This window comes from Sphingobacterium gobiense (assembly GCF_002980575.1).
Taxonomy (GTDB): domain Bacteria; phylum Bacteroidota; class Bacteroidia; order Sphingobacteriales; family Sphingobacteriaceae; genus Sphingobacterium; species Sphingobacterium gobiense.
In genome coordinates this window covers 1-115,343 of sequence record NZ_PVBS01000003.1, presented here as the reverse complement: position 1 = coordinate 115,343, position 115,343 = coordinate 1, and the positions used below count along the sequence as shown (strand labels likewise).

Annotated in this window: 96 protein-coding genes and 1 other RNA gene (1 of these 97 running past the window's edge); 45 read left to right on the top strand and 52 right to left on the bottom strand. The window is 41.9% G+C overall.

Annotated features, from left to right (window positions below; genetic code table 11):
- The 3 genes in view from C5749_RS15575 to C5749_RS15565 are tightly spaced (at most 10 nt apart) and all read left to right on the top strand, a layout consistent with a single transcriptional unit that may run on beyond the window.
- Positions 1-607: the 3' portion of an Nramp family divalent metal transporter gene (locus C5749_RS15575; RefSeq protein WP_105727163.1), read on the top strand. Its footprint begins 626 nt before the window's first position; 607 of the gene's 1,233 nt are visible here — the last part of the coding sequence; its start codon lies off the left edge, out of view; it ends in the stop codon at positions 605-607.
- Positions 608-617: 10 nt separating this feature from the next.
- Complete coding sequence (locus tag C5749_RS15570) at positions 618-1,640, top strand: NAD-dependent epimerase/dehydratase family protein (protein WP_105727162.1); 1,023 nt, start codon at positions 618-620, stop codon at positions 1,638-1,640.
- Positions 1,640-2,707, top strand: coding sequence for a dihydrodipicolinate synthase family protein (locus tag C5749_RS15565; protein ID WP_105727161.1), 1,068 nt, complete (start codon positions 1,640-1,642; stop codon positions 2,705-2,707). Before C5749_RS15570 ends, C5749_RS15565 begins: the two co-directional genes overlap by 1 nt.
- A 42-nt stretch (positions 2,708-2,749) precedes the next feature.
- Here the strand turns inward: C5749_RS15565 and C5749_RS15560 are convergent, their stop codons facing one another.
- Complete coding sequence (locus C5749_RS15560; RefSeq protein WP_105727160.1) at positions 2,750-4,000, bottom strand: cation:proton antiporter; 1,251 nt, start codon at positions 3,998-4,000, stop codon at positions 2,750-2,752.
- Positions 4,001-4,009: 9 nt separating this feature from the next.
- A complete protein-coding gene (locus tag C5749_RS15555; protein WP_105727159.1) occupies positions 4,010-4,492 on the bottom strand; it encodes a cation:proton antiporter regulatory subunit in 483 nt (160 codons plus the stop codon).
- Between the two features lie 205 nt (positions 4,493-4,697).
- Between C5749_RS15555 and recJ the strand changes: the two genes are divergently transcribed.
- The 4 genes from recJ to C5749_RS15535 are packed head-to-tail and all read left to right on the top strand — an operon-like array spanning position 4,698 to position 9,817.
- Positions 4,698-6,392 (top strand): single-stranded-DNA-specific exonuclease RecJ, encoded by a 1,695-nt coding sequence (gene recJ / locus C5749_RS15550; RefSeq protein ID WP_105727158.1) that lies wholly within the window; start codon positions 4,698-4,700, stop codon positions 6,390-6,392.
- Positions 6,393-6,426: 34 nt separating this feature from the next.
- Positions 6,427-7,161, top strand: coding sequence for an LPS export ABC transporter ATP-binding protein (lptB, locus tag C5749_RS15545; protein ID WP_105717006.1), 735 nt, complete (start codon positions 6,427-6,429; stop codon positions 7,159-7,161).
- A gap of 25 nt (positions 7,162-7,186) precedes the next feature.
- Positions 7,187-8,701 carry a GH3 auxin-responsive promoter family protein gene (locus C5749_RS15540; RefSeq protein ID WP_105727157.1) on the top strand — a complete coding sequence of 505 codons (1,515 nt, stop codon included), beginning with the start codon at positions 7,187-7,189 and terminating at the stop codon, positions 8,699-8,701.
- A gap of 48 nt (positions 8,702-8,749) precedes the next feature.
- On the top strand, positions 8,750-9,817 hold the full coding sequence (locus tag C5749_RS15535; protein ID WP_105727156.1) for a branched-chain amino acid aminotransferase: 1,068 nt from the start codon (positions 8,750-8,752) through the stop codon (positions 9,815-9,817).
- Between the two features lie 29 nt (positions 9,818-9,846).
- On the opposite strand, the gene miaA is transcribed toward C5749_RS15535, so the two are convergent.
- The 4 genes from miaA to pdxA all read right to left on the bottom strand — a co-directional run bounded on the left by miaA (position 9,847) and on the right by pdxA (position 14,003).
- The gene (gene miaA, locus C5749_RS15530; RefSeq protein WP_105727155.1) at positions 9,847-10,746 is read right to left on the bottom strand and encodes a tRNA (adenosine(37)-N6)-dimethylallyltransferase MiaA; all 900 of its coding nucleotides are present in this window, start codon (positions 10,744-10,746) and stop codon (positions 9,847-9,849) included.
- Positions 10,747-10,810: 64 nt separating this feature from the next.
- The gene (locus C5749_RS15525; protein ID WP_105727154.1) at positions 10,811-11,392 is read right to left on the bottom strand and encodes an IS1096 element passenger TnpR family protein; all 582 of its coding nucleotides are present in this window, start codon (positions 11,390-11,392) and stop codon (positions 10,811-10,813) included.
- A gap of 67 nt (positions 11,393-11,459) precedes the next feature.
- A complete protein-coding gene (locus C5749_RS15520; protein ID WP_105727295.1) occupies positions 11,460-12,878 on the bottom strand; it encodes a CCA tRNA nucleotidyltransferase in 1,419 nt (472 codons plus the stop codon).
- 69 nt (positions 12,879-12,947) lie between these two features.
- Positions 12,948-14,003 carry a 4-hydroxythreonine-4-phosphate dehydrogenase PdxA gene (gene pdxA, locus C5749_RS15515; RefSeq protein WP_105727153.1) on the bottom strand — a complete coding sequence of 352 codons (1,056 nt, stop codon included), beginning with the start codon at positions 14,001-14,003 and terminating at the stop codon, positions 12,948-12,950.
- Between the two features lie 128 nt (positions 14,004-14,131).
- Between pdxA and rsmA the strand changes: the two genes are divergently transcribed.
- The 3 genes from rsmA to C5749_RS15500 are packed head-to-tail and all read left to right on the top strand — an operon-like array spanning position 14,132 to position 17,005.
- Positions 14,132-14,923 (top strand): 16S rRNA (adenine(1518)-N(6)/adenine(1519)-N(6))-dimethyltransferase RsmA, encoded by a 792-nt coding sequence (gene rsmA / locus C5749_RS15510; protein ID WP_105727152.1) that lies wholly within the window; start codon positions 14,132-14,134, stop codon positions 14,921-14,923.
- Positions 14,889-16,070: an FAD-dependent monooxygenase gene (locus C5749_RS15505; protein WP_245893808.1), complete on the top strand. Its 1,182-nt coding sequence runs from the start codon at positions 14,889-14,891 to the stop codon at positions 16,068-16,070. The genes rsmA and C5749_RS15505 overlap by 35 nt, the downstream gene beginning before the upstream one ends.
- A 5-nt stretch (positions 16,071-16,075) precedes the next feature.
- The gene (locus C5749_RS15500; RefSeq protein WP_105727150.1) at positions 16,076-17,005 is read left to right on the top strand and encodes an NAD(P)-dependent oxidoreductase; all 930 of its coding nucleotides are present in this window, start codon (positions 16,076-16,078) and stop codon (positions 17,003-17,005) included.
- Here C5749_RS15500 and C5749_RS15495 read toward each other — a convergent pair.
- A complete protein-coding gene (locus tag C5749_RS15495) occupies positions 16,990-17,850 on the bottom strand; it encodes a UbiA prenyltransferase family protein (protein WP_105727149.1) in 861 nt (286 codons plus the stop codon). The two genes, C5749_RS15500 and C5749_RS15495, sit on opposite strands and share 16 nt — an antisense overlap.
- A gap of 151 nt (positions 17,851-18,001) precedes the next feature.
- Between C5749_RS15495 and acs the strand changes: the two genes are divergently transcribed.
- The 8 genes from acs (at position 18,002) to mnhG (ending at position 26,293) form a co-directional block, all read left to right on the top strand.
- Positions 18,002-19,921, top strand: a complete 1,920-nt coding sequence (gene acs, locus C5749_RS15490) for an acetate--CoA ligase (protein ID WP_105727148.1) — start codon at positions 18,002-18,004, stop codon at positions 19,919-19,921.
- A 554-nt stretch (positions 19,922-20,475) separates the two neighbouring features.
- Entirely contained in the window at positions 20,476-22,785 is a 2,310-nt protein-coding gene (locus tag C5749_RS15485) for a putative monovalent cation/H+ antiporter subunit A (RefSeq protein ID WP_105727147.1), read from the top strand.
- Positions 22,786-22,848: 63 nt separating this feature from the next.
- Positions 22,849-23,259 (top strand): Na+/H+ antiporter subunit B, encoded by a 411-nt coding sequence (locus tag C5749_RS15480; RefSeq protein ID WP_105727146.1) that lies wholly within the window; start codon positions 22,849-22,851, stop codon positions 23,257-23,259.
- A 1-nt stretch (position 23,260) separates the two neighbouring features.
- On the top strand, positions 23,261-23,617 hold the full coding sequence (locus C5749_RS15475) for a Na+/H+ antiporter subunit C (protein ID WP_105727145.1): 357 nt from the start codon (positions 23,261-23,263) through the stop codon (positions 23,615-23,617).
- Positions 23,614-25,125 (top strand): proton-conducting transporter transmembrane domain-containing protein, encoded by a 1,512-nt coding sequence (locus C5749_RS15470; protein ID WP_105727144.1) that lies wholly within the window; start codon positions 23,614-23,616, stop codon positions 25,123-25,125. The genes C5749_RS15475 and C5749_RS15470 overlap by 4 nt, the downstream gene beginning before the upstream one ends.
- Before the next feature lie 3 nt (positions 25,126-25,128).
- Positions 25,129-25,605: a Na+/H+ antiporter subunit E gene (locus C5749_RS15465; protein WP_105727143.1), complete on the top strand. Its 477-nt coding sequence runs from the start codon at positions 25,129-25,131 to the stop codon at positions 25,603-25,605.
- Positions 25,602-25,874 carry a monovalent cation/H+ antiporter complex subunit F gene (locus tag C5749_RS15460; RefSeq protein ID WP_105727142.1) on the top strand — a complete coding sequence of 91 codons (273 nt, stop codon included), beginning with the start codon at positions 25,602-25,604 and terminating at the stop codon, positions 25,872-25,874. The genes C5749_RS15465 and C5749_RS15460 overlap by 4 nt, the downstream gene beginning before the upstream one ends.
- The gene (gene mnhG / locus C5749_RS15455; RefSeq protein WP_105727141.1) at positions 25,871-26,293 is read left to right on the top strand and encodes a monovalent cation/H(+) antiporter subunit G; all 423 of its coding nucleotides are present in this window, start codon (positions 25,871-25,873) and stop codon (positions 26,291-26,293) included. Before C5749_RS15460 ends, mnhG begins: the two co-directional genes overlap by 4 nt.
- 24 nt (positions 26,294-26,317) lie before the next feature.
- Here mnhG and C5749_RS15450 read toward each other — a convergent pair whose 3' ends face one another.
- Entirely contained in the window at positions 26,318-27,406 is a 1,089-nt protein-coding gene (locus tag C5749_RS15450) for a lactonase family protein (RefSeq protein WP_105727140.1), read from the bottom strand.
- Positions 27,407-27,613: 207 nt separating this feature from the next.
- On the opposite strand from C5749_RS15450, the gene C5749_RS15445 reads away from it, so the two are divergent.
- A complete protein-coding gene (locus C5749_RS15445) occupies positions 27,614-28,996 on the top strand; it encodes a peptidylprolyl isomerase (protein WP_342748717.1) in 1,383 nt (460 codons plus the stop codon).
- Here C5749_RS15445 and C5749_RS15440 read toward each other — a convergent pair.
- The 12 genes from C5749_RS15440 to C5749_RS15385 form a co-directional block, all read right to left on the bottom strand.
- A complete protein-coding gene (locus C5749_RS15440) occupies positions 28,971-29,840 on the bottom strand; it encodes a DUF4440 domain-containing protein (RefSeq protein WP_245893806.1) in 870 nt (289 codons plus the stop codon). The two genes, C5749_RS15445 and C5749_RS15440, sit on opposite strands and share 26 nt — an antisense overlap.
- Before the next feature lie 24 nt (positions 29,841-29,864).
- Positions 29,865-31,337 (bottom strand): cysteine--tRNA ligase, encoded by a 1,473-nt coding sequence (cysS, locus tag C5749_RS15435; RefSeq protein WP_105727139.1) that lies wholly within the window; start codon positions 31,335-31,337, stop codon positions 29,865-29,867.
- A 17-nt stretch (positions 31,338-31,354) separates the two neighbouring features.
- Positions 31,355-32,659: a ribosome biogenesis GTPase Der gene (der, locus tag C5749_RS15430; RefSeq protein ID WP_105727138.1), complete on the bottom strand. Its 1,305-nt coding sequence runs from the start codon at positions 32,657-32,659 to the stop codon at positions 31,355-31,357.
- A gap of 166 nt (positions 32,660-32,825) precedes the next feature.
- Positions 32,826-33,710, bottom strand: a complete 885-nt coding sequence (gene atpG, locus C5749_RS15425; RefSeq protein ID WP_105727137.1) for an ATP synthase F1 subunit gamma — start codon at positions 33,708-33,710, stop codon at positions 32,826-32,828.
- Between the two features lie 83 nt (positions 33,711-33,793).
- Positions 33,794-35,368 carry a F0F1 ATP synthase subunit alpha gene (atpA, locus tag C5749_RS15420; protein WP_105727136.1) on the bottom strand — a complete coding sequence of 525 codons (1,575 nt, stop codon included), beginning with the start codon at positions 35,366-35,368 and terminating at the stop codon, positions 33,794-33,796.
- A gap of 50 nt (positions 35,369-35,418) precedes the next feature.
- A complete protein-coding gene (locus tag C5749_RS15415; RefSeq protein WP_105727135.1) occupies positions 35,419-35,964 on the bottom strand; it encodes a F0F1 ATP synthase subunit delta in 546 nt (181 codons plus the stop codon).
- A 27-nt stretch (positions 35,965-35,991) separates the two neighbouring features.
- A complete protein-coding gene (locus C5749_RS15410) occupies positions 35,992-36,486 on the bottom strand; it encodes a F0F1 ATP synthase subunit B (RefSeq protein WP_105727134.1) in 495 nt (164 codons plus the stop codon).
- Positions 36,487-36,665: 179 nt separating this feature from the next.
- Positions 36,666-36,869, bottom strand: coding sequence for an ATP synthase F0 subunit C (gene atpE, locus C5749_RS15405; protein ID WP_105727133.1), 204 nt, complete (start codon positions 36,867-36,869; stop codon positions 36,666-36,668).
- 47 nt (positions 36,870-36,916) lie between these two features.
- Positions 36,917-38,080, bottom strand: coding sequence for a F0F1 ATP synthase subunit A (gene atpB, locus C5749_RS15400; protein WP_105727132.1), 1,164 nt, complete (start codon positions 38,078-38,080; stop codon positions 36,917-36,919).
- Between the two features lie 17 nt (positions 38,081-38,097).
- Positions 38,098-38,496 carry a hypothetical protein gene (locus tag C5749_RS15395; RefSeq protein WP_105727131.1) on the bottom strand — a complete coding sequence of 133 codons (399 nt, stop codon included), beginning with the start codon at positions 38,494-38,496 and terminating at the stop codon, positions 38,098-38,100.
- Between the two features lie 89 nt (positions 38,497-38,585).
- A complete protein-coding gene (locus tag C5749_RS15390) occupies positions 38,586-38,798 on the bottom strand; it encodes an AtpZ/AtpI family protein (protein WP_105727130.1) in 213 nt (70 codons plus the stop codon).
- Positions 38,799-38,814: 16 nt separating this feature from the next.
- Positions 38,815-41,049 carry a helix-turn-helix domain-containing protein gene (locus tag C5749_RS15385; protein ID WP_105727292.1) on the bottom strand — a complete coding sequence of 745 codons (2,235 nt, stop codon included), beginning with the start codon at positions 41,047-41,049 and terminating at the stop codon, positions 38,815-38,817.
- A 149-nt stretch (positions 41,050-41,198) separates the two neighbouring features.
- On the opposite strand from C5749_RS15385, the gene C5749_RS15380 reads away from it, so the two are divergent.
- Positions 41,199-41,705, top strand: a complete 507-nt coding sequence (locus tag C5749_RS15380; protein ID WP_105727129.1) for a cupin domain-containing protein — start codon at positions 41,199-41,201, stop codon at positions 41,703-41,705.
- Between the two features lie 61 nt (positions 41,706-41,766).
- On the opposite strand, the gene C5749_RS15375 is transcribed toward C5749_RS15380, so the two are convergent.
- The 7 genes from C5749_RS15375 to C5749_RS15345 form a co-directional block, all read right to left on the bottom strand.
- Positions 41,767-43,785, bottom strand: a complete 2,019-nt coding sequence (locus C5749_RS15375) for a transglutaminase-like domain-containing protein (protein WP_105727128.1) — start codon at positions 43,783-43,785, stop codon at positions 41,767-41,769.
- A 94-nt stretch (positions 43,786-43,879) separates the two neighbouring features.
- Positions 43,880-45,157, bottom strand: a complete 1,278-nt coding sequence (locus tag C5749_RS15370) for a glycoside hydrolase family 88 protein (protein WP_105727127.1) — start codon at positions 45,155-45,157, stop codon at positions 43,880-43,882.
- 22 nt (positions 45,158-45,179) lie between these two features.
- Positions 45,180-47,090 (bottom strand): heparinase II/III domain-containing protein, encoded by a 1,911-nt coding sequence (locus tag C5749_RS15365; protein ID WP_219848011.1) that lies wholly within the window; start codon positions 47,088-47,090, stop codon positions 45,180-45,182.
- Positions 47,087-48,793, bottom strand: a complete 1,707-nt coding sequence (locus C5749_RS15360; protein WP_105727126.1) for a RagB/SusD family nutrient uptake outer membrane protein — start codon at positions 48,791-48,793, stop codon at positions 47,087-47,089. Before C5749_RS15360 ends, C5749_RS15365 begins: the two co-directional genes overlap by 4 nt.
- A gap of 10 nt (positions 48,794-48,803) precedes the next feature.
- Positions 48,804-52,256 carry a TonB-dependent receptor gene (locus C5749_RS15355; protein WP_105727125.1) on the bottom strand — a complete coding sequence of 1,151 codons (3,453 nt, stop codon included), beginning with the start codon at positions 52,254-52,256 and terminating at the stop codon, positions 48,804-48,806.
- Between the two features lie 129 nt (positions 52,257-52,385).
- On the bottom strand, positions 52,386-53,558 hold the full coding sequence (locus C5749_RS15350; protein WP_105727124.1) for a FecR family protein: 1,173 nt from the start codon (positions 53,556-53,558) through the stop codon (positions 52,386-52,388).
- Positions 53,559-53,635: 77 nt separating this feature from the next.
- Entirely contained in the window at positions 53,636-54,238 is a 603-nt protein-coding gene (locus tag C5749_RS15345) for an RNA polymerase sigma factor (RefSeq protein ID WP_105727123.1), read from the bottom strand.
- A gap of 526 nt (positions 54,239-54,764) precedes the next feature.
- Between C5749_RS15345 and C5749_RS15335 the strand changes: the two genes are divergently transcribed.
- From C5749_RS15335 to C5749_RS15320, 4 genes are all read left to right on the top strand, one after another.
- Complete coding sequence (locus C5749_RS15335) at positions 54,765-54,956, top strand: hypothetical protein (RefSeq protein WP_105727121.1); 192 nt, start codon at positions 54,765-54,767, stop codon at positions 54,954-54,956.
- Between the two features lie 6 nt (positions 54,957-54,962).
- On the top strand, positions 54,963-55,301 hold the full coding sequence (locus C5749_RS15330) for a hypothetical protein (protein WP_105727120.1): 339 nt from the start codon (positions 54,963-54,965) through the stop codon (positions 55,299-55,301).
- A 255-nt stretch (positions 55,302-55,556) separates the two neighbouring features.
- A complete protein-coding gene (gltB, locus tag C5749_RS15325; protein ID WP_105727119.1) occupies positions 55,557-60,071 on the top strand; it encodes a glutamate synthase large subunit in 4,515 nt (1,504 codons plus the stop codon).
- A 21-nt stretch (positions 60,072-60,092) separates the two neighbouring features.
- Positions 60,093-61,559: a glutamate synthase subunit beta gene (locus tag C5749_RS15320; RefSeq protein ID WP_105727118.1), complete on the top strand. Its 1,467-nt coding sequence runs from the start codon at positions 60,093-60,095 to the stop codon at positions 61,557-61,559.
- Positions 61,560-61,846: 287 nt separating this feature from the next.
- On the opposite strand, the gene C5749_RS15315 is transcribed toward C5749_RS15320, so the two are convergent.
- From C5749_RS15315 to tgt, 3 genes are all read right to left on the bottom strand, one after another.
- On the bottom strand, positions 61,847-62,746 hold the full coding sequence (locus C5749_RS15315) for a DMT family transporter (protein ID WP_105727117.1): 900 nt from the start codon (positions 62,744-62,746) through the stop codon (positions 61,847-61,849).
- 86 nt (positions 62,747-62,832) lie between these two features.
- Positions 62,833-63,915 (bottom strand): LptF/LptG family permease, encoded by a 1,083-nt coding sequence (locus C5749_RS15310; RefSeq protein ID WP_105727116.1) that lies wholly within the window; start codon positions 63,913-63,915, stop codon positions 62,833-62,835.
- A gap of 3 nt (positions 63,916-63,918) precedes the next feature.
- Complete coding sequence (gene tgt / locus C5749_RS15305) at positions 63,919-65,049, bottom strand: tRNA guanosine(34) transglycosylase Tgt (protein WP_105727115.1); 1,131 nt, start codon at positions 65,047-65,049, stop codon at positions 63,919-63,921.
- Between the two features lie 248 nt (positions 65,050-65,297).
- Here tgt and C5749_RS15300 point away from each other — a divergent pair, with 248 nt between their 5' ends.
- Together C5749_RS15300 and rsmG are read left to right on the top strand one after the other, a co-directional pair.
- Positions 65,298-66,440 carry a glycosyltransferase gene (locus C5749_RS15300; protein WP_105727114.1) on the top strand — a complete coding sequence of 381 codons (1,143 nt, stop codon included), beginning with the start codon at positions 65,298-65,300 and terminating at the stop codon, positions 66,438-66,440.
- Between the two features lie 8 nt (positions 66,441-66,448).
- Positions 66,449-67,084: a 16S rRNA (guanine(527)-N(7))-methyltransferase RsmG gene (gene rsmG / locus C5749_RS15295; RefSeq protein WP_105727290.1), complete on the top strand. Its 636-nt coding sequence runs from the start codon at positions 66,449-66,451 to the stop codon at positions 67,082-67,084.
- 16 nt (positions 67,085-67,100) lie between these two features.
- Here rsmG and C5749_RS15290 read toward each other — a convergent pair whose 3' ends face one another.
- Entirely contained in the window at positions 67,101-67,343 is a 243-nt protein-coding gene (locus tag C5749_RS15290; protein ID WP_105727113.1) for a hypothetical protein, read from the bottom strand.
- A 73-nt stretch (positions 67,344-67,416) separates the two neighbouring features.
- On the opposite strand from C5749_RS15290, the gene dprA reads away from it, so the two are divergent.
- The 3 genes from dprA to accD all read left to right on the top strand — a co-directional run bounded on the left by dprA (position 67,417) and on the right by accD (position 69,771).
- A complete protein-coding gene (dprA, locus tag C5749_RS15285) occupies positions 67,417-68,508 on the top strand; it encodes a DNA-processing protein DprA (protein ID WP_342748716.1) in 1,092 nt (363 codons plus the stop codon).
- A gap of 101 nt (positions 68,509-68,609) precedes the next feature.
- Positions 68,610-68,707, top strand: an RNA gene (ffs, locus tag C5749_RS15280) — signal recognition particle sRNA small type.
- A 221-nt stretch (positions 68,708-68,928) separates the two neighbouring features.
- Positions 68,929-69,771 carry an acetyl-CoA carboxylase, carboxyltransferase subunit beta gene (gene accD / locus C5749_RS15275; RefSeq protein ID WP_105727111.1) on the top strand — a complete coding sequence of 281 codons (843 nt, stop codon included), beginning with the start codon at positions 68,929-68,931 and terminating at the stop codon, positions 69,769-69,771.
- A 7-nt stretch (positions 69,772-69,778) separates the two neighbouring features.
- On the opposite strand, the gene C5749_RS15270 is transcribed toward accD, so the two are convergent.
- On the bottom strand, positions 69,779-70,123 hold the full coding sequence (locus C5749_RS15270; protein WP_219848010.1) for a hypothetical protein: 345 nt from the start codon (positions 70,121-70,123) through the stop codon (positions 69,779-69,781).
- Between the two features lie 93 nt (positions 70,124-70,216).
- Between C5749_RS15270 and C5749_RS15265 the strand changes: the two genes are divergently transcribed.
- The 4 genes from C5749_RS15265 (at position 70,217) to C5749_RS15250 (ending at position 75,704) form a co-directional block, all read left to right on the top strand.
- A complete protein-coding gene (locus C5749_RS15265) occupies positions 70,217-72,076 on the top strand; it encodes a DNA topoisomerase IV subunit B (RefSeq protein ID WP_105727110.1) in 1,860 nt (619 codons plus the stop codon).
- A 30-nt stretch (positions 72,077-72,106) separates the two neighbouring features.
- A complete protein-coding gene (gene purU, locus C5749_RS15260; protein ID WP_105727109.1) occupies positions 72,107-72,949 on the top strand; it encodes a formyltetrahydrofolate deformylase in 843 nt (280 codons plus the stop codon).
- Positions 72,950-73,008: 59 nt separating this feature from the next.
- A complete protein-coding gene (locus C5749_RS15255; protein ID WP_105727108.1) occupies positions 73,009-73,785 on the top strand; it encodes a DUF4382 domain-containing protein in 777 nt (258 codons plus the stop codon).
- Between the two features lie 149 nt (positions 73,786-73,934).
- The gene (locus C5749_RS15250; RefSeq protein WP_105727107.1) at positions 73,935-75,704 is read left to right on the top strand and encodes a hypothetical protein; all 1,770 of its coding nucleotides are present in this window, start codon (positions 73,935-73,937) and stop codon (positions 75,702-75,704) included.
- A 91-nt stretch (positions 75,705-75,795) separates the two neighbouring features.
- Here C5749_RS15250 and C5749_RS15245 read toward each other — a convergent pair whose 3' ends face one another.
- From C5749_RS15245 to C5749_RS15235, 3 genes are all read right to left on the bottom strand, one after another.
- Positions 75,796-76,695 (bottom strand): class I SAM-dependent methyltransferase, encoded by a 900-nt coding sequence (locus tag C5749_RS15245; RefSeq protein ID WP_105727106.1) that lies wholly within the window; start codon positions 76,693-76,695, stop codon positions 75,796-75,798.
- Positions 76,696-76,761: 66 nt separating this feature from the next.
- Positions 76,762-77,517, bottom strand: a complete 756-nt coding sequence (locus tag C5749_RS15240) for an ABC transporter ATP-binding protein (RefSeq protein ID WP_105727105.1) — start codon at positions 77,515-77,517, stop codon at positions 76,762-76,764.
- 39 nt (positions 77,518-77,556) lie between these two features.
- Positions 77,557-78,291 (bottom strand): MlaE family ABC transporter permease, encoded by a 735-nt coding sequence (locus C5749_RS15235; protein ID WP_105727104.1) that lies wholly within the window; start codon positions 78,289-78,291, stop codon positions 77,557-77,559.
- Between the two features lie 167 nt (positions 78,292-78,458).
- Between C5749_RS15235 and C5749_RS15230 the strand changes: the two genes are divergently transcribed.
- On the top strand, positions 78,459-79,385 hold the full coding sequence (locus C5749_RS15230) for a LiaI-LiaF-like domain-containing protein (protein ID WP_105727103.1): 927 nt from the start codon (positions 78,459-78,461) through the stop codon (positions 79,383-79,385).
- 129 nt (positions 79,386-79,514) lie between these two features.
- Entirely contained in the window at positions 79,515-81,527 is a 2,013-nt protein-coding gene (ispG, locus tag C5749_RS15225; RefSeq protein ID WP_105727102.1) for a (E)-4-hydroxy-3-methylbut-2-enyl-diphosphate synthase, read from the top strand.
- Between the two features lie 13 nt (positions 81,528-81,540).
- Here ispG and C5749_RS15220 read toward each other — a convergent pair whose 3' ends face one another.
- Positions 81,541-81,960 carry a T9SS type A sorting domain-containing protein gene (locus C5749_RS15220; protein WP_105727101.1) on the bottom strand — a complete coding sequence of 140 codons (420 nt, stop codon included), beginning with the start codon at positions 81,958-81,960 and terminating at the stop codon, positions 81,541-81,543.
- A 229-nt stretch (positions 81,961-82,189) separates the two neighbouring features.
- Between C5749_RS15220 and era the strand changes: the two genes are divergently transcribed.
- Positions 82,190-83,068: a GTPase Era gene (gene era / locus C5749_RS15215; RefSeq protein ID WP_105727100.1), complete on the top strand. Its 879-nt coding sequence runs from the start codon at positions 82,190-82,192 to the stop codon at positions 83,066-83,068.
- Between the two features lie 21 nt (positions 83,069-83,089).
- On the opposite strand, the gene uvrC is transcribed toward era, so the two are convergent.
- From uvrC to ispF, 3 genes are all read right to left on the bottom strand, one after another.
- Positions 83,090-84,886: an excinuclease ABC subunit UvrC gene (uvrC, locus tag C5749_RS15210; protein WP_105727099.1), complete on the bottom strand. Its 1,797-nt coding sequence runs from the start codon at positions 84,884-84,886 to the stop codon at positions 83,090-83,092.
- Between the two features lie 80 nt (positions 84,887-84,966).
- The gene (locus tag C5749_RS15205; RefSeq protein WP_105727098.1) at positions 84,967-87,213 is read right to left on the bottom strand and encodes a penicillin-binding protein 1A; all 2,247 of its coding nucleotides are present in this window, start codon (positions 87,211-87,213) and stop codon (positions 84,967-84,969) included.
- A 144-nt stretch (positions 87,214-87,357) separates the two neighbouring features.
- The gene (gene ispF, locus C5749_RS15200) at positions 87,358-87,837 is read right to left on the bottom strand and encodes a 2-C-methyl-D-erythritol 2,4-cyclodiphosphate synthase (protein WP_105727288.1); all 480 of its coding nucleotides are present in this window, start codon (positions 87,835-87,837) and stop codon (positions 87,358-87,360) included.
- Positions 87,838-87,989: 152 nt separating this feature from the next.
- Here ispF and C5749_RS15195 point away from each other — a divergent pair, with 152 nt between their 5' ends.
- Together C5749_RS15195 and C5749_RS15190 are read left to right on the top strand one after the other, a co-directional pair.
- Positions 87,990-88,559, top strand: coding sequence for an RNA polymerase sigma factor (locus C5749_RS15195; protein WP_245893805.1), 570 nt, complete (start codon positions 87,990-87,992; stop codon positions 88,557-88,559).
- 16 nt (positions 88,560-88,575) lie between these two features.
- Positions 88,576-89,676, top strand: a complete 1,101-nt coding sequence (locus C5749_RS15190) for a S1C family serine protease (RefSeq protein ID WP_105727097.1) — start codon at positions 88,576-88,578, stop codon at positions 89,674-89,676.
- A gap of 38 nt (positions 89,677-89,714) precedes the next feature.
- Here the strand turns inward: C5749_RS15190 and C5749_RS15185 are convergent, their stop codons facing one another.
- From C5749_RS15185 to proB, 4 genes are all read right to left on the bottom strand, one after another.
- Positions 89,715-90,350, bottom strand: coding sequence for a peroxiredoxin (locus C5749_RS15185; protein ID WP_105727096.1), 636 nt, complete (start codon positions 90,348-90,350; stop codon positions 89,715-89,717).
- A gap of 84 nt (positions 90,351-90,434) precedes the next feature.
- Positions 90,435-90,839, bottom strand: a complete 405-nt coding sequence (locus C5749_RS15180; protein ID WP_105727095.1) for a hypothetical protein — start codon at positions 90,837-90,839, stop codon at positions 90,435-90,437.
- 59 nt (positions 90,840-90,898) lie between these two features.
- Positions 90,899-92,152: a glutamate-5-semialdehyde dehydrogenase gene (locus C5749_RS15175; protein ID WP_105727094.1), complete on the bottom strand. Its 1,254-nt coding sequence runs from the start codon at positions 92,150-92,152 to the stop codon at positions 90,899-90,901.
- Positions 92,153-92,268: 116 nt separating this feature from the next.
- A complete protein-coding gene (proB, locus tag C5749_RS15170; protein ID WP_105727093.1) occupies positions 92,269-93,303 on the bottom strand; it encodes a glutamate 5-kinase in 1,035 nt (344 codons plus the stop codon).
- 174 nt (positions 93,304-93,477) lie between these two features.
- Between proB and C5749_RS15165 the strand changes: the two genes are divergently transcribed.
- Complete coding sequence (locus C5749_RS15165) at positions 93,478-93,906, top strand: hypothetical protein (protein ID WP_146113770.1); 429 nt, start codon at positions 93,478-93,480, stop codon at positions 93,904-93,906.
- Positions 93,907-93,918: 12 nt separating this feature from the next.
- Here the strand turns inward: C5749_RS15165 and uvrB are convergent, their stop codons facing one another.
- Positions 93,919-95,961, bottom strand: a complete 2,043-nt coding sequence (gene uvrB, locus C5749_RS15160) for an excinuclease ABC subunit UvrB (RefSeq protein ID WP_105727091.1) — start codon at positions 95,959-95,961, stop codon at positions 93,919-93,921.
- 81 nt (positions 95,962-96,042) lie between these two features.
- Here uvrB and upp point away from each other — a divergent pair, with 81 nt between their 5' ends.
- The 3 genes from upp (at position 96,043) to C5749_RS15145 (ending at position 98,019) form a co-directional block, all read left to right on the top strand.
- Positions 96,043-96,687, top strand: a complete 645-nt coding sequence (upp, locus tag C5749_RS15155) for a uracil phosphoribosyltransferase (RefSeq protein ID WP_105727090.1) — start codon at positions 96,043-96,045, stop codon at positions 96,685-96,687.
- A gap of 183 nt (positions 96,688-96,870) precedes the next feature.
- On the top strand, positions 96,871-97,344 hold the full coding sequence (locus C5749_RS15150) for a ribonuclease H-like YkuK family protein (RefSeq protein WP_105727089.1): 474 nt from the start codon (positions 96,871-96,873) through the stop codon (positions 97,342-97,344).
- Positions 97,345-97,497: 153 nt separating this feature from the next.
- Complete coding sequence (locus C5749_RS15145; RefSeq protein ID WP_105727088.1) at positions 97,498-98,019, top strand: AAA family ATPase; 522 nt, start codon at positions 97,498-97,500, stop codon at positions 98,017-98,019.
- Positions 98,020-98,032: 13 nt separating this feature from the next.
- Here the strand turns inward: C5749_RS15145 and C5749_RS15140 are convergent, their stop codons facing one another.
- Together C5749_RS15140 and ahcY are read right to left on the bottom strand one after the other, a co-directional pair.
- Positions 98,033-98,416 (bottom strand): hypothetical protein, encoded by a 384-nt coding sequence (locus C5749_RS15140; RefSeq protein ID WP_105727087.1) that lies wholly within the window; start codon positions 98,414-98,416, stop codon positions 98,033-98,035.
- 148 nt (positions 98,417-98,564) lie between these two features.
- Positions 98,565-99,881: an adenosylhomocysteinase gene (gene ahcY / locus C5749_RS15135; protein WP_105727086.1), complete on the bottom strand. Its 1,317-nt coding sequence runs from the start codon at positions 99,879-99,881 to the stop codon at positions 98,565-98,567.
- Between the two features lie 198 nt (positions 99,882-100,079).
- Between ahcY and C5749_RS15130 the strand changes: the two genes are divergently transcribed.
- Together C5749_RS15130 and C5749_RS15125 are read left to right on the top strand one after the other, a co-directional pair.
- Positions 100,080-100,490, top strand: a complete 411-nt coding sequence (locus C5749_RS15130; RefSeq protein ID WP_105727085.1) for a BrxA/BrxB family bacilliredoxin — start codon at positions 100,080-100,082, stop codon at positions 100,488-100,490.
- A 96-nt stretch (positions 100,491-100,586) separates the two neighbouring features.
- The gene (locus C5749_RS15125) at positions 100,587-102,233 is read left to right on the top strand and encodes an amidohydrolase (protein WP_105727084.1); all 1,647 of its coding nucleotides are present in this window, start codon (positions 100,587-100,589) and stop codon (positions 102,231-102,233) included.
- A 13-nt stretch (positions 102,234-102,246) separates the two neighbouring features.
- On the opposite strand, the gene lipA is transcribed toward C5749_RS15125, so the two are convergent.
- The 4 genes from lipA to C5749_RS15105 form a co-directional block, all read right to left on the bottom strand.
- Entirely contained in the window at positions 102,247-103,128 is an 882-nt protein-coding gene (gene lipA / locus C5749_RS15120; protein ID WP_105727083.1) for a lipoyl synthase, read from the bottom strand.
- A 168-nt stretch (positions 103,129-103,296) separates the two neighbouring features.
- Positions 103,297-105,009: a RagB/SusD family nutrient uptake outer membrane protein gene (locus C5749_RS15115; protein ID WP_105727082.1), complete on the bottom strand. Its 1,713-nt coding sequence runs from the start codon at positions 105,007-105,009 to the stop codon at positions 103,297-103,299.
- Positions 105,010-105,024: 15 nt separating this feature from the next.
- Entirely contained in the window at positions 105,025-108,111 is a 3,087-nt protein-coding gene (locus C5749_RS15110; RefSeq protein WP_219848009.1) for a SusC/RagA family TonB-linked outer membrane protein, read from the bottom strand.
- A gap of 245 nt (positions 108,112-108,356) precedes the next feature.
- On the bottom strand, positions 108,357-108,857 hold the full coding sequence (locus C5749_RS15105) for a hypothetical protein (RefSeq protein WP_105727081.1): 501 nt from the start codon (positions 108,855-108,857) through the stop codon (positions 108,357-108,359).
- A 303-nt stretch (positions 108,858-109,160) separates the two neighbouring features.
- Here C5749_RS15105 and carB point away from each other — a divergent pair, with 303 nt between their 5' ends.
- Complete coding sequence (gene carB / locus C5749_RS15100; protein ID WP_105727080.1) at positions 109,161-111,980, top strand: carbamoyl-phosphate synthase large subunit; 2,820 nt, start codon at positions 109,161-109,163, stop codon at positions 111,978-111,980.
- Between the two features lie 166 nt (positions 111,981-112,146).
- Here carB and C5749_RS15095 read toward each other — a convergent pair whose 3' ends face one another.
- Together C5749_RS15095 and C5749_RS15090 are read right to left on the bottom strand one after the other, a co-directional pair.
- Positions 112,147-113,106 carry a formylglycine-generating enzyme family protein gene (locus C5749_RS15095; RefSeq protein WP_245893803.1) on the bottom strand — a complete coding sequence of 320 codons (960 nt, stop codon included), beginning with the start codon at positions 113,104-113,106 and terminating at the stop codon, positions 112,147-112,149.
- A 215-nt stretch (positions 113,107-113,321) separates the two neighbouring features.
- Positions 113,322-114,734 carry a Gfo/Idh/MocA family protein gene (locus C5749_RS15090; protein ID WP_105727078.1) on the bottom strand — a complete coding sequence of 471 codons (1,413 nt, stop codon included), beginning with the start codon at positions 114,732-114,734 and terminating at the stop codon, positions 113,322-113,324.
- Positions 114,735-115,343: the final 609 nt, after the last annotated feature.

Genomic DNA, 115,343 nt, shown 5'->3' with positions numbered 1-115,343 from the left:
CCAAAGTTATCTTGTCCAAGCACGTCGGAAATTATCGAATAAGCCACAAGATGCGGATCGCCAGTTACTTGGCAGTCGCGTCGGTATTTTCATCTTAGGTATTATGAGCGCGGCCGTTATGATAGCTGCCGCCAATACACTCCATCCGTTAGGCATTCAATTAAATTCAGCCACGGACATGGGGAAAGCTTTGGAGCCACTGTTAGGGACGTATGCCTCACATCTATTCTTTGTCGGACTATTTGGCGGATCTTTTTCTTCTTTGATAGGAAATGCCGTATTAGGAGGTTCACTACTGGGTGATACTTTCGGCTATGGTAATAATCTCGATCACCCTATGGTGAAATTCTTCATTTCGCTTGTGATGATTTTTGGTTCTATCATCGCCTTGGTATTCGGCAATCTGCCATTGGAACTGATTGTTTTCGCACAAAGTATCACCATATTTCTCGTTCCATTTATTGGAACACTTATGTTCTTAATCGCAAATGACGAAAAAATTATGGGTATTCATCGGAATAAACCCCTTATCAAAGCATGGGCAATGCTTGGGTTACTTATGCTCATCACACTGGCCATCAGTAACGCACAAAATCTGTTAACATAAAGCGACACATATGCATTACGAAAATTTAAAACAATTTGAACAAGATCTCCTAGCACCTTCTGCAGATTTGATTGCCGACATACAGAAAATCCAGGGTGATATTATGTTTTTGGGTATCGGAGGCAAAATGGGGCCTAGTATGGCAACATTAGCGGTACGGGCGATACAGGCTGCAGGAATCCAAAAAAGAGTTATAGGTGTTTCTCGATTTTCGGATAAGAACGTAGAACAATCTTTGAATATACTGGGAATCGAAACAATTGCATGTGACCTGCTAGATCAAGGTCAGCTACAAAAACTCCCACAAGTGCCTAACATTATCTATTTAGCGGGACATAAATTTGGCACAACAGGTAATGAAAACTTTACTTGGGCCATGAACACCTTTTTACCGGGAATGGTTGCCTGCCATTTCAAAACGTCAAATATTGTTGCTTTTTCTTCGGGTAACGTATTGCCCTTTGTTCCGGTGACAGATGGCGGTGTTTCGGAAGAAATAACACCAGAACCCATTGGAGAGTATGCACAATCCTGCCTTGGTCGGGAACGTATATTCGAGTACTTCTCAAAAAAGAACGGAACGCCCACATTGATTTATCGGCTGAACTATGCCGTTGATTTTCGCTACGGTGTATTGGTGGAAATTGCAAAAGCTGTCAAAGAGCAACGTCCGATTGATTTAACTAGCCAAAATGTCAATGTGATTTGGCAAGGTGATGCCAACGAGATTGCTTTGCGTTCACTCTTACATTGTGCATCACCTGCCAAGGTATTAAATATTACCGGACCGGAAATATTATCCACACGTTGGATTGCAGAGCGTTTTGGCGAACATTTCGGCATCACACCAACTTTTGTGAATCAGGCTACGGAAACCGCGTTGCTCAATAATGCATCGGAATGCCATCGACTCTTTGGGTACCCAAAGACAACCATCCGTGAAGCTATTGACATCACAGCAAAATGGCTCCTCGAAGGCGGTGATTTATGGAATAAGGACACACATTTTCAAGAAAGGAAGGGAAAATTCTAATGAAACAATTAGCAGCAGAACTTATAAAACACTTATGGAATGGCACGGTCATTCCTGCTCACCCGTTGGCATTAAATGAAGACCGAACCATAGACGAATACCACCAACGCCTTTTAACACAATACTATATAGCCAGTGGCGCAGGTGGTATTGCCGTAGCCGTGCACTCTACGCAGTTTGAAATCCGCGATCCGGAGATAGACCTCTTCGAAACGGTTTTAAAATGGGCGAGCGAGGAGGTAGAAAAAGTTGGCTTACACCGACCATTTGTTAAGATAGCCGGCATTTGCGGCCCGACAGAACAAGCTGTTCAAGAAGCATATACAGCTATCCAATACGGCTATGATATCGGGCTATTGAGTATGGGCGGACTACAGGACTGGACAGAATCGGCTATACTGGAAAGAGTCCGGGAGGTAGCCGCCATTATTCCGGTATTTGGCTTTTACCTACAACCTTCCGTTGGCGGACGTATTTTCAGTTATACGTTCTGGAGTGAATTTGTAAAAATCGAAAATGTTGTTGCTATCAAATGCGCTTCTTTCAACCGTTACCAAACGCTCGATGTGATGCGTGCGTTAGCCAACTCCGGCCGTCACGACAAAATTGCTATGTATACAGGAAATGATGACAATATCGTTAACGATTTAATGACGACATATCGTTTTCCGGTAGGCGACGAACAGGTTTCCCTTGATTTTAAAGGAGGATTGTTAGGGCATTGGGCCGTATGGACAAACAAAGCGGTATCGTTGTTGGAAGAAATAAAGGAGCATAAAAAGAATCCTCAAAATCAAACGGCAAACTCGTTATTAAGTAAAGCTATCGTCATCACGGATAGTAATGCCGCTTTTTTCGATTCGGCACATAGTTTTCATGGCTGCATTCCAGGTATCCATGAGGTACTTCGTCGGCAAGGATTGATGAAAGGCATCTGGTGTCTTAACCCGAACGAGGCACTTTCGCCTGGACAAAAAGAAGAAATCGATCGGGTGTATAGGGATTATCCAGAATTAAATGATGACGTCTTCGTCGCAGATTTTCTGCATAAAAATCATCATTTATAAAAAAGTGACTATTGATACCTCGACATCCAAAAGTAAGTACGCCTAGGCATCTATATTCCCAGCTGATTCTTCCAATTGCTCTAACGTCTTTTTGGGCTGAATGGGAGCAATATCCTTTCCAAACAGCGCAGCCCATAATGTACGTGACTCTTTTGTCAACAAAGGCGATACGATAGATAAGATAAGGACGTAAACGACAACAAAAGATTGGAGAATCGGGAGCAAGCCTCCTGCTTTTCCAATATTTGCCATAATAATGGAAAATTCTCCCCTAGCAGAAAGCGTAAACCCAATGTCAAACGAAGCTTTGGGTTTTCTGCCTGAAAATCTGGCGGCAAAATAACCCGACGCCACGTTACCCATAACCGTGATAAACGCTGCCAAAGCAGCCCATCCTACAGCCCCCCCTAAGGTGTACATATCAATGGATAGTCCGAAACTAAAAAAGAACATCGCTCCGAAGAAATCACGATAGGGCAGCACAACTCCCTCGATTTTTTTGATATAACGAGAGTCCGCAAAGACCAATCCCGCCATCAACGCCCCGATAGCCTCCGCAACGTGTATCGTCTCTGAAAAGCCTGCTATAATAAAAAGAAGACTGAATATAATTAAAATAAAAAGCTCCGGCGATTTATCCTGCAAAAGTCGGTCTATAGCCGGGACCAGCTTCCTTCCCAATATCAAAAAGGTTAAAATGAAACCCAAGGCCAGCAGGGATGTTCCTAGGACGGACCAGAAGGAAGATCCTCCTGTCAGGATCAAACCCGATAGGAATGAGATATGCATAGCGATAAAAAGATCGTCAAACATAATCATACCCATAATAATTTCCGTTTCCGGGTTTGCCGTCCGTTTAAGATCGGTTAGTACTTTAGCAACAATTGCTGTAGATGAACTAGTCATCACACCACATAGTACCATCATTTCCTTAAAAGGAAGATCCATTAACCAACCTATCAGAATGCCCGATATAAAATTGAGAAACACATAGATTGTCCCTCCCGTAATAATTGATTTTCCCGATTGCATTAATCGCCCTACGGAAAATTCCAATCCTAAATAAAATAACAGAAAAAGTACCCCCAAACGCCCCATGAAATCTATAAAAGGTTTACTCTCCGTAAACGTAAGATCAATATACCCGAATTGAGGAGCATGTTGACCAACTATCATACCAATTATGATGAAAAATGGTATCACCGAAAACCGCAACTTGTTGGCGAGCAAGCCAACGACTGCAACAAGCAATACAGCAATACCAACTTCTAATACCAAGGTATGTGATAGCATAGCGTTAAATTAGGATGTTAAGATTTCTTTTAATAGTTTAATATTCGCTTTCTTTCCGGCAACGACTAATGTCGTTCCAGATGTTATCACATAGTCCGGACCAGGATTAATAATTGTATCCTCTTCTTTGATAGCAGCGATAATTGACGCTCCGGTACGTTGTCGAACACCTAGTTCTCCGATACTCTTATTGACGCCATCACTAGGAGCTTCCACTTTATACCATTCAATCCGTAAATCATCTAGTGCGAGTTCCATGGTTTCCAGCGCCTTGGGCTTATAAGACAATCCTCCGATAATACCCGCTACCTGTCGTGATTCCTCATCAGAAAGAGTCATAACGCAGTGCGTTTCACTGTCATCTCCCTCCGAGCGGTAAAGTTCACGTTTACCATCATCGTGGATAACAACAACCATGTTGTCGCCGGCTTCCGTCTCGATTTGGTATTTCTTACCTATTCCAATCAGGTCGCTTTCTCTAACTATTGACATAGCAAAAAAAATTAAATACAACGTTCGTATTCTTCTTAGAACACTTGTCTCAAGCAAAACTAACAAAAAAAACAAGAAGTGAGCAAGCAATAAAATTACCTTCCTAATATCCTAACGCACAACATATTCCTCTTACTCCTGTCGCACCGGTTAGGTAAACCCGTTTACAAAATGTATATTTACATGTTAATACAACGGCAACGATATGCAAAAAAGATGGGTGGTTAAGCCAAAAAACGATGTTCGAAAAACCAACAGCTTGTGTGGCGAATTGGGTATAAGCGCTGTAATAGCTGAACTACTTCTCCATCGTGGTGTCGAAACGTATCAGCAGGCCAAGCATTTTTTTCGTCCAAGCTTTGATTTATTGCATGATCCGTTTTTGATGAAAGATATGGATAAAGCTATATCCCGAATCGAAAGCGCAATCGGCAACAAAGAGAAGATACTGATATATGGAGATTATGATGTCGACGGGACGACAGCGGTCTCCGTTGTCTATAGTTTTTTTCGTGATTTCCATTCTGGTTTAGCATTTTATATTCCCGACCGATATCTAGAGGGATACGGTATTTCTTTCAAAGGAATTGACTATGCCGCAGAACACGGTTTCACACTGATTATTGCCTTGGATTGTGGTATTAAAGCCATTGAGAAAGTCAATTATGCGAAAGCTAAAGGTATTGATTTCATCATCGGGGATCATCATCTCCCCGGCGATACCATACCGGACGCGGTAGCTGTATTAGACCCCAAACGTCATGATTGTCCCTACCCTTATAAAGAACTATCAGGATGTGGCATAGGCTTTAAATTAATCCAAGCATTTGTTCAGAAAAACGATATGGACATGCAACTTGCCTATCAGTATCTTGATTTAGTAGCAGTAAGCATCGCCTCAGACATTGTACCGATTACAGGTGAAAATCGGGTGCTCACTCATTTTGGACTCAAAAAATTAAACACCAACCCAAGTTGTGGACTGCAAGCACTGATTAACCTTTCTTCCAATAAAACCGGACATTTTTCTGTAGGAGATATTGTTTTTCAGATTGGCCCCCGCATCAATGCCGCTGGACGTATTGAGCACGCCAAGGATGCGGTTAACCTATTAACTTCAAAATCATTAGCAGAAGCTAAAGATTATTCAACTACGGTTGATGATCAAAATACCGTGCGCAAGGGTTTTGATCTTAAGATAACCGAGGAAGCATTAGATATCTTGGACAAAGATGAAGTATTGAAACAACGTAAATCTACCGTGCTTTTTAAGGCAGATTGGCACAAAGGCGTAATCGGCATTGTCGCTTCGCGTTTAACGGAGAAATACTATCGTCCCACTGTTATACTAACACAAACTAATGGACATATTGCCGGTTCGGCACGGTCTGTATTGGGTTTTGATCTTTATGAGGCACTGAGTGAATGCGCCGATTTGTTAGATCAATACGGGGGACATAAATATGCTGCGGGCCTCACCATGCGTGTGGAGAATGTTCCTGCCTTCCAAGAAAAATTTGAAGCAGTAGTTCAAAACAGCATTAAACCTGAAATGCTTCAGCAGGAAGTTCTCATCGAGACAGAACTAAACCTTAAAGACATCGACAACAAATTTTGCCGTCTACTCAAACAGTTTGAGCCTTTCGGGCCACAAAATGAAGCCCCTATCCTTCTCACGCGTAAAGTACAAGGGTCGGCATATATTGTAGGCGCAAATCACATCAAAATCTCGTTAAGACAGCAAGGTTCGACATTGTTCGATTGTATAGGCTTTGGCCTAGCAGAGCACGTAAACCACATTAATGCGGGGCATGAATTTGATATTTGCTACACGATTGAAGAGAACAATTGGCGAGGTAAAAAGAATTTACAATTAAATATCAAAGCAATACGATATTAAAATATATTTGTGTACAAAACGACTAAAGTAGTAGATGATTTTAAAGGCAGAACATTTAATAAAAAAATATAAACAACGCACGGTTGTTAATGATGTGTCTTTTCATGTCGAACAAGGCGAAATTGTCGGATTGTTAGGCCCAAATGGTGCCGGAAAAACAACTTCTTTTTACATGATTGTCGGGTTGATCAAACCAAACGATGGTCATGTTTTTCTCGACGACCAGGAAATTACACAAGATGCTATGTTTCAGCGTGCGCAAAAAGGAATCGGCTATCTAGCACAAGAGGCATCAGTATTCCGAAAGCTATCCGTGGAAAACAACATTCTTGCCGTCTTAGAAATACATTATAAGAATAAAGAAGAACGTTTGGAGAAACTGGAAGAGCTATTAACAGAATTCAGTTTACATAGAGTCCGCAAGAACCGGGGAGACCTTTTATCAGGAGGAGAAAGACGTCGTACCGAGATTGCGCGGGCATTAGCGGCGAATCCACATTTTATCTTACTGGATGAACCTTTTGCCGGTGTAGATCCTATCGCGGTAGAAGAGATCCAAACGATTGTCTCCAAACTCAAACGGAAAAACATTGGCGTACTGATTACCGACCACAATGTACAAGAGACATTATCTATAACTGATAGAGCTTATTTGTTGACCGAGGGAAAAATTATGCTGACAGGAACGCCTGAAGAAATCGCGGACAATGAATTAGCTCGTAAATTTTATTTAGGGCGTCATTTTGAGTTGAGAAGGAAAAAACTATAACACTAGCATAACAGGGTCCTTAAACATGGTATTATTGAATTCTCTCTTCACATGGATTATGAAAAAGCGCATTCACCAGATTGAGCTTTTCATGAAATATCCCCATGATGTACAGGAAGAGTGGTTTCAAAGCCTGATTTCGACGGCAGAAGCTACCGAATGGGGAAAAAAACACGACTACAACAGTATTCTAACACCGGAAGAATATAAAGATCGCGTTCCTATCCAAGACTACGATGATATTAAAGGATATGTGGATCGCATGATCAAGGGAGAGCAAAATCTGGTGTGGCCTTCGGACATCAAATGGTTTGCCAAATCATCGGGTACGACGTCGGATCGGTCTAAATTCATACCCGTAAGTATGGAAGCTTTAGAAGACTGTCATTATCAGGGAGGGAAAGACATGCTCTCTATTTATTGCCACAATAAACCAGAAAACAAAGTATTTACAGGTAAATCGGTCGTTATCGGAGGTTCCTCCCAAATCAACAATTTCAGTCCGGACTCTTATTATGGTGATTTGTCTTCCATCCTTATTCGTAATCTCCCATTCTGGGCAGAATTTAAACGCACACCGAATTTGGAAGTGACCCTAAATCCAAATTTTGAAGAAAAAATTGAACAAATTGCCCAAATTACAATTAAGGAAAACGTCACCAGCCTCGCGGGCGTTCCAACTTGGAATATCGTCATGGCAAAGCGAATATTGGATATTACAGGAAAAAGCAATCTTTTGGAAGTATGGCCTAATCTAGAATTTTATGGGCATGGGGGGGTAAGCTTCAAGCCGTATCGTGATCTATTTAAACAGTTAATTCCGTCGGATAACATGTATTACCTCGAAAACTACAATGCTTCTGAGGGATATTTTGGTTTGCAGGATCAATCAGACTCCGAGGACCTCTTGCTCATGTTGGATTATGGTATTTATTATGAGTTCCTCCCGATGGAACATGCTCTTGAAGAACATCCTAAAACCCTGCGATTAGACGAAGTAGAAATTGGGAAGAACTATGCGTTAATTATATCGACGAATGCAGGTCTATGGCGTTATAAGATCGGGGATACCATCAAGTTTACCTCTTTATCACCCTACCGCTTTCAAATATCCGGACGTACAAAACACTATATCAATACTTTTGGAGAAGAACTTATTGTAGATAATGCGGAACACGCGCTGCAAATAGCTTGCCGAGCAACGGATGCTATTATCCGAGACTATACCGCGGGACCTGTTTATTTCAGAGAAGGGGAGGCCGGTGCACATGAGTGGATTATCGAATTTGAGAAACAGCCGACCGATTTTCAAAAGTTCTGCGATACATTAGATGGTACGCTACGGGAAATCAATTCCGACTACGACGCCAAGCGCTTCAACGATTTGGCATTAGCCTATCCTATTGTTCACCGTGCAGAAAAGGACAGTTTTTATAAGTGGATGAAAAGCCGTGGAAAACTTGGTGGCCAAAATAAAGTTCCTCGCCTCGCCAATGAAAGAACCTATCTGGATGCCTTATTGAAAATAATGAATACCTAATATATTCATACTTTTTTCCTAAATTGCACGCATTAAAATTTTAATGTGATGAGCGATACGAATACCTATTCCATTCGCGTAGAGCCGACAAAAGAATCAAGACTCTCGCAAGTAGATTTCAGCAATTTGAAGTTTGGTGCTATCATGTCTGACCACATGCTAGTCGCTACATACGATGACGGAGTGTGGCAAGATGTAGCTGTCGTCCCCTATGGAAACTTTACGGTCAACCCATCGATGTCGGCTTTGCATTACGGTCAAGCTATTTTTGAAGGAATTAAGGGTTATAAGTTTGCTGATGGAACAGTAAGCATATTCCGTCCGGATAAAAACTGGGAACGTTTCAACAAATCTGCAAAACGTCTCCAAATGCCCGAAGTTCCGGAAGAAATTTTTATGGACGGACTGAAAACCTTATTGGATGTAGATCGTGAATGGGTACCATCTCTTGAAGGTACCTCGCTATATATCCGCCCCTTTATGTTTGCAACGGAAGCGGCATTAGGAGTTCACCCCTCCAAATCGTACACTTTTGCCGTTATTACCTGTCCAGTGGGTGCCTATTACAGCAAACCTATTAGTTTAAAAGTAGAAACGCATTATACACGTGCAGCAGCTGGTGGTGTTGGATTTTCGAAAAATGCTGGAAATTATGCACTCTCTTTGTATCCTACCCAACTGGCAAACGACGAAGGCTATGACCAAATCATGTGGACAGATGCCAATGAGCATAAATACGTGGAGGAAGCAGGTACAGCCAATCTGATTTTCCGTATTGGTAATACGATAATTACACCACACGGTGATACGATTTTACATGGTGTTACCCGTCGTACGATTATGGAGCTTGCCGAAAAATGGGGCTACAAAGCGGAGCAGCGCAAGGTTTCCGTACAAGAATTAGTGGATGGTATCAAAGAAGGGAAAGTATCGGAGGCTTTCGCAGCCGGAACCGCCGCGACAGTTACCCATATTTCCAAAATTGGTTACGGTGGGCAAGATTACGAATTGCCACCGGTAGAAGGGCGGGAGTTTTCCAATAAAGTATTGGATTATCTAAATCAACTGCGTTACGGTAAAATTGACGATCCGTTTGGATGGAATTTTATTGTATAATTGTCTTTTTTAGCGTGGGGGCTATGCTCCTACGCTAAAAAAGATAAAATTCCTTTCCAGTCTTCCGAATCAAACCACACCGTATCTCCGTATTTTTTGAACCAGGTAATCTGTCTTTTTGCATACCGTCGGGAGTTCTGCTTAATGCGGGACACCGCTTCTTCCAATGTAATTTTTCCATCAATAAAATCAAATATTTCGGCATATCCAACAGTCAGTAAAGCTGGTTTGTTTCTATGGGGCAGCAGCGAACGGACTTCATCAACCAATCCGTTTTCTAGCATCATATCCACACGCAAATTTATACGATCGTATAGTTTTTGCCGTTCCATATTTAACCCGATAGTCACGATCTCAAACGGACGTTCCACTATTTCTCGCACACGATAGGATGAAAAGGGTTTACCTGTGGCCTCGTAAACTTCCAATGCACGAATGACGCGTTGCGGGTTTTGTATATCCGCATGGGAATAATAATCAGGGTCCACTTCTTTAAGTCTCAGCTGTAATGGCTCCAACCCCTCCCGTTCGAAAACACTGTTCAAACGCTCGCGTACAACTGTTGGGGCTTTGGGCAGATCGTCTAAACCCGCACAAACTGCACGCACAAAGAGTCCGGAACCACCTACCATTACTACAACATCATGTTTTTCAAATAAGGTATCCAATAGGGATAACGCATCTCTTTCGAAATCTCCCGCTGAATATTCTTTTTCGATCGTATGTGAATCAATAAAGTGATGTTTTACTGTTGCGAGCTCAGTTGTATCAGGCTTCGCCGTCCCGATTGACATTTCTTTATAAAACTGTCTGGAATCCGCCGAGACGACTTCCGTCTTGAAATGTTTCGCCAAAGCAATGCCCATGGCAGTTTTTCCTACCGCAGTAGGCCCAACTACTACAATTAATCTCTTTTTATTGCTTTTCATCCCATAAAAAAGAATACCCTAAGTATGCACTTAAGGTATTCCAGCTATCTAAATGTTATAAAACCTAATATCCGTCTTCGACTCCACCAGTCCCTTTTTCTTCTTCTCCGTCTTCCTCACCATCAAACAAATCAAAATCTTCATCTTCGTCCACTCCATATTCCGTTTCATCTGCCGGTAAATCCTCTTCCTCATCATCCTCGTCTTCTACTCCCGGTAGTGGGAAATTCGCAGCGGCGACTTGTTTAGGCACTGTCCCTACAGCTTTAAATACCAGTGGGTACTCCTTGCCGTCCTCCTCCTTTAAAATTTTAATAAGCTCGACATGGAAGTCATAAGGGCGGTCAAAATTATAAATATAATAAAATTTTTGGTGCGGATCATCGATAAACTTACTTAGGCGAATACCTTCCATTGCCAGCACGCCGTTACTTCGCTTCCTTTCCGTGGGTAGAAAAGCAATTTCGGTGCCTTTCTTCCATTGGTCGTTACTAACATAAAAGGAAGAAGAAACATCTGGATTGTAACCGGTGGCGTTATGGATAGCTTGATGCAATTCTAAAAATGTAGCTTTCGAAGGCATATCTATTTCTCGATATACGTCCTCATAGTCCTCAAAAGTTACCCGAAATCTGTAAATAGCCATTCTTGATCGTATCGTTTAGTTTATCGTTTTCTATACAAAGGTTAAAATTACAATAATTTTTAAAAAATTAAAGAACCGTATTCGTTTTGCTTGATAAACCCATCTGCTTGCCTTTTTTAATAATGAAAGATAATGCTTCCTCGCGGGAATTAGGAATTTCTCCTTCCAAGATAGCCTCTCTCATGGCATTTTTGATTGTACCCACAATACGTCCTGGCCCGATTCCAAAAAGTGCCATTATATCCTCTCCAGATACAGGAGGTTGCCAATTCCGAATTCTATCTCGCTCTTCTACGTCCTTTAGCTTTTGCTTTACCAGTTCAAAATTATTTCGGTATTTTTTTTTCTTAAACTCGTTCTTCGTTGTCACATCAGCATGGCACAAAAGCATCAACGCATCTATATCATCTCCTGCTTCATACAGCAGCCGACGTACTGCAGAGTCAGTCACAATATCTTGTGCCAACACAATTGGTCGTAAGTGTAGTTGCACCAGTTTTTGGACAAACTTCATTTTATCATGGAGAGGGAGTTTTAATTCCGTAAAAAGCTTCGGCACCATCCTAGCACCACGGTCTTCATGACCATGAAAGGTCCACCCTATTCTTTTATCATATCGTTTCGTCGCGGGCTTTGCTATATCATGCATAATCGCCGACCAGCGTAACCATAAATCGTCTGACATGGCTGCAACATTGTCTAGCACCTCCAATGTGTGGTAAAAGTTGTCTTTATGTCCACGTCCATCTATTATATCAACGCCATGTAGATTGTACATCGCAGGAAAAATAATCTTCAGCAACCCTGTATCGAATAGATATCGGAAACCGACAGACGGTCTAGACGCCATAACGATTTTATTGAGTTCATCTGTAATCCGTTCTTTGGAAATAATTTTAATGCGTTCCACATTTTCTGCTATAGCTTGAATCGCTTTCACATCAATCTTAAAATTAAGCTGTGTGGCAAAACGAATAGCGCGCATCATCCGCAACGGATCATCGGAAAACGTAATGTCTGGATCGAGCGGAGTTCGAATAATACGATTTTGAATATCTTCTACCCCTCCAAATGGATCTACAAGCTCGCCAAAACGGTCAGCGTTCAAACAATATGCCATAGCATTAATTGTAAAATCTCTACGGTTCTGATCATCTTCAAGCGTACCATCTTCCACAACCGGTTTTCTGGAATTGGAACGATAAGATTCTTTACGAGCCCCCACGAATTCTAAATTGATACCGTCATGCACCAACATGGCCGTTCCAAAACTCTTGTAGACAGCAACTTTAGTATGCAAAACCTCACCAAGCTTAGAAGCAAAGTCAATCCCACTTCCGATCACAACCAAATCAACATCGTTTTTAAAAGATCGTTCCATGATACAATCACGGACATATCCGCCAACTACGTAACATTCGACTTGTTCTGTATCCGCTAAATCTCTGATTATTTGAAAAATAGGATGTTGTAAATTTTCTCGCATAGCTTCTTCTCCAGGCTCAACGCCTACAGACGGCAAAAATACGGATTATTTCGTACAAACTGCCCCTTGCTAATCCCTATCTTTTGATAGGCGACGGAACGGTAGCGGATTGGCAGCGAGCTCTTCTTGCTCCCGGCGGCGTTTCACAATATGAACGGCAGAAAAAATAGCTTCTAAGAAAGATTCATGCGACGCCAAGTTTTTTCCGGCAATATCATAACCTGTTCCATGATCTGGAGATGTTCGAACGATAGGTAATCCTGCCGTGTAATTTACGCCTTTACGAGAAGCGATATGTTTAAAAGGTATCAAGCCCTGATCATGATACATGGCTAAAATACCATCAAATTTGGTATACGTATCACTTGCAAAAAAACCATCAGCAGGATAAGGTCCGAAACAGAAAATCCCTTCTTCTTTTGCTTTTTGGATAGTCGGCGTAATAATCTCTTCATCTTCCGTACCGATTAATCCATTATCTCCCGCATGGGGATTTAATCCCAATACTGCTATTTTAGGTTTCTCAATCCAAAAGTCCTTCTTAAGGCTTTCGTTCATCATACGTAGTTTCTGTAAGATCGCATTTGCTGTTATTACACCTGCAATTTCCTTGACAGGAATATGTCCAGTGACAACCCCTATACGAAGCTCATCTGCAATCATAAACATTAAGACATCCGATGCTTCTACCTTAGCTTGAAGATATTCGGTATGTCCCGGAAAATGAAAGCCATCTTGTTGTATGTTGTGTTTATTGATAGGTGCCGTGACCAAAGCGTCCAGTTTACCATTATGGAGGTCCTCTGCTGCTCTCTCCAAAGAAAGAAAAGCGTATCTCCCTCCGATTTCGTTCTGCTCGCCCAGTGTAATTTTCACATCTTCCTGCCAACAGTTAATCATGTTGGCTCGCTTAGGGTTTGCCTGATCTGGGTGATGGATTACATTGAAACTGAAATCCTGGACACCAATCGCTTTCCGATGGAATGAAGCAACTTTGGTATTCCCGTATACAACCGGTGTAAAGTAATCCAACACCCGATTATCCATCAACGATTTAATAATCACTTCTAGTCCGATGCCGTTTACATCACCTATGGTAATACCTATTTTTAGTTTTTCACTCATTGTCCGAAAGCTTTGAATCAAAATTACAAAATTCGGCGTAAATAAAAAGCTTTCTTATCGTTGTTTTGAGCCACAATGAAAATTGCATAATAATGTTTAGTTTTGCTTTCTAACATCCCAAACAACAAATGAATACCGTACGCGCAAAGAAACACTTAGGACAACACTTTCTAAACGACAAGAACGCTGCACAGAAGATTGTGGAAGCCCTCGAGCCTGCTTTGGGTTTTAAACAGGTATTGGAAGTCGGGCCCGGTATGGGCGTGTTATCCGATTTTTTACTTCAAAAAGACGATTACGAAACCTGGCTGATTGATGTAGACGATGAATCCATCACATTTCTGGCGGACAACTACCCGCAATTAGACAATAGACTTATTCACGGGGACTTTCTCACGCTAGATTTCAGTCAATATTTCGCAAATAAGCTGGCAGTTATTGGCAATTTCCCTTATAACATCTCTTCACAGATTCTATTTAAGATTTTAGAGGAGCGCGGGCGTGTGGTACAAATGGTCGGGATGTTTCAAAAAGAGGTCGCTGAACGCTGCGTGGCAAAACCAGGTAGTAAAACATACGGCATTCTCAGTGTATTCCTGCAGGCATATTATGATGTGGAATATCTCTTTACGGTAAAAGCTGGGGCGTTTAACCCACCTCCCAAAGTACTTTCTGGCGTTATTAAAATAACGAGGAACGAAAGTAATACGCTTAATTGTGACGAAAAATTATTTTGGCGCGTCGTAAAAGGTGCTTTCAACCAACGGCGTAAAACGTTACGAAACGCCTTATCTGCCGTTGTTCCAAAAGATCGGATGAGCGACAACCCATTGTATGAGCTCCGGGCGGAGCGGTTGTCAGTGGAAGATTTTGTGAGCTTAACAAATGAAATCTACCATGTCATTCACGCCAATCCCTAATAGCGAATTTGCCATTGTCGGCGGAGGAGTTGCCGGATTGGCGATGGCGATTGCCTTTCAGCAAATCGGCAAGGATTTCATGTTGTTTGAGCAAGCCGAACAATTGAAAGGAATAGGTGCTGGCTTTGGTTTGGCGGCAAATGCCATGCACGCACTGGATCTTCTCCATTTAAAAGATGAAGTAGAACAAATTGGCTATTACTTGAGAAGCTATAATATTTTGGATCAAAAAGGCCGGGTCTTGGTTTCTCCCGATACCGGTGCTATCAGCGAAAAATACAACCAACAGAACTTAGCAATCCATCGAGCTGATTTACATCTATTCTTGCTTTCTAAAATTGACAAGGCTCAGCTCCGATTAGGAAAAAAAGCAGTACGTTTGCAACAATATCCGGATAAGGTTTCCTTATTTTTTGAAGATGGAACACAGCATACGGCGAAGTTCGTAATTATTGCAGACGGTGTAAAATCTCCACTCCGACAGCAGCTCATACCTGTGTCTCAACCACGTTATTCGGGCTATACCTGTTGGCGTGCGACCATTGACAATACGGATATAAAACTGGAACGAGGAACGGAGACTTGGGGCAAATCAGGACGCTTCGGGATGACGCCGCTCAAGAATGACCGCATCTATTGGTATGCCTGTATCAATTCGACGGCGAAGAATCCCATATATAGAAACTATAGGACAGCAGATTTGTCGGCGCATTTCCAATCGTACCACGATCCAATTCCTACTATTTTAGCACATACGAAAGACACCGACCTCATTTGGAATGATATTATGGATATCAAACCACTCCAACATTTGGCCTACGACAACATTTTGCTGATCGGTGATGCCGGACATGCCACAACGCCAAATATGGGACAGGGCGCGTGTCAAGCCTTAGAAGATGTTGTCGTTTTGCTCGACGAACTCAAATCTAAAAAGGATATAAAAGACGCCTTCACCTCCTTTGAAAAAAGACGGCTAGCGCGTACAAAATATATCACCGATACATCCAAGCTGATTGGAGAAATAGCCCAATGGAACAACCAAGGCTTAATTGCCGTACGCAATACGGTGATGAGGTTCATGCCGGCCAAACTGGCTCAAAAGAACCTGGACAAATTATTATCTGTGGATTTTATGACCATTTAACAAACATGAACATTTTAATTGTAGACGACATACATCCAATATTATTAGAGAAGCTGGAGGACGCCGGAATTTCGTACGATTACCAACCTGACTTCAACAGAGCAAATGCAGAAAACATTATCCAACAATATGCGGGACTAATCATCCGTTCCAAATTTCAGGTCGACCAGTCCTTTCTTGATCTCGCTACAAACCTGCGGTTTATTGCCCGCCCCGGAGCGGGAATGGATAATATCGACGAAGACTATGCTACCTCCAAAGGCATTTGTCTCTTTTCGGCGAACGATGGAAATAAAGATGCCGTGGGCGAGCACATGATCGGCATGTTATTGAGCTTAATGAATAACCTGAACCGTGGACATCGGGAAATATGCTCCGGACAATGGAGACGGGAAGAAAATCGAGGATATGAGTTAAAAGGACGAACAGTAGCCCTTATCGGATATGGCCACAACGGGCAGGCCATGGCAAAAAGACTTTCTGGTTTCGAGGTTAACGTAATTGCCTATGACAAATACAAAACTGGCTTTACCGACACTTATGCCAAAGAAGTTTCCATGGAAGAAGTTGTTCGCCAAGCGGATGTGTTAAGTTTCCATATCCCGCTGACACGTGAAACTAGAGCTATGGTAAACGATGAATATCTTTTCCACTTCCGCAAACCCATCTTTTTTCTGATGGGCGCTCGAGGAGCGATTGCCCATATCCCCTCGGTGTTAAAATACATGGATAAGGGTAGAATTTTGGGAGCAGCATTTGATGTCTTACCTACTGAAAAATTTCCCGCGCTAAGCGAAACAGATTGGTATGCCAACCTCGCTTCAAGGGACAACGTCTTGTTAAGTCCGCATGTAGCCGGATGGACATTTGAAAGTTACTATAAGTTGTCGGATATTATCGCTGATAAAATTATAGAATTTTATAAAAGTAAATAAACAATTAAAAACTGTGCTATTAACGCAAAGTCCAACAAGAAGGCATAATGATAGCGGTTCGCATTTCGAAACACAACCTGTTTGAGGACTACTGCAATTAATAGATTCGTTACCAATATTCCGATCTGCACATTCAGTTGGATAGCCGATAACAGCACAATAAGGCTATGCGCAATTAAAAGAGTATAACACAATAGAATAGCCCTATTTGCACCGATCATATTCGGAATCGTTTTTAAATGGTAATAGGAATCTTGTTGAATATCCCTGATATCAAAAGGTAACGTGCAGATCAGCAGGAATATGAACTTAAGGACAAACAGCGTACTTAAAACATGTATATCGACTGGTATACCGTCCAAATATAGCTCCAATACCGGCAAACAGACCGAACTCAGTGTCCACACCCAGGCGATATGAAAGACTTTCAGTCCAGGCAACTGCCGCAGTCCCACCCATTTTCCTCGATAAGGTAGAATAGGAAAAGAATAGACGATACTCATCAGACCGATAAGTCCCAAGAGCAACAGGCTATACAGATGGATGTGAAATACAGCGTAAATCAATATGAATACCGCAAGACCGCTATTCAACCATAATAACCATCCGTTCCTAAATATCCAGCGTGTACGTTTATATACCGACTTCTGTGGGGTCTTGGGTTTGGACAGCAACATACTAAAATTGTACAGAAGTAACGTAGCTGCTCCTTCCACAATTATAATGGGATAATCAAATGGGGCGTTAAAGAATAAGTATGTCAATGCACATTGTGCGACTGCCGCTCCTGCAATCAACAGGTTGGTATAAATGAGAAAGTAATATACTTGCTTCAATCGCTTCATCGAAAATAAAAATAGGAATACTTACGGGTAAAAAATTGACATTGATGGCAAAAAAAACTAAATTAGTGCTTGTATATTCAATACAGACATCTTTCAATAAATAAATGTCTGTATTGGATAAAAGTTAATCATTTAAATTTTGTATTTAAACATGAACCTACAGCTTAAAAGTTTTGAGGAGTATCAGGAGGCCTATAAAAATAGTGTCGAAAACCCGGAAGCATTTTGGGGAGAAATTGCTGAAAACTTCTTTTGGAAACGAAAATGGACAAACGTATTAAACTGGAACTTTACCGAGCCCAACATCAAATGGTTCGAAGGAGGAAAGCTCAACATCACCGAAAACTGCTTAGATCGGCATATTTATAAACTAGGGGATAAACCCGCCATCATATGGGAGCCTAACGATCCGAACGAGGCACATCGTATCCTGACCTATAAACAACTTTTAGCAAAGGTCGAAACTTTCGCTAATGTACTGAAGAACAACAACGTTGTCAAGGGTGACCGCGTATGTATATACCTGCCGATGGTTCCTGAGCTAGTGATTGCCGTATTGGCCTGTGCTCGTATCGGCGCCATCCATTCTGTTGTATTTGGAGGCTTCTCAGCACGTTCTATCGCAGACCGTATTAATGATGCAGCTTGTAAATTAGTCGTAACTTCAGATGGTGGGTTCCGCGCAGGAAAAGTGTTGGAGTTAAAATCTATTGTAGACGATGCGCTTATGCAATGTGATTCTGTGGAACGAGTCATTGTGTTAACACGTACACGTACGCCGATATCCATGATAAAAGGTCGTGATGTATGGTGGGAAGACGAAATTAAAAAAGTGGAAACCCAAGGAAACCCGCCGTGTCCTGCTGAAGAGATGGATGCAGAAGATCCACTATTTGTACTCTATACATCAGGATCGACCGGCAAACCGAAGGGTGTGGTACATACCACAGGAGGATATATGGTTTATACTGGATACACCTTCTCCAACGTATTTCGATACCAACCGGACGAAGTGTATTTCTGTACAGCCGACATTGGCTGGATTACAGGACATAGTTATATCGTATACGGGCCGCTATCGCAAGGAGCAACGTCATTAATGTTCGAAGGAACACCAACCTACCCTGACGCTGGTCGTCTTTGGGACATTGTAGATAAGTATAAGGTGAACATTCTGTACACCGCTCCCACAGCGATACGTTCGCTAATGGCGTTTGGAGACGAGTACCTGGAGGGTAAAGATTTAAGCAGTATTAAAAAACTAGGATCTGTAGGAGAACCTATTAACGAAGAAGCATGGCACTGGTTCAATAAAAAAATTGGAAAAGAGAAAGCGCCGATTACCGACACTTGGTGGCAAACAGAAAATGGCGGTATCTTGATCGCTCCGATAGCAGGTATTTCACCTACCGTTCCGGGATACGCCATGCTACCACTACCCGGTGTGCAACCTTGTTTGATGGACGAAGATGGTAAAGAAATAGAAGGCAATGACGTATCCGGGAACCTCTGTATCAAGTTTCCTTGGCCAGGCATGCTTCGTACGACTTGGGGCGATCACGAGCGCTGTCGCCAGACCTATTTTTCTACGTATGAAAACAAATATTTCACGGGTGACGGTTGTTACAGAAGCCCTGAAGGGTACTATAAGATTACCGGACGTGTGGATGATGTATTAAACGTTTCTGGACATCGTATCGGCACCGCAGAAGTAGAAAATGCCATCAACATGCATGCTGACGTCGTGGAATCCGCGATTGTCGGTTATCCACATCCGGTTAAAGGGCAAGGCATTTATGCGTATGTCATCGTTGCAAATCATCATATCGATGCGGAAAGCACGCGCAAAGATATTTTACAAACTATCACACGCTTGATTGGCGCGATTGCGAAACCCGATATTATTCAGTTTGTAGCGGATTTACCGAAAACACGTTCAGGAAAAATTATGCGACGTATTTTGCGTAAAATTGCAGAAGGCGAAATCAATAATTTGGGCGACACTTCTACCCTTCAAGATCCCACAGTGGTGGAAGCGATCATCAAAGGAGCAGAAGAAATGAAGAAATAACGTAAAAGTAAATAAGCATTATTAATTAAAAAGCCTCTCGTTCTTGCGAGAGGCTTTCTTTTTTATCCTGGTAATGAATTAAAATTCAAATCCTAAGCCAACGGAAAGAACGCGGTTGTGCAGCTTTGTGTTAACACCAGATTTAACACCGTCACTCACCTATGCATGCGCACCTGCTGCCAATAAAAATGCAGCACCTAATGAAAGTAAAATTTTTTTCATAATTGTTTATTTAAATTTTAGTAGGTACTAAGCTACGATAAACACATCATATTTTCAAATAATATTCATTAATTCAAGTAAAGGTAAACAACTGATTGTCTTCGAGTTTATAGGATAAATTTTGCGTCATGAGCCTAAGAACAAACAAAGATGAAAACGTCTTTGATATTGTTTAACTATTTGAAGATAGCGTAAAAAAACGAACGGAAGAGCAATACGTCAATTCTTTTCATCTTCTACAAAAAGAACAATATTTCAAAAAAACAACCTTGCAAATTGCGGATTTTTTGTAATTTTATAACGTTCCAACATTGTTTTAAACAAAAGACTGCATGCTATTTACTGTTTTAACAGGGTTAATAACATCAAGCCTTCTCGTTCCTTTCGGCAAGCTTATTAAAACGAAATGGAGTATTGTACTCCCGTTTATACCCGTCATACTCTTCTTATTCTATTTATGGCATGTGCCTGTCATCGCAAATGGAACGAACGTTATCCAGCATCTCGCTTGGGTTCCCAGCTTAGGCGTGAACTTCGACTTCCGTTTGGATGGCTTATCATTACTTTTTGCATTATTGATTACAGGCATTGGAACGGGCATCTTCTTTTATGCCCGCAGCTATCTGAAAGGTCATATTTACTTCGATCGTTTTTTTGCCTATTTGCTCCTATTCATGAGCGCAATGCTAGGTGTTGTATTATCAGATAATATCCTGACATTATTTGTCTTCTGGGAATTGACCAGTATCAGTTCGTTTTTCCTTATTGGTTTCAATAATGATAGCAAAGCATCCCGAAGCAGTGCGTTGATGGCATTGAGTATTACCGGAATGGGCGGTTTCTTCCTGTTAGCCGGTTTGATATTAGTCGGCAACATTGCAGGAACATTCATTATCAGTGAGTTATTTGCATACCACGATCAATTGGTTAGTCATCCGCTATACCCTCTAATTGTTGGGCTCCTATGTATTGGTGCCTTTACTAAATCGGCGCAATTTCCATTTCATTTTTGGTTACCCGGTGCCATGAAAGCGCCGACGCCGGTATCCGCCTACCTCCATTCGGCAACAATGGTAAAAGCAGGAATCTACTTGTTGGCGCGTTTTACCCCGATACTTGGTGACACCGAATTATGGAAGATCACACTCATGGTTGTCGGAGGTTTTACGATGATTTTCGCTGCTGTCCATTCCCTATTCCGGACGGATCTAAAAGGAATTCTGGCTTATTCTACGGTTTCTGCTTTAGGCATCTTAACTTTTTTGCTAGGTATTGGTACAACCGACGCACTCGTTGCCGTCAGCGTCTTTATTTTAGTACATGCACTATACAAAGCTACGCTATTCATGGTGACAGGGATAATTGATCATGAAACACATACACGCGATATCACCAAACTAAAAGGGCTGCGTAAGGTGATGATGCCTGTGTTTATAGCGTCATTATTGGCAGCACTATCCAGTGCGGGAGTACCTTCCACTTTTGGCTTTATTGGGAAGGATTTGATTTATGAAGCAACGTTAAACTTTAGAGAAAGTTGGACTATCTGGTTAACTGCCCTCGCTGTTCTTACGAACATAGGATTGGTAACAGCCGGCTTCCGGGCGGGCATAAAACCCTTTTCCGGCAAATTGCCGGAAACGTTTCAGCAAGCGAGCCTACCGTACCAATCTATGTGGATTCCACCACTTATCTTGGCGGTTTTGGGTATATTGTTCGGCCTGTTTCCAGGTGTCGTCGGCGATTATTTCACCCACCAAACGGCAAACGCGATTGCTGGTGGAGAAACAGATATGCACCTCCAATTATGGCATGGATTTAATACCGTTCTCACATTAAGTGGTGCTACGCTAGCTGCAGGGGTCGCTTTGTATTTTGCCAACAACCCTACTGAAGAGAAATTACTTGCCCTCGAACGATTTAATGTCATTTCATCGCAACATCTTTTCCGTCAACTCGGAAAAGGCATACGACGAGCGTCCAGTTGGTATACGAACAAGATCCATAATGGCTACCTACGCTCCTATCACCTCAAGATAATCCTTTTTGCGGAACTTTTGCTAGGATATAAACTTTGGCTAGGCGGACCTATCCAAATTGACTATGCCAATTTAACACCCTTGTCTTGGTATGAGTTTGGTATTGCAGCCATCTTAATGGGCGCGCTGTATATTATCGTCACCACGAAATCACGGCTAACCTCCGTTGTCTCTACGAGTGTCATTGGATATTGTCTCTGTCTAATGTTTGTCTTCTACAGTGCCCCCGACCTAGGGATGACGCAGTTTACGATTGATACGTTAACGACGGTATTGTTCGTACTCGTTTTGTATAAGCTTCCTCCTTTCATCAATTTCATGAACCGAGGCGTGGTTATTCGGGACGCGATCGTAGCGTTAGGATTCGGCATCATTATTTCGATGATCGTCCTGCGGGTGCTTTACGAGCCTACCACTACCGACATCAGTGATTTTTATGGTGAGAATGCGTATATACTAGCGAAGGGTAAGAATGTCGTCAATGTGATATTAGTAGATTTTCGGGGCTTAGACACCATGTTTGAGACGGTCGTATTAGCGGTCGCGGCATTGGGGGTTTATAGTTTACTCAAGTTACGTTTAAAATCTTCGGAGAAAGAGTAGTGCGTACAAAGTAAAAAATTTTAGTGTGCACCCCGGGTGTAAAATTTATAAAATAGGAAAAAAATGAACAGTGTTATATTACAGACAGCTACGCGGTATTTACTACCCATACTATTATTGTTTTCATTTTTCTTACTACTGAGGGGGCATTATTACCCCGGAGGCGGCTTTGTGGGCGGATTAGTCGCATCCATTGCTTTTGTCCTGCACAGCTTTGCCAACGGCACAGAAAGTACCATGAAGATACTTGGATACAAACCACTTTCATTGATCCCTATCGGATTAGCAACTTTGACAGTAAGCGTAACCGTCCCGTTATTATTTGGACTTCCACCTATGACCGGACTATGGTTGGAAGAACCTATACCGGTTATCGGGATGATTGGTTCCGCACTATTTTTCGATATCGGCGTATACTTGGTCGTTATTGGCGTTGTTTTAACTATTCTGTTCACTATTGCTTTAAACAATTGATATGGAATTACTACTGGTTTTGGTATTAGGATTATTATATGCCGGGGGTATATACCTGGTTCTTCGTAGAAGTATGGTAAGGTTATTATTAGGAATCATGCTATTAAGTAACGGAACCAACGTTTTGATTTTTGTGATCGGAAATATTACGAAAGGAAGTCCTCCGGTAATCGGTAGTGCGGAAAAAGTTTTTCAGGAGATATATGCCGATCCAATTCCACAAGCGTTAATACTTACCGCCATTGTGATTAGTTTTGGTTTAACTTCTTTTGCTATTGTGCTGTTAAAGCGCGTTTACGCATTAGTAGATTCAGACGATCTGGACGATTTAAATACACCCGAAGAAGACGACATATGATAGATAACCATATTTTAGCACCCATTTTTGTTCAGCTGTTTACAGCCATCATCCAGCTTGTATGCTGGCGCAAAACGGTCACACAGCGCTATCTCAGCGTGGGAGGAAGCTTGATCGGGCTTATGGTTGCCTTTCGTCTATTTGGACGCGTGCAGGGAAGTGGCATTCTCACCATGAATGCGGCAAACTGGGATGCTCCTTTCGGGATTGTTTTTGTTGCCGACATGCTAAGCGTCACCTTGGTTCTGCTTACTTCCATCGCGTGCTTTGCGGTCTCCCTTTTTTCATCTGTTGGACTTAGCAGGCAACGAATGCTTTATGGGTATTTCCCCATTTTTCACTTTTTGATCATGGGTCTGCACGGAGCATTTCTAACAGGCGATATTTTCAACTTATACGTATTTTTTGAGGTCATTATTATATCTTCCTTTGTGCTAATGACCTTGGGAGGTAGAAAAGCGCAGTTAGAAGGCGCCGTAAAATACATGGCGATGAATATTCTGGCATCTATGTTCTTTCTAACCGGAATTGGAATGCTATATGGGATTACTGGTTCGCTCAATATGGCAGATTTGTCCATTAGAATTGAAGAAGTACAAAATAAAGCGCTGATAGGCATCACATCCTGCTTTTTCCTAATTGGTTTTGGCATTAAGTCCGCGGTATTTCCTTTGTACTATTGGCTTCCCTCTTCCTATCATACCCCTCCTTCAGCTGTTGCTGCAACCTTTGGAGGACTGTTGACAAAAGTAGGGATTTATGCTATGTTACGTGTATTTAGTCTGATCTTCGTTCCCGACGATTTCATCCGGACACTGTTAATGGTCATCGCCGTATTAACCATTTTGACCGGAGCTCTTGGCGCATTGATCAAAACGAATATACGTCGTTTCTTCTCTTATCTTATTGTCTGCCACATAGGCTTTATGATGGGCGGAATCGCTATGTTCAGCAAGGTCGCCTTGATGGGTGCAGTATTTTATCTGATACACGACATAATGGTCAAAACCAATATGTTTTTAGTAGCCGGACTTATTCGTCAGCTTGGCGGCACAATGGATATGAGCAAACTAGGCGGTTTATACCGCGACTACCCCAAAATATCCCTGCTCATCGCCATTGTCCTATTCTCTTTGGTAGGCATACCACCACTATCGGGATTTTGGCCAAAAGTATTTCTCTTTCAGGAAGCCTTCGCGCAGCATCAATATTTTTATGGTGCCGCGTTGATTATCGGAAGTTTTATAACGCTGTACGTTATAGCCAACATGTGGGTACAGGTATTTTGGAAAAATCTCCCTCCTTCAGAGGAGACGGAAAACCTGTTTGCTCCCATGCCTCCTTACAAAAAGATCTTGATGGTATTACCTATCGGACTGATGGCTCTTATCACACTTTACATAGGATTAAATGCAGAAGCTATCATAAAAACAACAGACATAATATCGACACAGTTACTAGACCCCTCGGCATATATTGAGGCTGTTTTAGGAAATAAAACGGATTAAGATATGATTAAGAATTTTTTAATGAACCTGCTGCTTGCCGGAATATGGATAGCGCTTACTGGTTCACTGTTTTACACCAATTTTTTATTTGGTTTTATGATGGGGTTCTTAATCCTCTGGATTATGAACCGCAACGAAACAGACCAGCGGTATTTTTATCGGGTCCCGAAGATTATAGGTTTTGCTTTCTATTTTCTATACGAAATTCTAAAAGCAAACGTACAAGTTGCATTTGATGTGATTACACCAAAATATTTTTTCAAGCCGGGGATTGTCAAATATCCAATGGCTGCCAAAACAGACTTTGAGATCACCCTGTTGACGACCATGATCTCCCTTACACCGGGCACGCTCATTGTGGATATCAGTGATGATAAAAAGACGATTTATATTCATGTAATGTACCTATCAGACCCAGATGCATTTGTCAGACAGACACAAACGGGTTTAGAGAGAAGACTATTAGCGATTTTAAGATGATTACACTAGAAGCCTATTTCGACTACGTTATCCTGCCGATATTATCGATTTCCGTCATGTTGGTATTTATCCGATTGTTTAAGGGTCCATCGTTAGTAGACCGTGTGATCGCACTTGACTTGGTCATCACAATCGGTATCGGGATTATCACGGTATATAGCATCCGATCTAACCAAGAGGTTTTTCTGGATGTTGCTATTATTCTTGCGCTGATTGCTTTCTTAGGCACAGTGGCTTTCGCTTACTATATAGAAAAACAAAAAAAATGATTGATATTATATTAGCCTTCTTAAGCACAGTCGGTGTCCTTTCTATTTTATTTGCAGCTATTGGAATAATGCGTATGCCGGATTTTTATTTGCGTCTGTCGGTGACAGTAAAAGCCGCTACTTTAGGCGTAGGCTTATTGCTTATCTGTGCTGCTATCATGTTCCCTGACATATCGGTGACTACCAAAGCCATTGCTATCATTTTCTTTTTAATTATCACTGGTCCTATTGGCGCGCACATGATTGGTAGGGCTGCTTATTTTTCACGTACGCCACTTTGGAAAGGCACGATCATTGATGAGCTCGCCGGCAAGTACAACGAAGAAACACACGAACTAGAAAGCGATGGAAAGGACACCAAAGGTGATGATAAAGATCAAGAACCGAACGTTGCTAAAACCGATGAAGAAACAGAATAGCCACGTGGTCATTTCGTTTCTGTATTAAAAAACGATACAAACAGGTGTTGATACTTCAATCTGTTTGCCCGTATCTTTCAGTTCTCCTGTTTCTTGACTTCGTTCAAAAATCGTAATATTATTCGTTTGCTGATTTGCGACGAGCAGAAAACGCCCGTCAGGAGAAATATTGAAGTTCCGAGGCCCCTCCCCCCCTGTAGGGTATACTCTTTTCCATTTCAGCTTACCCGATTTGTCTATTGCGAATAACGCAATGGTATTAGCATCGCCACGATTGGAAGCATAGAGAAACTTCCCATCAGCTGAACGCTTAATTTCTGCAGCGCCATTCCCGCCTTCGAAACCATCTTCATTAATAGAAACAGTATCGACTAACGTCCAGGTTCCATCAACATTTTCATAATGGACAATCTTGGCAGCCATTTCTAACAGAACATACATGTTTTGTCCTTTTTCGTCAAATACCAAATGACGCGGACCCCCTCCTGCCGGGGTTGATAGGTAGCTCTCTTCTACTAAACTATAATTATCATTTGTTTTATCTATCCGGTAAATGGTTATCTTATCCGTTCCAAGATTCTGTACATAAACGCGATGCTCATCCGGGCTAAAGAAAGCAGAGTGTACATGCGAGGCTTCCTGCCTTTCTTTATTTGGCCCGGTTCCCTCTTGTTGGATATGTTGTATCTGCTCTATACCGCCATTTTTCTCGAGTCGATATACCGACAAGGAACCTCCACCATAATTCGACACAATGGCAAGAGGGTGACGTTTACTAACGACGACGTGACACGGTGAAGCTCCTCCAGTAGGGATAGCGTCAACAAAAGATAAAGCATCTCCATCAAAGGTAAAAGACGATAGCGTGGCCGTAGTATCTCCTATCTCATTAACAGCATACAACATATCCCCATTTGCTGACCTCGCCAGAAAGGAAGGATGCTCGCTAGCCGTCGACGAGTACATCGTTGCATCTCCTGTATGCTTGTCAAACATATATAAATAGATACCTTGACTGCCTGCATGGGTGTATGTACCAATAAACATCGGAATCTCCTGTGCTATCGAACATTGGGTTAAACAACTTAACATAAATATCATTGCTGCTCTCATTATTATTGTCTTAATGAAGTAAATAACGCTAAATTAAACATTTTAGCACATGAAAGACACCTCTTTTATTTTTTAACATTTTTAACAAATTAACGAGCAAAGTTTTAGTACTTTTGGCAAGAAAGTATATCACCAAGATTAGCCGAGCGTAAAATCGATACAAACTCGCTATTTATGGTAATTTTGTACTGCAGAGAGGCAACGTTTATGATGAAGAAATATATAAGTTTACTGGGTATAGCAATCGCGACCATCATTGGTTTGCAATCGGTGTATGGTCAAGGGAGATTAGTAGACCGTGTAGTCGCTACCGTAGGTTCCAGCATTATCCTGCAATCCGATGTAGAAATGCAATATGCGCAAAACCTCGCTCAAGGAATGAAGCCGGATGACGATTTCAAATGCTATATACTCCAACAATTAGTTACACAAAAGTTGTTATCTCAACAAGCTGCGATCGACTCTATCGAAGTGTCCGAAGCAGAGGTGGACGATAACCTGAACAGACGGATGCAGATGATGGTAAGACAAGCAGGAGGAAAAGAGCGGTTGGAGGAATTTTTGAATCGGTCACTTTTGCAATATAAGGAAGAGATGCGTCCCAATATCGCCGAACAGCTTAAGGCACAAAGAATGCAACAGACCATCGTTTCTAAAATCGCCGTTACACCCGCAGAAGTAAAACAATATTTTGAAAGCTTAGACCAAGATAGTCTCCCTTATTTTAACACGGAAGTAGAGATTGGTGAGATTGTTATCAAACCGGAATTAACAAAAGAAGAAAAGGAGCAATTCAGAAATAAAGCCGAGGGGTATAGGCAACAAGTCTTAAACGGTTCGGATTTTGGAACGGTGGCACGCCTGTACTCGGAAGATGGTTCAGCTCCGTATGGTGGGGAGCTCGGTTTTGCTACGCGCGACAGCTATGTCAAAGAGTTTTCGGCAATGGCTTTCAAACTCAAAGAGGGAGAAGTTTCACCTGTCTTCGAAACACAATTTGGTTTTCATTTCTTACAGGTCTTACAGCGGCGCGGCGAGGAAGTGAATGTACGTCATGTCCTCATAAAAAAGAAACCTACATCCGCTAGCTTGCAGCGTGCCAAGGCTAAAATCGACAGCATTTATGATAAAGTAACCGATGGGAAACTAACCTTCCATTCGGCGGCAGTTCTGCATTCAGACAACAACGAAACTAAATTTTCCGGGGGGATGATTACCAATCAGGAAGACGGTTCTCCCTTAATCCAAATAGACCGACTAGATAAGGAGACATTTACCGCGATTGACCCATTGAAAGTTGGGCAATACTCCAAATCTTTCCTTTCTTCAGACCAGACAGGTGAACAAGTGTATAAATTCATCTATCTCAAATCACGCATAGCACCACATAAAGCAAATCTAGAGCAAGATTTTGCTAAGATACAGGAAGCAGCCAGTCAAGATAAAGTCAATAGAACACTTAGCGAATGGTTCGAACAACGTAAGGTGGGCACCTTTATTGACATCAAGGAAGATTTCCTTACATGTGACGAACTGAAACTTTGGTTGAATAATACAGACGACGTTATCGCTCAAACATCATTTCCATGATAACCCGCCACTGATAATCGTTTTTTAATTGCCAAACACGAATATAGTTAAATTTCGCGACTTTTTCTTTAGACCTCACGGTCGCGGTTCCAGAAGTGTAAGCATATTCTCCACTATAAGCACGGCCAACACCAGATGGATCTGTTGTGATTTCAATTCTTTTTTTCTTTAGAAAAGCAAGTACGTTTTTCTTACCCTCTATTTCCGCCGCCCACGGATAGTAATAACGTACGTCATCTGCTAGAAATTCATTGAATGCTGTTTCATTATTTGCTTTCAAAATCGTGGAGAACAATTCGTCACTTTGTGTTACTACTTCTTCTCTTTGCTGCAAACGAACCTTCGAGCGATGTTTTAGGTACCATGAGTCGTCAGGTTCGTAGTATACCAAATCCGATTTCGGCCCTTTGCCAAAATTCTCGACTTCCGCTCTTATATGTACTTTCCAGTTTCCTTTCCTATCACGACGCCACACCGTAAGATACTGTCCATATCTTTTAATTGCACCTACCTTTTGAAACTCCATCGGCCCAGACGTAATTCCCCAATCCAAACTTTTCGAAACCAACGCAAAATTTGGTTCCCAAAACATGACATCTGGAATATTCGGCCGATTATTCAAGTAATTTAATGCGTTTACCGGTGATGGAACATACAAGATAGATTCTTTGTCCACAATAGACATAAACGCTTTGTGCGGAGTCTCTCTTTTTGCCATGTTAGCCGCCGTCCGATCAGCCGTAATCAAACTTCCCACCTTATCAGGTAACTGCGCATGTGCATCAACGAATGCCATGCTGAATACTACCGTGGCTATTAATGAATAGATTTTTGTCAAGTTCATTTACACAATTTTGCCGTTTTACAATCAAATCTTATTCCAAAGCGTTCCATCTTTACTATCTTTTAGTTGAACGCCAATAGACTGGAGATCTTCACGGATACGATCTGACGTCGTAAAATCCTTACTTTTCTTTGCTTCATTTCGCAGATTGATGATAATCTGCATCAATGCTTCTGTATCGTCGGTGTCCCCTGCTAATGCTTCATTTCTCAATCCCAATATATCGACCACAAACACTTGCATAAACGATCTAAGCTCGTCCAGTGTCAATTGATCCATCGCCATCTTACCGTCGTATGCCGCATTGATAAAGCGGACGGCTTCAAACAATTCCGCGATGAGTACCGGCGTATTAAAATCGTCGTCCATAGCCTTATAGCACCGTTTCTTCAACAAGGAGAGATCGAAGGCGCCGTTATTTTTATTCGAAGGTTTTATCTTTTCTAACAATGCAATGGCATTCATTAAACGCTTATATCCCTTATCTGCGGCATCCAATGCCTCATTGGAGAAATCCAGTGTACTACGATAATGCGCCTGCATCATAAAAAACCGAACAGACATAGGTGAATATCCTCGATCTAATAGGGGGTGATTGCCCGTAAACAGCTCATGAGGCAAAAAGCCGTTTCCGGCAGATTTCGACATCCGTGCACCGTTCACCGTCAGCATATTCGTATGCATCCAATATTTTGCAGGCTGAACGTGATGGCAGGCTTCCGATTGGGCTATTTCATTGGTATGGTGTGTCGCGGCGAGATCCATTCCGCCACCGTGGATATCGAATTGGGCACCGAGATACTTACTACTCATTGCCGAGCATTCAATGTGCCAGCCCGGAAAACCTACACTCCAAGGAGCTGGCCAACGCATAATGTGTTCCGGCTTCGCTTTAATCCAAAGGGCAAAATCCAGACGCCCATGCTTTTCGTCCTGTCCCCCCAGTTCCCGTGTATTATTTAGAAGATCCTCCAGCTTTCGGTTGGTTAAAATTGTATAGTCGTGTTCTTTTACATATTTCTCTACATCGAAATACACCGTACCGTTGACCTCATAAGCATAACCATTGTCGATAATGCGTTGCACCATCTCAATTTGCTCCAGGATATGTCCAGTTGCCGTCGGCTCGATACTAGGTGGTAAGGTATTGAAAAGACGTAACACCTCATGAAAACCTAGCGTATACTTCTGTACAATTTCCATGGGCTCCAATTGTTCCAATTTTGCCTTTTTGGAAAATTTATCATCTCCTTCATCCCTGTCGCCTTCTAGATGCCCGGCATCCGTGATATTTCTTACGTATCTTACCTTATATCCTAGGTGTAACAAGTAACGAAAAATCAGGTCGAAGGATACAAATGTACGGCAATTTCCCAGATGCACATCGCTGTACACCGTTGGACCGCACACATACATGCCTACGAAAGGCGAGTTAAGGGGTTCAAATTTTTCTTTTTTTCTGGTAAGGGTATTATAAAGAACAAGATTAGGTTCCATAAAAATCTATAATCAGCTTACTTTTGTCTAAAATATATTTGAATAGGTACTCCAGTAAAATCAAAATGCTCGCGCAATTTATTCTCGATAAACCGCTTATACGGCTCTTTGATATATTGTGGTAGGTTACAGAAAAACGCGAACATCGGCGAACGTCCAGGGAGTTGCGTAATATATTTGACTTTGATATACTTTCCCTTGATAGCTGGCGGCGGATAGTTTTGGATGACTTCCAGCATAACATCATTAAGCTTAGAGGTCGGTATTTTTTTCGTTTTATTCGCATACACCTCCATGGCTTTTTCCACCACTTTAAATATACGTTGTTTTTCTGTTACGGAAGTAAAAATGATCGGAACGTCTGTGAACGGCGAAATTTTCTCGCGGATACGTGACTCAAACTCTTTGGTGGTCTTGTGATCCTTTTCAATGGTATCCCATTTGTTGACCACAATCATCACACCCTTCTTATTCTTTTCTGCCAAGTGAAAGATGTTGATATCTTGCGATTCAATTCCATCATTAGCATCCAGCATCAGAATAACGACATCCGAATCTTCCAATGCTTTGATCGTCCGCATAACCGAATAGAATTCAATATCCTCGTTCACTTTATTCTTCCGACGAAGCCCTGCCGTATCGATCAGCAAAAACTCGTTGCCAAATTGATTATAGTGAATACGGATAGAGTCTCGGGTCGTACCAGCAATATCGGTCACAATATTTCTTTCCTTACCTAATAGTGCATTCGTCAACGAAGATTTTCCTACATTCGGACGGCCCACAATGGCTAACTTGGGTAAATTGACTTCTTCTTCCTCTTTCTCTTCGGGGAAATGAGACACTACGGCATCTAGCAGCTCCCCTGTACCCGACCCCGTTATAGAAGAAATATTATAAATTTCACCCAACCCAAATGCATAAAATTCTGCTGATTCATGGGTTCTTCTGGCATGATCTACTTTATTGGCGACCACATAGACAGGCTTTGAGGTCCGACGGAGTAAATCAGCAATTTCATCGTCTAGATCCGTAATACCCGTAGTCACATCCACCATAAAAAGGATAACAGATGCTTCATCTATGGCAATATGAACCTGATTCCGAATAGCTTCTTCGAAAACATCATCTGAACCATGAACAAACCCACCCGTATCAATAACCGTAAATTTCTTTCCTATCCATTCCGCCATTTCATAGTGGCGATCACGCGTTACCCCACTAAAATCGTCAACGATTGCCTTTCTACTTTCTGTTAAACGATTAAATAATGTCGATTTCCCTACGTTCGGGCGACCAACAATTGCCACTATATTTGCCATACTATATTTTATACAAGCGGTGCTCAAGATTTATATACTCGCTCAAACACCATCACGTTTCCATCTTTTTATAAGGTCACAAAGTTACGCAAAATAGATGGTATATAAGCTAATACTAAAAAAGGGAATCCGTGAAGATTCCCTTTTCTTAACATGATACTATATCTTATCCATTTGATAAGGCCGCTGCACCAGAGACAATCTCCGTCAGCTCGGTTGTAATAGCAGCTTGCCTTGCCTGGTTGTAAGACAACTTTAACGCTTTCAGTAACTCACCTGCATTCTCAGTTGCTTTATCCATCGCTGTCATACGTGCTCCGTGTTCCGATGCATTAGAATCTAAAACCGCTTTATATAATTGCGTTTTGATAGCCTTAGGGATGAGTTCTTCAATAATTCTTTCTTTGGACGGCTCAATAATATAATCCGTTTCCGATGTTACCGCGGTTTCTGGCTTGTCTTGAGGCACTAACGGCAACAGTTGTTCGGTGGTTAGCACCTGAACAGCCGCGTTACGAAACTCGTTATACACTACTTCTACCCGATCAATGTTTCCCGCTTTGAACTCCTGCATAGCATATTCCGCCACCTGGGAGACATTCAAAAACTTAAGGTCGCTATACAATTCACTATAGTTACCGATAACATTAAAACCGCGCTTTTGAAAAAAATCGTGTCCTCGTTTACCGATGGCTATAATGCTTAGATTACCTCGGGCGTGTTGTTCAGCATATTTACCGAAAATCAGGTTATTAGCTGCTTTGATCGCGTTCGCATTAAATGCGCCTGCCAACCCTCTATTGGAAGTCAATACAATAACCAATACCTTTGTGGGTATACGATCTTGTGTATAAGGCGAATCAATCCCTTCAACAGAAGCAGAAACTTGTGCCAGAATATCCCTTAATTTGTTGGCATAAGGACGTAACTGTACGATAGCGTTTGTGGCACGCTTCAATTTCGCCGCAGCCACCATTTTCATGGCTTTGGTAATCTGTTGCGTTGATGTTACCGAACTAATCCGGCTTCTTACTTCTTTTAAATTTGCCATTCTTTTTTTAGTAGTTAGGCGTTAGAAATTAGCAGTTAGATTTCTATATAGTTCCTAACTCCTAATTCCTAGCTCCTAAGAATCTAATACTTTGACGCTAATTCCTTAGCTACTTTCTCCAAAACATCTGTCAACTCATCCGTAAATTTACCAGCTTTGAAAGCTGCTAAAACTTCTGGATGACGTTGCTCCAATTGTGTCAAGAACTCTTCTTCAAACTGACGAACTTTATCTACGGGAACAGCACGAAGCAATCCTTTTGTACCCGCATAGATAATCGCTACTTGCTTTTCCACCGAAACAGGTGAATATTGACCTTGTTTCAAGATTTCCACGTTACGGATACCTTTGTCTAATACCGCTTTAGTCGCTGCATCCAAATCGGAACCGAATTTAGCGAAAGCTTCCAATTCACGGAATTGTGCTTGATCTAGCTTCAACGTACCAGATACCTTTTTCATCGGTTTAATCTGCGCGTTACCTCCTACACGTGAAACGGAAATACCTACGTTAATCGCCGGACGGATACCTGCATTGAACAAGTTCGATTCCAAGAAAATCTGACCATCCGTAATCGAAATAACGTTTGTAGGAATATACGCCGAAACGTCACCAGCTTGTGTTTCAATAATCGGAAGTGCTGTCAATGAACCACCACCTTTTACTAAATGTTTGATAGATTCCGGTAAATCGTTCATGTTACGCGCGATATCATCTGATGCATTGATTTTCGCTGCTCTCTCCAATAAACGGGAGTGTAGATAGAATACGTCACCAGGATACGCTTCACGACCCGGTGGACGACGCAATAACAAGGATACCTCACGATACGCTACCGCTTGTTTCGACAGATCATCGTATACGATCAACGCCGGACGACCCGTGTCGCGGAAGAACTCACCAATAGCAGCGCCAGCCATTGGTGCGTAGAACTGCATCGGAGCTGGGTCTGCGGCTGATGCAGCAACAACAACCGTATATGCCATCGCTCCGTTTTCTTCCAGCACGCGTACGATGTTTGCTACCGTTGAATTTTTCTGCCCTACGGCAACATATATACAGAATACAGGCTCACCTGCATCATAAAATTCCTTTTGATTCAAGATCGTATCGATACAAACCGCTGTTTTACCTGTCTGGCGGTCACCGATAACCAACTCACGCTGACCACGGCCTACTGGAATCATCGCATCGATCGCTTTGATACCGGTTTGCAACGGCTCGGTTACAGGCTGACGGTAAATAACGCCCGGCGCTTTACGCTCAATTGGCATTTCGTACGTCTCGCCTGCTATAGGTCCTTTACCGTCAATAGGCTGACCCAAGGTATTTACAACACGGCCCAACATACCTTCACCTACTTTAATAGATGCAATCCGTTTGGTCCGTTTAGCAATATCTCCTTCTTTAATCTCATCCGAAGAGCCCAAAAGAACGACACCTACGTTGTCTTCTTCCAGGTTTAATACAATACCTTCTAATCCATTATCAAATTCAACCAACTCACCGGACTGAACTTTAGTTAAGCCGTATATACGAGCAATACCGTCACCAATGGCAAGTACGGTACCCACTTCCTCTAGTTCGGCTTCTGATTTAAAGTCCGACAATTGCTCTCTAAGAATTGCCGAAACTTCATCTGGTCTTACCTCTATCATTGTTATTATTATAAGGGTTTTTTGATTCTATTTCAATTTAATACCAAGGACTATACGCCTTGTGCTGCAAAATGCTTTTCTAATTTACCCAGCTTACCAGCAATACTTGCATCAATCTGCTTATCGCCTACACGTACCGTAAAGCCGCCGATCAACGATGGATCTACGACATTTTTAAGGATAACCGTTGCCATGGTTTCTGCCGCGATTATTTCTTGGAGCGCCGCCAGGTTTCCTTCAGAAAGAGCCGTCGCCGACGTCACGGAGGCTTTCACAATTCCTTTTTCTTCGTTATATTCACGAACAAACTCTTGCGCAATATCCAATAAGATAGCTGCACGTCCTTTGTTCACCAATAGGTAAAAGAAAGAAAGTACAGTAGAATTGATTTTCCCATCGAAAATCGCTGCCAGGATATTACGTTTCCTATCTCCTTTAATAATCGGATTTTTAAGGACAGCCAACAACTCGGAATTGGACTTCAACACCGAAATCACACCGTCCATATCCTTCTTCACGGCATCCAAATGACCTTGCTCCTCTGTTAGATCCAGCAGAGATTTAGCGTATCTTGATGCAACTGTAAAAATTGACATATTTTTAATTTAAATCTGAACAACCAGTTAGTTTAACTTCACATCTTTCAGCAAGTCACTTACAAAAGCGTCCTGTTTACCCTGATCTTCAAATTCTCTTGTTAAAACTTTACGGGCGATATCCAAAGATAAAGAAGAAACTTGATTTTTAACCTCAGCCAACGCCTTGTTTTTCTGCTCTTCGATTTCTCTCTTCGCTTGCTCCAATATCTTTTTGCCGGACGCTTGTGCTTCGTCTTTCGCCTCAGCAACGATCTTGTCTTTAAGCTCTTTCGCCTCTTTTAAGATATTATCCCGCTCAACGCGCGCTTCTTTTAATAACTGCTCATTTTCGTTGGTTAAACGAGTCATCTCTAATTTCGCTTTTTCTGCCGAATCTAGCGCATTTTGGATGTTTTCTTCTCTTTCTTTAATTGCTTTTAGCACAGGCTTCCAAGCAAATTTACCCAACAAGAATAACAGGATCAAAAAGCTAATGGTGTGCCAGAAAATCAGACCAATTTCGGGAATTAATAAATCCATATTATAATGCTATATATGACGTTTAAAGTTTCTTTTTTAACTAATGAATTTTCCTCTATGAATATCCCTTACCGGATGAAGAGAAAAGTAAACTTATGTAAGTTTGGATAAATAAAAGAACCCGAAGTGGCAACCCCAAAACAGGTTCTTTTAGTCCTTTGTGTTTCTTGAGGCAATTATTAAGCGATCAAAGAAACAACTACTGCGAATAGAGCAACCGCCTCGATAAAGGCAGCAGCGATCAACATGGCAGTTTGGATTTTTGAAGCAGCTTCAGGTTGGCGAGCGATAGATTCCATTGCAGAACCACCGATTTTACCAATTCCTAATCCAGCTCCGATAGCAGCTAAACCTGCTCCAATTGCGGCTAATGTACCAGTCATAGTTTTAATATATATATTAGTTGAAAAATTGTTCCCTTAATCTATTATTAATGTTCATGGTGTTCTTCGATAGCCATACCGATGAACAGCGCAGAAAGAATTGTAAATATAAATGCCTGTATAAAAGCGACTAACAACTCTATCAAACTGATAAAGATAGTAAATATAACCGAACCTCCAGCTACTGCACTTGCGTTAAAAATAAACGGCAAACACAATAAAGACAAGACTAGAATGTGGCCTGCAGTAATATTCGCAAACAAACGAATCATTAGCGCAAAAGGTTTTGTAAACACACCTATAATCTCGACAGGGATCATCAGTGGCTTCAACCACCAAGGTACTGGAGGATTAAAAATATGTCCCCAGTAATATTTATTCCCGTTAAATAAAATAATCAATAGCGTAATGACAGCAAGCACCATCGTCACAGCGATATTTCCTGTTACGTTGGCAGAACCAGGGAAAAATGGCACTAGTCCCAACATATTCATAAACCATATAAAAAAGAATACGGTTAATAGATAAGGCATAAAGCGCTCGTATCGATGTCCTAAGTTTGGAATAGCAATTTCATCGCGCACAAAAAGAATAATCGGTTCCATAAAAGACTGTATGCCTTTCGGTGCTTTTCCTGCATTTTTCTTATATCCTCTCGCAACCGAAAAGAACACCAGAATTAAAACAATGAATCCTAAAAAGATACTGAATACGTTTTTTGTAATGGAGAAATCTAGCGGACGCTTATTTGTTGCATGATGTTCATCATCATATACAATATAAGAACCGTGATCATTCGCTTGATCCGCCGCATAATAAATTTTACCGTGGTATTTTACGAATTGCTGTCCTTTTTTCTCCACGATTCTGGTACCATCGTCGTTCCGTGCAAATTCGCTAGAACAAAACGTTACCAAACCATTTTCTGTATATAATATAACAGGTAAGTAGATACCTACCCATTTTGATTTACCTTCCGGATCGCCGCCAAAAAAGGTAAATTCATGTGAATCACCGATGTGATGGAAAATAAAAGCTGTAATGTCAAAACCCTTCTTCTCGTGTGCATGATCATCTGCTGTTTCAGCATGCTGTTCCGAGGCAGATGTGGTGTTTAAAGAGGAGGCAAACGAAGAGAAAGAAGCTAGAAAAACGCACAAAATCATCAAAGTTCTGATTCTGGCTGAAGTTAAAAAGTGGCTTATTTCCATCTATACAATATTTTTAGCTATTTTATTTTGCGCCGCAAGTTACGTAACAAAATGATAACTTCAAAGCAGGACATTAATAAATATATACAAAAAAAATTCAGCCCTAATAACACCTTATTGTCTACTTTAAAACCATACAGAAAAACCATAAAAATACCGAGCGATACCAGCATTTTTATCATGACACCCCCAAGAATCGCATACACGCCAAGTTCCGGATTACTATGTATTCCAAGATACGATACCGCATAGGCAAATACCGTAACCAAATACAACAATATACAGAGTGGCACAAAAGTGCTATCTAAAAAACGGAGATCTAGCGATTGCTGCATGATATAAGCACCGCCAAAAACAAATACGCTTCCCAACAATAGCTTCCAGGCAAACTGCCCCGTGGCTTTTATTATTTTCAATGTGTTTCTCCTTCCGCCCTAAGAGGGACTTCTATTTTATTTACACGCTGTTTCTTTGTCCCCATTCATCACTCATAACTCATAACTTATCACTTCTTCCCCATACGTTGCACCTGCACAATAAGTTGATATAAGGAAATCAATACCGCGAACAAAGTCAGCCCTATTGTCCACCAGTTTTTTTCTACCGCATACTTTTCATCCAGCCAGCTTCCGAGCCAATAACCCGCAAAGATAGTTGCTAACATCTGGAAGGGCACACCGATCCATGTAGCCATCTTCCTGCGATTTGATTTTTCCATTTTAAACGGCCAACACTTAACTGTCTACTTTTAAATGTTCGACTTCCAGCACTTTTTGTCCCAACTTTATATCCGGATAGGAATAATCCTCTCCGAGTATCATCTTGATCTCCGAAGAGGACTTCCCTTCATTTTTACGCAATACATCCAATAGTATCTCCAGTTTTGGACCATCTATTAAATCTTCCGCTTCCACCTCATTTCCCACAAAATGGATAAGGTGACCGTATATCGTACCCACGACCATATTACGTTTCTGTGCTATATCCTCCACAGACAACCCATCCAGAAATAAATCTAAAGAAATAGTCTTGGTATCTTTTTCCACACCTTCCTCTACTGTTTCCTTGATTTCACTATCTTTTGCTTTTTCCTGTTGGCTGATCAGGTGCACCTGCTGTGAAAGATCGCCTTCATCTGTCAATATATCTGCAATCGTAAGGCAATGTGCCAACTGCTCCTTCTTACGTCTAAAATCCAATAGTATCGAGCGCAATTCCTGCACATATTTTTTGGTGCGCTTCTTAATCTGCCAGGCTTCAATATGCTCCTGCATCGTTAGCAATATCTCTTCGTCAAGTCGAGGTAAGAACCAAGCTACCGCAGCTTTTGTCCGCTCGCAGATTTTGCCATAATCAAGCGCTTCCTTATCGCGCAACATCGTATATAATAAGGTCACGAATTTATTCGCTACTTTTTCCTGTTCTTTCAGTACGGAGGAAATCTCCGTTAGATAAGCTATAGCGGCATCTTTACTGTCAATATTTCGGTTTTCCAACGATTCTTTTAGCTCATCTACACTTTCAACTAGCGTACCCCACCGAAAACTCTGCAGTACAATCTGGCCCAAATAATTACGTTGGCAAGATTCCAGTATCTTGGCCACCTCTGCATGCGCGATCATCCGTTGCATAAAGTCCACCACTTGGGCGTCTGTCCGGATGGAATGCATCGGAATTTTGGATTTTAACACCAGCCCCTCCAATCCGGTCAACCTACTCAATGCGACATATACCTGCCCCGCTGCAAACGAGGTACCGGCATCGATGACTGCCTTGTCAAAGGTAAGCCCCTGACTTTTGTGAATGGTAATTGCCCATGCTAGCCGTAACGGGAATTGGGAAAATGTTCCCATGACCTCTTCCTCTATCTTATCTTCACCTTTATTATACTTATATCGAATATTTTCCCAAGTCTCACGTCGTACCACGACGTCATCTGAACCATCGTTAAACCCCACAATCACTTGGTGACGATCTAAGTTCAGTTCCTTAACCGTTCCTATTTTTCCATTAAAAAATTTCCGATCTTCTCCGCTATCATTTTTAATGAACATCACCTGTGCACCTATTTTTAACGGGAGCATTTCATCGGCAGGAAAAGAAGCTTGCTGAAACTCATCTTTCACAACAGCCCGCACATTATGCATCGTCCCTTTCAACCGCGCCAATTCCTCCTGATTAATCGCTTCAGCTAATTTATTATGCGAAGTTAGGGTGATGTATTGTTCTCCTTCAGCCGGCGAAAAATCGGGTCGGTAGTGCTCGTTCAATCTCGCCAAATCGTCTGTTGAACATTTATTATTTCGGATATTATTTAATAAATCGATAAAATAACCATCGTTTTGCCGATATATCTTACTAAGCTCTAAAATAACGGGAGGATGTTCACGCAATACTTTGGCGTCAAAAAAGAACGGACTGCGATAATGGTCACGCAGCACCTGCCATTCGTGCTCCCGGACAACAGGTGGTAACTGGTAAAGATCTCCGATAAAAAGCATTTGTACACCACCGAACGGCCGCATATCCCGACGTACCGATTTCAAAATAACATCAATAGCATCCAACGTATCGGCACGTACCATAGAAACTTCATCGATAATCAACAGCTCAAGTTCCTGCAGAATAGCTCTCCGTTGCTTGGTGAGTTTGATGGTAGAAAACAGCCGGCTCTTATTATAGATATGGCTATCCTGTTCATTCCATTGCAAGGGATAATCTTCGATAAATGTTCCGAACGGCAACCAGAAGAGTGCATGGAGTGTGGTTCCTCCCGCATTCATTGCTGCTACTCCGGTAGGAGCTGTAACCGCCATCTTTTTATGCGAATTTTCCCGAATGTATTTTAAGAAAGTAGTTTTTCCAGTACCTGCTTTACCTGTTAGGAACAAATGCTGGTTCGTTTGATTTACAAAAGAAACAGCCTGCAAAAAGGCTTCGTTTTGCTTATCAAATTTTAATTCTTCCATCGATTTTCTTTTTAGGATTGTCAAGCATGTTACCGAGATTCAAATGTAAGAAAAGTTAAGGAGGTTAAGAACATGTATTGCGTAATTTCCAGAAAACTCATAACTTCACCAACAAAACAACAAAACATCACTTATCAGCACAAAGCGCTATGTCAGAAGAATACGTTAATAAAGGTGAATTATTTAGCCAGATAGAAGAAAAATTAAAAGAACAGGGGTTCGCGATTGACCATATTGACCAAACCCGTCCCTGGGGAGGTTTCTTTGTTATCGCCGAGGAACAGGCACAACAATTTGCAAACACCTATTTTGATGGATTAGACGTACAAAACCTCAAGATAGCAGGCAAATTAAGCCCTAAAATCCTAGTCGTCGCTCCTGAGAAGCGCTTATCTTGGCAATACCATCACCGCCGCGCTGAAATCTGGCGCGTTACACAAGGCGAAGTCGGTATCATCACCAGCGCTACAGATGAGCAGAATGAAGTTAAAAAATTAAAAGAGGGCGATGTTATCCGTCTCTCCCAAGGTGAAAGACATCGTTTAATCGGCCTGAAAACTTACGGCGTGGTAGCAGAAATTTGGCAGCACACCGATGCCAACAATCCGTCTGATGAAGGTGACATCGTACGGGTAGAGGACGACTTCGGAAGATAAGATATTATAAAAAACCGGTCCGCCTTAGAGGCGGACCGGTTTTTGGGAAATAATCGCATCACTACTTCCCGCCAAACAATGCTTTAATCGTATCAAAAAAGCCCGGTTTGGCGATTGCGACACCTAATCCAAACGCGCTTTCTTTCCCTATTGCTGCATATTTATCGCGCAGGCTCGGAATGTCTTCCACAGGCACTTCTACATTGGAAAGCGGGATATATTCAATTTTTGCCGTAGCACTATACTTGTCTACTTCTTTCTTTACGGTATATTTAAAAAACTCATAGTCTACGTCCATCTGCCGGTTCGTATAATGATCCTGCGTGTCTATCGGTTTATCGGAACGGATAGTAATTGAATATCGTTCACTATCATACGAATGCCAGAAACTGACATCTTTTAGTACGTAGTCCTTTAAATGGTTTTTCAGGACGTTACCATCATAAAATTTTAGGTATTTACGTCCATCATTCCCCAGAAAATATGGCTTATCGATCCTCGCCGTATACAGCGTTACAAAGACATTACCCACCTTATCGTCGTTCACCACAGTCAGCGACGCATCTTTAAACACCTGACGTTTATCATTTCCATTCTCACTTTCGACAAAATCCATACAACTGAAAACAAAGTTGTTTGTATTGTCTATTACGGCTTTTTTGTTAGTGGTTTTCACGTAGCGGCGCATCCCGTTTGCACGACCATAGCGGTACGTGGTTTTTATCGTAATCGTACCCACTTCATCTTTGACATCGAGCGTAATTTCATCAAAAATGGAAAAATCCGAACTTTTAAATGGTTCACGTTGTTGCAAAACACCATTTCGCTTAATTTCCATGTAATTCAGAAAGCTGATAAACGTACGATTCTCGAGCGTCCCATATTCGTCGCGATAGGTCGCATCTACAAAATAGGCTTTCTCTTTGTGACGCACTTTTACGATAACGTGGTTAAAATTAAATAACGAAGGCAAATAGTATTTCAAATAATAATCGGCATTGTAATTCACCAATGCAACGGACGAATCGACACCTAAATAATCCAGCACACATTTGAGCAGCACGGTTTTCGCTTTACAATCCCCCTGCTTAAATTCATACGTCACCCATGGATCTTGCGGCTTATGTCCGTGCATTTCCTCTTCATTGTATATATAACGAACATGGTTCTGCACGAACTCAACTGCCAACTGAATCTTTGCTTCGATATCGTCGCCAAGCGCATCCAGTTTAGCGACCAAATCGGGCGCGTACTCCGGAAGAGGTTTAGCCGTCAACGCGGCTTCGTAATACGGAACCACCAAATCCAGCAACTCTTCGTACGTATATTGTGTAGCAAAGTCAATAAAAGGAAATAGCTCCCGGTTAACGTCTACTGGGTTGAGATAATGCTCATAGCGCAGTGAAAACGTGTTTCCCGATCCTACCAACCCTTCTTCTACAGGCAATAAATCCCCCTGTTCATCACGAAAAAACTGTTTTTTATAAGCAACCGGCTTTGAACGTTTATTAATAAAGTCAAATGCATAACTTCCATACGCCCAGTATACATCCGGACTTGACCATACATACTTTGTCAACTCTTTACGCAAAAAATCCTTGTCTGTATAGGTTAGTACACGGGTATCTTCCACGAGAATAATATCGTAGAGACGTACATCTTTAATACTGATGTTTACTTTCTTGGAACTGTTGATAACACCATCCAGACTCTGCCCCTCGTTATCCAATACCTTGAATTTAGTATCGGGAAGCTTATCGATCAATACCCCATCGCGCACTATTGCAATACGATGAAAAATCATTTGCTCCGACGGATATAACACAAACTCGTTAACAGCGGCAAACTCTAGTGTACCCGGTTGTTGCACACTATAGGCCATACAGTTATATTCCGCATTTTGTGTATCATCTGTATATTGGATTTTTCGTAGAAAATAGCAATAGTCTTTACCTTCATCGTATTGCTGCTGGGAAAAGTCGCTTTCGACAATGTTGGACAACAATTCTTCTTCTGTCAATGGAGTAGCCCATGCTGCGGGCTCGCCAATCCTGTATTTTTCTTCTAATTCTTGTTCCATAAAAAGTACTGGCTTTGGCTAAACTTAGAAAAAATGTTCTACAATCGGATGCGTAAATGTAAAAAAATCACCATGAGTAATTCGTTGTTATTAATTACTCCCCATATGTTTTCAATCGGTACAGTCCTTCCAGATAGTAATAATCCGCATAAATTAACGGTACGTCGACCTCCGAATTGTGCGGCAAACTCCCGACACAATGCTGTAATAAAAACCCACCATTGGTTCCCTTCTCAGCAAAATATGCCGGTCCAGACAAGGTTGCCAACGTCTGCTTAGCAAAATCGATATAATTTTTGCCCTGCTCTCCATCGGTAAATTGTCCAAGTTCAAGAAGTGCTGAGGCGGTAATGGCTGCCGCAGAAGCGTCTCGGGGGATATAATCTAACTTCCGGGAAGAAAAGTCGACATCCGATTTATATCCACTCTGCTGGGCATTAAAATCCCAATAGGGAATTTTATCTTCCGGAAGATTTGGATGGTTGATGTAGAAATCTGCTGCGCGTTGTGCCGTCTCCAAAAAAGCCGGATTTTTTGTTTGACGGTACATCATGGTAAAGCCATAGATGGCCCATGCCTGCCCTCTCGACCATGTCGAATTATCCGCATAGCCCTGATTCGTTTGTTGATGGATCGCGTTGCCGACACTATCATAGTCCACCACGTGGTACGTGCTATAATCATCCCGAAAATGGTTTTCCATGGTCTTGGTAGCGTGGCTGACAGCCACTTCCCTATATTTAGGGTTTCCGGTAAGATCCGACACATAGCATAACATCTCCAAGTTCATCATATTATCGATAATAACCGGATATCTCCACAAAGTCTCGCCATCCCATGATGCTTTTTCATTCCATGATTTGATAAGGCCCACTTTCGGATCATAGCGTTTTAACGCTGTTTCAGAGGAGTGAATTAAAATATCCTTATACTGTTTCACTTTCTGTTCATCATCTAAAAAACGTATGGCATTGCCATACGGACAATACATCACAAAACCAATGTCATGGTGCTGATCGAGATCTTTTGCCGCTTCGAGCGCTTCCGTCCATTTGATCGCATCTGTTTTTATCTCTTCATTTTGCGTGTGTTCATAGATATACCATAATGCTCCTGGAAAGAAGCCTCCTGTCCAATCCCATTCATCTGTACCAATTATATTTCCATCTTTATCTAACGTGCGCGGAAAAGCCTGGATACGTTCCCCTGCGGCGCTAAGCATTTTATATTGTTCTTCCGCAGCAGCAAAACTTGTATCTATAAAATTCGCCTTTTTCTTTTCGTTTGGCTGACAGCCAATCAAGGATATTCCTAATCCTAAAACCAACACTAGCTGGTTTCCAACTTTATAGTTTTTCTTTATGTTGTTCATACTTTATTATGTCAATAATCCCTTATTTAATGGTAAAGGTATAGCTGCCTTTTCGCTGCGTATTTTTTGCTTTTAGATTTATCCGATATAGGTACTGACCCCACACTTTACTCAAGCGCGGATCATCTTGTTCTATAGTATCAATCGAAGCTTCGAATTCGTTGACATCAAATGTCAATGCATGCTCTCCATTTCCTAAAGATATTCTTCCGTTTGAAATAACAGGATTTTCCGCGACCATAAAATGAACCATATTTGGACTATTGGCCTGTTTTAGATTGAAATCGTCATGAATAAACAATATACCATCTTTCATTTCATAGGAGCGTACCCATCTTTTTATTTGCGCTTCGACCGGATAAGCCGTTGCAATATCCAGTTTAAAAACAAGTTTCTTTGGATCAAAGGAGACATCGCTAGATTTATAAGAAGCGCCGAAACGCTGATCGTGTCCATTAATCTGTGGAAGGTTATGATAGCCGCTCTGCATTGTCCAGATATCGTAACGTTCTTTACTGAAGGTCTTCTTAGTATACGTTCCTACACCGGCATCGATAAATAACGGCTTCCCTTCTTTATATAAAATAAAACTGCCGATATCGTTGTGATTATGGCTTTCGTTATTATACCCACCTTTCGCCGCGAAAAAGGTATTTTTATCTTTGAGGTAGAGAAACTCGGTTTCGGGATACCACTTAGAGGTATTTTGGGGAAGCTGTGCTTGCTGCTTCTGGAAGGTCGGATAACACAAAAAGTTTTCCAGTGTGCGGAAAGCATCTCTTCCTTCAATCACGTTGAAAGACGATCTTTGTTCGGTGAGGTATTTTGCGAATTGCATCATTTCCATACTGTGCACATCTTGGCCATACCGGAAAATCAACAACGGATCTCCGCCGCCTTTGGCGGAGGCATCAGCGAAGTTGACTACCCAACGATCTCCGCCAATATAGGACTGGGAAATATATTCTCCCATGTTTTTTACGATGGGATGCTCAAAGATGGAAACCTTATTATTCGTGGCATACGACAGCAACTTGAGGTAATCATAAAGTTTGCCGGCAGCATGCCCCCAATAAGAGGGACCTTCTTCGCAGGCGCCATCAGCTTTTACATAATTGATAAACTGATCCACCGATGTCATTGTCTTATAAACACCCTGTAATTTCTTACCGGTATCGCCTTCCACTAACAAAAGCGCAGTCAACACATTAAAATTACACCAAGGATTCCAGTTGTTTACGAGCTGGCCTTCGTCGATATCCAATGCCTGCCACCACATATCGTTACGGGTTAGATAAGGTTCGATGACACGTTCTTGTACATTCAGCTTAATGCGTTCACTAATAGCCGGGTTTACCTTATCGAACTCCGGTTGCAGGAAATAATATATCCACGACATCAGGGAGCCTAAATCACCTGCCATCAAATCGAACACATGCGTACCTTGCTGCGGAAGTGTACGTTTGGACGACTGAAACGCCGGTAGATGAGCTGATAGTGACCAAGTACTGATTTCGGTTACGTACCACGAACCGTTGATAATCTGATCCAGGTATCGCCCCTTACCTTCTGCCAGTTCGGCCATCACTAAACCCGTGAGTGCTTTGATATTCTCATTGAGGGGCTTTTCCATAATGACACGCGAACCAGACCGCTCATATTCCAGATAATCCGTTGCTTTTACGACTTGCCACTCGTAATCCAGATACTTGTCACCCTCTTTCAGGAGTTGCTCGTAGAACGGCGCTGTCAACTGTTTCCATCCCGTGCGGTCGCTGTAGTCCGGATAGGCAACCCAGCCGTTACCCGTTGCCAAGTATTGCTGCACGTCATCTATCGTATAGTTTTTGGTCAATAAGTCAACGTCTCTGGCCTGCGTAAAATGCAGACCAAAGATGTTAAACAATAAGATTATAATACCCTGTTTCATCATTTCCATTCGTTATTTTGTTCCAACGCCGGGTTGATTTCTATCTCCTGTCCCGGAATTGGCCATATTTTATGTCTGTCTTGATACTGTCTGGTCACTAGATTATCTCCCACAATACTTTTTTCAATGAACGCATTAGACACTTCTGCCAGTTGTTCCCAACGTTTCAGATCGAAATAGCGAAGACCTTCCCCTGCAAGTTCTACCTTACGTTCGTGGCTGATACGTTTACGCATTTGTTCTTTATCAGCAACCGCAAGATAAGGATTTCCGCTGTTTAATCCCGGCATATCCGAACGTTCCCGTACTTTATTCAGTTCAGTAATGGCCTGCGCCAGCTTATTGTCTTCATTATAGGCTTCGGCAAGCATCAGCAACACATCCGCATAGCGGATCAATGGAAAATTAATAGGTACATGCTCTCTATTGGTCAGCGCGCCATTCATATTCTCTTCAGGCACAAATTTACGCCATAAATACGTCATCCAACCTCTGTTGTTACGGATCTGCCCGAAGTTTTCGTTCGCACCGGTAGCCAGAACAAGCTGCATCTGGCGTGGCGCATTGGCATTCCATCCCAAATAAAATGAATAAGGCACAATCAGCGTCTGCATCATACGCGGGTCCCTATGCCGGTATATATCCAATAGCTTTGTCGTATCTGGGACGTGGTTGAGCTGCCCATTACTTAGCGTAGACACCATCGCTTGCTTTTTCACTTCGTTGTTTTCGTTGTAATTCGGGAAGTGATCGTTCCAGTTGAACGGAGAGCCATCTTTGTTCTCATAACTGTCTCCAAGACGGGTACTCGGCATACTGTTGTTCCAGCAGCTGCCAAATGTTGAACGTGTCCCCATATATTTGGCCATCGGCATACCGTAGTCAAAACCCGTTCCGCCCATATTCTGGATAGCAAAAATCATTTCGGGTTGATTATCCCCTTCCATCGTGAACAAGGAAGCATAATCATCCGCTAAAGAGTAGCCATAATTGTTGCTCTTGTTCTGTACAATTTCTTCAAAATCAGCGATGGCCGCACCCCAGTTCTTATTATACAGTTCCACTTTTCCACGAAGGGCGTAGGCAGCCCCTTTCGTTACCCGGCCGGTATGCGCTGCATCATAAGAAACCGGCAGATTTGTAACCGCAAATTGAAGATCATCCCGGATAAACTTCATTACATCGGCAACTGACGAGCGTGGATTCCTTAGTTCAGCATAGTCGCGGTTGATATCGACACTTTCGTTATATAACGGTAATGCCCCGTATAAATTGGTCAATTGAAAATATACTAGTGCCCGTAGGAATTTAGCCTCTCCGATGAACACCTTTTTCTTCCCTTCTTCCAATGCCCCTATTTGTTGTATCTGCGCAATAGCATGGTTACAACGCTGGATCAAATCGAACCCCGATTTCCATCGGTCCACTATTCCGCTCGAACGATCGGTAAACGTCCCTGCGATCACGTCACCAAAACCTACGGGATCATACCCCATTCCGACATCGGTGAGGTTATCATAAGCGAACTGCAGACCGAACACATTGTTTTTCTTTAGCGCATTATAGCACCCCAATACCCCGGCCAAGGCGTGTTCCTCCGTTTGCCAGAATGTGGTCGCATTGACCCTATCATAAGGGACGGTATCCAGCTTATAACAGGAGCTAAAAGCTAAACATCCTAATAATAATATCGAATATTTTTTCATCTCTAATCGTTTAAAAAGTAAGACTTAAACCAAATACCGCTTGTTTCATCGTTGGGTACTGCGTTCCACTAACTTCCGGGTCGAACCCCATGTAATTGGTGAGTGTCCAGAAGTTTTCCAGCGATCCGAAAACACGAAGGTTTTGGACAGCAAAACGCTCCGTTATGCTATTCGGCAAGGTATAGCCAAGTTGGATATTCTTTACACGCAAAAATGATTTATTCTGTAACCAGAAATCACTATTGCGGATATTCCGTGTATCGGTATAGGGCAACAAGCGCGGATACTTCGCATCGGTTTCGCCTTCTACCCATCTGCCATCGGCTATATCTTGATTAATCTGATATCCCCACCGCACGTTTGGTGTGAAGTAATTGTCAGTCCATACGACTTTATTTCCGGCGTTACCTTGCAACAACATCGAAAAGTCAAATCCTTTATAATCCAAGCCGAGATTGAAACCAAAGGTGATGCGAGGTGCAGTCCCATTGCCTACCGGCACCCGGTCGTCGTCGTTAATCACACCGTCACCATTGACATCCTTATATAACAAATCACCTTGTACAGGTCTACCATAAGCGGCAAAGGGATTCATCGGATTACCCGTATCGGGATTGATAGGTGCATTGTCTACCATCTGCTGTACCAATTGCATATCCGCTTCGGTTTGCACGATACGATCGGCCAACAGGATATACTGTGTGTTAATAGCATAGCCTTCTTGAATAAGGTTTGCGCCATTTATCGCCCTGTCCTCGCCTTTGAACTTCAAGACTTTGTTATCGATAAAGGTAAAGTTTCCGCCAATATTGTATCGGAAATCATCTTTAATTGTGCCGCGGTAGTTCAGGTTAAGTTCTACGCCGGAATTTCTGACTTTTGCAGCATTAGTACGTGGAATCGTCGCATCCCCGACCACCAATGGCGCCGGAAGATCGATCAGAATATTATTGGTCACTTTGTTAAAAACATCGATCGAACCTGTTAGGCTATAGTTGAACAAATCGAAGTCAATACCGCCATTGAGAATATAAGTACTTTCCCAGGTCAAGAGTGAATTGCTCAAACCCGTTTGAGCAAACCCGATGAAGAGTTGGTTGTTCAGCACATAGTTTGCCGCATTGTATAATGTAAGGTATTCGTAGTTATTGATTTTATCATCATATCTAAATCGTGTGTCAATCGTCCCGTTATTCCCCAATGCACCATATGACCCCCTGATCTTCAAACTAGGCATCCAGCTTACATTATAGAAGTCTTCCGAAGATATCTTCCATCCTGCCGATACCGAAGGGAATGTACCCCAGCGACTTTTGCCTGTCATAAACCGCGACGAACCGTCTGTTCTTAGATTGGCTTCCAACAGGTATTTATCATCCCATGCTAAATTTATCCGACCGAAGAACGAACGCATGGCCCAGTCTGTCAAGTTACCGGCGGCCGCGGCATCCATGGTTGCCGCATTTAATACCGAGAGGCTTGGATCGATGAGATCGAGTTTAGATGCTCTGAACCATCCGTCTTTATAGTATTCCTGGCTAGCACCGACCATCACTTCGTAACTTAAGCGGTTATCGATTGCTTTGTTTTCATAGCGCGCAATACCGTCCATGTAATACCGGTATGTTTTGACAGATTCGTTGGTAACCGAAGTACGTCCTGTTCCAGCTGAAGCCACGGTATTGGACAAAAAATTCCAACGATCATTAAACAGCGGTTGCCAGTAAACAAAATCGTCATCATAGGTATAGGTATACGATCCCTCAATCGACAATCCCTCTATGGGTTTGAGTTTTGCAAAAAAGCGAGATACCAACCTGTTTTTGTTGATGTCGCCCTTCCTACCATAAAGGCGATGCAACACGTTATTTGCCTGCGGATCGTCTTCAGGGTTATTGACCGATCCAAAACGTCCATCAGGAGCACGTAGCACCATACCGGGTGTACTTGCACCTGCGAATTCAAAAACCTGTGTAATGATATCGGTTCCCGCGTCCGTTTTTGAAACCACACCGTTCACGTTTGCGCCCAGTGTTAGCCAAGGTTTAACATCTGCTTCCAAATTGACACGTCCGCTGTGCCGTTTATAGGTTGCTTGCTCAATGATACCCGGGTTATCCAGCAGACCATACGACCCAAAGAATTTTATCTTTTCACTTCCACCACTAAACGATAGGTTATGGTTTTGGCTGAGTTTGCGTTGAAATACTTCGTCAACCCAATCTGTATTTGGATACTTTAATGGGTCTTTTCCCTCATTTGCACGCCATAAATCGATCATTTCCTGCGAAAAAATAGGATTGGCATTCGGATCACCATTTTTGTAACCTTCGTTTATCAATTCCATATAGTTCGCGTAATTGGATACGGTATTGATCGTATTGGAAGGCTGCTGCGTAGAGAAGTAGTTATTATATACCAATCGGAACTGATCGGTCTTACCACGTTTGGTCGTAATCAGGATAACACCGTTCGCTGCACGTGACCCGTAGATTGATGCAGATGCCGCGTCTTTTAATACGGATATACTTTCGACATCCTGCGGATTGATTAGGTTCATGTCGCCGACTACCCCATCAATCACCACCAATGGATTGGCGTTGTTCAGTGTTCCTTGCCCGCGCACTCTCAGCGTACCACCATCATTTCCCGGTCTGCCCGATCCTTGATTGACATACAAGCCGGGAGCTTGCCCGGCTAATCCTGCGGAAAGCGATGTAATCGGACGGCTATCGACTACTTCGGACATATTTACGGAAGCCACCGATCCGGTTAGGTTTTCTTTTCGCTGCGTACCAAAACCGACAACGACTACTTCATCGAGGTCACTCATAGAAGCTCTTAACGTCACCCGGACAACACCGCTGCTGCCTACCGTTTCCCGATGAGGTTCATATCCCATCAACGAAAAACTCAACGTAACCTGTGGTGCGGAACTCTGCAATTCGAATTCCCCCTCGCCGCCTGTGGACGTGGCATTCGTGGTACCTATCTCTGCAACGGTAACACCCGATAACGGCGACCCTTCTTCATCGATTACGGTTCCTTTAATGGTGCGCTGTACGGACTCTTCTGTCCCGCTACGACTGGTTGATTCCACCGCTCTATGCGATCTGTTTACTTTTTTATTACTGATCAGGATCGTTTTATCATCAATGGTATAGTTTAACGGTAAGTCTTTTAGCACCACATCTAGGAACTGTTTTAGCTGTGCGTTGTGCACATCAACATGTACCGGATTGATAGCTTTCAACTCATTATAGTTGTAAAGTACAACGTAGTTGGTTTTTTGTTCTATCAGTTTAAAAACTTGTTCTAACTTAATAGATTTGGATTTCAAGGAAAGCGTCTGTGAGAATGTCTCGGCATGCAATGGTAAATTGCTGATCAGGAACAACGGAAGAATCTTACAGAAAACAAGCAGATTCCGATATGCTCCATCCCTGGTTTGTTTATTCGTCATAGTATACTGAATGAGGTTTATAGTTAATAAAATAGCATTTTGTTAAATCTTTTCGGTTGCGTTTGTCTTCATTATAAAATTAAGGTGGACGCCGGGTTAGCTTTATCATTTTATTATATTTTAAGTCGTTTATTTGCTATGTTTTGTGATAATCAATTTTCGGTCAGTAGTCACTTCGCCATGGATATCGAAATTCGCTTCCAGAAACTCGAGAAAAGTCGAAAGCCGTACCCCTCTACTCATTTTACCGCCTAACAGGACGGAAGGAACTTTTTCTTCGTATACGATATCCAGCTGATACCATCGTGCAATAACACGCATACATTCTTCCACATCCATACCGTGGAAATCGAATATGCCGTCTTTCCAAGCGACAATACTGGCAGCATTGACGTCGCGTGTCGCTATTTTCTGTGCATCTTTATCCAGGATGGCTTGTTGATTGGGTTTTAATATCAACTTTTGACTATCATTGGCAACCGCTAACGATCCCCGTTGGAGCGTTGTCTTCACCATAGGTTCTTCGGTATATGCGCTGATGTTAAAAGCTGTTCCTAACACCTCTACTTGCTGCCCATTGATCTCCACGGTAAAGGGAAGATCGGGATTTTTAACCACGTCAAAATAAGCTTCTCCTTCTAAACGTAAGGCACGGTTATCTGTTCCGAATCCTGTATTATATGTCAACTCGCTTCCGGCATTCAGCCATACCTGTGAACCGTCTGCCAACATAAGTTGGTATTGTCCGCCTAGAGGGGTTTTCACCTGAACCGATTGCTGCGCACCGGTGGTTGTTAATAATTGCCCATCGCCGTAAAAAAGACTATCTGCCCCTAGTACCAGTTCCCCTTGATCAGTATCCAGTTCAAAATCTTGTCCATTTACCGTGATTGTCGCCCGGTTACCACCCGGCATAATAGTCGAAGCAATACCGCGGTCTGCTGCAGGAGATAAGTTTTCACGCCGTTGCGATAGGTAAGTGATGGTAAATACAACGGCCAACATGGCCGCTATACCAATCGCCAGGCGTATGTTGAACAGCTTTCTTTGCGGCGTCCGTGTTTGTTCAGGAATGATTTTCGATAAAATATCCTCTTGGAGGAGTTCTACACGTTCCTGTATAAAATCAAGGTTTTCCGGCGTGTGTTCTTCATCGAGTATATTACGGATTGCTATATGCAATTGCTCTTCATCCACTTCCTCGATTAAAGCAAATAGTTCTTCCAACTGTGATCGTTCCAGTTGGTCATTTATAAAAGCGCATAAAAGCGTATAGATTTTATCATTTTTGTCCAAAGCCATCAATCGTTAGGTTTATCGCTTACTTATATCCTATACGAACGACGGGACAAAACACACTATTGGGCTAGTGATTTTTTTCAGAAAGACAATATGGCGATAAAAATAAGGCTAATGAGATAATCTTCCCGGTAGTTTTTCACGATATATTCTCTGATATCTTTCATAGCAGAAACTAATTGGTTGCTGACAGTAGAGACAGAAATCCCCATCACTTCCGCCACTTCTTTATAGCTTTTATCTTCGAGCTTGCACTGAATCAAGATTTCTCTTCTTTTTGGAGGAAGGCTCTGAATAGCTTCCTGTATAATGCGTGCCTTTTCTTTGTCAAACACTTCCTCTTCGGTGTGTACATAAAAGCTGATTGAAGCTGCCCAAAGTTCTAATTGCAGTGCTTTATCACGACCGATCTTACGAAACAGATCAATCGCCATATTATCAGCCATGCGGTAGATAAACGTTTTAAAGCCCTTTTCCGGTATAATCTCTTCCCGTTTATTCCATATTTTTATGAATACATCTTGTAAAATCTCTTCAACGCTTTCGGGATTCTTGAGCAACCGCAACAAGCGTTGGTAAAGAATGGGCGCATATTTTTTATACAATTGGTTAAATGCCGCTATACTGTCTTGCTTCATTTCCTCCAAAAGTTTTGCCTCATCAAAATATACTTCTTCTTTCATCCCTTAGCGAGCCATAGTACAATATAAATAAAGAAAAGTAATTTCCGTAAAGTATAGGGAAAGCCTATCTTCCATAGCTGATTTCTGATTACGATTTACATGTGCAGAAACCGGTGCAGCTATGTTGATCGTAAAAGCTCCTATAGACAGTACGGATACTTGTTTTAGTAGATTCCTGCTGTTATTCATATCAATGGTTCGTCAAGGTTTTCACATAACGGTATGCAAATCAATATTACATAATAAAAAGCAAGGGTACAAAAAGAAGTTTTAAGCAATCGATTGCTTAAATAGTGACGATTCGTATTTCCGAACGTTATCTCATTGGGCCGTAGGGTGCGTAAGCTTTTTAAAAGCAAATTTGGTTCATTATCTTTTTTTCTATATTTGAATAACATCAAAACAAAACCATTATGACAAATTTGCTCAACAACCACAAGCTTTTCCCGAGAAAAGCAATGATCGATGTCTTCACTGATCTCTTTAAAATCTTACCCGAACTGATAGGTGAATTAACACCGGAAGGATGGGAAGAAAGTCCGTATCACGCGCTGTTCCATCTCAACGCGAGAGAACATTTCTATTTTTAGAAGCTGCGTTTAAACTCGTCGATAATGTGGAACTTACCGATATGGGCGAACGGTTCTCAATCGATATCGTCGATTTCTACACAGATGTGGACAGCCATAACGAAGACCTTAAGGAACTCCATACGTAGGTTGTTATGGAAATGCAATGGTTAAACGACTGGGCGGACTATATCTATGAAAACGAAGACTGGTTTGATGATCAGGAAGACGAAGAAGACAAACTGATACACCAAGTCTTTCGCCATTACAATACGGTTTCTATAGATATCGTCTCACTGGATCGGGATCAGCAGGATTTTTTTGAGGTTATTTCCGATATCCGTAAACTCCAACAAGCCTATTTTGATTATGGTAAGGAAGTATCTGAACAATACACCCGTATACACCACGCATCTGAAGAAGTTTACCAAAGAACCTTACGGGTGCAGGAATATGTAAATAAGCACTTCCCGTTGGATAAGAAATCGGACTAAACTCCTACATAAAAATGTAGTCAACCGCAAAAAGTCGTACATAAAGATGATTAATACCACAAAAGCTGATACACAAGCTGCCCAGATAGAGGGCGGAACCAAACCGTAGACCGAATCTAAATAACAAATACAATTTCCGCAATAAAAACATATTAAATTACAAAAACCTCAACGTCGAATCATTTTTTTTAGAGAAATTATAATAAAAAACATTTTTTATTCGTATATTAGCAACCTAATATTTTGAGGAGAGAAATGACAAACGAAAGATTACCGGAACAAGGGCTGTATAATCCTGACTTTGAACATGATGCGTGTGGTGTTGGCTTCGTTGCCCACATCAAAGGAAAAAAATCGCACCAGCAAGTAGAGGATGCGTTGACGATGTTGGAAAACATGGAACACCGGGGGGCATGTGGTTGTGACCCAGAAAGTGGAGATGGAGCAGGGGTTATGATTCAGCTGCCCCATGAATTTTTGTGGGAAGAGTGTATTAACCTCGGCATCCAATTGGAAGAGCCTGGTTATTATGGAACAGGGATGGTCTTTCTTCCGAAAGAGGAAGCATTAAACGAACTTTGCCGTAACACCATTATCGAGGCAACGGAAGCACGGGGCATGAAATTTTTAGGTTTCCGCGATGTTCCCGTGAATCGTGAAGGCATTGGGCCGACGGCATTGGGCGCAGAACCGGAGATTGTTCAGTTTTTTGTCTCCCGCCCTGACGGCGTCTCTACAACAGAAGAGTTCGAACGGAAACTTTTCGTTCTAAGACGCCTCATCATCCAAAAAATAAAAGAACATCAAGCATATCCATTACCTTTATATATCGCTTCACTGTCTTGTAAGACGATTATCTATAAAGGACAATTGACCACCTATCAAGTCGGCACGTATTTCGAAGATCTGAAAGACCCGCGTGTTGTATCGGCATTCGGATTGGTTCATTCGCGTTTTTCGACGAACACATTTCCTTCGTGGTCGTTGGCACAGCCATTCCGTAATATTGCGCACAACGGTGAAATCAATACCTTGACCGGAAACTTAAACTGGTTTTATGCGGGTGCGAGAGCACTTTCTTCTCCTTATTTTTCAGAAGAAGAGATGCAAATACTGCTTCCGGTAGTAGACCGTGGACAATCGGATTCTGCTTGTTTGGATAACGTCGTAGAATTACTTTTACATAGCGGAAGAAGTTTGCCGCATGTCATGCTGATGCTCGTACCGGAGGCTTGGGATGGCAATACCCAAATGGATCCGCTCAAGAGAGCCTTCTACGAATACCACGCGACATTGATGGAGCCATGGGATGGTCCTGCCGCACTATGTTTCACAGATGGTAATACCATTGGTGCCACATTGGACCGAAACGGTTTAAGACCACTGCGTTTTGCGGTTACATCGGACGACCGCGTAGTTGTAGCCTCCGAAGCAGGCGCACTACCCGTGCCTGAAAGCCTTATCATTAAAAAAGGCCGTCAACAGCCGGGAAAAATTTTCGTTGTGGATATGGAGAAAGGCTGCATTCGTTCCGACGAGGAAGTCAAAGGCGAACTCATCCACCAACAACCTTATGGGGAATGGCTCGATAATTACAAAATCCGGATGGACGAGCTGGAAAAACCACGCGTTACCTATACCTATCTCAAAAAAGAATCGGTATTCAAATACCAGCAAGCCTTCGGTTATTCTCGTGAAGACCTGGAAAACATCATCACGCCGATGGCGGTGACGGGTTATGAACCTATCGGTTCCATGGGAACGGATATTCCGTTGGCTATTTTATCAGACCAACCACAACACCTGTCCAGCTATTTTAAACAGTTTTTTGCACAGGTTACCAATCCGCCTATTGATCCGATCCGGGAGCGTTTGGTGATGAGCTTAGCGACATTCATCGGCAATGCCGGCAATATTTTAGTAGAAGACAAAAAATTCTGCCATAGCGTCAAATTGGAACACCCAATTTTGACCTCGAGTGAATTAGAGAAACTGCGATCGATCGATACCGGTATATTCCAAGCAAAAACGTTGCAGACATATTTCAAAGCTGATGGCAAATCAGGCTCCCTAGAAGCTGGCCTAGAAAGGTTATGCCGATACGCCGACGACGCGGTTCGTGACGGTTTTGAAGTCATCATTCTTTCCGACCGTGCGATTGACTCGCAGCATTGTGCAATTCCATCAATCTTGGCCGTATCGGCCGTACATCACCATCTTATCAAAACAGGCAACAGAGGTGCTGTAGGACTAGTGGTAGAAGCGGGCGACGTTTGGGAAGTACACCATTTTGCTTGTCTTTTAGCATTTGGAGCAACGGCCGTCAATCCTTATATGGCATTGGCCTCGATCCGTACCATGAAAGAACTGGGACAGATCGAAACCGAGTTGACTTGGGAAGAACTCCGAAAAAATTATGTAAAAGCGATTTGTGCAGGTCTATTGAAGATATTCTCGAAGATGGGTATCTCCACACTACAATCTTACCATGGTGCCCAAATATTTGAGGTCTTAGGTGTAGAAAAATCAGTAGTGGACACTTATTTCTGTGGTTCGGTTTCACGCATTGGCGGATTGACTTTGGATGATATTGCAACGGAAGCCTTATCCAAGCATTGGAGAGCTTTCGGACAAACACGTGTAGAACAGAAACTATTGCCAGAAGGTGGTATTTATCAGTGGAAGCGTCGTGGAGAACGCCATTTGTGGAATCCTGAAACGGTGCATCTCTTACAAAAGGCTTGTCGCACAGGTGACTTTGAATCTTACAAGAAGTACGCAGCTTTAATCAACAACCAAAAAGAACGGATGTATACGTTGCGTGGCTTGCTTGATTTTGCGAAACACAGAACACCGGTTCCATTGGAAGAGGTAGAACCTGCGGAGAACATTATGAAACGTTTTGCTACGGGTGCGATGTCCATGGGTTCCATTTCCACGGAAGCACATAGCACGCTTGCCATCGCCATGAACCGTATCGGCGCGAAAAGTAATACAGGCGAGGGTGGTGAGGATGCCATTCGTTTTGAGCGATTACCTAACGGAGACTCGATGCGCTCTGCCATTAAACAGGTAGCTTCTGCACGTTTTGGCGTGACATCGCATTACCTGACAGAAGCGGACGAGATTCAAATCAAGATGGCCCAAGGCGCAAAACCGGGAGAAGGTGGTCAGCTACCGGGACATAAAGTAGATGAATTCATTGCGCGCCTGCGTCACGCAACGCCAGGTGTGGGACTAATCTCTCCTCCACCGCATCACGATATTTATTCTATCGAGGATCTTGCTCAATTGATTTTCGATTTGAAAAATGCCAATCGGAACGCGAGAATCAACGTAAAACTGGTTTCCAAAGCTGGAGTAGGCACTATCGCTGCCGGGGTAGCAAAAGCACATGCTGATGTGATTCTAATCGCCGGATTCGATGGCGGCACAGGTGCTTCGCCATTAAGTTCTGTTAAACACGCCGGCTTACCTTGGGAATTGGGACTGGCCGAAGCACACCAAACGCTCGTACAGAACAAATTGCGTAGCCGAGTGGTACTACAGGCCGACGGACAGATGAAAACCGGCCGTGATATCGTCATGGCGACCTTATTGGGCGCGGAAGAGTGGGGTGTGGCTACCGCTGCATTGATCGCAGGTGGTTGTATTATGATGCGCAAATGCCATCTGAATACCTGCCCTGTCGGCGTTGCTACGCAAGACCCCGAATTGCGGAAGCTATTCTCTGGAAAACCTGAAGATATCGTTAACCTCTTCCGCTTCCTTGCAGAAGAGATACGGGAAACGATGGCACAGCTTGGTTTCCGTACCATAAACGAAATGGTAGGTCGCGCACAGTTTTTAAAGAAACGGGAAAACATAGACCACTGGAAAGCGGCAAAAATTGATTTCTCACAAATATTGCACGTTGCTCGAAACGAGCCTTCTGAAAGCTTGTATAACACGCAAGAACAAGATCATGGCATGAGTATGATTTTAGATTGGGGATTATTGAACCAAGCAAAATCTGCTATCGAGACAAAGACACCTGTATTCGGTACATTTAAGGTAAAAAATACAGACCGAACCATAGGTACATTGTTGTCAAACGAAATATCAAAAGCCCATGGTGCGGATGGTTTACCGGACAACACGATCAACTTCAAGTTTGAGGGCTCTGCCGGCCAATCGTTTGGAGCCTTTGCCGTGAAAGGGCTTTCTTTTGAATTGGAAGGTGAAGCCAATGATTACGTCGGGAAAGGACTTTCGGGAGCGCAGCTTGCTATCTACCCAACAGATGATAGCCCGTTGGTTGCACACGAAAATATTATTATTGGCAACGTCGCGCTATATGGCGCAACATCTGGCTATCTCTTTATCAATGGTATGGCAGGTGAACGTTTTGCAGTAAGAAACTCCGGAGCTACAGCGGTTGTCGAAGGTATCGGTGACCACGGTTGTGAATATATGACCGGAGGACGGGCGTTAATTCTAGGCGAAACAGGACGTAACTTCGCTGCGGGAATGAGTGGTGGTATTGCCTGGATCTACGATATAGCGGGCAACTTCCGCGATAATTGCAACCAGGAGATGGTCGATCTTGACCCGCTAGACACAGAAGATGAAAACGAGATCATCGCTTTGTTAAAGCGCCATATACACCTTACCAATAGCGAGCGGGCCAATTTCATTTTGCAAAACTGGGCAAGTGAAAAGAGCAAGTTTATCAAAGTATTTCCACGGGAATACAAAAATGTGTTACGTAAAAAATTAGTGGTAGCTTAATATAGCGGAGGAATAGTAGTCATGGGAAAACCAACAGGATTTTTAGAATTTGAAAGAGCGCTTCCACAGAAAGAATCTGTGGAGAGTAGAAAACAAAATTATCAAGAATTTGTACATAGCTACACGGATGACCAACTCAATCATCAAGCAGCACGTTGTATGGATTGTGGCATTCCTTTTTGCCATTCGGGATGTCCATTAGGAAATGTCATTCCCGAATTCAACGATGCCGTATATGATGCTCGTTGGGAGGAGGCGTATAATATACTCGTATCGACCAACAACTTTCCGGAGTTTACGGGAAGAATCTGCCCAGCACCCTGCGAAGCAGCCTGTGTGCTGGGTATTAACAAACCGCCCGTAGCAATCGAAGAGATCGAGAAGCACATTATTGAAATTGCCTTTAAGAAAAAATTCGTACAGCCGAATAAAAGTTATATCAAAACAGGTAAACGCGTAGCTGTAGTGGGTTCTGGACCTGCGGGTCTTGCCGCCGCAGCACAACTGAACAAAGCTGGGCATGACGTCGTTGTTTATGAGCGTGATGATAAAGTAGGCGGTTTGCTTCGTTACGGCATTCCTGACTTCAAACTGGATAAATCAGTGATCGACCGTCGGGTAGACGTCATGGAGCAATCTGGCGTCGTATTTAAGACAAATGCCGAAGTGGGCGTCAACGTCCCTAGCAGTGAATTACAGGATTACGATGCGATTGTATTGTCCGGAGGTTCAACTATCCCACGTAACCTACCTATCCCGGGGCGTGAGCTGAAAGGTGTTCATTATGCTATGGAGTTCTTGAAACAGCAGAACAAACGGGTGGGCAACTCCCCTATTGATGTAGAAGAAATCTTAGCGACCGATAAGAACGTATTGGTTATAGGTGGTGGTGATACGGGATCCGACTGCGTGGGAACATCCAACCGCCACGGCGCAAAAAGCGTTACGCAATTTGAATTGATGCCACAACCGCCGCAGGAGCGTACCGTTGCTATGCCTTGGCCAACTTATCCGATGTTATTGAAAACAACGACATCGCATGAGGAAGGTTGTCAGCGTTATTGGAGCGTAAGCACCAAAGCTTTTTTAGGCGATGATAAAGGTCATGTTCGCGCAGCGCTGGTTGTCGATTTGGAGTGGGAAACTGATAATTTCGGTAGACCTACCAAATTCAAAGAAGTCGAAGGATCTGAACGTGAAATCCCGTGTGAATTGGTTACGTTGGCTATGGGATTCCTTCACCCGCAACACGAAGGCTTATTGCAGCAACTTGGTGTTAAACTGGACGGGCGAGGCAACGTGGAGGCACTAGAAGGCGAATATAAAGCGTCTGCTGACAGGGTGTTTGTAGCGGGTGATATGCGTCGCGGTCAATCCCTTGTGGTCTGGGCGATTTCCGAAGGCCGTGAGTGCGCTAGAAAAGTCGATGAATTCCTGATGGGATATTCCGAATTGGAATGTAAAGATCAGACAGTTTCATACGCTTAGTTTTAACTACATAAAGAGAAAAGCCGGGCAATGCCCGGCTTTTCTCTTTATGTTACATGCAGCGTCAACGCATTTAGCATTTTCCCTGTGTGGGATGGGCTTGTGCGACAGGCCACCTGAAGGAGACAAAGAGTTTATAAACTCGTGTTTATTTGGGTGTTTATGAGCTCACTTCGTTCGGTTTTGCCTCCTTTTTGCGCTCAAAAAGGAGGGCCGTGCCCTGGCAAAGGGCAGTCGAGGTGGTGCGCCGGAAAAAGAAACATACTGCATTTGCGGCTAAATAAACATCAATGCAGCTTCCGATTAATCAACCTCTTTTCTCTGTTTTCTATTTTGACTTTCACATATGGATATAAGAATACGGCACCCAAAATAATGACCGCCCCTGTGTAAAAACCTAAACTCATGGTTTCCTGCTGGCCAAAAATAAGTATGGCCAGAACGATACCGTATATGGGTTCCATGTTGGTTGTGAGCGCAACGGTAAAAGCACTTAGTTCCTTCATTACCGCAACGCCGAGTACATAGGCTACCGCCGTACATACAACCCCCAGCAACAAAATATAGGCCCAATCAGCATCCTGCAACCACATTTTTTCATTGAAATCGCCCGTAAACAGCATGATGACGGATACCCAGAAAAAGGCGCCCAGCATTTCATAAAACGTAATCACAGTAGGACTGGTCGTCTTCACTAGCCGAGCGTTGAGAATAGAAAAAATACTGGCGCACAGCGCCGCCCCAAGCCCAAACACGATTCCCCATACATACTGAAATTCGAATTTAAAAATAAGGTAAATCCCCAATATTATAATCAGGCCTATGCCTACATCTGCTTTGGATATTTTGGTTTTGTTAATGATTGGCTCCAAAATGGAGGTGAACAGTGTCAATGACGATACGGTTACTAACGTAACGGATACCGTGGAAACCTTGATAGAATGAAAAAACAATACCCAATGTACACCGACAATCCCTCCTACCATTAAAAACCGTATCAGTTTCTCCTTGGCGACATGTATGGATTTGCGCATGAAGATAAAATAAATAAAAAGGGAAAGCGCGGCAATCAGAACCCGATACCACACTAAATGAACTGCCGATATAGACAGTAAACCTCCCAATACGCCTGTGAATCCCCAAATTAGCACGGTAAAATGCAGGATAAGGACATTTTTGTTTTTCATCTGTATATAATTTGCTTTTTGATGGTGATGAAGCTATCAGGTTTATTCATACCCCTGCGCGGTTTGAATAAATCATGATGGTGTCACTATTTAGGTGCTTTATATTTCAACCAGAGTGCCAGTGCTAAAAATAACACATTCGGAATCAGGATAGCGACTAAAGGTGGTAGCCCTCCTTTTAAAGAAAACATCGTGGAGAACTGTACTAAAACAAGAAATGTAAAGCTTAATGCTATACCAATTCCTAAACTCAAACCAATCCCGCCACGAACTTTTTTGGATGACAGTGAAACGCCCATTAGCGTTAAGATAAACGCTGAAAAAGGCCCAATATAGCGCTTATATTTCTCTAATAACAGATCGGTCATCATGCCTGTTCCACGGGTTTCTTCCTTGGCAATACGTTGGTTTAGCTCTTCGGTATCCATGGCGGTAAATACATTGTCGTAGGTTTCGAAGTCCCTGGGCAACATATCTAATGTGGTGTCACGGTCTATACCTTTCTCCATTGTTTCACGTAAGCCATCAATAGTCCGAACGGTATAGTCTTTGATTTTCCATTTTGTAGCGACCGAATCCCAAGTTATACTTTGTGCCATCAACTTCTCCGTCAGTTGGTCGCCGGAAAATTTCTCCAAAGAAAAATTATAACCAATATTTCGTTTCGTATCGAAATTATCGATGTACACGTATGTATTGGAATCGATCTGCATATGGGTAGACATGGTGGATGTGCTGATCTTATGTGGCTTTACATAAACGTTTTCAAAATTTACTTTGATTTTATTGGTATAGGGAATGATCCAGATATTCGATACAAGGGTAAATAAAAAGATAATACTCGCCGCAATCATATAAGGCCGTAAGAAGCGGTTAAAGCTCATTCCTCCACTCAAAATAGGCACAACTTCCGTTTGATCTGCCATCTTAGAGGTAAAGAAAATCACCGCGATGAAATTGATTAGCGGCGTTAACATATTCAGGAAAAAAGGGATGCTGCCCAGGGCATAGTATTCCAAGAATACCTTGGACATCGGGGCTTTATACTTAAGGAAATCATCCAGTTTCTCCGAAACATCAAAAACAACAATCACGACAATAAAAATACCGACCGTGAACACGAATGTGCTCAGGTATTTTTTAATGATATAGCGGTCAATGATGTTCATGTTTTACAACCTTTGCCCTAGAATTTTTACCATCTTTTCTTTCCATTCATAAAATGTACCCTCGATAATTTTGTCCCTAGCTTGTTTTACCAACCATAAGTAAAAATGAAGGTTATGCAACGATGCGATCTGTGCACCTAAAATCTCTTGCGATCTAATTAAATGACGAAGATAAGCTTTTGTATGTATCTGATCGACCAACAAATCGCTTTCTGCTTCAATGGGCGAAAAGTCATCTTTCCATTTTTCGTTTTTGATATTGATAATACCGTTCTGCGTGAACAGCATACCATTACGCGCGTTCCTTGTGGGCATGACGCAATCGAACATATCGATGCCTAGGGCAATATTTTCGAGAATATTAATCGGTGTACCGACTCCCATAAGGTAACGAGGTTTATCCTGTGGCAAGATGTTGGTTACAACTTCTGTCATGGCATACATCTCCTCTGCAGGTTCGCCGACCGAAAGTCCTCCAATCGCATTACCATCCCGATTGAAAGACGCTATAACCTCTGCTGATTTTTCTCGTAAATCTTTATACACCGACCCCTGAACGATAGGGAAAAGCGTCTGTTCATATCCATACAACGGTTCGGTACTGTCGAACCGATCGATACAACGTTTTAACCAGCGATGGGTCATGTCCAACGATTTCCGAGCATAACTGTATTCACAGGGATAAGGTGTACATTCATCAAAAGCCATGATGATGTCTGCTCCGATGACACGTTGCGTATCCATCACATTTTCCGGTGTAAAAAGGTGCTTCGAGCCGTCAATATGTGAACGGAAAGTAACGCCTTCTTCTCGAATCTTACGTACCTCGGTTAGTGAATATACTTGATATCCGCCTGAATCGGTCAATATAGGTCCGTCCCAATGGTTAAACTTATGCAAACCGCCTGCTTTACGCAAAACATCCAAACCAGGACGCAAATATAGATGGTACGTATTCCCTAAGATAATCTGTGCTTGGATATCCTGTACCAATTCGTGCTGGTGAACAGCTTTAACTGTTCCCGCCGTACCAACAGGCATAAAAATAGGTGTTTGAATATTTCCGTGTGCGGTCTCCAATACACCGGCACGCGCCTTAGATGCTATATCCTCTGCCTGAAGCGTAAATCTCATATAATAATATCCCTCATGCCCTTTTGAGCAAAATCAATGCAAACCTAACGAAATTCATGTTTATATGCAATATACCCATTATGCCTATAAAATGAATTTCGTTCGCTCGCCTCTGTCATCAATGTTCATTATAACAGAGGAAAAATAAAATAAAAATTGCGAGGAAACGAGTGCGTACCAAAATCTTAATAAAACTTAACTTTTTCTCCCCGTTATCTTGGCGGAACACTGTATCTTTGCTGTTTTATATGACGATATTGGAACAATTTTTATCTTATCTTCCGTATGTACCTATAGGGGTACTGGGCATTTTGCTGCTTATCCAACTCCATTATATCTATTTTGTATACGGAAAATTAGTCTTTTATTCGACAAAATCTTTTCAGAACGTTTCTTATCAACCGCCAGTAAGTGTTATTATATGTGCGCACAATGAGGAAGAAAATTTAAAATCGTTTCTTCCTCCAATATTGGAACAAGATTATCCTCTATTTGAAGTGGTGCTGGTGGATGATTGTTCGGATGACGAAACGAAATGGATACTCAAGGAATTCTCGTCCAAATATCCTGAACGATTAAAGATTGTAGAAATCAAGGAACATATCCGTCTAAAACACACAAAAAAATTCGCGCTCACCATGGGCATTAAGGCGGCGAAACATGAGCACCTTGTTTTCACGGATGCCGACTGCGAACCGGCGAGTTCTTTTTGGCTCGCAGAAATGGTCGGGGCTTTCTCATATGAAAAAGAAATTGTCTTGGGCTATTCCCCTTATTTCAAACGGAATGGGTTTTTGAATAAATTAATTCGATTTGAGACAACCCATACGGCGATGAGCTATTTGTCGTATGCGTTAAAGGGAAATGCCTATATGGGCGTAGGGCGCAACTTAGCTTATACGAAATCTCTTTTTTACAAGGGCAAGGGCTTTAATAAACACATGCACATCAAATCGGGGGATGACGATTTGTTCGTCAACCACAATGCAACGACGACGAATGTCAATATCGCTATACACGCAGATGCGCATATACTATCTGTTCCTAAAAAAACGTGGAAAAGTTATTATAAACAGAAAGCACGTCATTCTGGCGCTTCCACGCTATACAAAAGCAAGCACAAACGCATGCTCGCTACACAGTTGTTGTCGGCCGTATTGTTTTATTTGATGCTGATCATATGCTTCGTGCTATATCCTAACCTATGGTACATTCCGTTGGGTATCTATGCTGTGCGGCTGTTAAGCCAACTTGTAATTTTTAACCGTATTTATACAAAACTGATCGTTCGGGACTTGCTTATTTGGCTTCCGCTGCTTGACGTTTTGTATTATTTTTATATTTGTATTAATGGCCTGTTTAATCGCGGCAAAAAACAAACTTCATGGTGATGACTAACATGAACCCAAACGTCGATATCGTCTACAAATACTTTCCGAACTTAACGGAAAAGCAAAAACAACAATTTGCCCAACTGGCGGAGGTATATCCATTCTGGAATGACCAGATTAACGTCGTTTCCAGAAAAGACATCGATGGCCTTTATTTGCGCCATGTATTACATTCACTCGGTATCGCCAAATTCATGACGGAGTTTGCACCCGGCACACGAATACTGGATGTTGGAACAGGAGGTGGGTTTCCGGGCATACCGTTAGCCATCCTTTTTCCGGAAGTACAGTTCCACTTGGTCGATTCTATCGGAAAGAAAATTAAAGTGGTCCGTGAAGTGGCCCAGGCGCTAGGCTTAGAAAACGTAGAGGCTGACCATATCCGTGCAGAGCAATTGGATTATAAATACGATTTTGTGGTATCGCGCGCGGTAACCCGTTTAGGTGAATTTGCTTCTTGGGTTCGTAATAAATTTGAAAAGCAAGATCAAAATGGTGTTCCAAATGGAATTATATACCTCAAAGGAGGCGATCTTCGGGAGGAGATTAAAGAATCGCGACTCAAAGCGGAACTGCATCCCCTATCCTCCTACTTCAACGAAGATTTTTTTGACACAAAATACGTGGTGTATGTGCCAATGTGACGCCTATTTCGGCAAATCACTCACCACTGGTCTTCGAAATGTGCTGTCCAATAAGGTTCACTTCCTCATCCATCCCAAACATGGGCAATTCGGTTTCTGGATGTAGTTTTAACCAAGAGGTGTCGGTATCTTTTATAATCTTAACATATTCTTTTCCCTCCTTAAAAATAAGGTAAACACCCTCTTCTTCCGGAAAAACAGCATATACGATGTCGCCTATCTCTATATCAAATGGTTCTTGAGCACCTTGTAATTCCATTGTATTCTATTTTTTTAATCAAAGTTAGAACTTTTATATAAATTTTTTATCTTTAGGTCTCTGAATTATGACCATGCTCAAAAAAATAGCACTTACAAAGATTAAAGGTGTAGGCCCTAAAACGGCGCGTACTTTACTAACTTACTTTGGTTCGGTCGACAATATCTTCGACGCCAGCAAAAAGCAATTACTTTCTATTCCAGGTATTAGAAAAGCGACAGTGGAATCAATTTTCTCGAAGAACTATATGCATGATGCGGAACGAGAACTAGCTTTTGTCGAAAAGCACAATATAGAAATGCTTTGGGCTGAGGACGCAACCTATCCGCGCCGTCTGACGCAATGTGAAGATGCGCCGCTTCTAATGTATTATAAAGGAACCGTTGATTTAAACCCACGCCTATGCGTTAGTATTGTGGGCACCAGGAATGCAACAGTTTATGGAAAGCGCATTTGTGAAGAACTGGTTTCAACACTACAGGAATATGATATACAGATTGTTAGTGGCCTAGCTTACGGGATAGATGTACAAGCACATCGGTTAGCGCTCAAGCACCACATTCCCACCATCGGCGTGCTGGGGCACGGGCTTGACCGGATATATCCATCTGCCCATCGGGATGTTGCATCCCGCATGCTGGAGAATGGCGGGCTGCTTACGGAATATCCTTCCGAAACTATCCCCGACCGCAGCAACTTTCCGGCACGAAACCGCATCATCGCCGGGTTGGCTGACGTGACCATCGTTGTAGAAGCTGCAAAAAAAGGCGGGGCGCTAATTACCGCAGAAATTGCGAACAGCTATAACAGGGATGTGTGTGCTTTTCCAGGAGGTATAGACCAGGAATATTCTGCTGGCTGTAATTATTTGATTAAAACACACCGTGCGCACCTCATTCGACATGCGGATGATCTGATCTACCTCATGGGTTGGGAACGACCGAAATCTAAACAAGAAGGGATGCAACTCCCATTATTAACAACCAACCTTAGCAAAGATGAACAACGGGTATATGATTTCTTGCAAGAAAAAGAACAGGCCTCCGTTGATGAAATTGCACTTCATTTGGATTGGCCTATGAACAAATTGGCGATGATACTTTTAGAAATGGAAATGAACAGTATATTGCTCTCCCTACCGGGGAAAATTTACAGGATGCATTAAAGTGCAAGTGGCAAGCCATTATTTTTACCTGACAATCAAGCGTCTAAACAAAGTCAAATAAAAAGTTTTTCAAAGCACTATTTTTTTCCTACTTTTGTCGTAGGCAAGTCTCCTACGACCAGCTCCCTTTGACTCCCCCAGGTTGGGAACAAAGCAAGGGTATTAGGTTGAGCGGTGCGATAGGAGTAGCTTGCCTATTTTTTATTTTATAACTGGCATCACTCTCCCACTCTTTTTTAACTTATTTTTCATTCGCATAATTTGCCTGTCTATATGGGTCAATCCGCTATTGTATAGACAAGTTCGTTAAAAGCGACTTGTTTTTCAGAGCAAGGAAGTTATCAGGTTTATTCATTCTTTGTGGGGTTTGCATAAATCACGATGGTTTCGTTTCTTTGTAGTCCGAATGATCGTGAACTTATGAGTTGGTTTAAAAGAAACAAGGCAGGTATCAATACCGCAACCGAGAATAAAAAAGAAGCGCCTGACGGCATGTGGAATAAATGTCCGAACTGCAAAAAGCCGCTATTGAACAGTGAACAAATTGAAAACCAATACGTTTGTCAGTATTGTGATTATCATATCCGCATCGGTTCCGCTGCCTACTTTTCTATCCTTTTCGATGACAACAACTACACCGAGTTATTTGAAACCTTAACGTCTGGTGATCCCCTTCAATTCGCCGATACCAAACCTTATCCTGTCCGACTTGCAGACAGTCAAGCGAAAACAGGATTAAAAGATGCTATCCGCTGTGCACATGGCAAAATGGAAGGTGGGGATATCGTGATTGCTTGTATGGATTTCACCTTCATTGGGGGCTCTATGGGGTCTGTGGTCGGGGAAAAAATCGCTCGAGCTATCGATTACTGTATAACAAACAAGATTCCTTTCATGTTGATTTCGAAGTCGGGTGGGGCACGTATGATGGAAGCTGCGTTCTCCTTGATGCAAATGGCAAAGACATCAGCAAAGCTAGCGCTGTTAGCACAAGCTAAAATTCCTTATGTTTGTTTACTAACTGACCCGACAACAGGTGGTGTAACCGCTTCCTATGCCATGTTGGGAGATATCAACATTGCTGAACCGGGCGCATTAATAGGATTCGCTGGACCTCGCGTTATCAAAGAGACCATCAAGAAAGATCTGCCTAAAGGTTTTCAAACGTCTGAATTTGTTTTGGAACATGGCTTTCTAGATTTTATCGTGGATCGCCGGAACTTGAAGAACAAAGTAGCAAGCTATTTACGGCTGGTAAAATAAGAGACTGCTAAAAGTAGCTACTAAAAGCCCACAACTTTCGCTTTTTTAGATAGTGTAAGTTTCGTTCATTTCGATAGGCTTCCCGCTCAAAAGAGATATTAAGGTAAGCTTGTCGAAATTTTTTATATTGTAAAAAACGTATCAAAAATTCGATAACATACCATATGTAGAAGGGAACTACCAGCATTTCTGCGGCCTGTTTGATATGTATATTTTCGTGGTTTAATAAAAATTTATTCTTCTTATAATGTTGATCCAGCAAGAAGATGAAAGGAAAGATAACGATCGCTACTGCCTTTCTTCCCGAAAAGATATTTGTCCAAAACTTACTTACAATGACTTTTCCTTTCATAACTTTTCTATAAGGACGATTGGGCAAAGAGCTTGCCAAAATTATCTAATCTTTTTCCTATTTTTGTTAGCAAAGAAAACTTAAACAAACCGTATGACGACATATAACGAAGACAGTATACGTTCCTTAGATTGGAAAGAACACATCCGTCTGCGCCCGGGTATGTATATCGGGAAATTGGGAGATGGTTCTGCTTATGACGATGGAATCTACGTATTGTTAAAAGAGATTGTCGACAACTCTATAGATGAATTCGTGATGGGTGCCGGCAAAACGATTGACATCAACGTCCATGACAATAAAGTAGCGGTGCGCGATTACGGACGCGGCATTCCCATTGGATCCGTTGTGGATGTGGTTTCTAAAATTAATACCGGTGGTAAATACGATAGCAAAGCATTTCAAAAATCTGTAGGTTTAAATGGTGTCGGTACGAAAGCCGTCAACGCACTTTCCGACCAATTTACCGTGCAGTCGTATCGTCAAGGCGTAACTCGTATTGCACAGTTTCAACGTGGCGAATTAATGAATGACGAGCAAAAAGAAACCACACAACGTAATGGTACGGCGACAAGCTTCTATCCGGATGAAACCATTTTTCGGAATTACAAGTTCCGTATGGAATTTGTAGAAAACATGATCTGGAATTATGTATTCCTTAACTCCGGGCTGACCATCAATTTCAACGGGCAAAAGTTTGTTTCTGAAAATGGATTAAAAGACTTGCTCGAGCGCAATATTGATGCAGAATCTATGCGTTACCCGATCATCCATCTAAGAGGAGAGGATATCGAAATTGCGCTGACACACGGCCAGCAATATGGTGAAGAATATTATTCTTTTGTCAATGGACAACACACTACGCAAGGCGGCACACACCAAGCCGCATTTCGCGAAGCCGTTGTCAAAACAATCCGTGAGTTTTATAAAAAGGAATTTGATGCCGCGGACATACGTTCGTCTATTATCGCTGCAATCGCGATTAAGGTACAAGAACCGGTATTTGAATCACAAACAAAAACAAAACTCGGATCACAAAGTATCGGCCCTGAAGGCCCGACTGTACGTACTTTTATCAACGATTTCGTTAAAAAGGCGCTGGATGATTATTTGCATAAAAACTCGGCTACAGCTGATGCATTGCTTAAACGCATCTTGCAGTCCGAACGCGAGCGGAAAGATATTGCTGGCATTAAGAAGCTTGCCAATGAGCGTGCTAAGAAAGCATCTTTGCACAACCGAAAACTGCGTGACTGCAAAATCCATTTCAACGATAAAAACGAGCGCAACTTAGAAACGACACTGTTCATCACAGAGGGAGACTCAGCCAGTGGTTCTATCACCAAATCGCGTGATGTACAGACCCAAGCCGTATTCAGCTTAAAAGGCAAACCCTTAAACTCCTACGGCATGTCGAAGAAAATTGTTTACGAGAATGAAGAATTCAACTTATTGCAGCATGCGCTCAATATCGAGGACGGACTCGACGGGCTACGTTATAACAACATCGTCATTGCTACAGATGCAGACGTAGATGGTATGCACATCCGTTTGCTGTTGCTTACTTTCTTTTTACAATTTTTTCCCGATTTGGTGAAGGCCGGGCATGTATCTATTTTACAAACGCCGCTTTTCCGTGTCCGAAACAAAAAGGATACGATTTATTGTTATTCGGATGAAGAACGCCAACGTGCTATTGCCAAATTAGGAGGCAAACCGGAAATCACCCGTTTCAAAGGTCTAGGAGAAATATCTCCCTCTGAATTTGGGCTTTTCATTGGTAAAGATATGCGTTTAGATCCCGTTATTCTTTCTAAAGAGAACAAACTACCTCAATTGTTGGAGTATTATATGGGTAAGAATACGCCCGACAGACAAAAGCATATCGTCGAAAATCTACGTATTGAAATCGATTTGGAAGAAGAACTTGCTAAAGCTGCCGTTGCCTCCTAAAAGGCAACGGTATTTATTACAATATAAATAATGAACAACCAAACCTTAATTCTTATCCAGTGCCAAGATGCGGTGGGCCTGGTCGCCAATGTCGCCCATGTTATCGCTAAGCATCATTTAAATATCGTCACCATGCGGGAATTTGTGGACGAAGAAAACCGAAAATTTTTTGTCCGTGTGGTCTGTAGTGGTGTTCCAGCGACTACTCCGCTATTGCAACAGGATTTAGAAGACAATTTACCTCCTCAGGCACAGGTATCTATTAACCCTGCTCGTGAAAAAAAGCTTGTTATTTTGGTAACCAAAGAACATCATTGCCTTGCGGATATCCTCGTACGTCATTTTTTCCAAACGCTTAATGCCTCTGTTAGAGCGGTAGTTGGAAACTACGAAGTACTGAAAGCGTTTACAGAAAAGTTCGATATCCCCTATCATTTCGTCTCGCATGAAGATAAAACAAAGGAAGAATTTGAACAGGAACTAGCGGAAACCATTGCTCCGTATCAACCCGATTATATCGTGTTGGCCAAGTTTATGCGTATCCTCTCTCCTTCGTTCGTGGCGAAATTCGAAAACAAGCTCATTAATATCCATCATTCTTTCCTTCCCGCGTTCATTGGTGCAAATCCCTATCGACAAGCTTACAAACGAGGTGTAAAGATTATCGGCGCAACAGCGCATTATGTTACGAATGATTTGGATGAAGGTCCTATCATCGTGCAACGTACCAAATCTATTAACCATAGTTACGATGTTCCTAATCTGGTTACAGCAGGAAAAGAAATCGAAAAAGCGGTATTAAGTCAAGCTATCCATTTGTTAACGGAAGACCGAGTGATGTTACAAGGTAATAAGACCATTGTTTTTGAGTAGTAATTTACCATTCTGGCATTGGTTTTGCAGTTTTTATGACTTACATAACGTAATTTAGCATGAGAACAGTATTATTTACAAGTATAGCGACGTTGGCACTATTAAGCGCCTGTGAAAGTGATGACGACGGTAAAGCAGGCACAACACCCATATCCGTGAAAATAACGGATGCACCGGGACGATATGATGCGGTACTACTGAATATTGATAAGATTGAGGTATTGACTAGTAACGGGCGTACCACACTTGATGTCGATGACAACGAGCCTTTCGATATCTTGGAGTTCTCGATGGGTAAAGACACCTTGTTAGCAAATGAAACAGTAGCTTCTGGACGCCTACAAGAGGTACGATTAATACTCGACGATGAGGGGAACGAAATCATTGTAGATGGCCAACCCCACCCTTTGACAACACCGAGTGGACAATCTTCGGGCGTTAAGATCAAAGTACACGATGACTTGATTCCCAACGTAGCGTACACCCTTTTACTGGACTTTGACGTAGCTAGTTCGATTGTACAGCAAGGTAATGGTGGCTACAGTCTAAAACCGGTGATTCGTGCGATACCGGAAGCGGTTTCTGGTGTCATTCACGGCGTCGTGCTGCCTTTGGAGGCCGCCCCGAAAATTTATATCGAGATTGGAGATGAGCGTATTGGCGCCATAACGAATGCAGAGAGCAAGTTCTACTTTCCCGGTATCGAAGATGGAACGTATACGATTATTATTGAGCCTGAAAACGATGCCTATGGAAATAGAACTATTGAAGGGGTTATCGTCGAAACGGGCATTGCAAAAGATGTAGGCACGATTACACTCGATTTAGCTTCTTGATAAACTCCCGAAATAGCATTCGGGCTCTGTTCGTCGGATGGTAGCCCGGATGCCGTTGTTAAAAATGAGTCAAATCATTTTTTCCGCACACTTCCGTTACTTTATACCCGCGTGAAATTGCCGTATTTCGTATCGACATTCGATGTTATATGAAACACAATTTCCACATTCCCGTATTAGGATTAGCTTTTTCCATTGATACGCCTTTAAAAGTTGCAAAATTTGGTATCTCTTCGGTGATATCTATTGTAGACGACGAGCTTATCGAGCGTATACGCGCGTTCTATGCGCAGAAGAACCAGCTCTATTACACCCCTATAAAGAAAACGGAGGAGGATTATCGCGCAAAGCGAATTACAGCTTATCTCAATTTAGTACAACAGATCGTTGATATGCAGATTTTCCATATCAAGAACGATGAATTCTCACCACATGCTGACTTAACAAAATATTTTGAGCTTTTGCCTGATACAGATCTCCGTAAACGACGTTATAAAAAAATGTTAGAAACCGATGATCTTTGTCGAAAAGCCGCCCTGGCGGAAGAATTAAAAACCATGGTTGTTCCGGGAGAAATCGACGTCAACATTATGGCAAAGGTCGATAAGCTTAATGTTGACGCAGAAGGCAAAGTATTATACGAAAAATATTCAGATGCTTCTGCCGCACTCCGAGGTTTCGCCCAATCCGTCTTACGTTCATCCGTTGTTCTTTCGGCGGGCATGAACCCTCGTTTATACAATTACCTTACCGAATTACCCTCTTTTTTTCCAAATCGACACGGCGTATTGGAAAAGCGTATTATCCTGAAGGTTTCAGATTATCGATCGGCCTATATCCAAGCAAAATATCTGGCTAAAAAGGGGCTGTGGGTTTCTGAATTCCGTATCGAGTCGGGGTTAAATTGTGGAGGGCACGCTTTTGCAACAGACGGTTATTTATTAGGCCCTATTCTGGAAGAATTTAAACAAAAGAAAGAAGACCTTGTTCAGGAACTTTCCTGCATTTATAGAACAGCACTTCTTGAAAAGGACGTATCGAACGTACACATCCTTCCCATTAGATTCAGTGTGCAAGGGGGGATAGGAACGGCGGAAGAACAGTTATTCCTTCTCCGTTATTACGGCTTTGACAGTGTCGGTTGGGGCTCACCGTTTTTATTGGTGCCCGAAGCAACTACAGTCGATAACGGTACATTAACGAAATTGATAAAGGCGGATAAGGAAGATTTCTATTTAAGTGATTCATCCCCACTTGGTGTTCCTTTTAATAATTTTAAAGGCAGCACAGCAGAGCAAAGACGAATCGAACGTATCGCTAGGGGAGTTCCTGGAAGTCCCTGTACAAAGAAATATCTGGTGTCTAATACGGAATTTTCAGCAGAACCCATATGTACAGCTTCCCGTGTTTATCAACATGCTAAAATCAACGCGCTAAAAAACATCCAGCTTTCAGAAGCGGAATTTCAGGAACAGGTTGATAAAATTACAGCGAAAACCTGTTTGTGTGAAGGGCTTGCCGCTTCGGCCTACTTGAAATACAATTTACAGAAGCCCAAAGAGATTACGGCTGTTTCTATCTGCCCAGGTCCAAATACGGCATATTTCAAAGGACCTTACACGCTACAGGAAATGGTAGATCATATATATGGTCGTCGTCCACTGGGTTTGAAAAATAGACCTCATATGTTTCTGAACGAATTGCAGCTCTACGTAGACTATCTCAAAAACTTGGCGAAAAATGGTATTGACGACGCAAAGAAGCTGAAAGTAATTCAAAAATTTAAAAACCAACTCGTCGACGGGATTGCTTACTATCGCACGATAACCGCTGAAATGGAGAAATTTGGTTTTAAAGAAACACAAAGCTTTATATCGGCTTTGAACGGTTACGAACAGGATTTAATAATAGAGGCTTAACATAGAAGGTTCATGAGGAACTTTACAATTGCACCAAACTATTTTAACATTTAAAGTCGCATCCAGATGTTGGACATCGGCAGAAATAGCGCTATTTTATCTTCCTAAATTTCCCAAAAACGCCTAAGGGTAGTTTACACCCTGCAGTTGCTTGTAAATAAAGTTCGCCTATTTCCAGATTTTCCACTTGCGGGAACGCCGTTCTGATTAGATTCTCGACGATGACCGATGAAAATCCTAACGAGTACGTGTTTAAGATAAGAAAATGTTCCTTCGGGTCAAGAAGTTGCACCACATCACGCATCATCTCCATAATATGGTCTTCGAGTTTCCACTTTTCTCCTTTAGGACCATGCCCATAGGCCGGAGGATCCAATATAATGCCCTGGTATTTATTACCACGCTTTAATTCTCTCTTCACAAATTTAAGCGCATCCTCTACCACCCAACGGATATTATCCAATTCAGAGAGTGCTTGATTTTCATTCGCCCAAGTAACGACCTGTTTAATCGAATCAACGTGTGTTGTATCCGCCCCTGCCGCTTTTGCAATTAACGATGCTCCGCCTGTGTATGCAAATAAATTCAATACTTTCGGGTTGGGTGTCCTAAAAGACTTGACGGATTCCGATATATAATCCCAATTCACGGCTTGTTCTGGGAATATGCCGACATGTTTAAACGAAGTTAATCCCAAACGGAATTTAATGGATGCATCTTTATTTTTATAACTGATATGCCAACGGTCCTGTGTCTGGGGATTTTTCTTCAGCCAATCTCCGGAAGTTGCTGACCGGCCTTTAAATCGGATATGATGTTTCTGCGTCCATTCCGCCTCCGGTAAGGATTTAGGCCACACGGCCTGTGGTTCAGGACGAATTAAAATAACATCACCAAATCGTTCTAATTTTTCGAAATCACCACAATCGATCAGCTCGTAATCTTTCCAGTGCTGTGGTGTGAGAAGTTGTATGTTTGTTGTTGAACTCAATTTTAACTATTAGATGTCAGACATTAAAAACGACACAAAGATAAAGATTAGATATGAGATGTTGTACTACTTAATAGAATCCCTTGCTGCTTTCATCAACGGGCTTGCAAAGACAAAATCATTCAGCTCCTGTACATCCGAACGTAGCATCTCCTCATTAGATCCTTCCCAGAACTTTTGTCCTTGATATAAAAACAGAATATAGTCGCCTATTCCCATCACGGAGTTCATGTCATGTGTTACCACTAATGTCGTACACTGATATTCTTCTGTTAGCTCTTGAATCAACTCATCAATCAATATGGAGGTCGCTGGATCAAGGCCAGAGTTAGGTTCGTCACAAAATAAATATTTAGGACTCATGCTAATTGCTCTCGCAATGCCCACCCGCTTTTTCATTCCCCCCGAAAGTTCGGATGGATATAATTTATTGACATCCTTCAAGTTGACACGATCAAGGCAAAAATTGGCCCGTTCTATTTTCTCTGCTTGACTCATATCGGTAAACATATTCAACGTAAAAATAATATTCTGTTCGACCGTCATAGAATCGAACAACGCAGAGTTCTGAAACAACATGCCGAGATTCCGTCGGATGGGTATGCGTTCTTCAAAATCCATTTCAGTAAATTCCTGTTGATCGAAAAACACCTTGCCTTGGTCGGGATCATGGAGCCCGACAATACATTTCAGCAAGGTACTTTTACCAGAACCCGACCCTCCAATAATTAAGTTCACTTTACCGGGTTCGAAAATGGCATCAATTCCTTTCAATACTTCATTGTTACCGAATGATTTGTATATATTTTGAATCTCAATCATAAATTTTATTGTTGCACAGCGTTTTTTGAGTACCTCGGGTTATAGCATCAACGCAGTAATAATGTAATCACAAACCAAAATTGCAATACAACCAATCACTACAGCTTTTGTTCCAGCCTGTCCTACTTCCAATGCACCACCTCTAACATAAAAACCTTTATACGCAGGAACGGACGTGATAATAAATCCATAAATGATGGCTTTAACTATAGCTACTGTTACGGTGAAACCATTAAAACCTTCTTGTATACCTTGTATATAGTCCGATGGAGCCACAGCCCCCGATAAACTGCCCCCTATTAGTCCACCGGTAATAGCACAGAAAATAGCAATGATGACCAACACAGGAACCATGATAACACCAGCGATAATCTTCGGTAAAATCAAAAAGCCGGGCGCATTTATTCCCATAATCTCCAAGGCATCTATTTGTTCTGTTACGCGCATAGAGCCTATTTGTGACGAAATAGCAGACCCAACTTTTCCCATCAATACCAGTCCCGAAATGGTGGGACCTAGTTCTAAAATATTGGAATCACGGTTGATCTGCCCGATAACCGTGGTCGGAATTAGATCAGACACCAGCTGAAAGGCGATTTGTAATGTCATAACCGCACCAATAAACGTAGAAATAATCAAAACTAAGCTCAAGGAACCTATGCCTATTTCGTTCATCTCGTGAAAAATCTCTTTTAAATATATCTTCCATTTTTCAGGTTTTTTAAAGACCTTTCTCAACAACAGGATATAGGAGCCAAAATGATGAAATACCATAGAATAATCGACCTTTCGTTAAATACTATTGCAATATACACATTTGCGTGGAAGAAATTTTACCGATAGAACGGTTTATTTCACCGAGCCTATTAACAACATAACCTAAAAGTAGTTTAGTAAAAAAATCGTAACTTGTAGTTTTGAGCTGTTATATTTACAGAAGTATGGAAAATAAGATCACATCCGGCATTTGGTTTGTCTTTATAGGAATGGTTCTGCTATTGCACAACCTAGACGTTATACATTTTAATTTTTGGGCTACAATTAAATATTGGCCTTTACTCATCATTATTGTTGGAATCAATTTAATCGCTCAAAATAAGACATTTGGAAACTACATTAAAATCGGTTGTAATGTGCTGTTTTTAGGATGGATTTTCTATGTGGGCTTGACTGCTCCTAAAACAGATTGGTCAGAACAGCTTTTTAATGGAAAAAACATCAGTATGGACAACATCAATGACGATGAGCCATTATTGAACGCTGTGCATGCACCCCTTGATCCAACAGTGAAAGAATCTACCTTGGAATTTAACGGCGGAGCTGGAAAATTTGAACTGCAGGTAGAAGAAGGTTCCAATCTGGTTTCTGCCAGAGCAAAGACGGACGACATGGGCTTGAACATCAAGACAACGCAGGAAGCGGATAAACAGACCGTTGTTATCAATGCAAAACCTGGCACGTCCAAGAATAAAACAAATACTGTCCTGATTGGGTTGAACCCCCAAGTTGATTGGCATTTAATTTTAAATTATGGTGCAGCAAATTTTAAAGGTGACCTATCCTCCTTGCGGTTCAAAACATTGGAGGTAAATACAGGGGCCAGTACCATGGATCTCACGTTAGGAGAGCCAACAATTGGCATATCTAAAATTGATGTGGCTACCGGGGCATCAAAAATCTATTTTCGTGTCCCAAAAGACGCAGCGATTAAAGTAGAATATACGTCTATTTTATCCAAAAACTCTTTTGAAGGTTTTGAAACGAACGAAAGCGGCATCGCAAAAACGGCGAATTATGAGAACGCAGAAAACAAATTTGATATCCAGTTAGAAGGAGCCGCCAATAATTTCACCTTAACTCGATATTAGTCAATTGTCCGAACTATAATTATTCATTATTATTTGTTTTTAATGGCATTCAGGAGCTCACTACGTTCGGTTTTTTGTTCTTTTTTGAGGGAAAAAAGAACTTAAAAACAATTACCTTTGTACCTACGCATGGACGCAAAAAACGAAATCACATTACCGGGTGGATATTGTAATTCCCGAACAACTTATAGTCGGTTTTTGACACGAGAAGTAAGCGTGGGCGATATTCCAATGGGAGGAAACCATCCTATTCGCATCCAAAGTATGACGACGGTCGATACCATGAATACATCGGGTTCTGTAGAACAGACTATCCGCATGGTAGATGCCGGTTGTGAATATGTACGCATTACAGCACCGAGCATCAAAGAGGCTGAAAACCTGGCCAATATTAAAAAAGAGCTGAAAATGCGGGGCTATCATGTCCCATTGGTGGCGGATATTCATTTTACACCAAATGCAGCAGAAGTAGCCGCGCGTATCGTGGAGAAAGTGCGTATCAACCCCGGCAACTATGCCGACAAAAAGAAATTTGACCAATTAGCATATACTGATACGGCCTATCAAGATGAGCTGGAACGTATCTATACAAAGTTTGCACCTTTGGTTAAAATATGTCAAGAGTACGGTACTGCGCTGCGCATTGGCACTAACCATGGCTCGCTTTCTGACCGTATTATGAGTAGATACGGCGATACCCCCGAGGGTATGGTAGAATCTGCACTGGAATTTATACGTATTTGCGAAGATTTACGATATTATAACCTCGTCGTATCCATGAAATCCTCCAATCCGCAGGTAATGGTACGCGCCTATCGCTTATTGGTCGAAAAAATGGTCGCGGAAAACATGAACTACCCGCTTCACTTGGGTGTTACGGAAGCTGGAGACGGTGAAGATGGGCGGATAAAATCTGCTGTAGGCATTGGAACATTATTGGAAGACGGGCTGGGTGACACGATTCGGGTTTCGTTAACAGAAGAACCAGAAAACGAGGTGCCTGTTGCCCGTGCTTTAGCTAATCGGTATACGAAGCGCAAACAAAGTCAGCCTTATTCTTCCATACGCGAAATTGTTAATTTAGCGGGCCATACAAACGTCAGTCCTTATGAGGCAATGGAAGTCAACGCATTTATTGGAGGTTCGTTGGTTCCACGTGTGGTGGTGGATATTTCATGCGAGAATTTAAAAGACCCGTTCATCTTGACAGCTGTTGGATATCGATACGACGCACTCAACGATAAATACCACATGGGTGATCAATCGGTAGATTTTGTTTACCTCGGCTCCCAACTACCATCGTTTACGCTTCCGGGAAACCTCAAAGTACTATATGATTATGAAATTTGGAAAAATTTAAAAGATAAAGCGAATAAACACCCTGTGTATTCATTGAAAAGCTATCAAGACGCCGCGGTGTTCGATTCTTCCTTAAATCTGATCACATTAACAAACGATGACTTAGACGGGACATATTTTGCAGATTTGCAAATAGACAACACAGTTGTCTTTATTTTAGAAACTAATCAGCCTCATGGAATGGCAGACCAACGGCAGTTCTTCAACAATCTGCAAGCCATCGGTCTCAACAATCCCGTTATTATCAAGCGTAGCTACCCCGCTGAGGAATTTTCAGGGCCTGTTGGGGATATTATGGATCCCGAAGAACCAATCTCTAAGATTCAGCTATATACTGCTACGGATATGGGGGCTTTATTAGTTGACGGGTTGGGGTCGGGAATCTGGATAGATTCACCCGCTACTCCTTCGGATAAGCTCGCTTCACTATCCTTCGGAATTTTGCAAGCAACTCGTTCTCGGATTTCGAAAACAGAATATATATCTTGTCCTAGTTGTGGGCGGACACTCTTCGATTTACAGGAAACAACACAAATGATTAGAAGCCGCACCAACCATTTAAAAGGTCTGAAAATCGGCATTATGGGCTGTATTGTAAATGGGCCCGGCGAAATGGCAGACGCGGATTATGGCTATGTAGGGGCAGGACCTGATAAAATAACGCTCTATAGAGGCAAGGAGGTCGTGAAGAGAAATGTAAGCGCCGTCAACGCTTTAGATGAGTTGATAGAGATTATCAAAAACGACGGGTTATGGATAGATGAGGGTGAGTATGGTCTTTAACACTAAACGCTATCTATCTTACAGAAATACGTTTTACTACGGTTTCCGAGCCAGAAGTTACCCGCACAAAATAGAAGCCAGTGGTGAGCTTTCCATCCGAATCGAAAGACAAACTTTGCAGACCAGCGTCCAAACGACCGTTCATTAAGTTTAAAACCTCATTTCCTAAAGCGTCCATTACTTTGATGACAACCGTATTTTGTTCGCTGAGAGTAAAATTTAAGGTAATTTGTTCTGCAACAGGATTATAAAATACCTTCACATTCTTGATCAATTTTTCATTCTCTTGATCAGCGGCAAAATGAAAAACGTTGTAGGCGGCTGTATGTTTTTTACCAATGACAGAATGGACGTGCATAGTGTTACCTACGCTAAGCATCGCTATGCTTGCTAGCGTAAATAATAATGCTATTTTTTTCCTTAATCCTGTCATGTTAAATGTTCATCAGTAAGTAGTGTAAAGGTGATATATAACAAATATAATTTTTTTGACCTACAGTTCGATATTTTTTTTGTCTTTTTTTTACCCTTTAACAATTTTTAACAAGATTATACGTTGTCATCTCCCCCACGTTTATCGTTACAAATTTGTAGTTGCCAGAAAACAGTCTACAATGCTCATAAATTTTGTACCTTTACATTTCAAAATTAAATAACATTTCATGTCGCATAAAGCAGGATTCGTCAGTATTATCGGAAAACCCAATGCGGGAAAATCCACCTTAATGAACGCGTTGGTAGGTGAAAAAATGTCTATCATTACACCTAAAGCGCAAACGACGCGACACCGGATTATGGGGATTGTGAACGATGAAGATCACCAGATTATATTTTCGGATACGCCCGGGGTTATTAAGCCAAACTATTCCTTACAGGAATCCATGATGAATTCTGTTCAGGGCTCCTTGATCGATGCGGATGTGATTCTATTTGTGACGGATATTCATGAGAAGTTCGACGAGAGCGATGTAATCGAAAGGTTGCATAAAACAAATTCCCCTGTGGCTGTCCTTATCAACAAGATCGATAAGTCCTCAGAAGAAGAAGTGCGAAGCAAAATAACATTTTGGCAGGAGAAACTAAATCCTGACGCTGTTTTTGCGGTTTCTGCTTTGCTCAATCATGGCGTGGCAGGCATCATGGAATATATTAAAGAGAAACTGCCGATCCACCCACCCTATTACGAAAAGGATGAGCTAACGGATAAAAGCCTTCGTTTCTTCGTCTCTGAAATGATTCGCGAAAAAATTTTTAAGCTATACGATAAGGAAATCCCATACAGTACAGAAGTGATCGTGACGTCTTATAAAGAAGAAGAAAACATTACGCGAATTGCTGCAGAAATTATTGTAGAACGTGACTCCCAGAAAAATATTCTTATTGGAAAAGCCGGAGCAATGATTAAAAAAGTAGGTACGTACGCTCGGCAGGATATCGAAGCGTTTATCGATGGAAAAGTATTCTTAGAGCTTTTTGTCAAGGTAATTCCCGACTGGCGCCGCAAGAAAAACTATTTGAAAAAGTTTGGGTATGATGATTGATATGTTCTTTTTCCCGTAGGTTCAAACAAAGTATTCGCGGAGTGCTTTAATCTGCTTAGCATTAAGCACTTTATTCAATTCGTCATCAGATGCTCCTTTTACACGCTTGGCTGATTTGAAGGTCTTCAACAGCTTTTCTACGGAAGTCTTCCCTATTCCAGGGATTCGTTCCAGTTCGGAAACAAATGTTTTTCTACTGCGCTGATTACGGTGAAAAGTAATCCCAAAACGATGGGCCTCATCCCGTAAATGCTGAATGATTTTTAATGTCTCCGATTTCTTATCGAGATACAGCGGATATTGATCCCCGGGGTAATATATCTCTTCCAAACGTTTGGCAATACCGATGATGGTCACTTTATTCGCTATCCCTAACAGCTTCAAACTTTTCACAGCTGCCCCTAGCTGTCCTTTTCCGCCGTCAATCACAATCAACTGAGGGAGTTGCTGGTCTTCATCCAACAATCTTCTATAACGTCGAAAAACCGCTTCTTCCATCGTCGCAAAATCATTTGGCCCGACCACGGTCTTGACGTTGAAATGTCGATAGTCTTTTTTTGCAGGCTTCGCATCTTTGAAAACCACGACGGCTGATACAGGGAAACTCCCTTGTATATTGGAGTTATCAAAACATTCGATATGCCTCGGAAGCACATTCAATCGTAAATCCTTTTGCATCTGCTTTAGAATGCGTTCTGTTTTCACTTCTGGATTCAACTTCTCGTATTGTAACATACGCTCCTTTTTGAAATAAGCTACATTTTTACGAGACAATTCCAACAGATTTTTCTTTTCTCCCGCTTTGGGCACTGTAAATTTTAGAGCGGTATCTCCTTCGATATGTATATCAAAGGGTACGATGATTTCTTTGGACGTGCTTTTGAAACGCTCTCTAAACTCTGGAATTGCCAAAGTTAACAGTTCCTCCTCGGACTCGTCTAAACGTTTCTTCATCTCTAACGTTTGGGTTTGGATCACAACCCCATGTGCTACTTTCAAATAGTTTACGAAGGCATAATTATCCTCCGATGCGATATTAAATACGTCTACATTGGTTATCGACGAGCTGACAACGGTAGATCTACTTTGATAATTAGAAAGCTTTTCTAATTTCGTCTTGACCTTATGCGCAGCTTCAAAATCCAATGACGTCACCGCATCGTTTATCTGCATCTTCAAACGATTTGTAACGACAGTGATCTTGCCGTTTAAAATATTTTTAATATCAGCAAGATTCTGATCGTAATCTTCTTCAGATTGATATCCCTCACATGGGCCCTTGCAGTTGCCTATCTGATATTCTAGACAAATTTTGTATTTACCTCTTGCTATGTTTTCAGGAGACAAGTTCAGGTTACAGGTACGTAAAGGAAAAAGTTCACGAATCATATCCAAAATGATATGCATCATCCCAACAGAAGCGTACGGTCCATAATAACGTGATCCGTCTCGAATATACTTTCGTGTCCAAAAAACACGGGGAAAATGTTCGTTCTTAATAACAATCCATGGGTATGTTTTGTCATCCTTCAGCATCACGTTGTAACGAGGCTTATGCTTCTTAATAAGATTATTCTCCAGAAGCCATGCATCGATCTCGGTATCAACGATTGTAAATGCAATACGATTTATTTTCCGTACTAATACACGGGTTTTACTATTAAGTTGATGTTCGTTTATGAAATAAGAGCCTACTCGATTGCGTAAATCCTTAGCCTTTCCCACATAGATGAGTTCGTTATTTTTATCAAAATACTGGTAAACACCTGGTTTATGGGGTATTTTCTTTAACTCTTCTTTGTAATCGAATACACTCATAACATAAAAAATGCCGGACAACAAATTCCGTTAAAATCCGCTGTTCGGCGTTTATAAATCTTAACAAACCGCACGAAATATTAGAATCCCAATCGATCGTCATCTAAAACGTCCTCGTTGGATGGGACCCCATAGAACTCTCGGTATTGACTACAGTCAATTTCACGCGTCAATCCCCCCGGTGGAAGCGGGAAATCCTCTTGGGTGTAATGTAAATTCTTGTCTCCATAAACTTTCTTCATATACAACCCAAATATAGGAAGCGCAGCTTGTGCTCCTTGTCCAGATGCCATGCTATAAAAACGGATGCCACGATCTTCTGCACCAGTCCAAACGCCCGTCACCAGTTCTGGGGTTATACCGATAAACCAGGCATCGGAGTTATCATTTGTAGTGCCCGTTTTACCTCCGATTGGATTTTTGAACCCACCGAACTCTGCCCGTCTTAGACGAGAACCTGTACCGCCGTCAACAACACCTTTCAACATATCCACCATAATGTAGGCCGATTCGCTGTTCAAAGCCTTAACTACTGTTGGTGTTTTTTCATAGATAGGTGCACCATTTTGATCCTCCACACGTAAGATCATAGTAGGCTCGATCCACGTGCCGTGATTGACAAATGCAGCATAGGCACCTACCATATCATAGACAGATGCTTCATAAGCCCCTAATGCAATGGACGGATAATTCGGCACGTTAGAGGTAATGCCCATACGTTTAGTTAGTGAAGCAACCGTAGCCGGAGTCACTTCGTTTATAACATAGGCAGAAGCAAAATTCTGCGAATATTTTAACGCATTTTTTAAGGTTATCGGGTCGCCTCCTTGCACTGTTCCACGAGGTGTCCAGTTGCCATAGGTACGGGAATGGTTGGGCACCGGAAAACAAGGCGAGTATCCATTATCGATCGCAGCAGCATACGTAAATGGTTTCGCCGTTGAGCCTACTTGCCTTTGTGCTAGCTTTACATGATCAAATTTAAAATGTTCAAAACTGGTTCCCCCGACCCAAGCTTTGATGTGTCCTGTTTTCGGCTCCATGGACATTACGGCGTTCCGCAGAAAAAGCTTATTGTACCGGATGGAATCCATCGGAGCCATAACCGTATCTACATTTCCCTTGTAGGTAAACAAAGTCATCGGCACTTTCTTGTCGAACTCTTTTCGGATTTCTTCTTCCGACATACCTGCCTCCTTCAATACCCGATAACGATCAGAGCGACGCATACCCGATATTAACAACTGGGCATTGGCTCCTTTAAACGGATCGGAGTTACGGTATTGTCTGTCAAAATCCCGTTGTAATTTTTCCATCCACTCCCGTTGCGCTTCTTCTGCATATCGCTGCATGGTGTAATTGATCGGTGTATAAACTTTCAATCCATCACGGTCCAGGTCATAAGGCGTCCCATCTGGCTTAGTGATGGACAAACGTTTAAATTCCTTTTTTAATTCCTGTTTCAATACAGCGCGGAAATAAGGAGCCATACCCTCTCCATAATTAGCTATACGAAGTTTCAAATCCAACGGGTGTTCTTTGGCCTGTTGTCCTTCCTCCCTTGTCAGAAAATTCTGATCGATCATATTATTCAACACGGTATTCCGCCGTTTCATGGAATTCTCCGGGAATCGTACTGGCGAATAGATATAGGTTCCTTTCAACATTCCCACTAATGTAGCCGCTTGTTCAGGGGTCAGCTGATCAGGGGTCGTATCAAAGTACGTTCTAGCCGCCGATTTAATACCGAAGGTATTGTAAGCTCCAAAATCGACGGTATTGAAATACATCGTAATAATTTCTTCTTTGGTATAACTCCTTTCCAAACGAACAGCGGTAATCCACTCTTGGAATTTCTGCATAATGCGCTTGAAGGTATTACGCTCTCTCCGCTCAGAGAAAAGATTTAGCGCTAATTGTTGGGTAATCGTACTCCCCCCTTGTTTTCTATTTAGCAGTGTCGTGTAGATAGCTGAGGTTACTGTCCGGGAATAATCAATACCCGAATGGTCGTAAAAACGTTTGTCTTCTGTCGAGACCAAAGCATGGACCAAGTGAGGAGACAACTCGCTATATTTTACATTGGAGCGATTGTGTTTGTAATATCTACCCAATACCTGGAGATCATCCGTCAATATTTCAGAAGCCAAATTGCTCTTTGGGTTTTCCAGTTCCTCAAAGGATGGTAATTTCCCAAATACGCCCAAACGCACACTTACTAGGAAAAGTGCTCCAAGAACAACTATACTACACAATATCGTCCAAAAATTCCGGGTATATCGTTTGATATCTATGTCTGTCAATTTCTGCTTTGATTCTCTCTTCATTGCACCTATGATACGGTTTTAGTACAAAGTTAACATTCTCGCTTTAATATGTTTTAAAAAAGTTAGAACGACATTATATTAAACTTCGACATGTAGCCAAATTTATTTTATAACAAACGGGTTATATGACAGCAAGTCATACAGCTAAGATTTCTCAATAAGACAGACGGCGTAGGCGACAACGCCCTCTTGACGCCCTATAAAGCCCATCGTTTCATTGGTGGTGGCTTTGATAGATACGTCGTCCACATCAATCCCAGCGGCTTTAGCGATATGCTCTTTCATGGCTGGGATGTACGGTTTAATCTTCGGAGCTTCCAGACACAGCATACCATCAATATTACCTAAGGTATATCCTTTTTCTTTTAGGAGCTTTACGCATTCTTTCAACAAAAGGAGGCTACTTATCCCTTTCCATTTAGGGTCCGTGTTCGGAAAGTGAAAGCCGATATCCTCTAAGTTTGCTGCTCCAAGGATGGCGTCACAAATTGCATGTACTAAGACGTCCGCATCTGAATGCCCAAACGCACCTGCATGGTGTTCCAATTGCACGCCTCCGATTACAAATGGATGCCCTTCTTTCATTTGATGGACATCAAAACCAAAACCTACCTTTATCTTCATCATAATACGAAGTTAACCCTTTCTTTTCCCCGATGAAAAAAAAGAGCATACAAAAATTTATTTGCTACTTTTGATCTGTCATCTGCTTGACAAAAAACTTTAAAATTTATACGGTGCAATAGGTTACTATTTGATTAAAAAGGTATTAATAAGTGAGTAAGGAAAAAAGCGACATACAGATTGATTCCGAAATCGTTAACGGCATCAGGGAGGGAGATAACCTTGCTATCCAGCAATTATATCAAATGCATTTCCCGCCCATTGCCCATATGATCATAAACAATCGTGGCAGCAGAGAGGAAGCAAAGGATATTTTCCAAGAAACAGTGATGGTGCTTTATAACAAAATTGTTGATCATGATTTTGTTTTGAGCAGCAAATTACAAACATTCTTGTATGCGGTTGCAAAACGGCTGTGGCTGAAACACCTTACTCGTGGCGAAGCGAAATATCGTACAGATTCGATAGACGACTATGGAGAATCGCTAACGGCTGAAGAAGCGATCGATGATCATGAGATTAAAGAAGCCAATCTTGTCCAAATGGAAGATGCATTAAACGGGTTAGGAGAACCGTGTAAAACCATCTTATACGATTTTTATATACAGGGACAATCGATGGCAGCTATTTGTGAGAAGTTTGGTTACACGAACGCCGATAATGCGAAGACGCAAAAATATAAGTGTCTTCAACGTTTAAAAAAGATATTTTTCAAAAAGTAGTTACAATTAAATTGGCATGAAAGGCTTAAATCAACAGGAGTTTATAACGTGGGCGGACAAGTATCTTCGAGGGGAGCTTTCCCGCGAAGATCAATTGCTGTTTGAGACATATTGTGCGGAGAATCCTGGAAAGGCAGAACTTTTCGCACAACACAAAGCTTTTTTAACCACAATGGTGAAAGCGGAATCACGATCAAGTTTTAAGCGAAAATTACAGCGTGTTGCACAAGATTACCATGAGGCGCACGCCTCAAAACCGGCGGCTAAGGTTATCAATATATGGGATAGGTTAAAACTTAACGCTGCTGTTGCAGCTGCGATCGCCATTGTATCGGTATTCTCTACGTTGTGGTTGACGGGGTATTATAAGAACCTAAAGAAAACAACATCAGATTACAGTGCTCTACGAAGGGATATGAACACCGTAAAGCGTAATGTAAACGCACAGAATGCAGCTATTCGGAACATCCACAACAGCAAAGACGACGTTAAAGAAACGATGCATTACGGTGCGACAGGATTCATGATTACGAAAAATGGTTATGTGGTCACGAATTACCATGTTATCACCGGAGCTGACTCGGTACATTTACAAAATCATAAGGGGGAATCTTTTAAAGCAGATATTGTTTTTACAAATCCGGAAAAGGATCTGGCCATCTTGCATATAAACGACTCTACCTTTAAATTGACCAGAAGCATCCCCTATACTTTTAAAAGACAGGATGCGGATATCGGAGAAGACGTTTATACAATTGGTTTCCCTCGGGATGAAGCTGTATATGGACAAGGTTATCTGAGTTCTTCTACTGGATATGCCGGCGACACGCTTGCCTATCAAATATCAATCCCAGTAAACCCAGGTAACAGCGGAGGTCCGTTATTAGATAAAGAGGGGAATGTAATAGGGATTATCAGCGGTAAACAAAAGGGAATAGACGGTGCAGCTTTTGCAATCAAAACGAAGGCACTAATGGAAACACTGAACAGTATTCCAGCCGACTCTCTTAAAGGTAAAAACGTGGTTCTTAACAACAAAAACTTATTATACAATTTATCGCGAACCGATCAGATAAAAAAGCTACAGGATTACGTTTATATTGTAAAAGTTTACTAAAGAAAGAGGCAAATTTGATGATTTGCCTCTTTTCTTTTTTATTTATTCGGTTGTGGCGTAACACGCAAGTAAGGTTTCACTTCCGTGTAGCCTTTCGGAAATTTAGCCGGAATGTCCTCTGTTTTTATGGCAGGAACGACAATTACATCTTCGCCATCTTTCCAGTCAGCAGGTGTTGCTACAGAATACTCGTCTGTCAACTGAAGCGAGTCGATCACACGTAAAATCTCAAAGAAATTTCGACCTGTAGAAGCTGGGTAAGTCAATGTCAATTTGACTTTTTTATCTGGACCGATAACAAATACCGAGCGTACTGTTGCTGTAGCAGAAGCATTTGGATGAATCATATCATAAAGTTCCGCTACTGTACGGTCTTTATCCGCAATAATCGGGAAATCTACCTCGCAATTCTGCGTCTCGTTGATGTCTTTAATCCAGCCCAAGTGGTCTTCTACTGAATCGACACTCAATGCTAATACCTTTGTATTTCTCTTTTCAAACGCTGATTTCAACTGTGCAGTACGCCCGAGTTCAGTGGTACATACAGGTGTATAATCTGAAGGGTGTGAATACAAAACTGCCCAGCCTCCGTCGATATACTCGTAAAAATCAATTTTTCCTATAGATGTGTCCGCCTGGAAGTTAGGAGCAACATCGCCTAATCGTAAACTCATATCTTAAAATTTTAAGTTTTTTTAAAAATTCTTATTCTCTACAAATTTAGTAGATTATTTGAGTTTTCAAAATGGCATCGCATCTCATTTTTGTAATCTTTTGTCAATAAATGTCAAGTTCCCGTAATCTTCAAAAGAGAAGCTTCCCAATTTTTGCGATACATGCTCCAATAGAAATTTCGAATTACACAAGAGTTGCTGTTGCATCTCATCCTCGGGAGAAAGTAACGCGTCCCGCAAGAAGAGTAATGCTAATGGACGTATTTGTTCCGTCTCTAACTCCTGTTCCACATACATCAAAAGTTCGTTCTGGGAAAGTCCTACTAGCCAGTCTCTTTCCTTTCCAAAAAAATTACGGTAGCCTTCTTCGACAACTGCAGGCTCAATAGGCTCATCAAAAGCCTCGTATTTATCAATGAGCAGGCGTAAAAACTTGCCCATCTCATTAATCCAATTCAGAATCGTATCTTTCTCGTATCTAATACTCATTATATGTTTATCACCTGTTAAAGGCCCATAGCTTTCACAAGAATTTTAACGACAATCCACTATCTGACTTGTCCATCGCCGGTAACATACCATTTCTCTGTGACCAATTTCTCTAAAGCAAAGGGTCCTCTCGCATGCAGTTTTTGGGTGGAGATACCGATTTCAGCCCCAAGCCCAAAAGCAGCGCCGTCCGTGAACCGTGTTGACGCATTCGTATAAACTGCAGCTGCATCCACGGTCTCCATATACGTGTTGACGCGTTCAGCGTCCGTTGAAACAATACATTCCGAATGCTTAGAAGAATGCTCAGCGATATGCTTTAAAGCCTCATCAAAACCTTCTACTACCCTGATCGAACATTGTAACGACAGAAATTCTCGTCCAAAGTCCTCGTCGCTGGCTAATACTAACAACGGATAACCAAGTTCTTGTAAAATAGAAAAAGCCGTTTCGTCTGCGTAGATTTTTACACTACTCTCTTTAAAATAGGGCGCAACCTTACCGAGTAGGTCTTGCGCTACTTCCCTGTCGACCAAAACAGTATCCAAAGCATTACACACGGATGGTCGTTGTATTTTAGCATTCGCTATAATTTTTGCTGCTTTTTCCAAATCACCTGATCGCTCTACATACGTGTGACATACGCCCGCCCCCGTTTCAATAACTGGGACTTTGGCCTGCTGACGAACTAGATCGATAAGCGCTTGCGATCCCCTTGGGATAATAATATCCACATATTGGGTTGCAGAAAGCAATTCACTTACAAAAGCTCTGTCCGTCGGCAATAGCTGAACGATATGTATATCTAAATTATGTTTACGTAGCTCTTCCTGTATAATCTCCACCAATACACTGTTCGTATACCAAGCATCTGATCCGCCTCGTAATACACAGACATTTCCTGAACGTATACATAACGCCGCAACGTCCACCGTTACGTTAGGTCTCGATTCATAAATCACTCCCACTACTCCGAGAGGAACGGTTTTCTTCTCGACCAGCAATCCATTTTCCAGTTCCTTACGAGAAATCGATAATCCTGTCGGGTCTGGAAGGTTCGCGATATCAATGAGGCTAGCTGATAACCCCAAAATCCGATCTTTATCCAACAATAATCTATCGTATCGTGGGTCTGCTTTATCCATACGCTCCAAGTCCTTCTTATTCTCACCAATGATATCCTCTACATGTGCTTCAAGCGAATTAGCAATAGCTTTTAACAGCTGTTGTTTAGCATCATTGGACAAGCGTTTCGCTGCTATGGTAGCTTCATGAGCAGCTTTTAATTCTTCTACTATACTTTCCTTCTTCATCTAAAAATCCCTTTCCTTTTATTATGTATGTTACAAAAATAAGTAGAGACGCATATATTGCGTCTTTACAATTTATTTATTACCCATTGGACAACAACAAAGGTTGCTCCCACGAATTACAAAAGCACTATATCATCAGCATGCGCTATCGCTACGTTCTTTTTCTTACGGATCGATTCCGCATCCAAAATATCAATTTTTGATTTTGCGACAGCAAATACTTCCCCTTCTTCATTGGCTATTTGGAATACCTCCCCCGTTTCCACGGCTTGATTGATGGTTACTATCCCTACAGCCAAAAGGCTTTTACGATTTAGAATAGCGTTCGCCGCTCCTTCATCGACGCGCACCAGTGCCTTGATCAGACTACCGGTCGCTAGCCACTTGTTCCTCGAAGATACCTTTTTTTTCTGAGGTAAACAAACTGTTCCTGTCTCACCCTTCACTGCTTTTAAGATTCCATCTACCGTTTGCATACTGAAAATAACGGTTTGTATACCCATTTGATTTGCCAGTCTGGCGAAATTGAGTTTAGAGCTCATCCCCCCTAAACCGACAGCCGATTTTTCTTTTTTTACAAAAGAAAACACCTCTTTATCGATCATCGAGATTTGTGAAATTACCTTTCCTTTACTATCCAGAACCCCTGGAACGGACGTACTGAATAAAAGTTGTTCTGCGCCAAATCCAACAGCTATCAACGTTGCTAGTTCATCATTGTCCGAAAATTTAAGCTCTTTATTGCTCACAACATCGTTTTCATTGGCAATAGGAATGATGTTATTCTTCCACAGTTCTTGATAAGTATCCTTTAGCTGAAGAAACTGGGCCCTATTCGCAAAATGTTGCCGTTCACATAGACTTTGCGCCAACGCTATGTTGAACGGCTTGAAATACGTGCTATATGTACGAACAAGTAGCGGATTCCCGATAGCTGCTGCGGCCTTTCGCGCAGATAAGCTTCCATCATAATTTTTTAGGTATTTCTTCCCAGCGGCGACGGCACCGGACGACACCAGAACGACGTTATATTTCGATTGCAGTTGAGCGGTTTGTCGGGCAATTTCCAGCACAATGCGCTCATCAACATCGCCATCTTTGGTTGTAATAGCAGCAGAACCGAATTTTATGACCAATACGGGCTTTTTCATTTATTTTGGCATTAAAAAAACAACACACTTGTTTAAAGAATGTAAATGTAGTAAGCTTTTTCATTCGAACAAATGTTTTTTTAATGGCGATGAAACTTGCATGAACAGTATATTGATTTATTTAATTAAACTTTGGTATGGTTTATGAACGCCTACTTTATAAAAAGAGATAAGATGAAGTACATAGCACTCATATTCGTTTCATTTATGCTTTTTTCTTGTCAAGGTTCTGCTCGGAAGGAAGCATCTAATGATAGCTCTTCCTCCCTTCCTCCGATCGGCGGAGCGAAAGATAAGTACGGCTGTCTCATTGCCGCGGGCTACACGTGGTCAAAAATCAAAGATGAATGTATTCGTCCTTGGGAAGGTACAATTACCATGAATATCACAGACACGTCAACCAACTTTGAAACCGCAGCTTTCGTTTTGATGGATTTAACCAAGCAGAAAGCAGAGCTTTTCATACAGGAAGAAGATGATAGCGTATTATTGGATAGCGTCACTCCCCACTTGTATGCTAACGAGCATTACAAGCTGATCGAAGAAAATCACTGCTGGTCGTTGATTCATCAAGAGGAAACTCTCTATGAAGAGAAGAAGTAGTATAAAAAGCTTTTACTTTTTCCCTTCTCCGAAACGATCCTCATATAGCTTTTCCATGACGAACATCTCGTCACGCAGTTTTGCAGCTTCCAAAAAATCCATCTCTTTTGCCGCTTTTTCCATTTTTCTGCGTACGTTTTCAATAGCCTTTTTCATCTCCTTATCTCCTAAGTATTCCATGACCGGATCAGCGGCTATAAATGCCGTGGCATCGGGTTCTACATACGCTTTAGCTTCACCAGGTTTAAAGTCGGCTACCGATGTCTGTTCTAAAATTTCTTCACGCGTTTTACCCACCGTTCGCGGTACAATGCCATGTTTTTCGTTGTAAGCGATCTGCTTTTCCCTTCGTCGGTTTGTTTCATCGATAGTCACCCGCATACTGTCTGTCATTTGATCAGCGTACATAATAACACGTCCCTTATCATTACGGGCTGCGCGACCGATCGTTTGAATCAAGGAACGTTCTGATCGTAAAAACCCTTCTTTATCTGCGTCGAGGATAGCAACTAATGTTACTTCCGGCAAATCTAATCCTTCACGTAGAAGGTTCACACCGACCAGCACATCAAACTCACCTAACCGCAAACCACGCAGGATTTCTACACGCTCTAATGTCTTTATTTCCGAGTGAATATAACGTACTTTTATATTTAATCGGCTCATATACTTGGTCAGTTCTTCCGCCATGCGCTTGGTCAATGTCGTCGCCAACACACGTCCTCCCTCTTTTATCGTCTTGTCGACTTCCTCTAGGAAATCGTCAACTTGATTAATAGCTGGATGCACTTCAATAATCGGGTCCAACAAACCTGTTGGGCGAATAACCTGTTCGACAACTACGCCTTCCGTTTTCTGCAATTCATAATCACCAGGTGTTGCAGAAACGTAAACCGTCTGGTTGGTTAACGATTCGAACTCGGGGAAGTTAAGGGGTCGATTATCCAATGCAGCAGGTAATCGAAAACCGTGCTCGACTAATGAAATCTTGCGCGAACGGTCTCCACCATACATGGCGCGTAGTTGGGGTAAGGTAACATGGCTTTCATCAATGACTAAGAGATAGTCATCCGGAAAATAATCTAATAAACAGAATGGTCGCATACCTGCTTGGCGTCCGTCAAAAAAACGAGAATAGTTTTCAATTCCCGAACAATAACCAAGTTCTCGCATCATCTCCAAATCGTAATTGACACGTTCCTCCAAGCGCTTGGCTTCAAGCAGCTTGCCATCTTCCTCCAACTGCACCTTTCGCTGTTCCAGCTCCTCCTGTATGGCCCATATAGACTGCGTAAATTTCTCCTTAGGGGTTACAAACAAGGTTGCGGGAAACAGCGCTATATCTTCCATCTTGGAGATTGTCTGTCCCGAAATGGGGTCAATTTCACTAAGTTCGTCAATTTCGTCACCGAAGAACGAAATTCGGAAAGCGTTATCCAAATACGCTGGATATACATCCACGATATCTCCTTTTACTCGAAAGGTTCCGCGTTTAAAATCACTCGTTGTTCGGGCATAGAGTATTTCAACCAAGCGATGTAAAAAAGCGTTTCGACTGATGGTAATACCTACAGAAAAGCGAAAAATGGAACGCGAAAAATCTTCCGGGTTCCCCATACCGTAAATACAGGATACGGAAGACACGACAATTACATCTCGACGTCCCGACATTAGCGAAGAAGTCGTTGCCAAACGTAATTTTTCAATTTCCTCATTGATCGCTAAATCTTTTTCGATATAGGTATTGGAAGATGCTATAAATGCTTCTGGCTGATAATAATCGTAATAAGACACAAAATAATTGACCGCATTCTCCGGGAAAAATTGTTTGAATTCCCCGTAAAGTTGTGCCGCCAAAGTTTTATTATGACTGAGAATAAGCGTAGGCCGCTGTGTCTCCTGTATAACGTTCGCAATCGTAAATGTCTTCCCTGAACCTGTTACCCCTAATAACGTCTGGTACTGTTCCCCCTGTTCTATCCCCGTTATCAATTCTTTGATAGCGCGTGGTTGGTCTCCCGTAGGCCTATATTCTGATGTTAATTTGAATTTCATTAAGAATCTTCCATTGATGGAAATATAAAGTTAGGAAAAAGGCACTTAATTTGCTAAATTGCTGATATTAAATATATCGTTATGGTAACAATCCTGACCAAAGAAAATAGTATTGCCAATCACTATTTGGTGGAATTACGAGACGTCAACGTTCAGCAAGACCGTATGCGTTTTCGAAACAATCTAGAGCGCGTGGGAGAGATTATAGCCTATGAGATAAGCAAAACGTTAGATTACGAACCTATAAAAGTCCAAACACCTTTAGGAGAGGCCGCTCATCAAGTTTTGCAAGAACAGCCTGTGTTGGCAACAATCATACGAGCGGGCTTACCCTTTCATCAGGGAATGCTAAATATATTTGATCGTGCCGATAGCGCATTTTTTGCTGCGTATAGGCATACAAAAAAGAGTGGTGAAATGCAAGTGTATAAGAAATACGTCAACACACCTAATCTCGATGGCCGAATTCTCATCATCGCTGACCCTATGCTTGCTACAGGACGTAGTTTGGTGCTTTGCTGTAAAGATCTGCTTGCGGAATACGACATTAAGGAGCTTCATATCGCGGTCGTTATCGCGTCCGAAGAGGGGCTTCAGCATGTGCGCGCTTTTATTCCTGAAGCACACCTCTGGGTTGGCGATGTAGACAACGAAATGACATCCAAATCTTATATAGTTCCAGGGTTAGGTGATGCGGGGGATTTAGCTTACGGGAATAAAGAGTAATAAACGAACGTATCGGTGATAACGGAATGAAGGTAACTTCAGCGAGACGATTTGAGGTCCAAAACACCTAAAAAGCACCGCTGCTATCACTTCATAAATGCATAACTAATAACAAAAACATAAAACATAATTAACACATAATGATTATTTTAACATTAAATTTATTCAAAAATATCATCAACTATGGTCTGGCAAAAATACAATGGCGAAAAAATCCACACGCCCATCAACGATGCTGTTGAGGAAATCATCAAAAGGGAAGCTCACCTAGGTAACAGATTAAAAGTATACATAGGTACAGATTCGCAAGTAAAACGAGGTATAGTAGAATTTGCTACAGTCATTGTTTTCCTACGCGAACATAAAGGAGGCTTCATGTTCATCAATCGCGACAAAATTTTCCGCCGGATAGGCATTAAAGAGCGTATGCTTATCGAGGTCCAAAAATCTATTGATGTCGCGTACCAATTATGTCCACTTCTCGACCAGTACCATATCGACCTTGAAGTGCATGTCGATATCAACACCAATCCTAGTTTCGAATCCAACATTGCACTAAAAGAAGCAATGGGGTATATCATGGGCATGGGGTTTCAATTCCGAGCAAAACCTGAATCATTCGCGAGTACAAATTGTGCCAATAAAATGGTACAATAGTCAATTTTACAATCGAGTGATGTTCTTCAAGCAAGTTTTAGTATAATTGTGAAAACGATTATACATTGGTTGATATTCCATTAATGAAACCTGTATAAATTGCAATATGATTAGAAATTTATGCAAGCTTCATCGCCATTAAAAACAAATAGTATGATGAAAATCGCTGTCGTAGGTCCGGAATCGACCGGAAAATCGACGATGGCACAACATCTTGCACACGTGCTTGGAACTGTATGTGTACCCGAGTATGCTCGATACTATTGCAGAAAACTCAACAGAGAATATACTTTACAGGATGAAGTTAACATGTTCTACGGGCAGATTGCACTGGAAGATTCCTTAATTCCGCTAGCAAAAAACGATATATTGGTCTGCGATACCACGATGTTGACTGTAAAAATCTGGTCTGATCATCTTTTCCACAGCACACCTCAGGAAGTCACGGACGAAATCAAATCCAGAAAATACGATTTTTATTTACTTATGGATATTGATTTACCATGGGAAGATGACCCCTTACGAGATTTTCCGGAACAGCGGGAACATTTTATGCGTATCTGGAAAAAAGAATTGAAAGCACTGGACGCTTCCTATAAAATTATTTCAGGAGCGGGTGATGAACGATTAAAAAACGGTTTGAATGCCGTTGATTTATTTCTGAAAAATAACTAACGTAAAAATTCACCTAACGAAACACCGCATCATTTATTTTAAGATACTTCTTCACCCCTATAATGTCAAAATTTCTCCTCCGTTTCAGCAGACTTTGTAAGGCCTCGCCATCCAATACCAACCGCTTTTCATCAACAGTAATTTTACATTCCTTAAAATAATCAGGCCTTCCATTTCTTCTCGAAATAATACGTACAGTATAGTGCGCAGGAATAATTAAACGAATCTTATTATGTTCCACTAGTTGGTAAGGTAACTTCTGGTCTCTACTTCTGCTAGGAAGTTCGGCATATTTGTATTCATCATCTAAATCTGCCATGGCCACATATGTCAAATGCAGTTGAGAAGTATCGGCTATATCCTTGAACGTAGCTTCAAATACGAGATCCTTATCCATTTGGTTTACAAGTATAATCGGATACAAAAAAGAACAAGACTCTAAGCACAGTAGCATCATTATAGGAAGCGTAATTTTCCACATTCTCATGCCCTAAAGATAAAAAAACCTGTCGGATGTTCGACAGGTTTTTATTTCACGCTCTTTCTTAATAGCGATACGCTTCTGGTTTATATGGGCCCTCCACGGTTACTCCAATATAATCAGCCTGATCTTCCGTTAAGGTATCCAGTTCGACACCAATATGCGCCAAGTGCAAACGTGCCACTTTTTCATCTAAATGCTTAGGGAGCGTATACACTTTTTTCTCATATTGACCGTTGTTCGTCCACAGCTCAATCTGCGCCAATGTTTGGTTTGTGAATGAATTTGACATCACAAAAGACGGATGGCCGGTTGCACAGCCCAAATTCACCAAACGACCTTCTGCCAATAAGATAATGTCTTTCCCATCTACCGTATATTTATCTACTTGCGGTTTTATTTCCACCTTTGCATTGCCATAATTATTATTTAACCAAGCAACATCAATTTCATTATCGAAGTGTCCGATATTACACACAACGGTTTTGTCTTTCATTGCTTTAAAGTGCTCCGCACGGATAATATCTTTATTACCGGTCGTCGTAACGACAATATTGGCTTCTTTTACTGCATCTGCCATTTTCTTCACTTCAAAGCCTTCCATCGCGGCCTGCAATGCACAAATTGGATCGATTTCCGTCACGATAACACGTACACCTGCCGAGCGCAACGATTCTGCTGATCCTTTACCCACATCACCATAGCCTGCTACGACTGCAACTTTTCCGGCCAACATCAAGTCGGTTGCACGACGAATAGCATCCACCAATGATTCACGACAGCCGTATTTATTATCGAACTTAGATTTTGTTACGGAATCGTTTACATTAATCGCGGGTAAATGCAATGTACCTTTTTTATAACGCTCATAAAGACGGTGAACACCGGTAGTCGTCTCTTCCGACAGGCCTTTGATTCCGTCGATTAATTCGGGAAATTTATCGAATACCATATTCGTCAAATCTCCACCATCGTCCAAGATCATGTTCAAAGGCTTACGCTCTTCTCCGAAAAATAACGTTTGCTCGATACACCAATTAAACTCTTCTTCAGTTAACCCTTTCCATGCATACACCGGAATGCCTGCGGCAGCAATGGCAGCAGCTGCATGATCCTGCGTAGAAAAGATATTACAGGAGGACCAGCTCACCTCTGCACCCAATTCGACTAGCGTCTCTATTAATACGGCAGTTTGTATTGTCATATGTAAGCAACCCGCTATTCGGGCACCTTTCAGTGGCTTAGAAGCTCCGTATTCTTGGCGCAAACTCATTAATCCTGGCATCTCAGCTTCTGCCAATTCTATTTCTTTTCTTCCCCACTCCGCCAAAGAAATATCTTTTACTTTGTAAGGGACGTACGTTGTTTCAACTGTTGACATATATATTCTGATTTTTAATGCAAAAATAGCTGATAACCAACTTAAATCAAAAAGTTAAAGTTATTATTCCCTCGAATCTGACATTATCTTGAGGATAGCATCTTGATTGGCTACAGATAATCCATTATCTTTGTTACATGGCATGGGAATTGTTATTTTCTCCTGCTTGTATTTTTAAACTTTTACTTTTAATAAGAGATGTATCCAGAATATTTAGTAGCTCCGATGCGCCAAGAGTTGGTTGACGCAGGATTTCAGGAATTAAAAACAGTGGAAGAAGTAGATACGGTGATTCCATCGGAAGGAACTGTATTTGTAGTCGTTAATTCAGTTTGTGGATGTGCGGCGGCAAATGCACGTCCCGCTGTACGTTATGCTGTAGAAAACAGTAAGAAACCTAGCAAATTGGTCACTGTTTTTGCCGGTATGGAAAAAGATGCCGTAGATAAGGCACGTGAGTATATGCTCCCATATCCTCCTTCTTCACCAGCGATGGCCTTGTTCAAAGATGGTAAGTTGGTACACATGATCGAAAGACACATGATTGAAGGACGGCCTGCACAAATGATTGCAGACAACCTTATTGCAGCTTTCGACGAGTATTGCTAGTCATACGCTTTGATTTTTTGAATGAAAGGCTCTCCTGTATGCTATCGGAGAGCTTTTTCTTTTGTAATATATAGAATGACATTCCAGCTCATCCCCATGAAACTATTTTACTCCTTCCTCCTCTTTCCTTTGGTTTTCTTTATGGTTCGGTGCACCTCCAATAAAGAGGTCGATCTAATCGTTTACAATGCGAAAGTCTACACGGTGGACTCGGTCTTTTCTCAGAAAGAGGCAGTCGCCATAAAAGGAGGTATATTTATCGATATGGGTACCTCGGAAGAGATCCAAAGTAAATATATTGCAAAAGATGCTATAGACGCAGAAGGCAAACCAATATATCCCGGCTTTTATGATGCACATGCCCATTTTTTAATGTTGGCAGATATGCTCGAGCAAGTCAACCTCAATGGCACAAAATCTTATGACGAAATAATCCAAAAGCTTATTGTTTACCACCAAAAGAATCCCGAGAAACGATGGATTATTGGAAGTGGGTGGGATCAGAATCTATGGGAGGATAAACGCTTCCCTACTAAAGACAGCTTAGATAAATATTTTCCCGAAACACCGGTTTTTCTTTCTCGTGTCGATTACCACACTGCCTTAGTGAATAGTAAAGCTTTGCATATAGCACAGTTGGACACTACCCGTCCTGTACCCGGGGGACTAATGGCTGTCGATAGCGCTGGCAACTTTACAGGTATATTAATAGATAACGCCATGGAATTGGTTTCCCGTCATATCCCCGTCCCGGAACAACACTATTTATTGTCAGGGCTTCGCAAGGCACAAGATTCCCTGTTTTCCGTTGGTCTTACTTCTATCGTTGATGCCGGTCTTTCTCCAGAAAAATTGGACTACCTCAAAAAATTATACCAACGCGATTCCTTAAAAATAAGAAACTACGCAATGATTGGTGGAAACGCCCGTGATATCGAGCGATACATCCGAGAAGGAATTTATGAATCCGAACGTTTAACCATCCGCTCTGTGAAGTTGATGGCTGATGGTGCGTTGGGCTCTCGCAGTGCTTGCTTACTTGAACCCTATAGCGACGATACCCTTTCACGAGGATTTCTTTTACAAAGTCCAAAAGAACTGGATGATATTATCAGCAAGGTGGTCAGAACACCTTTCCAAGTCAGTACACACGCTATCGGAGATTCTGCCAATAGATTAGTATTAGATACTTACGGTAAATATGTAAAGGATGGAAAAAAAAGGCGATGGAGAATCGAACATGCTCAAGTAGTTTCTTCTTCGGATTTTTCGAAATTTGCCCAATTTCAGATTATCCCATCAGTTCAGCCGACACATGCGACTTCCGATATGTATTGGGCTGAAAACCGTTTGGGTGTTGATCGCATAAAAGGCGCTTATGCTTACAACAAACTGTTGGAGCAATATGGAAAACTAGCGCTGGGAAGTGATTTTCCTGTGGAGCACTTCAATCCGCTATATAGCTTTCATGCCGCTGTTGCCCGTGTCGATAAAAATGGGGTTCCAACCGGCGGCTTTCAGATCGAGAATGCTATAACAAGAGAACAAGCATTACGAGGGATGACAATATGGGCAGCTTTTTCCTGTTTCCAAGAAAAGAAACGTGGCAGCATTGAACGCGGAAAAGATGCAGACTTTGTTATCTTGAATGAAGACATCATGACAATTCCTGATAATCAGCTACGCGATGTAAAAACGTTACGTACGGTAATTGCAGGAGAGACCGTATTTTTAAGAGAGTAAGTAACCGTTGAACTTATTGCATATCAAACAAATGCTTTTCAGCGTGGTAGGAGGAACGCACTAGAGGTCCGGACTCCACATATTTAAAACCCATATCCAAGCCTATTTGTTTATATTTTTCAAACTGGGCAGGCGTTATCCACTCTACTACAGGATGGTGTGCTTTTGTAGGTTGTAAATATTGTCCCACTGTGAGAATATGCACACCCACGTTGTATAAATCTTGCATCGCTTCGATAACATCTTCCTCTGTTTCCCCGAAACCTAACATGATACCAGATTTCGTGCGTAAACCCGCTTCGGATATACGGCGCAGGCACTCCAATGAACGATCGTATTTTGCTTGGATACGTACTTCACGTGTCAATCTCCGTACAGTTTCCAAATTATGAGAAACAACTTCTGGACGTACAGCTAACACCCGGTCAAGATTATCCCATTGTCCCTTAAAATCTGGAATCAACGTCTCCAAAGTGGTTTCCGGGCTCTCCCTGCGAATGGCATTGACCGTTTCTGCCCAGATGGTAGAACCACCGTCTTTTAAATCATCACGATCCACCGATGTAATCACACAATGTTTTACCTGCATCAGCTTTACTGACATTGCCACGCGATTCGGTTCATCTGTATCTACGGCCAGGGGACGGCCTGTTGCCACTGCACAAAACGAACAAGAGCGTGTACAAATGTTACCTAATATCATAAAAGTAGCTGTACCCGCCCCCCAACATTCTCCCATATTCGGACAATTTCCACTCTCACATATCGTGTGTAATTTGTGCTCATCCACAAGGCTTCGTACATGACGGTATTCTTTACCCACAGGTAACTTCACACGCAACCAATCTGGTTTGCGTTGTGTTTCAGCTGCTGAAATTACAGGTAGTTCAATCATGTTGCAAAGTTACACATTATTCTGCTAAAAAAGAGGCAGGCGAATTGTCAGTCTTTTCCCATGTTTTGTGTTCGAACGTCTGATCCCAAAAACAAAAACAGGCTCTACAAAATTGCAAAGCCTGTTTATATTTTGATGGTTTCTGCGCGGAGTTAAGACGCTAAACCATCAATTTGAGGTAGGGTTTTGTGTCAACTTGCCCGGATAAGCATTGATAGCGTCTTGTGGAATATAATAAACCACGCGATAGTCTGTTGGTACTACCTCCAGCGACTGATTGTGTGCGCCCGGATAATGACGCGTCAAAGTTCCGCCATTACGATATACATCGTAACTACGCTCTGCTTGGAAGGCTAGCTCTAATTGACGTTCTTTATCGATTAAGGTACCGGCATTGGAAGTGTTAATCGAACTGTAAGCACCATCCACAATGGAACGCGTACGTATCTCGTTTAAATCAGCCAAAGCAGCGCTATAGTTGCCTAATTTAGCATACGCCTCTGCACGGTTCAAATAAACCTCCCCTAGTCTACTGATTACAGGTGAATGCAAGTGTGATTCTTCGCCTTCTCGGGAAGCTTTCGTAATATAAAATTGTGGTAGTCCGTTGTTTACGGTAATAAAGTTATCAATTACCCCCGTATAGGTATTGCCATCAGCGTGGTTAATACTATAGGTCTCCTGCTCAGCATCCACAGGTGTTAAGGTATATGTGTTATCGCCGTCTCTACATGTAATTGTGTTTCCATTTCGAGTCACTGTTGCTTGCGCATAAGTCAATGTATTTCCTTTCCGTATAAAACGGAATACCTCAGTATAGTTACCTGTGTTGGCATCCTGCGAATAGGTTGGCGCAATGAATGCTGCACGCGCATCCACTATATTATACTTTTCTTCCCGCCAGTCGTTTCGTCCAGTTTCATTCAGCAGGTCGATATACTTAGCGCTCGCATACATTTCGCCCCAGCCTTGACCACCGATATTGGCATACATACCACCGACACCATAATAATGGTCGGAACCAGAAAACTCTGATGCCATCCTTTTGATAGCAAAAATAGTCTCTGGGTTGTTCTCCGGTGTATAGGTGTTGTATTGCATAAATCGCTCCCGCGGTAATAACGAATAATCTCCGGAATTAATGACCTTATCTGCATAATCTACGGCTAACTGCGCATATTGCGTATTAGGCACCTGATAAGTGCCACTCATATACAAGTACACACGTGATAACAAGGCGTAAACAGCTCCTTTGGAAGCGTATGTAGGTCCGTTATTCATTGTCAACAATTCTTCTGCTCTCTCCAGATCGGCAATAATTTGTTGATAAGTAGCAGCTACACTCACCCGGTCTTCTAATTCCAAGCCAGGAATATCTTCTGGCGTACCGTTTACAATAGGCATTCCCAAATTGGTTTCGGGGTTATCGTAATAAGGGCGTCCATAGGCTCTGACAAAATAGAAATACATCAATCCCCGTATATAATAGCACTCACCCAGCCGGTTATTAATTTCCTCACTTTGTCCTTCGGCAAACATATCGATTATGTTGGACGTTTGTGCAATAGCTTTATACCCCGCGTTCCAAAATTGGTTCAGACGACCATTATTTGGTGTACGATTATAACTTATAAATTCAAAAAACGCGTCAGTAGATGTACCCCGGATTGCAATGTTATCGCCGGCGTATTCACCCGCACGATGCATAGGGTCGGACCAAGCTTTCAATTGTCCGTATGCTCCGTTAATCATGGATTCTAAATACGTATCCGGATCATTCATAATATCATCGGCATCCATCGATCCATAGGGTGCACGATCAATATCGCAGGATACGAAAGCAGCGGCCGCCATTAAGGCTATAAATATTTTCTTCTTCATGTTGATTATCAATTTTTAAAATGAAACATTGAACCCGAACATAAACCGGCGGACAGCGGGATAAACGGATGGACCGGCCGAATTCGTTAAGTTACCTCCTTGGCGCCTTCCATCCAGTGGTGTCAAAGGAATTTCGGGATCTACACCAGAATAGTTAGTTAGGGTGAACAAGTTTTCTCCAGTAAAGAATACCCGTAAGTTGCGAATGTTATATTGCTCCAGTTTAAAATTATATCCTAAAGTCAATGATCGCAAGCGTAAGAAATCATTATCTTCTAAATAACGTGAAGATACTTTATTTCCGTTATCCCGATTACCGTATTTAGCAACAGGATGTGTGGCATTATCGCCGGGTTTTTCCCAGCGGCTCCAACCCGGCATCAATTTCATTTGATTACGGTCAGTATAAGCACCGTCCGAATCATATTCCTGACGGGAATAATTATATATTTTACCTCCTATTGAATAACCAAAGACCGCTCCCAAATCAAACTGTTTGTATTTTAATGCCGTCGAAAGCCCTCCATATAGATCAGGAGCGGCTTTTCCTAATTCCGTCAGTGTTGCATCAGCATAATTAGAAGTTGTGGTACGCACTTCATTACCCTCAGTATTTGTTTCTGTTTTATACCACATCGGTGCTCCGTTATCTGGATTTACACCTGCCCATTCCCGCATGTAGTAAGTGTCCACTGGACGCCCGGGTTCCAATACACGCTGAGCAGATCCAGCTATATTTGATCCATCACCGACAATAACTGGTCTTACTGCAAAGGTGCCGTCTGCACCTCTTGTTTCAAAAAGCTGTATCAACTTATTCTTATTGTGCCCCACATTCAAATCCACACTCCAGTACCAATCATCGTTTTGAATAATATCTCCACCAACGGCTATCTCAAAACCGGTATTGCGCATAGCTCCGATATTCCGCCACATACTGGTAATACCCACGGTACCTGTTACCGGTACTTGGTATAATACATTATCCGTATCTTTCACGTAAAAATCGAGTGTAGTCCGTAAACGGTTATTTAAAAACGTGGCATCCACTCCTGCTCCAGCTGTATAGGTTTTCTCCCAGGTCAGGTCTCTATTTCCTTTTTGACTAATCAATGCCCCCGGTCTACCGTTATATCCAGAACCTTGCTCTACCGAGTAAAGATCATATTGTGGATATAAAGCCGTAGGACGGTTACCTACCGAACCATAGGCTGCTCTAATTTTCATCGTATTTACCCAATCCGCTCTAAACCAATCTTCATAATGGATATTCCAAGCTCCACTGATGGAGAAGAAATTTCCATATTTCGCGTTATCGCCAAAATTGGAAGCACCATCCCTGCGAAAAGAAAGCTGAGCCATATATTTATTATCATAAGAATAATGCACATCGGATAAGAACGATTGAACCGCCCATTCATTACGAGCGCCGCGCGTACGTTCTGGCGACGTAACAGCATCCATCACTTCAAAACCTGGAATAATGCCTATTCCGTAAACATCCAAAGTTTTGGAACTGTAATCGTTAAACTCATAGGCTAACAAACCACTCACCGTATGTTTGTCCCAGGTTTTGTTAACACGAAGGATTTGGTTCGTATAACGTCGCGCGTATTCAAATCGATAGTCGGTTAAGCGTCCCACTACTCCTATACCAGCATTTGAACGTGGATCCTCATAACCTGCATTAGCGTATGTATTATAACGATAGTTGTTAACAGAAGAAAACGTTAACCAATCGGTGAGTTTGATATCGAAATCAAAGTTTCCCATAAATTCGTAATTCGTATTCTGCGAATGGTTCCATTGCAAATCGTACAAATAATTGGTTTCAGAATTGTTGACCCAACCATTGTAGCGGTGTGGCACCAAGTTACCATTTTCGTCAAAAGGACTATCCCAAGGGAAGCGGCTATACATAGCGGTTACAGAATATTGTCGGTTTTCCACGCCGCGACGTGCACCAACAATTGAAGGCTTAATGGTCAGCCATTCTAAAGGTTTGTATACTTGTCTAAAACGGACGTTATAGCGATCGAAGTCGTATCCCTTCACAGCACCTTGTTCATCATAATATCCTAAGGATAGAAAAGATTGTAATGTTTCAGTTCCGCCTTGCACGGTTAAATTGTGATTTTGGGTAAATCCGGTTTTGGTTGCCAGATCCCACCAGTCAAAATTACTATTGCGCAACTCGCTATTCCAACGCGGAAAAGATATATCACCTGCATTCTCGAAAGAGCTGTAGTAATCATATAATTCCGCTCCATTCATCATGCTCACGTTACCATTATTCAGCTTGTTGAATCCCATCCGTGTAGCATAGTTGACGGTTGTTTTTCCTACTTTTGGATTTTTAGTGGTTATTACAATAACGCCATTTGCTCCTTGTGAACCATAGATGGCTGTAGAAGCCGCATCTTTCAACACGGTCATCGATTCGATATCGTCCGGATTTATATCTCCGGGTTCCGACCCCACAATTACCCCGTCTATAACCCATAGTGGTTCCGTAGCCCCGCTTAACGTTGCTTGCCCACGAATGACGACGGCACCTCTTTGTCCCGGCTGTGCCGAACCTGGTGTTACCTGTACCCCAGGGGCTTTTGCACTTAACATATTCTCCACCGACGGTGTTGTTATATCGCGCAACTCGTCGCCGGTCACGACCTGCAACGACCCGGTAAGACTTTCTCGTTTTTGTGTGGAATATCCGGTCACCACTACTTCTTCCAACGCTTGGTCGCTTTCCTTCAACACCACACGCAATATACTCCCTTCAACAACCGCTGTATGGGGATCAAATCCTACGGCGGTAAATACCAGCACATCGCCATCTTTTGCACTGATGGAAAAATTTCCATTTTCATCTGTCTGTGTCGAAACCAAAAGACTTCCCGATACAGATACCGTAACAGCCGCGACTGGACCACCTGCTGAAGTGACACTGCCTGTTACTGTCTGTTGATAGAAAGCGTGGGCATGGACAACCGATTCATTTGCTAAAGCTACCCCTATTGGCATTAACACACCTATTGTAATAACGGATGCCAAACGTAAGCTTTTACCAAAAAAAGAGGGATTTGTAAATCTCTTTACCATAAAATACTTCTCAATGTTTATGTTTAATGTAGTTGTTGGGCTAGTTAAATAATCCAACGATTGCAATTTAAAGCAAGAAAAAAAGACTAAGAATAGAGAGGTGAACGAAAACGATTGCGTAAAATAGAACAAACGATTGCGATCGGACTGTGTGTAACAACAATCACTGAGTAGAGGCGATTTTTCGGGCATAAAAAAAGAGACCCTATTGGTCTCTTTTCCTAAATATCGATATTCTTGTTCTATTAGAATGTATAACGAGCCGTTAAACCGCCATTAGCATAAAAACCGCTATAATGGTCATACCCATTTACAATATGGAATGTTGGGCGAATATCTGCTGAGAAAGCAAAGGGAGCATTTTTTAGTTTGTAATCCACACCACCTGTCGGGAAGATACCTACATTAAAGCCACCGTCAACATTACCGTCATTTATAAAAGTATTGGATAAAATAGCTCCGCCACCTACAAACCATTTAAAACCTTCAATATTTCCTATCGGAAAATGGTGCTGGTAAGCACCAGATAACGCCAAATTTGTCCACTTAACACCACCTGCTTTCTCTGAATTAAACCCTAAGTCAAACTCTAATGCTCCGGGACCATTCAAAAATGTTTTAAATGCTACAGCGGCCACATCATAGTTTCCACTTCCCAATCGAATACCAATTGAATTTTTGTAATCTTGCGCAAATACGCCCGCAGCAAACAATACTGCAACAACAGCTAAAGTAAATTTCTTCATAATCTTTTTTTAATTTATTAAATACTAATTCTCTTATCGAATCTCAATATCAAAAACCGTTCCATTTATATTCTGTAATAAAAAACAAAAATAAACCGTGAGCAAAGCTAGAAGCTGCTGGAATAAATATTATCCTCCTGCACACCCCGTGTAAAAGAAAAACATTTAAAAAAGCATTTTTTTATAAAAAAAATGTAACTTTGCACTCCGACAAAGCAGTCGGAATACTCTTCCCTTAAAGGCATTTTTCGTTGCTTTGTCAACACAACAAGTTGATAATTAATTTTTTGAACAAGAGAAATAATGCCTAGAAACACCTCCATTAACTCCGTTTTAATTATTGGTTCAGGACCCATCGTCATTGGTCAAGCCTGTGAATTTGATTATTCAGGTTCACAAGCGGCTCTTTCTTTGAAGGAAGAAGGTATCGAAGTGTCCATTATCAATTCGAATCCTGCAACGATTATGACCGACAAGGTTATTGCAGACCATATTTACTTGTTACCGCTTACCTGTGAAAGCATAGAAAAGATTCTCCAGGAACAACAAATTGATGCCGTGCTACCTACCATGGGTGGACAGACGGCATTAAATTTATGTATCGAAGCCTCCAACCTTGGTCTTTGGGAAAAATACAATGTAAAGGTTATCGGAGTGGACGTAGCCGCTATTGAAAAAACGGAAAACCGCGAAGAGTTTCGCCAGCTAATGGTGGATATTGGTGTAGGTGTAGCACGATCTAAAATTGCCAATTCTTTTCTGGAAGGTAAAGAAGCTGCACAAGAAATAGGTTTTCCACTTGTAATTCGTCCCTCCTATACATTAGCGGGCACAGGTGGAGGATTTGTCCATAAGAAAGAAGAGTTTGATGCTGCGCTAAACAGGGGTTTGCATGCATCTCCTACACATGAGGTGCTAGTAGAACAGGCTGTATTGGGCTGGAAAGAGTTTGAATTGGAGTTGCTTCGGGACAGTAATGATAACGTTATCATCATTTGTACTATTGAGAACTTTGACCCGATGGGTATCCATACAGGAGACTCTATTACTGTGGCTCCCGGCATGACATTGAGTGACAAATGTTATCAAGACATGCGTAATCAAGCCATCCGAATGATGCGGTCTATCGGAAATTTTGCTGGGGGATGTAATGTACAATTTTCGATAAATCCTGAAAATGAGGATATCATTGCTATCGAAATTAACCCTCGTGTATCACGTTCTTCCGCATTAGCATCAAAAGCGACTGGTTATCCTATCGCAAAAATTGCCGCTAAGCTCGCTATCGGATATAATTTGGATGAACTCCAGAACCAAATAACAAAAACAACATCAGCTTACTTTGAGCCTACATTAGACTATGTTATTGTTAAAATTCCACGGTTCAATTTTGACAAGTTTAAAGGAGCTAATAAAGAGCTAGGCCTACAAATGAAAGCAGTTGGCGAGGTTATGGCAATCGGTCGCACATTTATAGAAGCACTACAAAAAGCTTGTCAATCTCTTGAAACAAATCGTGGAGGATTGGGAGCTGATGGGCGTCAGTTGCGCAATTTGGAAGAAATCATGCACAGCCTAGAACATCCAAGTTCCGATCGCGTATTCCATATAAAAGATGCTTTCGAACTAGGTGTTCCTTTGGAATCCATTCGTAAAGTAACCCGTATCGACAAATGGTTTTTAGTGCAAATTCAAGAATTGGTACAACTGGAGACAGAACTACGCAGATATCAGTTGAACAATATTCCTCGCGATTTCCTTCTTACATTAAAACAAAAAGGTTATTCTGACTTGCAAATTTCCTGGTTGCTTGGTAATGTAAGTGAAGATGATGTCTATGCTCGCCGCAAAGAGTTAGGAATTAATCGCGTATATAAAATGGTAGATACTTGTGCTGCGGAATTTCCGGCTCACACACCTTACTATTATTCTACTTTCGAGGACGAGAACGAATCGGTGGTTTCCAACAAAAAGAAAATCATTGTTTTAGGTTCTGGTCCGAACCGTATAGGTCAGGGAATCGAATTTGACTATTCTTGTGTTCATGGGTTAATCGCCGCTAAAGAGGCCGGTTATGAGTCCATCATGGTTAACTGTAACCCGGAAACCGTGTCTACAGATTTTAACATGGCGGATAAACTCTATTTCGAACCCGTGTTCTGGGAACATGTCCGTGAGATTATTGAGTTGGAAAAACCAGAAGGTGTTATTGTGCAATTAGGTGGCCAAACGGCATTGAAGATGGCTGAACGCTTGCAAGCACTTGGTGTGAAAATTATCGGCACTTCATTTGAAGACATGGACTTAGCAGAAGACCGTGGTCGTTTTTCGGATCTTTTGAAAGAGCTAAATATTCCTTATCCAAAATACGGTGTTGCCACGTCTGCAGAGGAAGCATTAAAAGTAGCAAGTGAAGTAGGGTATCCTGTACTGGTACGCCCTTCATATGTATTGGGAGGACAAGGGATGAGTATTGTCATCAATGATGAAGATCTTGAAAAAGCCGTCGTTAATTTATTGAAAAACCTACCTGGAAATCAAATCTTAATCGATCATTTCCTTGACCGCGCCGAGGAAGCGGAATCGGACTCGATCTGTGATGGTGAAGACGTCCACATCATCGGTATGATGGAACATATTGAGCCGGCTGGTATTCACTCAGGTGACTCTTCAGCTGTGCTCCCTCCATTTAGCTTATCCGAAAATGTACAACAAAAAATGGAAGAATATTCCATTCGCTTGGCTAAAGCTTTAAATGTACGAGGCTTATTGAACATTCAATTTGCAGTGAAGGGTGAAGACGTATATGTAATTGAAGCAAACCCACGTGCATCTCGCACGGTTCCTTTCATTGCTAAAGCTTACGATGTCCCTTATATTAATATCGCCACGAAGGTTATGTTAGGTGTTAATAAATTGAAAGACTTTCAAATAGAACGTAAGTTAGAAGGATATGCCATTAAGGAACCGGTATTCTCTTTCAGTAAGTTCCCCGAAGTTGATAAACAATTGGGGCCTGAAATGAAATCTACTGGTGAGGCTATCCGCTTCATCAAAGATTTGCAAGACCCTTACTTTAGAGAACTGTATAATAAAAAGTCGATGTTCTTGAATGCGCAGTAATTATTATGAATAAAAATAATCCCGTTTTTGCAGCGGGATTATTTTTTCAATCCACAACATTGAGGGTTTAAAAGCACGAAACTTCTACGTACTATACGCTAGCTTTCGTGTAGAAGTGATTCATTTCCGAACAGAGCCTCCTATTTAACAAAATGTAGCAACCACGTTATATATCCTTCACGCAGCGAAAACCCACATTATTCGTCGGGCTGTTTATTTCACCTTTCCCCCGACTGCCTGCCTTATAACGTTCGCAATATTGATCATTACACAAAAATGAGCCCCCACGCTGCACGCGTTTTATTAAACCTGGTTCTTGTGGATCATGCGAATCTGCCGGCCCCTTCGGATTTGCTTTTGGACTATTCACATAATAATCTGGCCGATAAAAATCGGAACACCATTCCCAAACATTACCTTCCATATCGTAAAGGCCATATGCATTGGGCGGAAAAGATTTTACCGGTGCTGTCGTTTCAAAACCATCCTCCTTCGTATTACGGAATGGAAAATCCCCTTGATATATATTAGTCAACCATTTTCCATCTTCCTTCTTTTCTCTTCCCCAGTAATAAGTCTCGTCTTTATGTTTTCCGGCTTTAGCTGCATATTCCCATTCTGCTTCGGTAGGAAGACGTTTCCCTATCCATTTAGCATAAGCTTCTGCATCTTGATATGCCAACTGTGTAACTGGATGGTTTTCCTTTCCCTCGATCGAACTATCAGGTCCCTCTGGACGTTTCCAGTTCGCCCCAGGTATATATTGCCACCATTGCATATAATTGTCTAAGCCCTTCACCTCCTTCGGTGCAGCGAAAACCGCCGATCCAGGAACAAGCATATTTGGATCCACACTCGGAAACTCATTTGGATCCAATGGCCGCTCGGCGACCGTTACGTATCCGGTCGCATCTACAAAGGCCTTAAATTGAGCATTAGTAACCTCATGTTCATCCATATAGAAAGAAGAGACTTCGACCGCATGTATTGGCTGCGCATCAGGAAAATTGGAAGATCCCATCTGAAATGTCCCTCCTTCAATCAATACCATCCGAAAATCGTCCTTACCCTGTACATAAGATAAAGAATCTGTTTTTTGAACAAAACGTGATGGAATTGCTCCCATATGGCATAATGCTACCGAATCTTCGATAACCTTATTTTGCGCGGTTTTTGTTCCTGACTGACAAGCTACCATACAGCAAACAAAAACAGCTAGTAAAAAAGATTTTGAAAACATAGGCTCTAATATACAGATAATCAGCTTAAAAATAAAAGATGCCCCTTTTGCAAGAGAGCATCTTTGTTTTTAAGTCAATCCTGTCTAATATTTACATGTAATCACACATCCAACTGATTACCTTTATCTTTAGAAACTTTCGGGCGAATCCCTGTATTCCCACCTTCTTTCAAGCTTAAGTCATGCGGTTGATTCGTTTCCCATGCTCCCTTTGTAAAATCAGGAATATTCACAGTCTTACTATTTTTAGCGACCGACTCACAACTCAATGGTACAATAACACTCCACGAGGCGCCTTCGTACACAGGCTGTTCGATTGGTAATCCATTACGTAAACAATCAATCAATCGCCAATCCATCATAAAGTCCATACCCCCGTGTCCTCCGACTTCCTTTGCCTGCTCACCAATGAATTTAACCAATTGGGGCGTATATTTTTCTTTAAGGCTCTTTAGCTCCTCTTCCTTTACAAAGCTATGTCCAAATGCAATTCCTTCTTTCGGATATTTCTGCGCGAATCCTTTGGTACCACTCAATAGATGAAGACGAGAGTAAGGCCTCGGTGAAGTCACATCATGCTGCACCATTAACGTTTTACCCTTTTCTGTTTTAATTAGCGTCGTATCCATATTTCCACGATACCGCTTACCTACAAACTCCTGAAAGAAGGGGTCTTCAGCTGCCAACTCACGCGCCTTATCTCCCATTTGAAAATCAGCCGTCTGCATAGCAACTAAGTGAGTCATCCGGTCCCCACTATTAATATTCATGCATTGGGCAATTGGACCTATTCCATGTGTCGGGTAAAGGTTTCCGTTCATTTTAATATTCTCCCGCAGACGCCACATATTATCATAGCCATTCTTAGCAAAGTTCAGGCTTAATAAATCGTGAATATATGCTCCTTCCGCATGTACCAATTCCCCGAACATACCTTGCCGAACCATATTCAACGTCAGCATTTCAAAAAAATCATAACAACAATTCTCCAACATCATGCAGTGCCTTCTGGTTTGCTCTGAAACTCTAACTACCTCCCAACACTCTTTCACAGTTAAACCAATAGGGACTTCACACGCAGCGTGTGCTCCCGCTTTCATTGCAGCAATGCACATTGGAGCATGAAATTCCCAGGGGGTACAGATATAAACCAAATCAATTTCTTCTTCTTTCAGCAACTGAACCCAACCTTCGTCACCGGAATAGGATTTAGCTTCTTTCAAGCCTTTGTTGGTCAATATCTTTTGTGCCTTTGCCACCCTATCTGCATGACGATCACATAAAGCTACAATTTCAGTTCCTTCAATATAAGACAGGCGATCTACAGCTCCTGGGCCACGCATGCCCAGACCAATAACCGCAATACGTACCGTATCTATCTTGGGCGCAGCATATCCCCACATATTAAAATTAGGGGCGCTGGCAAAACCTCGGTTATTTATTGCCGGCAATGTAATCGCTGCACTAGACAACAACGATGCCTTTTTCAAAAAATCTCTTCGATTGGTATCCATAAATAAATTTCTCTTTTTACATTAAAGGGGACAACATTGCGTCCCCTCTAAAATCACCTATTTTAAAACAAACTAACAGTCAACTTTGTATAACCCTTATATTGTGAGGCAGTATACAAATGGTTATCAAAAAAATCTTTAAAGACCTTTTCTAACACAAGTATAATAGTATTCCCAGCTAAAAAAAAGTAAAAGCATAAAGCAAACGTTTGCTCAATTTTTAATCGAAGATCATATCTTATTTTTTTCATCAAAAAATTGATCTTCCCGACATATTCAGCACTTCTAATTTTACAGCTTTACCTATAGAAAAAATCTATTTTAGGCGGTACGATGTTGCTCTCTGAAAATGAGAACACTGAAATCCAACGTCGGTAACGAACATATTACTAAATGCTTCCATCGTTGCCGGACTCCCTACCGATTTAAAGGCTAAGCCTGTATTCACACCTTTAAGCTGGCCCGGTATGTCTAAATTAAAGGAATAATAAACAAAAAAAGCCCCTTCAGAAATCTGAAGGGGCTCCGTATAAAAACCGGCACCGACCTACTCTCCCACCTTTTACGGCAGTACCATCGGCTCTGGCGGGCTTGACTGCTCTGTTCGGA

What these genes read in the sequence shown, in the direction of transcription:
- C5749_RS15570 (WP_105727162.1), top strand. Translation starts at nt 618, where the DNA reads ATGCATTACGAAAATTTAAAACAATTTGAACAAGATCTCCTAGCACCT.
- C5749_RS15565 (WP_105727161.1), top strand. Translation starts at nt 1,640, where the DNA reads ATGAAACAATTAGCAGCAGAACTTATAAAACACTTATGGAATGGCACG.
- C5749_RS15560 (WP_105727160.1), bottom strand. Translation starts at nt 4,000, where the DNA reads ATGCTATCACATACCTTGGTATTAGAAGTTGGTATTGCTGTATTGCTT.
- C5749_RS15555 (WP_105727159.1), bottom strand. Translation starts at nt 4,492, where the DNA reads ATGTCAATAGTTAGAGAAAGCGACCTGATTGGAATAGGTAAGAAATAC.
- recJ (WP_105727158.1), top strand. Translation starts at nt 4,698, where the DNA reads ATGCAAAAAAGATGGGTGGTTAAGCCAAAAAACGATGTTCGAAAAACC.
- lptB (WP_105717006.1), top strand. Translation starts at nt 6,427, where the DNA reads ATGATTTTAAAGGCAGAACATTTAATAAAAAAATATAAACAACGCACG.
- C5749_RS15540 (WP_105727157.1), top strand. Translation starts at nt 7,187, where the DNA reads ATGGTATTATTGAATTCTCTCTTCACATGGATTATGAAAAAGCGCATT.
- C5749_RS15535 (WP_105727156.1), top strand. Translation starts at nt 8,750, where the DNA reads ATGAGCGATACGAATACCTATTCCATTCGCGTAGAGCCGACAAAAGAA.
- miaA (WP_105727155.1), bottom strand. Translation starts at nt 10,746, where the DNA reads ATGAAAAGCAATAAAAAGAGATTAATTGTAGTAGTTGGGCCTACTGCG.
- C5749_RS15525 (WP_105727154.1), bottom strand. Translation starts at nt 11,392, where the DNA reads ATGGCTATTTACAGATTTCGGGTAACTTTTGAGGACTATGAGGACGTA.
- C5749_RS15520 (WP_105727295.1), bottom strand. Translation starts at nt 12,878, where the DNA reads ATGCGAGAAAATTTACAACATCCTATTTTTCAAATAATCAGAGATTTA.
- pdxA (WP_105727153.1), bottom strand. Translation starts at nt 14,003, where the DNA reads ATGAGTGAAAAACTAAAAATAGGTATTACCATAGGTGATGTAAACGGC.
- rsmA (WP_105727152.1), top strand. Translation starts at nt 14,132, where the DNA reads ATGAATACCGTACGCGCAAAGAAACACTTAGGACAACACTTTCTAAAC.
- C5749_RS15505 (WP_245893808.1), top strand. Translation starts at nt 14,889, where the DNA reads ATGAAATCTACCATGTCATTCACGCCAATCCCTAATAGCGAATTTGCC.
- C5749_RS15500 (WP_105727150.1), top strand. Translation starts at nt 16,076, where the DNA reads ATGAACATTTTAATTGTAGACGACATACATCCAATATTATTAGAGAAG.
- C5749_RS15495 (WP_105727149.1), bottom strand. Translation starts at nt 17,850, where the DNA reads ATGAAGCGATTGAAGCAAGTATATTACTTTCTCATTTATACCAACCTG.
- acs (WP_105727148.1), top strand. Translation starts at nt 18,002, where the DNA reads ATGAACCTACAGCTTAAAAGTTTTGAGGAGTATCAGGAGGCCTATAAA.
- C5749_RS15485 (WP_105727147.1), top strand. Translation starts at nt 20,476, where the DNA reads ATGCTATTTACTGTTTTAACAGGGTTAATAACATCAAGCCTTCTCGTT.
- C5749_RS15480 (WP_105727146.1), top strand. Translation starts at nt 22,849, where the DNA reads ATGAACAGTGTTATATTACAGACAGCTACGCGGTATTTACTACCCATA.
- C5749_RS15475 (WP_105727145.1), top strand. Translation starts at nt 23,261, where the DNA reads ATGGAATTACTACTGGTTTTGGTATTAGGATTATTATATGCCGGGGGT.
- C5749_RS15470 (WP_105727144.1), top strand. Translation starts at nt 23,614, where the DNA reads ATGATAGATAACCATATTTTAGCACCCATTTTTGTTCAGCTGTTTACA.
- C5749_RS15465 (WP_105727143.1), top strand. Translation starts at nt 25,129, where the DNA reads ATGATTAAGAATTTTTTAATGAACCTGCTGCTTGCCGGAATATGGATA.
- C5749_RS15460 (WP_105727142.1), top strand. Translation starts at nt 25,602, where the DNA reads ATGATTACACTAGAAGCCTATTTCGACTACGTTATCCTGCCGATATTA.
- mnhG (WP_105727141.1), top strand. Translation starts at nt 25,871, where the DNA reads ATGATTGATATTATATTAGCCTTCTTAAGCACAGTCGGTGTCCTTTCT.
- C5749_RS15450 (WP_105727140.1), bottom strand. Translation starts at nt 27,406, where the DNA reads ATGAGAGCAGCAATGATATTTATGTTAAGTTGTTTAACCCAATGTTCG.
- C5749_RS15445 (WP_342748717.1), top strand. Translation starts at nt 27,614, where the DNA reads ATGATGAAGAAATATATAAGTTTACTGGGTATAGCAATCGCGACCATC.
- C5749_RS15440 (WP_245893806.1), bottom strand. Translation starts at nt 29,840, where the DNA reads ATGAACTTGACAAAAATCTATTCATTAATAGCCACGGTAGTATTCAGC.
- cysS (WP_105727139.1), bottom strand. Translation starts at nt 31,337, where the DNA reads ATGGAACCTAATCTTGTTCTTTATAATACCCTTACCAGAAAAAAAGAA.
- der (WP_105727138.1), bottom strand. Translation starts at nt 32,659, where the DNA reads ATGGCAAATATAGTGGCAATTGTTGGTCGCCCGAACGTAGGGAAATCG.
- atpG (WP_105727137.1), bottom strand. Translation starts at nt 33,710, where the DNA reads ATGGCAAATTTAAAAGAAGTAAGAAGCCGGATTAGTTCGGTAACATCA.
- atpA (WP_105727136.1), bottom strand. Translation starts at nt 35,368, where the DNA reads ATGATAGAGGTAAGACCAGATGAAGTTTCGGCAATTCTTAGAGAGCAA.
- C5749_RS15415 (WP_105727135.1), bottom strand. Translation starts at nt 35,964, where the DNA reads ATGTCAATTTTTACAGTTGCATCAAGATACGCTAAATCTCTGCTGGAT.
- C5749_RS15410 (WP_105727134.1), bottom strand. Translation starts at nt 36,486, where the DNA reads ATGGATTTATTAATTCCCGAAATTGGTCTGATTTTCTGGCACACCATT.
- atpE (WP_105727133.1), bottom strand. Translation starts at nt 36,869, where the DNA reads ATGACTGGTACATTAGCCGCAATTGGAGCAGGTTTAGCTGCTATCGGA.
- atpB (WP_105727132.1), bottom strand. Translation starts at nt 38,080, where the DNA reads ATGGAAATAAGCCACTTTTTAACTTCAGCCAGAATCAGAACTTTGATG.
- C5749_RS15390 (WP_105727130.1), bottom strand. Translation starts at nt 38,798, where the DNA reads ATGGAAAAATCAAATCGCAGGAAGATGGCTACATGGATCGGTGTGCCC.
- C5749_RS15385 (WP_105727292.1), bottom strand. Translation starts at nt 41,049, where the DNA reads ATGGAAGAATTAAAATTTGATAAGCAAAACGAAGCCTTTTTGCAGGCT.
- C5749_RS15380 (WP_105727129.1), top strand. Translation starts at nt 41,199, where the DNA reads ATGTCAGAAGAATACGTTAATAAAGGTGAATTATTTAGCCAGATAGAA.
- C5749_RS15375 (WP_105727128.1), bottom strand. Translation starts at nt 43,785, where the DNA reads ATGGAACAAGAATTAGAAGAAAAATACAGGATTGGCGAGCCCGCAGCA.
- C5749_RS15370 (WP_105727127.1), bottom strand. Translation starts at nt 45,157, where the DNA reads ATGAACAACATAAAGAAAAACTATAAAGTTGGAAACCAGCTAGTGTTG.
- C5749_RS15365 (WP_219848011.1), bottom strand. Translation starts at nt 47,090, where the DNA reads ATGATGAAACAGGGTATTATAATCTTATTGTTTAACATCTTTGGTCTG.
- C5749_RS15360 (WP_105727126.1), bottom strand. Translation starts at nt 48,793, where the DNA reads ATGAAAAAATATTCGATATTATTATTAGGATGTTTAGCTTTTAGCTCC.
- C5749_RS15355 (WP_105727125.1), bottom strand. Translation starts at nt 52,256, where the DNA reads ATGACGAATAAACAAACCAGGGATGGAGCATATCGGAATCTGCTTGTT.
- C5749_RS15350 (WP_105727124.1), bottom strand. Translation starts at nt 53,558, where the DNA reads ATGGCTTTGGACAAAAATGATAAAATCTATACGCTTTTATGCGCTTTT.
- C5749_RS15345 (WP_105727123.1), bottom strand. Translation starts at nt 54,238, where the DNA reads ATGAAAGAAGAAGTATATTTTGATGAGGCAAAACTTTTGGAGGAAATG.
- C5749_RS15335 (WP_105727121.1), top strand. Translation starts at nt 54,765, where the DNA reads ATGGGAAGAAAGTCCGTATCACGCGCTGTTCCATCTCAACGCGAGAGA.
- C5749_RS15330 (WP_105727120.1), top strand. Translation starts at nt 54,963, where the DNA reads ATGGAAATGCAATGGTTAAACGACTGGGCGGACTATATCTATGAAAAC.
- gltB (WP_105727119.1), top strand. Translation starts at nt 55,557, where the DNA reads ATGACAAACGAAAGATTACCGGAACAAGGGCTGTATAATCCTGACTTT.
- C5749_RS15320 (WP_105727118.1), top strand. Translation starts at nt 60,093, where the DNA reads ATGGGAAAACCAACAGGATTTTTAGAATTTGAAAGAGCGCTTCCACAG.
- C5749_RS15315 (WP_105727117.1), bottom strand. Translation starts at nt 62,746, where the DNA reads ATGAAAAACAAAAATGTCCTTATCCTGCATTTTACCGTGCTAATTTGG.
- C5749_RS15310 (WP_105727116.1), bottom strand. Translation starts at nt 63,915, where the DNA reads ATGAACATCATTGACCGCTATATCATTAAAAAATACCTGAGCACATTC.
- tgt (WP_105727115.1), bottom strand. Translation starts at nt 65,049, where the DNA reads ATGAGATTTACGCTTCAGGCAGAGGATATAGCATCTAAGGCGCGTGCC.
- C5749_RS15300 (WP_105727114.1), top strand. Translation starts at nt 65,298, where the DNA reads ATGACGATATTGGAACAATTTTTATCTTATCTTCCGTATGTACCTATA.
- rsmG (WP_105727290.1), top strand. Translation starts at nt 66,449, where the DNA reads ATGAACCCAAACGTCGATATCGTCTACAAATACTTTCCGAACTTAACG.
- C5749_RS15290 (WP_105727113.1), bottom strand. Translation starts at nt 67,343, where the DNA reads ATGGAATTACAAGGTGCTCAAGAACCATTTGATATAGAGATAGGCGAC.
- dprA (WP_342748716.1), top strand. Translation starts at nt 67,417, where the DNA reads ATGCTCAAAAAAATAGCACTTACAAAGATTAAAGGTGTAGGCCCTAAA.
- accD (WP_105727111.1), top strand. Translation starts at nt 68,929, where the DNA reads ATGAGTTGGTTTAAAAGAAACAAGGCAGGTATCAATACCGCAACCGAG.
- C5749_RS15270 (WP_219848010.1), bottom strand. Translation starts at nt 70,123, where the DNA reads ATGAAAGGAAAAGTCATTGTAAGTAAGTTTTGGACAAATATCTTTTCG.
- C5749_RS15265 (WP_105727110.1), top strand. Translation starts at nt 70,217, where the DNA reads ATGACGACATATAACGAAGACAGTATACGTTCCTTAGATTGGAAAGAA.
- purU (WP_105727109.1), top strand. Translation starts at nt 72,107, where the DNA reads ATGAACAACCAAACCTTAATTCTTATCCAGTGCCAAGATGCGGTGGGC.
- C5749_RS15255 (WP_105727108.1), top strand. Translation starts at nt 73,009, where the DNA reads ATGAGAACAGTATTATTTACAAGTATAGCGACGTTGGCACTATTAAGC.
- C5749_RS15250 (WP_105727107.1), top strand. Translation starts at nt 73,935, where the DNA reads ATGAAACACAATTTCCACATTCCCGTATTAGGATTAGCTTTTTCCATT.
- C5749_RS15240 (WP_105727105.1), bottom strand. Translation starts at nt 77,517, where the DNA reads ATGATTGAGATTCAAAATATATACAAATCATTCGGTAACAATGAAGTA.
- C5749_RS15235 (WP_105727104.1), bottom strand. Translation starts at nt 78,291, where the DNA reads ATGGTATTTCATCATTTTGGCTCCTATATCCTGTTGTTGAGAAAGGTC.
- C5749_RS15230 (WP_105727103.1), top strand. Translation starts at nt 78,459, where the DNA reads ATGGAAAATAAGATCACATCCGGCATTTGGTTTGTCTTTATAGGAATG.
- ispG (WP_105727102.1), top strand. Translation starts at nt 79,515, where the DNA reads ATGGACGCAAAAAACGAAATCACATTACCGGGTGGATATTGTAATTCC.
- C5749_RS15220 (WP_105727101.1), bottom strand. Translation starts at nt 81,960, where the DNA reads ATGACAGGATTAAGGAAAAAAATAGCATTATTATTTACGCTAGCAAGC.
- era (WP_105727100.1), top strand. Translation starts at nt 82,190, where the DNA reads ATGTCGCATAAAGCAGGATTCGTCAGTATTATCGGAAAACCCAATGCG.
- uvrC (WP_105727099.1), bottom strand. Translation starts at nt 84,886, where the DNA reads ATGAGTGTATTCGATTACAAAGAAGAGTTAAAGAAAATACCCCATAAA.
- C5749_RS15205 (WP_105727098.1), bottom strand. Translation starts at nt 87,213, where the DNA reads ATGAAGAGAGAATCAAAGCAGAAATTGACAGACATAGATATCAAACGA.
- ispF (WP_105727288.1), bottom strand. Translation starts at nt 87,837, where the DNA reads ATGAAGATAAAGGTAGGTTTTGGTTTTGATGTCCATCAAATGAAAGAA.
- C5749_RS15190 (WP_105727097.1), top strand. Translation starts at nt 88,576, where the DNA reads ATGAAAGGCTTAAATCAACAGGAGTTTATAACGTGGGCGGACAAGTAT.
- C5749_RS15185 (WP_105727096.1), bottom strand. Translation starts at nt 90,350, where the DNA reads ATGAGTTTACGATTAGGCGATGTTGCTCCTAACTTCCAGGCGGACACA.
- C5749_RS15180 (WP_105727095.1), bottom strand. Translation starts at nt 90,839, where the DNA reads ATGAGTATTAGATACGAGAAAGATACGATTCTGAATTGGATTAATGAG.
- C5749_RS15175 (WP_105727094.1), bottom strand. Translation starts at nt 92,152, where the DNA reads ATGAAGAAGGAAAGTATAGTAGAAGAATTAAAAGCTGCTCATGAAGCT.
- proB (WP_105727093.1), bottom strand. Translation starts at nt 93,303, where the DNA reads ATGAAAAAGCCCGTATTGGTCATAAAATTCGGTTCTGCTGCTATTACA.
- C5749_RS15165 (WP_146113770.1), top strand. Translation starts at nt 93,478, where the DNA reads ATGAAGTACATAGCACTCATATTCGTTTCATTTATGCTTTTTTCTTGT.
- uvrB (WP_105727091.1), bottom strand. Translation starts at nt 95,961, where the DNA reads ATGAAATTCAAATTAACATCAGAATATAGGCCTACGGGAGACCAACCA.
- upp (WP_105727090.1), top strand. Translation starts at nt 96,043, where the DNA reads ATGGTAACAATCCTGACCAAAGAAAATAGTATTGCCAATCACTATTTG.
- C5749_RS15150 (WP_105727089.1), top strand. Translation starts at nt 96,871, where the DNA reads ATGGTCTGGCAAAAATACAATGGCGAAAAAATCCACACGCCCATCAAC.
- C5749_RS15145 (WP_105727088.1), top strand. Translation starts at nt 97,498, where the DNA reads ATGATGAAAATCGCTGTCGTAGGTCCGGAATCGACCGGAAAATCGACG.
- C5749_RS15140 (WP_105727087.1), bottom strand. Translation starts at nt 98,416, where the DNA reads ATGGATAAGGATCTCGTATTTGAAGCTACGTTCAAGGATATAGCCGAT.
- ahcY (WP_105727086.1), bottom strand. Translation starts at nt 99,881, where the DNA reads ATGTCAACAGTTGAAACAACGTACGTCCCTTACAAAGTAAAAGATATT.
- C5749_RS15130 (WP_105727085.1), top strand. Translation starts at nt 100,080, where the DNA reads ATGTATCCAGAATATTTAGTAGCTCCGATGCGCCAAGAGTTGGTTGAC.
- C5749_RS15125 (WP_105727084.1), top strand. Translation starts at nt 100,587, where the DNA reads ATGAAACTATTTTACTCCTTCCTCCTCTTTCCTTTGGTTTTCTTTATG.
- lipA (WP_105727083.1), bottom strand. Translation starts at nt 103,128, where the DNA reads ATGATTGAACTACCTGTAATTTCAGCAGCTGAAACACAACGCAAACCA.
- C5749_RS15115 (WP_105727082.1), bottom strand. Translation starts at nt 105,009, where the DNA reads ATGAAGAAGAAAATATTTATAGCCTTAATGGCGGCCGCTGCTTTCGTA.
- C5749_RS15110 (WP_219848009.1), bottom strand. Translation starts at nt 108,111, where the DNA reads ATGGTAAAGAGATTTACAAATCCCTCTTTTTTTGGTAAAAGCTTACGT.
- C5749_RS15105 (WP_105727081.1), bottom strand. Translation starts at nt 108,857, where the DNA reads ATGAAGAAATTTACTTTAGCTGTTGTTGCAGTATTGTTTGCTGCGGGC.
- carB (WP_105727080.1), top strand. Translation starts at nt 109,161, where the DNA reads ATGCCTAGAAACACCTCCATTAACTCCGTTTTAATTATTGGTTCAGGA.
- C5749_RS15095 (WP_245893803.1), bottom strand. Translation starts at nt 113,106, where the DNA reads ATGGGAGCAATTCCATCACGTTTTGTTCAAAAAACAGATTCTTTATCT.
- C5749_RS15090 (WP_105727078.1), bottom strand. Translation starts at nt 114,734, where the DNA reads ATGGATACCAATCGAAGAGATTTTTTGAAAAAGGCATCGTTGTTGTCT.